The 91,346-nt window shown below is 53.8% G+C and carries 73 protein-coding genes (1 of these 73 only partly in view); 44 read left to right on the forward strand and 29 right to left on the reverse strand.

Features of this window, described 5'->3' with window-relative positions:
* Positions 1 to 995: the 3' portion of an ATP-grasp domain-containing protein gene (locus BM123_RS15265; RefSeq protein WP_090170057.1), read on the forward strand. The gene continues 205 nt to the left of window position 1, outside the view; 995 of the gene's 1,200 nt are visible here — the last part of the coding sequence; its start codon lies off the left edge, out of view; it ends in the stop codon at positions 993 to 995.
* A 127-nt stretch (positions 996 to 1,122) separates the two neighbouring features.
* Here BM123_RS15265 and BM123_RS15270 read toward each other — a convergent pair whose 3' ends face one another.
* The 6 genes from BM123_RS15270 to BM123_RS15295 form a co-directional block, all read right to left on the reverse strand.
* Positions 1,123 to 1,875, reverse strand: coding sequence for a ribonuclease H-like domain-containing protein (locus BM123_RS15270; protein ID WP_090170059.1), 753 nt, complete (start codon positions 1,873 to 1,875; stop codon positions 1,123 to 1,125).
* 81 nt (positions 1,876 to 1,956) lie between these two features.
* Complete coding sequence (locus BM123_RS15275) at positions 1,957 to 2,844, reverse strand: OmpA/MotB family protein (protein WP_175489409.1); 888 nt, start codon at positions 2,842 to 2,844, stop codon at positions 1,957 to 1,959.
* A gap of 52 nt (positions 2,845 to 2,896) precedes the next feature.
* Positions 2,897 to 3,673: a M48 family metallopeptidase gene (locus BM123_RS15280; protein WP_090170063.1), complete on the reverse strand. Its 777-nt coding sequence runs from the start codon at positions 3,671 to 3,673 to the stop codon at positions 2,897 to 2,899.
* 143 nt (positions 3,674 to 3,816) lie between these two features.
* Complete coding sequence (locus tag BM123_RS15285) at positions 3,817 to 4,365, reverse strand: carboxymuconolactone decarboxylase family protein (protein ID WP_090170065.1); 549 nt, start codon at positions 4,363 to 4,365, stop codon at positions 3,817 to 3,819.
* A gap of 122 nt (positions 4,366 to 4,487) precedes the next feature.
* Positions 4,488 to 4,937: a type II toxin-antitoxin system death-on-curing family toxin gene (locus tag BM123_RS15290; RefSeq protein WP_090170067.1), complete on the reverse strand. Its 450-nt coding sequence runs from the start codon at positions 4,935 to 4,937 to the stop codon at positions 4,488 to 4,490.
* On the reverse strand, positions 4,934 to 5,236 hold the full coding sequence (locus BM123_RS15295) for a class I SAM-dependent methyltransferase (protein ID WP_090170069.1): 303 nt from the start codon (positions 5,234 to 5,236) through the stop codon (positions 4,934 to 4,936). The genes BM123_RS15290 and BM123_RS15295 overlap by 4 nt, the downstream gene beginning before the upstream one ends.
* A 34-nt stretch (positions 5,237 to 5,270) precedes the next feature.
* On the opposite strand from BM123_RS15295, the gene BM123_RS15300 reads away from it, so the two are divergent.
* A complete protein-coding gene (locus BM123_RS15300) occupies positions 5,271 to 6,104 on the forward strand; it encodes a metallophosphoesterase (RefSeq protein ID WP_090170199.1) in 834 nt (277 codons plus the stop codon).
* Between the two features lie 58 nt (positions 6,105 to 6,162).
* Here BM123_RS15300 and BM123_RS23970 read toward each other — a convergent pair whose 3' ends face one another.
* Positions 6,163 to 6,657 (reverse strand): hypothetical protein, encoded by a 495-nt coding sequence (locus BM123_RS23970; RefSeq protein ID WP_139211905.1) that lies wholly within the window; start codon positions 6,655 to 6,657, stop codon positions 6,163 to 6,165.
* Positions 6,658 to 6,736: 79 nt separating this feature from the next.
* On the opposite strand from BM123_RS23970, the gene BM123_RS15305 reads away from it, so the two are divergent.
* On the forward strand, positions 6,737 to 7,708 hold the full coding sequence (locus BM123_RS15305; RefSeq protein WP_175489410.1) for a DUF6807 family protein: 972 nt from the start codon (positions 6,737 to 6,739) through the stop codon (positions 7,706 to 7,708).
* A 419-nt stretch (positions 7,709 to 8,127) separates the two neighbouring features.
* On the opposite strand, the gene hemB is transcribed toward BM123_RS15305, so the two are convergent.
* Together hemB and BM123_RS15315 are read right to left on the reverse strand one after the other, a co-directional pair.
* Positions 8,128 to 9,111 carry a porphobilinogen synthase gene (hemB, locus tag BM123_RS15310; protein ID WP_090170073.1) on the reverse strand — a complete coding sequence of 328 codons (984 nt, stop codon included), beginning with the start codon at positions 9,109 to 9,111 and terminating at the stop codon, positions 8,128 to 8,130.
* 195 nt (positions 9,112 to 9,306) lie between these two features.
* Positions 9,307 to 10,203, reverse strand: coding sequence for a haloalkane dehalogenase (locus BM123_RS15315; protein WP_090170075.1), 897 nt, complete (start codon positions 10,201 to 10,203; stop codon positions 9,307 to 9,309).
* A 414-nt stretch (positions 10,204 to 10,617) separates the two neighbouring features.
* Here BM123_RS15315 and BM123_RS15320 point away from each other — a divergent pair, with 414 nt between their 5' ends.
* The gene (locus tag BM123_RS15320; RefSeq protein WP_090170077.1) at positions 10,618 to 13,902 is read left to right on the forward strand and encodes a VPS10 domain-containing protein; all 3,285 of its coding nucleotides are present in this window, start codon (positions 10,618 to 10,620) and stop codon (positions 13,900 to 13,902) included.
* Positions 13,903 to 14,031: 129 nt separating this feature from the next.
* Here BM123_RS15320 and BM123_RS15325 read toward each other — a convergent pair whose 3' ends face one another.
* The 4 genes from BM123_RS15325 to BM123_RS15340 form a co-directional block, all read right to left on the reverse strand.
* Positions 14,032 to 14,718, reverse strand: coding sequence for a transposase (locus BM123_RS15325; RefSeq protein WP_090170079.1), 687 nt, complete (start codon positions 14,716 to 14,718; stop codon positions 14,032 to 14,034).
* A gap of 123 nt (positions 14,719 to 14,841) precedes the next feature.
* Complete coding sequence (locus tag BM123_RS15330) at positions 14,842 to 15,891, reverse strand: DNA polymerase beta superfamily protein (RefSeq protein ID WP_090170081.1); 1,050 nt, start codon at positions 15,889 to 15,891, stop codon at positions 14,842 to 14,844.
* A 114-nt stretch (positions 15,892 to 16,005) separates the two neighbouring features.
* Positions 16,006 to 16,779: a nucleotidyltransferase domain-containing protein gene (locus tag BM123_RS15335; protein ID WP_090170083.1), complete on the reverse strand. Its 774-nt coding sequence runs from the start codon at positions 16,777 to 16,779 to the stop codon at positions 16,006 to 16,008.
* A 93-nt stretch (positions 16,780 to 16,872) separates the two neighbouring features.
* Positions 16,873 to 17,577, reverse strand: a complete 705-nt coding sequence (locus BM123_RS15340) for a hypothetical protein (protein WP_090170085.1) — start codon at positions 17,575 to 17,577, stop codon at positions 16,873 to 16,875.
* Between the two features lie 111 nt (positions 17,578 to 17,688).
* Here BM123_RS15340 and BM123_RS15345 point away from each other — a divergent pair, with 111 nt between their 5' ends.
* Positions 17,689 to 18,903, forward strand: a complete 1,215-nt coding sequence (locus tag BM123_RS15345) for an MFS transporter (RefSeq protein ID WP_090170087.1) — start codon at positions 17,689 to 17,691, stop codon at positions 18,901 to 18,903.
* A 206-nt stretch (positions 18,904 to 19,109) separates the two neighbouring features.
* Here BM123_RS15345 and BM123_RS15350 read toward each other — a convergent pair whose 3' ends face one another.
* The 4 genes from BM123_RS15350 to BM123_RS15365 all read right to left on the reverse strand — a co-directional run bounded on the left by BM123_RS15350 (position 19,110) and on the right by BM123_RS15365 (position 28,329).
* Complete coding sequence (locus BM123_RS15350; RefSeq protein ID WP_090170088.1) at positions 19,110 to 22,022, reverse strand: tail fiber domain-containing protein; 2,913 nt, start codon at positions 22,020 to 22,022, stop codon at positions 19,110 to 19,112.
* Positions 22,023 to 22,143: 121 nt separating this feature from the next.
* Positions 22,144 to 26,061, reverse strand: a complete 3,918-nt coding sequence (locus tag BM123_RS15355; protein ID WP_090170090.1) for a tail fiber domain-containing protein — start codon at positions 26,059 to 26,061, stop codon at positions 22,144 to 22,146.
* A gap of 162 nt (positions 26,062 to 26,223) precedes the next feature.
* Positions 26,224 to 26,703 (reverse strand): T9SS type A sorting domain-containing protein, encoded by a 480-nt coding sequence (locus BM123_RS15360; RefSeq protein ID WP_090170093.1) that lies wholly within the window; start codon positions 26,701 to 26,703, stop codon positions 26,224 to 26,226.
* Between the two features lie 21 nt (positions 26,704 to 26,724).
* Positions 26,725 to 28,329, reverse strand: coding sequence for a T9SS type B sorting domain-containing protein (locus BM123_RS15365; RefSeq protein WP_090170095.1), 1,605 nt, complete (start codon positions 28,327 to 28,329; stop codon positions 26,725 to 26,727).
* Positions 28,330 to 28,458: 129 nt separating this feature from the next.
* On the opposite strand from BM123_RS15365, the gene BM123_RS15370 reads away from it, so the two are divergent.
* Positions 28,459 to 29,244, forward strand: coding sequence for a DUF1206 domain-containing protein (locus tag BM123_RS15370; RefSeq protein WP_139211906.1), 786 nt, complete (start codon positions 28,459 to 28,461; stop codon positions 29,242 to 29,244).
* Positions 29,245 to 29,457: 213 nt separating this feature from the next.
* Here BM123_RS15370 and rpmH read toward each other — a convergent pair whose 3' ends face one another.
* Positions 29,458 to 29,613 (reverse strand): 50S ribosomal protein L34, encoded by a 156-nt coding sequence (gene rpmH, locus BM123_RS15375; RefSeq protein WP_090170100.1) that lies wholly within the window; start codon positions 29,611 to 29,613, stop codon positions 29,458 to 29,460.
* 291 nt (positions 29,614 to 29,904) lie between these two features.
* Here rpmH and BM123_RS15380 point away from each other — a divergent pair, with 291 nt between their 5' ends.
* The 3 genes from BM123_RS15380 (at position 29,905) to BM123_RS15390 (ending at position 35,587) form a co-directional block, all read left to right on the forward strand.
* Positions 29,905 to 33,147 (forward strand): T9SS type A sorting domain-containing protein, encoded by a 3,243-nt coding sequence (locus BM123_RS15380; protein WP_090170102.1) that lies wholly within the window; start codon positions 29,905 to 29,907, stop codon positions 33,145 to 33,147.
* Between the two features lie 227 nt (positions 33,148 to 33,374).
* Positions 33,375 to 34,841, forward strand: coding sequence for a D-alanyl-D-alanine carboxypeptidase/D-alanyl-D-alanine endopeptidase (gene dacB, locus BM123_RS15385; RefSeq protein WP_175489411.1), 1,467 nt, complete (start codon positions 33,375 to 33,377; stop codon positions 34,839 to 34,841).
* A gap of 83 nt (positions 34,842 to 34,924) precedes the next feature.
* Positions 34,925 to 35,587 carry a class I SAM-dependent methyltransferase gene (locus tag BM123_RS15390; RefSeq protein ID WP_175489412.1) on the forward strand — a complete coding sequence of 221 codons (663 nt, stop codon included), beginning with the start codon at positions 34,925 to 34,927 and terminating at the stop codon, positions 35,585 to 35,587.
* Positions 35,588 to 35,811: 224 nt separating this feature from the next.
* On the opposite strand, the gene BM123_RS15395 is transcribed toward BM123_RS15390, so the two are convergent.
* The 3 genes from BM123_RS15395 to pdxA form a co-directional block, all read right to left on the reverse strand.
* Positions 35,812 to 38,079: an efflux RND transporter permease subunit gene (locus BM123_RS15395; RefSeq protein WP_090170201.1), complete on the reverse strand. Its 2,268-nt coding sequence runs from the start codon at positions 38,077 to 38,079 to the stop codon at positions 35,812 to 35,814.
* A 46-nt stretch (positions 38,080 to 38,125) separates the two neighbouring features.
* Complete coding sequence (locus tag BM123_RS24270; RefSeq protein ID WP_175489413.1) at positions 38,126 to 38,272, reverse strand: hypothetical protein; 147 nt, start codon at positions 38,270 to 38,272, stop codon at positions 38,126 to 38,128.
* A 234-nt stretch (positions 38,273 to 38,506) separates the two neighbouring features.
* On the reverse strand, positions 38,507 to 39,619 hold the full coding sequence (gene pdxA, locus BM123_RS15405; protein WP_090170108.1) for a 4-hydroxythreonine-4-phosphate dehydrogenase PdxA: 1,113 nt from the start codon (positions 39,617 to 39,619) through the stop codon (positions 38,507 to 38,509).
* A 233-nt stretch (positions 39,620 to 39,852) separates the two neighbouring features.
* Between pdxA and BM123_RS15410 the strand changes: the two genes are divergently transcribed.
* Positions 39,853 to 40,470 carry an HAD family hydrolase gene (locus tag BM123_RS15410; protein WP_090170203.1) on the forward strand — a complete coding sequence of 206 codons (618 nt, stop codon included), beginning with the start codon at positions 39,853 to 39,855 and terminating at the stop codon, positions 40,468 to 40,470.
* On the opposite strand, the gene BM123_RS15415 is transcribed toward BM123_RS15410, so the two are convergent.
* From BM123_RS15415 to BM123_RS24275, 3 genes are all read right to left on the reverse strand, one after another.
* Positions 40,463 to 41,107, reverse strand: a complete 645-nt coding sequence (locus BM123_RS15415; RefSeq protein WP_090170109.1) for an MBL fold metallo-hydrolase — start codon at positions 41,105 to 41,107, stop codon at positions 40,463 to 40,465. The genes BM123_RS15410 and BM123_RS15415 overlap by 8 nt on opposite strands.
* Positions 41,108 to 41,234: 127 nt before the next feature.
* The gene (rho, locus tag BM123_RS15420) at positions 41,235 to 43,283 is read right to left on the reverse strand and encodes a transcription termination factor Rho (RefSeq protein WP_090170111.1); all 2,049 of its coding nucleotides are present in this window, start codon (positions 43,281 to 43,283) and stop codon (positions 41,235 to 41,237) included.
* Positions 43,284 to 43,367: 84 nt separating this feature from the next.
* On the reverse strand, positions 43,368 to 43,508 hold the full coding sequence (locus tag BM123_RS24275; RefSeq protein WP_175489414.1) for a hypothetical protein: 141 nt from the start codon (positions 43,506 to 43,508) through the stop codon (positions 43,368 to 43,370).
* Between the two features lie 287 nt (positions 43,509 to 43,795).
* Here BM123_RS24275 and serS point away from each other — a divergent pair, with 287 nt between their 5' ends.
* The 5 genes from serS (at position 43,796) to ligA (ending at position 50,005) form a co-directional block, all read left to right on the forward strand.
* Complete coding sequence (gene serS, locus BM123_RS15430; protein ID WP_090170115.1) at positions 43,796 to 45,079, forward strand: serine--tRNA ligase; 1,284 nt, start codon at positions 43,796 to 43,798, stop codon at positions 45,077 to 45,079.
* 111 nt (positions 45,080 to 45,190) lie between these two features.
* Complete coding sequence (locus tag BM123_RS15435) at positions 45,191 to 45,889, forward strand: zinc metallopeptidase (RefSeq protein ID WP_090170117.1); 699 nt, start codon at positions 45,191 to 45,193, stop codon at positions 45,887 to 45,889.
* Positions 45,890 to 46,076: 187 nt separating this feature from the next.
* Positions 46,077 to 46,640 carry a ribosome recycling factor gene (gene frr / locus BM123_RS15440; protein WP_090170119.1) on the forward strand — a complete coding sequence of 188 codons (564 nt, stop codon included), beginning with the start codon at positions 46,077 to 46,079 and terminating at the stop codon, positions 46,638 to 46,640.
* Between the two features lie 73 nt (positions 46,641 to 46,713).
* Entirely contained in the window at positions 46,714 to 47,859 is a 1,146-nt protein-coding gene (locus tag BM123_RS15445; RefSeq protein ID WP_175489415.1) for a BamA/TamA family outer membrane protein, read from the forward strand.
* Positions 47,860 to 47,884: 25 nt separating this feature from the next.
* Positions 47,885 to 50,005 carry an NAD-dependent DNA ligase LigA gene (gene ligA, locus BM123_RS15450; RefSeq protein WP_090170123.1) on the forward strand — a complete coding sequence of 707 codons (2,121 nt, stop codon included), beginning with the start codon at positions 47,885 to 47,887 and terminating at the stop codon, positions 50,003 to 50,005.
* 129 nt (positions 50,006 to 50,134) lie between these two features.
* Here ligA and rluF read toward each other — a convergent pair whose 3' ends face one another.
* Entirely contained in the window at positions 50,135 to 50,839 is a 705-nt protein-coding gene (rluF, locus tag BM123_RS15455) for a 23S rRNA pseudouridine(2604) synthase RluF (protein ID WP_090170125.1), read from the reverse strand.
* 234 nt (positions 50,840 to 51,073) lie between these two features.
* On the opposite strand from rluF, the gene BM123_RS15460 reads away from it, so the two are divergent.
* The 19 genes from BM123_RS15460 (at position 51,074) to BM123_RS15545 (ending at position 71,335) form a co-directional block, all read left to right on the forward strand.
* Positions 51,074 to 51,670: a hypothetical protein gene (locus BM123_RS15460; RefSeq protein ID WP_090170127.1), complete on the forward strand. Its 597-nt coding sequence runs from the start codon at positions 51,074 to 51,076 to the stop codon at positions 51,668 to 51,670.
* Between the two features lie 49 nt (positions 51,671 to 51,719).
* Positions 51,720 to 53,213, forward strand: coding sequence for an ArnT family glycosyltransferase (locus BM123_RS15465; RefSeq protein ID WP_090170129.1), 1,494 nt, complete (start codon positions 51,720 to 51,722; stop codon positions 53,211 to 53,213).
* Positions 53,214 to 53,493: 280 nt separating this feature from the next.
* Positions 53,494 to 55,110 carry a Na(+)-translocating NADH-quinone reductase subunit A gene (locus tag BM123_RS15470; RefSeq protein ID WP_090170130.1) on the forward strand — a complete coding sequence of 539 codons (1,617 nt, stop codon included), beginning with the start codon at positions 53,494 to 53,496 and terminating at the stop codon, positions 55,108 to 55,110.
* A 54-nt stretch (positions 55,111 to 55,164) separates the two neighbouring features.
* Positions 55,165 to 56,565, forward strand: coding sequence for an NADH:ubiquinone reductase (Na(+)-transporting) subunit B (nqrB, locus tag BM123_RS15475; RefSeq protein ID WP_090170132.1), 1,401 nt, complete (start codon positions 55,165 to 55,167; stop codon positions 56,563 to 56,565).
* 174 nt (positions 56,566 to 56,739) lie between these two features.
* Positions 56,740 to 57,483: an NADH:ubiquinone reductase (Na(+)-transporting) subunit C gene (gene nqrC, locus BM123_RS15480; protein ID WP_090170134.1), complete on the forward strand. Its 744-nt coding sequence runs from the start codon at positions 56,740 to 56,742 to the stop codon at positions 57,481 to 57,483.
* Between the two features lie 49 nt (positions 57,484 to 57,532).
* A complete protein-coding gene (locus BM123_RS15485) occupies positions 57,533 to 58,261 on the forward strand; it encodes an NADH:ubiquinone reductase (Na(+)-transporting) subunit D (RefSeq protein WP_090170135.1) in 729 nt (242 codons plus the stop codon).
* 107 nt (positions 58,262 to 58,368) lie between these two features.
* On the forward strand, positions 58,369 to 58,977 hold the full coding sequence (nqrE, locus tag BM123_RS15490) for an NADH:ubiquinone reductase (Na(+)-transporting) subunit E (protein WP_090170137.1): 609 nt from the start codon (positions 58,369 to 58,371) through the stop codon (positions 58,975 to 58,977).
* 110 nt (positions 58,978 to 59,087) lie between these two features.
* A complete protein-coding gene (gene nqrF / locus BM123_RS15495; protein WP_090170140.1) occupies positions 59,088 to 60,392 on the forward strand; it encodes an NADH:ubiquinone reductase (Na(+)-transporting) subunit F in 1,305 nt (434 codons plus the stop codon).
* Between the two features lie 411 nt (positions 60,393 to 60,803).
* Positions 60,804 to 61,892 (forward strand): magnesium/cobalt transporter CorA, encoded by a 1,089-nt coding sequence (gene corA / locus BM123_RS15500; protein ID WP_090170143.1) that lies wholly within the window; start codon positions 60,804 to 60,806, stop codon positions 61,890 to 61,892.
* A 94-nt stretch (positions 61,893 to 61,986) separates the two neighbouring features.
* Positions 61,987 to 62,931, forward strand: coding sequence for a hypothetical protein (locus BM123_RS15505; protein WP_090170145.1), 945 nt, complete (start codon positions 61,987 to 61,989; stop codon positions 62,929 to 62,931).
* A gap of 139 nt (positions 62,932 to 63,070) precedes the next feature.
* On the forward strand, positions 63,071 to 64,027 hold the full coding sequence (locus tag BM123_RS15510; RefSeq protein WP_090170147.1) for an acetyl-CoA carboxylase carboxyltransferase subunit alpha: 957 nt from the start codon (positions 63,071 to 63,073) through the stop codon (positions 64,025 to 64,027).
* A 3-nt stretch (positions 64,028 to 64,030) separates the two neighbouring features.
* A complete protein-coding gene (locus tag BM123_RS15515; RefSeq protein ID WP_090170149.1) occupies positions 64,031 to 64,591 on the forward strand; it encodes a DUF6913 domain-containing protein in 561 nt (186 codons plus the stop codon).
* The gene (dapA, locus tag BM123_RS15520) at positions 64,572 to 65,477 is read left to right on the forward strand and encodes a 4-hydroxy-tetrahydrodipicolinate synthase (protein WP_090170151.1); all 906 of its coding nucleotides are present in this window, start codon (positions 64,572 to 64,574) and stop codon (positions 65,475 to 65,477) included. Before BM123_RS15515 ends, dapA begins: the two co-directional genes overlap by 20 nt.
* Positions 65,478 to 65,527: 50 nt before the next feature.
* Entirely contained in the window at positions 65,528 to 65,713 is a 186-nt protein-coding gene (locus BM123_RS15525) for a hypothetical protein (RefSeq protein ID WP_090170153.1), read from the forward strand.
* A gap of 3 nt (positions 65,714 to 65,716) precedes the next feature.
* Positions 65,717 to 66,400 carry an RluA family pseudouridine synthase gene (locus BM123_RS15530; RefSeq protein ID WP_090170155.1) on the forward strand — a complete coding sequence of 228 codons (684 nt, stop codon included), beginning with the start codon at positions 65,717 to 65,719 and terminating at the stop codon, positions 66,398 to 66,400.
* A 91-nt stretch (positions 66,401 to 66,491) separates the two neighbouring features.
* Positions 66,492 to 66,665, forward strand: coding sequence for a hypothetical protein (locus BM123_RS24280; protein WP_175489416.1), 174 nt, complete (start codon positions 66,492 to 66,494; stop codon positions 66,663 to 66,665).
* Positions 66,665 to 68,242 (forward strand): hypothetical protein, encoded by a 1,578-nt coding sequence (locus tag BM123_RS15535; protein WP_090170157.1) that lies wholly within the window; start codon positions 66,665 to 66,667, stop codon positions 68,240 to 68,242. Before BM123_RS24280 ends, BM123_RS15535 begins: the two co-directional genes overlap by 1 nt.
* A gap of 208 nt (positions 68,243 to 68,450) precedes the next feature.
* Complete coding sequence (locus BM123_RS15540) at positions 68,451 to 68,813, forward strand: BlaI/MecI/CopY family transcriptional regulator (protein ID WP_090170159.1); 363 nt, start codon at positions 68,451 to 68,453, stop codon at positions 68,811 to 68,813.
* Positions 68,810 to 71,335, forward strand: coding sequence for a M56 family metallopeptidase (locus BM123_RS15545; protein ID WP_090170162.1), 2,526 nt, complete (start codon positions 68,810 to 68,812; stop codon positions 71,333 to 71,335). The genes BM123_RS15540 and BM123_RS15545 overlap by 4 nt, the downstream gene beginning before the upstream one ends.
* A gap of 223 nt (positions 71,336 to 71,558) precedes the next feature.
* Here BM123_RS15545 and BM123_RS15550 read toward each other — a convergent pair whose 3' ends face one another.
* Complete coding sequence (locus BM123_RS15550) at positions 71,559 to 72,404, reverse strand: AraC family transcriptional regulator (protein ID WP_090170164.1); 846 nt, start codon at positions 72,402 to 72,404, stop codon at positions 71,559 to 71,561.
* 166 nt (positions 72,405 to 72,570) lie between these two features.
* Here BM123_RS15550 and BM123_RS15555 point away from each other — a divergent pair, with 166 nt between their 5' ends.
* From BM123_RS15555 to BM123_RS15575, 5 genes are all read left to right on the forward strand, one after another.
* Complete coding sequence (locus BM123_RS15555; protein WP_217642173.1) at positions 72,571 to 75,171, forward strand: TonB-dependent receptor; 2,601 nt, start codon at positions 72,571 to 72,573, stop codon at positions 75,169 to 75,171.
* Between the two features lie 119 nt (positions 75,172 to 75,290).
* Positions 75,291 to 76,601: an MGH1-like glycoside hydrolase domain-containing protein gene (locus tag BM123_RS15560; protein ID WP_090170166.1), complete on the forward strand. Its 1,311-nt coding sequence runs from the start codon at positions 75,291 to 75,293 to the stop codon at positions 76,599 to 76,601.
* A gap of 4 nt (positions 76,602 to 76,605) precedes the next feature.
* On the forward strand, positions 76,606 to 78,171 hold the full coding sequence (locus BM123_RS15565; protein WP_090170168.1) for a sodium:solute symporter family transporter: 1,566 nt from the start codon (positions 76,606 to 76,608) through the stop codon (positions 78,169 to 78,171).
* Positions 78,168 to 79,094 (forward strand): ROK family protein, encoded by a 927-nt coding sequence (locus tag BM123_RS15570; protein ID WP_090170170.1) that lies wholly within the window; start codon positions 78,168 to 78,170, stop codon positions 79,092 to 79,094. Before BM123_RS15565 ends, BM123_RS15570 begins: the two co-directional genes overlap by 4 nt.
* The gene (locus BM123_RS15575; protein ID WP_090170173.1) at positions 79,091 to 80,194 is read left to right on the forward strand and encodes a glycerate kinase; all 1,104 of its coding nucleotides are present in this window, start codon (positions 79,091 to 79,093) and stop codon (positions 80,192 to 80,194) included. Before BM123_RS15570 ends, BM123_RS15575 begins: the two co-directional genes overlap by 4 nt.
* A 204-nt stretch (positions 80,195 to 80,398) precedes the next feature.
* On the opposite strand, the gene treS is transcribed toward BM123_RS15575, so the two are convergent.
* Positions 80,399 to 83,704: a maltose alpha-D-glucosyltransferase gene (gene treS / locus BM123_RS15580; RefSeq protein WP_090170175.1), complete on the reverse strand. Its 3,306-nt coding sequence runs from the start codon at positions 83,702 to 83,704 to the stop codon at positions 80,399 to 80,401.
* 322 nt (positions 83,705 to 84,026) lie between these two features.
* Positions 84,027 to 84,662: a GTP cyclohydrolase II gene (gene ribA, locus BM123_RS15585; RefSeq protein ID WP_090170177.1), complete on the reverse strand. Its 636-nt coding sequence runs from the start codon at positions 84,660 to 84,662 to the stop codon at positions 84,027 to 84,029.
* 216 nt (positions 84,663 to 84,878) lie between these two features.
* On the opposite strand from ribA, the gene BM123_RS15590 reads away from it, so the two are divergent.
* Positions 84,879 to 85,424 carry a DUF192 domain-containing protein gene (locus BM123_RS15590; protein WP_090170178.1) on the forward strand — a complete coding sequence of 182 codons (546 nt, stop codon included), beginning with the start codon at positions 84,879 to 84,881 and terminating at the stop codon, positions 85,422 to 85,424.
* A 75-nt stretch (positions 85,425 to 85,499) separates the two neighbouring features.
* Here BM123_RS15590 and BM123_RS15595 read toward each other — a convergent pair whose 3' ends face one another.
* Entirely contained in the window at positions 85,500 to 87,935 is a 2,436-nt protein-coding gene (locus tag BM123_RS15595; RefSeq protein WP_090170180.1) for a zinc-dependent metalloprotease, read from the reverse strand.
* 238 nt (positions 87,936 to 88,173) lie between these two features.
* Between BM123_RS15595 and BM123_RS15600 the strand changes: the two genes are divergently transcribed.
* The 4 genes from BM123_RS15600 (at position 88,174) to BM123_RS15615 (ending at position 91,272) form a co-directional block, all read left to right on the forward strand.
* Complete coding sequence (locus tag BM123_RS15600; protein ID WP_090170182.1) at positions 88,174 to 88,611, forward strand: hypothetical protein; 438 nt, start codon at positions 88,174 to 88,176, stop codon at positions 88,609 to 88,611.
* A gap of 69 nt (positions 88,612 to 88,680) precedes the next feature.
* Complete coding sequence (locus BM123_RS15605) at positions 88,681 to 89,367, forward strand: rhomboid family intramembrane serine protease (RefSeq protein WP_090170184.1); 687 nt, start codon at positions 88,681 to 88,683, stop codon at positions 89,365 to 89,367.
* A gap of 102 nt (positions 89,368 to 89,469) precedes the next feature.
* On the forward strand, positions 89,470 to 90,501 hold the full coding sequence (gene thiL / locus BM123_RS15610) for a thiamine-phosphate kinase (RefSeq protein ID WP_090170186.1): 1,032 nt from the start codon (positions 89,470 to 89,472) through the stop codon (positions 90,499 to 90,501).
* A 144-nt stretch (positions 90,502 to 90,645) separates the two neighbouring features.
* Positions 90,646 to 91,272 (forward strand): hypothetical protein, encoded by a 627-nt coding sequence (locus tag BM123_RS15615; RefSeq protein WP_090170188.1) that lies wholly within the window; start codon positions 90,646 to 90,648, stop codon positions 91,270 to 91,272.
* Positions 91,273 to 91,346 lie beyond the last annotated feature (74 nt).

Here is a 91,346-nt window from a genome sequence, read left to right on the forward strand (position 1 = left end):
GGTTGATGCAGGAGCGAAAGATTGACCGCATCGTTGCGCTCGATGATTTTGACGTGGAAAAAGCAGCTTACCTCCGCGAAGAATTCCGGATCCCCGGAATGGGCCAGACGACCGCTCGCTTCTTCCGCGATAAGCTCGCCATGCGCACCCGCGCTCTGGAGCACGGGGTGCCCGTGCCCGCGTTCTCTCCACTGTTTAATAACCAGGACCTTGGCAAATGGGCGTCGGAAATTGAGTACCCCTGCCTGATCAAACCCCGTGGCGAAGCCAGTGCGACCGGCATCCAAAAAGTCCATTCCGCAGAAGAACTCTGGGCGGCCGTTCATGCCCTTGGCGAAAAGCGGCATCAGTACCTTGTGGAGCAGTTCCGCCCGGGAGATGTCTTTCACGCGGATGCGATCAGCGTTGACGGAGAGGTCGTTTTCTGTCAGGTCTCCCGTTACCTGAGCACGCCCTTCGAGGTGGCTCATGGCGGCGGTATTTTCCGTTCCGTCAGTGTGCCCTACGATGCGCCGGATGCCGTCACTCTCCGCCAGATGACTTCTGACGTCATGCAGGCCTTCGGCATGCAGTTCAGCGCCAGTCACACAGAATTTATTAAAATGGCTGACGGAAGCTTCGTCTTCCTCGAAACCGCCAGCCGGGTGGGCGGGGCCCACCTCGCCGAAATGGTCGAAGCCGCTACCGGCGTCAGCCTCTGGGCCGAATGGGCCCGGCTGGAAACCGCCATGGCCCACGGCGTAGAATATCACCCACCGGGGCGCCGCTACCGGCAGGCAGGCATCGTAGTGAGTCTCTGCCGTTTTGAGCATCCTGATATGCATCCGTTTCAGGACGAGGAAATCGTCTGGAAAATGGATAAAAAGCAGCACGTTGGCGTTATCGTTGCCAGCGACAGCGAAGGCCGCGTTCTTGAGCTACTGGACAAATATGCGGACATCATCGGCCGGGATTATCACATGGCCATTGCCGCACCCGCGAAGAGTACCCACTAGGAGAGGTAGAGCAATCACCAGGACCAGGACGCTTAAAGGTCGCTCCGCGACGCTTCAAGGTCCCTTGAGTATACCTCGAAGCGTCCTGAAAGGACCTTCGATCGTTTGCGTTATCAGCAGAATCAGACTACCTTTCTGCCACCTGAATCTGATCCTCCTCCAACAGTGGTTTCAGCTGGTAGCGGAAGAACAGCTGGGCGGTTGCCAGCACGTCCTTTTCACAGTAGACCGCAATGCGATCCAGATCGTCTTCTTCCCAGAAGACGCGCCCTACCTGGCTGCCATCGATGTCGTCTTTCGGGGTAGGGAAGCCAAGGGCTCCGGCAAGCAACTTTAGAGAAGTATAGGATTTATAGTCGCCGAATTTCCAGAGAGCCATCGTATCCAGCAAGTGATTGGTCTCCCAGGGTTTTTTGCCGGTAATCTGCAGCATCTTGGGCAGGGGCAGTTGATTGATGATCATCCGGCGGCACATGTACGGCACGTCGAATTCCTTAATGTTATGGCCGCAGATGAATTGCCGGTTGGTATCGCCGTAGTACTGGTCGAGCATAGCGTTGAAATCTTCGAGGAGCTTCTTCTCGTCACGGTCTGCGAAGGACTTCAGCCGAATCTTCAGCCGCTTGTCTTTGTCCCGGTAAACTGCTCCAACACTGATACAAACGATTTTACCGAATTCAGCGTAAATGGCTGCTTTATCAACGTAACTATCCGCTTTTTCTTCTTCGGTCAGTTCTTCGCCGTAGCGCTTCAGTACGCCGGGGGCTTTGTATCCCCAGAGTGCCTTAAAGTCATCGCTTAGGTCGCTGTAGGTGGCCTTACCGCTGACGGTTTCAATGTCCAGAAAAAGGACTTTAGTGGCGTCAATGTGTTCAATCATGCTGTTTTGAGCTTTGTACCTAAAGATACGCTTTAATACGCAATTAGTTGAATGATTATTAATTTATTCACTAAATGCGAATTATTTGTCGCCCTCTCCCAGTTTATTGAGTTCTCTCACCAGATTGCCTACATTGTTTCGCAGCACAAAGTCCAGCCGGCGGTTGGCCCGCTGCCCTTCCGGACTTGCGTTAGACTGCACGGGGCGAAACTCTCCGTGACTGGCGGCCACCACCCGATTGGGGCTCAGGTAATAAGTTTCTGCCAGTTCTTCGGCGATGGCCGTGGCCCGGCGGGCGGCGTATTGCCAGTTGTTGAAGTTCCGTCGGGGGTTCGGTTGGTTATCCGTATGCCCAACGACGGATAGCTTGAGCAAGGGGTCCGCCTGCAGGGCGTCCATAACGGCTCTGAGTATGGTGGCCGCTTCGTCGTTGATCTGATCGGAGGTTCTGTTTTTAAAGAGCAGGTCTTCCTGAATGCTCAGGGTGACTTCACCCGCACTGGTAGAGAGTGCGTAGCTATCATCAGGTATCATTCCTTCCACGGAGGACCGGATAACTTTCGCGGCATTGTCTACTCCCTGCTGGAAGCGGTCGACGATGTCGCCCTGACGCATGCGCAAGCTATCATAGGTTAATTCTACTTCCCGCTTTTCCTGGCGCAACTTGGCAAGTTGATTGCTCATTTGAAAATTGGTGGAGGTAAGATTACCGCGTAGCTGATCCAGCTCGTCTTCCAGCACCACGAGGCGGTCCTGCAGCCGGTCCTGGGTAATGAGCAGCATATCATTGCCGCCCCGGCTCCGCTCCAGGGCGAGGCGGGTGGTCAGCAGGCTGTCTTGCTGGCGATCGAGCGCGCGGTCGCGGGCAGAGAGTTCTGCCTGGAATTCCTGGACAATGCCTTCGTGAATTTTGTTGGAGACGCAGCTGCTAAAAGCCAGGGCAAGAAGAAAAAGTAAGGGGATGCGCATAGGTAGAAACGTAGGGGTTGATTGTCCCCGCAAAATTACACAACGAAAAGCATCAGACGGCCACCGGCTCAAAGAGTAAGGTCTTGCCGTGCAGGCGCAGCCATTCGTCGTACTCTTTGTAGTTGGGCAAGGCCCGCTCCACCTGAGCCCAGAAGCGCGAAGAATGGTTTTGCTCCACCAGGTGAGCCAGTTCATGGATGATGACAGCGTCAAGTACCTCGGAAGGGGCCAGCAGCAGACGAGTCGCGAGGTTGATGTTGCCAACGTGAGAGCAACTACCCCAGCGGGAGTAAGTATCACTCATCTTAACGGCCTTGATGGAGCGGCGAAAGTGGAGCTCGTTCAGCTCGTGAACCCGCTCACTGACCTCATGGAGGTACATGCCGCCAAAATGTTTGGCTAGAAGCTTTGGGATGATCTTGCCGCCGTTTACCCGCGGGTCTTCCGGGTTGAGCAGGATTTTCAGATCTCGTGGTGCCGTCCGAATAATCTTGTGGTCGCGTAGCTCATGGCTGTCTACCTCAATCTGGTAAGTTGCTTCCCGAATGGCAAATTCATATCGGCTCGCCTGCTCCACCCGGCGGAAATGAGCAAAAGCCTCCGGCTTTTTCTCCAGCGTATCCTGCGCCCAGGCCAACATGTCGCCCAATTGTTTTTCCCGCTGCACCGGGCTGAGCCCGGCGGGTAAGCGGATGATCAGTGCACGGGAGGTAACGGATGCACGGGTATTGTAGCGCCGGGCTTCCGTGATGATCTTCACCGGAATCCGAAGGTCGCCGATCTCAATCAGGTCCCGCTTTTCGTGGATTTTTTTTGGACGCCTCGCCATACCCGCAAGAAACGAAAAGAATAAACGCAGGTTGCCCTCCAGACAAAGAAAAAGCGCCCGACGCTAAGTTTCGTGACTACTTAAAGTCAGAAGCTTAACGCCGGACGCTAATAATTGTGTTGAAAATAGTGGTCCGTCATAACTTAGGCCAGAGCAGGAGCCAGCTCCGGAGCTGCCGGAAAGTCTACGGCCACCTGCGTAACGCCGTGCAGATAGTTGGAGATCGTCTTGTCGCCAATCAATACAATGGTATCTACCAGGTTCTCGCGGGTATAACCAGCGGCCAGAAAAGCGTCAACGGCTTCCGTTGTGGGCTTTCCCCGGTTTTCCGTTACGGTGCGGGAGAAGGCTGCCAGGGCACCCAACTTATCATTAGAGGTGGAACGTCCTTCCCGGAATTCAATGATCTGCTCATCCGTAAAACCATTCATTTTTCCAATTGCCGTGTGGGCTGCCAGGCAGTAAGAACAGTCATTTACCTGGCTTACGGCCAGATTGACGACTTCCTTCTCTTTATTATTCAGACTGGTCTTGGCACCAGACAAAGCCAGATAGTTACCCAATGCATTTTGGGAGTGGGCATAGGTAGCATAGAGATTAGGGACGAAACCGAGCCCTTTTTCCAGATTGTCAAAAATTTGCTGGTTCGCTTCGGTTACGGTTTCGCGGGTGGGGATTTGAAAAGTTGCCATAATAAAATTGATTTGATAATTATCGCCGTGGCTTCATTGCCTTGACGATGCAAAGGTGGAGCCAGACGAGCCCTTTCCAATTATCAATTTCACCTGATGGCGTACCTATTTTTCCCGATCTGCTATTTCCCTGCCGAGGGTGTGGTCGTGTTTCTGCGGAACCACTCCCGGCAGGCGTCCAGAGATAGAGCTCCGCTGGTTATTTCCATCGTGAGCTGTCTCCAGATGGCGGCCCGGTCTTTGGCGTGGGCGGGTACCTGCTGACCATTGTACTCCACCACTTTCAACTTCTTATGGAAGGTGCCGCCGTTGAGCCTGACGAAGGTGCGTGCGGCCAGCAAGGCAGTACGCGGGTTCGCATCGAGGAAAATATGCTGGCTAATGATGCCGTACATGTATGCAGCGGCCTTGTCCCCCAGGTGAGGCAACCCGTCAGCGGCAATTTCTTCCAGCAGGGCGGTCAGGGAATCCTGATTCGCCAGGTTGTCGGGTCCTTCAAACTGGCCACCATGCGCCTTTATCGTTCGCTCATTGAGATGGGCCAGGTCATTTTCGTTCAGGTAATCAATCATTGGGCGAGTTTATGGAGCAAATCTGTTAGCGTGACGAAATCTTCATCAATCAGGGCGTCAATCTTAGCGCGCCGCTGCTTAATATCGTTTTGCCGGCCGCTCTGATTGAGCTGCTGTACGAGGGATTTAAGATCGGGTTGTTGATCAGGAGTTGGCTCGGTCATACTTGAAATAACGAACCTGAGTGAGGGAAGTTTTCGGCGCGCATACCGCAATACTGACGGGACCTGTTTGGCGGCGGCGCGCAGGTGCAAGGGAAAGTTTTTGAAGCAAAGAAGTTGCAAGGCAATATTTTTCATAGAACTTTGTTATTCAAAGTAAATAGTGAGCATGATCTCCCGAAGAACTTTTCTCCGCACTACCGGCCTGCTCGCTGCCGGTGGGGTATTGGCGGGCCTGTACATCTGGCAGGTGGAGCCCTTTTGGCTGGAATTTGTCCGTCGAAAACTTCCCATCGTGGACTTGCCAAAGTCTTTAGTGGGCAAAACCCTGCTGCAGATCAGCGATATCCACGTCGGCAACCGGTTCGACTACCAATTTATCATTGACTCTTTTAAAAGAGTCTCGGCCCTGGAGCCGGACATTGTGGTGTATACCGGTGATTTCGTGAGCTGGGAGGACGAGCAACAACTGCGGCAGCTCCGCGAAGTGATGGCTCATGCCGTAAAAGGGACACTCGGCACTTTTGCTATTCTTGGCAACCATGATTACGGCCATAATTGGGGGGAGGAGACCGTTGGGGACGAGATTGTTGGTATCCTTAGCGGCGCTGATGTCCGTACACTACGCAATGAGACGGTCGTCGTCAACGGGCTACACCTTACGGGTATTGATGACCTGTGGGGAACTAACTTTAACCCCAGTTCCGCCACAAGCGGTATTGACCCGGCTGCCGCCAACCTGGTTCTTTGCCACAACCCTGACGTCTGCGATATGGACGTCTGGAACGGCTACCGGGGCTGGATTCTCTCCGGCCACACTCACGGCGGACAATGCAAGCCCCCCTTTTTACCGCCACCCCTGCTGCCGGTGAAAAACCGGCGCTACACCGCCGGTGCCTTTGATCTGGGAGATGGCCGTCAGTTGTACATTAATCGTGCGCTGGGACATAGCCAGCAGGTCCGCTTCAACGTCCGGCCGGAGATTACCGTCTTTACCCTGGCGTAAGCTGCTTCCAGCAGCGACCGGCCAAAGCGCCTTCCAGGCGCGCTAAAAACAGAGGTATTTAACCCGCTGAAGGTAGAAAACGGATAATCTCCCCGGTGCCTACATTCGTAGGGCCTTCGTTAATAAACCATTTCTTACCAACTTTCAGGTAAGGCTCTATCCTCTGCGAGAGAATAAACCTAACGTTGACTTCGTAAGCTTTGCCCAATTCAAGTATGTCGGGTTCTTCAAATGAAATCTCTCCCATAAAGCACTCTACACGATCATCATATTCATCAAGGTGGAAAAAGTGATTAGGTCGGTATCCACTATAGATACCTGTACTTCGTCCATCTTCCGTAGGAGGGTTAAACCGAATTTTTGCTCTTACGGTGATCACATAAGGAGAGTTTTCTATGTCCAGATCAGTATAACTTGCGTAAGTGTATTTACTGTAAGCCATCAGATCAAAAACCTTGGAATTACCGGTATTCAACCATCTTTTGTAGATGAGTTTACCGTTCATGTACAGGTATAATTCGTTGTGCTCGGAGATTTCTTTTCTTACAACCATTACAAATCGATGGGTGGTTTTAAATGGCCAACAAACACATGAAAGTGGAAGTTGCAAATGTTCAACTTACCTTAGTTCCATGCTTCGATTTCCCCTCCTTCTCCTCTGCTCCCTTATCCTCCTCTTTGCATCCTGCGGCCGCGCCCCCGAAAATAAAGGGGCGAAGGGGGAAGGGATAAAGGGCAATCTTCGTTTGGAAGAAACGAACGAAGAGTTACGTATTTTTCAACATGATCAGCCGGTATTGGCGTATCGCATCGCCTCTAATATGCCTGCTGACTTACCCGCTTATTACCAACGCACCGGCTTCCTTCATCCCATTTACAGCCCTTCCGGGCAGATTGTGTCCGACGGTTTTCCCGTTGGCTACGCCCACCAGAATGGCTTTTTCAGTGCCTGGACGAACACGACTTTTCGCGACAGTTTTGTTGACTTCTGGAATACGCACAAAGAGCTGGCCACGATAATGAACGATGAGGTAGAAGAAACTATCGATGCTGATGGCTTCCTCGGCTTTAAATCTAACGTAACCCATCTGGTGAATGCTTACGGGTGGAAGGAGCCTGTGCTGGAAGAAAACCTCACCGTCCGCGTACACGACCGCAACGACGTCTTCGTCTGGGACGTCCGCAGCGAGCAAACCAACGTTACGAAAGACACGCTTTTCCTCAACAAACACCTCTACGGCGGCCTCGGTATCCGAGGCAGCAAACACTGGAATCCGAAGGACACGGCCAACTTCCTTGCCCCCGCCGAATTCCTGACCAGCGACGGCCTCACCGGCGATTCCGCCAACCACACCCACCCGGAATGGACCGCGATCTACGGAGACCTGCCCGGCGGCAAAGCCGGCATGGCCGTCATTCCTCATCCGGAGAACTTCCGCTGGCCCGTCGGCGTACGGGTACACCCCGAGTTGCCCTATTTTTCCGTTTCACCGGTTATCAGGGAAGGCTTTTTTATTGCACCGGGAGAGACCTGCCTGGCGCGGTACCGGGTGGTGGTTTTTGATGGGGAGGTGCCGGATTTAAATTCCTATTTCTGGAAGTAAAGCCACAAAAAAACAAAATAAAGACATCAATAATGACCTGCTTGACGCTCCGACTTCTCCCAATACCAAATCTGCTGTCTGGGCAAAAGTGGGCGCAATAGGAGTTGCTGGAACAGTTTTGAGCACCTTAATCCGGCTGTACTACTTTAATTTTTTCGCAGGTAAAATTTCGCTGACGGACTCGCTCTCAATCCCTGGTTGGGTTTACAGCTTAGCCCGAGTTTCTGCTTTAGCAACCTTATGTGGAGTAGTGCTAACCGTCGCCCGTAAAGAACCAAAGAGTTCTTTTCGTTCTACAGTGATCAGCCTTGGCTCAGTATTATTACTATTAATGTTGGTAGCAATAGCTTTCGCTTTTTACATGGATAACATGAGATAGGCAGAATAATGCCTGAAAAAGCTAGATGGCTCATCGTTTACTACCTATACCAGCTCGCAAAATCCTTAGCGAAGTAACTAATGATCACGCTCGCTCCCGCCCGACGAATGGAGAGCAGTGCTTCCGAGGCCGCAGATTGGTAGTCCAACCAACCTTTTTCCGCTGCGGCCAGCAACATTGCACATTCGCCGGACACATGGTAAGCGGCGATGGGCAGGTGGTGCGCGTCGGTGAGTTCCCGGATGATGTCTAGGTAGTTGATGGCGGGTTTCACCATCAGGTAATCGGCGCCTTCGGCGGCGTCGAGGGCGGCTTCGCGGAGGGCTTCGCGGCGGTTGGCCGGGTCCATCTGGTAGGTCTTTTTGTCGGTGGGTACGTCTTCCAGCTGGCGGGGGGCGGAGTCCAGTGCATCGCGGAAGGGGCCGTAAAAGGCGCTGGCATACTTGGCGCAATAACTCATGATGGAGGTGTCCGTAAAGCCTTCCGCGTCGAGGGCGCGGCGGATGCTTTCGATGCGGCCGTCCATCATTTCACTGGGGCCGATGACGTCGAAACCGGCGCGGGCCTGGGCGACGGCCATGGCGTCTACGAGCGGTAACGTTTGGTCGTTGTCGATTTTACCGTTGACGACGAGGCCATCATGACCATCAGTGCTGTAGGGGTCCAGGGCCACGTCGGAAATCAGGCAGATGTCCGGAAATTCTGCCTTTAGCCGGGTGGCTGCGTGCAGGTAGAAGTTCTCTTCGCTGGTGGCGTAGGTTCCGGTTTTATCCTTGTGCTCCTCGGGTACGGCGGGGAACATGATGAAGCTGTAAATACCGAGCTGGCGGCATTCAGCGACTTCTTTCACGACCTGATCGATACCCAGTCGGAAGGTGCCTGGCAGGCTTTTGATCGGCAGGCGGGCATCGGGTTCGGGCATCAGGAAGATAGGCTGTACGAGATGACCGGGCGTAAGCTCGGTTTCACGAATCTGAGCGCGGATGGCGGCGGACTGTCGGTTGCGGCGGGGACGGGAGAGCATAGTCAAAGAGTCAATCAGTCAGGTAGTCAATTAGTAGGCTGCCGCTCTTTGGAGCTGTCTCAGGCGGCAGATTGCTGGTGTGCAAAGGTAAGCAGGCCGAGGGCTTGCCTTCGTCATGGGGAGGGCATTTTTGGAGCCCTGCAATATTGGAAGGTGCAGGGGGAGTAAGACAAGCTGTGCTACAGATGAGCGGTATTACCGGCCCCCAAAAAATGGTATTAGAGCGGCAACTATCTCCCTGGCACAGTCTTCCTGCAAAAAATGCCCACCGCCCTTCAGGATGAGATGTGGCTGGCCCCTGGCTCCGGGAATGGATTTCTGAAAGTACTTCTCGACACCAATAGTAATGGGGTCAGAATCGGAGAATAGGGTCAGAAGGGGAAGCTGCAGCTCTCGCAATTTTGCCCAGGCAGCCCGGTTGGCGGGTGTAGCCGGGTCATTTGGTCTACTGGGCACAAGGCTAGGGAAAACGCGTACGCCAGCTTTATAGGTTTCGTCGGGGAAGGGGGCATCATAGGCTGCCATTTCCTGAATAGAGAGTTGGGAGACGGTGCCGACTTGCAACAGGCTCCCTACCGGGAAAGGATTCATGGTTGCGGTCATTGCTTTCCATTGCTCGAAGCCTTGGCCGAGGTTTTGATCGCCGGTAGGCATAAAAGTATTAGCTGCAGCTATCCGCTTAAAACGATCGGTATGCTCGGCCAGCAGGCGAAGACCGATGAGGCCGCCCCAATCCTGAATGAAGAGGTTGATGTTGCGTAGATTCAAATGATCGAAAAGCAACTCCCGCACCCAGTCTACGTGGCGTTGGTAGGTGTAATCGCTTTCGGCAACGGGTTTGTCTGATTTGCCAAAGCCAATGAGATCAGGTGCAATAACACGGTAGCCCTCTGCGACCAGAAGTGGAATCATCTTTCGGTATAAGTAGCTCCACGAGGGTTCACCGTGGAGGCAAACGATGAGTTGATCGGCTCCGGGGTTCACATCCAGATAGTGCATCCGTAAACCGTGACTGACATCAACGTAGTTTGGTGCAAAATTATAATTGCTCAGGTTTTTAAAGCGGTCGTCCGGGGTGCGGAGGAAATGCATGCCTGCTGTGTTTGAACTTGCTAAAGGTAGTGCTTTGGGTAGATAATTTTTAAAGAAAAGAAAGCTGTCTTGTAACCGATGACTTGAAAAAATTAGTCTGACTCCGGGGTGCCAGGACTGTTAAGTGCTAAGCGTAGAAAAAATTGGTTTTAGCCGTTCGAATAACACGGATGCTTGTGCATGAGCCCGCGTATATCTCCAAATGTATTGCTGAGAGGGTAGGCTCATCTACTTCAATTGCAGACTCAGCAAAGAACGGGCAGAGTGGCACAGCCAGAATGTTACCTGCTGCATATTTTTTAAGGAGTTAGGGTGAGCTTAATCCCTTCATTAGTGCATTTTGGGGATACCTATCACGGCCCCTTTCTTATCTACTGCCGTATATTTCCACCTCAAAGCCCAACCATACCATTCATGAGACTAACCAAGTTTACCCTCCTTGCTCTTTTTACCATCCTCTGCACCTGCGTCAGCGCCCAGGTTGACCTGAAGCACTGGGACGCCCTGGCCCCCCGCAACATCGGCCCTTCCGGCATGTCTGGCCGGGTAACGGCCATCGACGTAAATCCCACCGATAAGGACCATATCTACGTCGGCACCGCCTCCGGTGGCGTCTGGATGAGTAAGAATAAAGGGATCAGCTTCGAGCCCATTTTTGATAAGCAGCAGTACCTCGGCATCGGCGCGGTGGCCGTCTCCGACGCTAACCCGAGCATCGTCTGGGTTGGCACCGGTGAGGGTAACCCCCGGAACTCCGCCAACTACGGCGGCGGTATTTACAAAAGCCTCGATGGTGGAAAAACCTGGCGCCACATGGGCCTGGAAGCCACCCGCCACATCCACCGCGTGATTCCGCACCCAACCAACCCCAAGGTCTGCTATGTCGGCGCCATGGGAAACATGTGGTTCCCGAATCAGGAACGCGGGGTGTATAAAACCACCGACGGCGGCGAAACCTGGAAGAAAATTCTCTACGTCAACGACGGCACCGGTATCGCCGAAATGGTGATGGACCCCAGTAACCCGGAAAAACTCATCGCCGCTACCTGGACCTTCGACCGTGACCCCGATTACTTCAACTCCGGCGGCTCCGGCTCCGGCATCTGGATCACCCACGATGGCGGTGACAGCTGGGAGCGCCGCACGGCTAAAGACGGACTGCCCAAGGGAAACCTCGGCCGCATCGGACTGGCCATCGCGGCTAGTAAACCCAACATCGTCTACGCGCTGGTGGAAGCCAAGAAAAACGGTCTCTACAAATCTACCGACGGCGGCGCGAGCTGGAAGCTCGTGCAGGACAAAGAGATCGGCAACCGGCCCTTCTACTACGCCGAAATCTACGTCGACCCGAAGAACGAAAACCGACTCTATAACGTCTATACCTACGTCGCGAAATCAGAAGACGGCGGCCGCACTTTCCGCGAAATTGCGGACTATGGCAATAGTGTTCACCCTGATCATCACGCTTTCTGGATCGACCCCGAAGACCCCGAATACCTGATCGACGGCAACGACGGCGGCCTGAACATCAGCCACGATGCGGGCGAGACCTGGCGCTTCGCCGCCAACCTGCCACTGGCCCAGCTCTACCACATCAACTACGACATGAGCTTCCCCTATAATGTGGGCGGCGGTATGCAAGACAATGGCTCGTGGGTGGGCCCCAGCCAGGGACTCAAATCCGGTGGTATCACCGAGTCCGACTGGCAGGAGGTTTACTTTGGCGATGGCTTTGATCTGATCTTCAAACCCGGAGACGCCAACACTGTCTACGCCGCCAGCCAGGGCGGCTCCTTCGGCCGCGTAAACCGGACGACGGGCAAGACCAAATCCATCAAACCGCTTCACCCCGACGGTACCTTCCTGCGCTTCAACTGGAACGCACCCATTGCCCAGGGGCCACAAGATGACTGCACGCTCTACGTCGGTAGCCAGTTCGTACACAAGTCAACGGATTGTGGAGATCATTGGGAAATCATCAGCCCCGATCTGACGACGAACGACACCACGAAACAACGCTCGATGATCTCGGGTGGCCTTACCATCGATGCTACTCAGGCAGAGAACTTCACCACCTTGCTCGCCATCGTGCCGAACCATAAGAGCGGAGGCAGCCAGCAGGGGCTCTGGGTGAGTTCTGATGATGGTAAACTCCACTTTAGCCCCGACGATGGCGAGAGCTGGAATGACCTGACCGGTAACCTTCAGGCAGCCGGCATGAAGGCCGGAAGCTGGATCCCCTATGTTGAGGCCAGTACCCATAATGAGGCGGAAGCCTGGGTGGTGGTCAACGACTTCCGCCGCGGCGATACCCGGCCAATGGTGTTCCATACGGACAACTTCGGTAAGACCTTCACCAAAGTTGTGAATGAGAACAAGGTGAAGGGCCACGCCCTCTCCATCGTGCAAGACCCGGTGGAGCCCAAATTACTCTTCCTTGGTACCGATCAGGGGCTGTTCATCAGCTTCGATAAGGGAAGCAGTTGGACGCACTACAACAAGACCTATCCCGGCGTTTCTACGCGGGACATGAAGATCCACCCCCGCGAGCATGACCTCATCATCGGTACCTTCGGGCGGGCAGTCTGGATTCTGGATGACATCCGTCCGCTAAGGGCAATTGCCTCTAAAGGTACAGCGATGTTGCGCGACAGTTTCGCCCTATTCCCAGCTCCGGATGCCTACCAGTGGAGCACGCGCTCTTACCAGGGGACCCGCTTCTACGCACAGGGGCAATTTCAGGGGCAGGACCGCCGCAGAGGAGCGATGCTAACCTACTGGGTACTGCCAGGAGCAGAGAAAGGGGGTAAAGGTGAAAAGGAGAAAGGTGAAAAGGAGAAAGGGGGCGCTGACGCAGGTGCAAAAAAAGGTAAAAAAGCAATGGACCCCGCTGCCAAAATGCTTTACTACGGAGACGTGAAGGTTCAGGACCCCGCCACTGACCCCAACCCGGAATCCAAGCCTAAGGGCAAGGTGAAAATCCAGGTCGTTGACGTGCAGTCCGGTGACACCATCCGCACCTACAGAACCACGCCCCGCTGGGGCATGAACCGCACGAGCTGGAACATGCGTCGTGACGGAATGTCCTTCCCCAGCCGCCGTGCACCGCGGCCGGATGCGGATACACCCAGCGGCGCAAGTGTCGCTCCCGGCGTCTACGAAGTCATCATGACCTACGGCAATACCACCGACAAGACGATGGTCACCGTTCACGCTGATCCCCGCGAGAAAGCCATCCCGAACGCCCTCGACGCACAGGAAGCGCTACGGGCTCAGCTCGACACCACCACGGCTCACCTGACCACCGCCTGGAACGATCTCCAGCAGGCCGGCAAGGCCGTCAAGCGCATCCAGGGCTTGCTGAAAGATGCCCCCAAAATGGTGAAAGACAGCCTCGGGAAGGATGCCAAGGGTATTCTGAAATCCATCGCTGAAATTGAAGAGATCTTCGTGGAGAAGGAAGGCCTTAAGGGCATCCAGCGCAACCCGACCAACTTGCGGGCCAAGATGTTCTCCGCCAGCCGCTACATCGGTCAGGTGGAAGGCAAACCCACTCAGATGGCGGAGGTTGCCCTGGAGCAATACCAGGCGGGAGCCAAAGACTTTATCGCTAAAATCGAATCCTTCCTCTCAGGAGATTTCGCCGCCTTCCGCAAGGAGGTGGATGCGGCTGATTTGTCTCTGTTCGGGAAGCTGTAGCCACGGCTTCAGCCGCCGATTGGCAAGCGCAGCGCCAAAGCACATTCTCCCCCCCTTCACGTCTCTTCCATGAGGTGTGGAGGGGGATTTGCTATTGTCTGGGACTGTAGTCGCGGCTTCAGCCGCTGACTAGCAAGCAACGCGCCAATACGTATGCGCAAAATCCCTAACCTCCGCCACCAACCCCGCCTTCACCGGATTATTGAGAATATACCACCAGATATTCTCAAAACTCCTGGCATTCCGTACGAAGTGGTCGTAGGAATCCTTTTGCCAGAAAGCGGTTCCGGTACGACCTAAATACTGATTGATGAGCCGTGAAGAACTACCCTTAATCCGGCGCATTACTTCGTGTAGCGGGCGATAGGTGAGGGACAGTTCCTTGTCGCTGAGGTAAAACTGTTCCTCATCCACCGTCTGATTTGCCAGACTGATCAATAAATGAACGTGGTTAGGCATGATACAATACGCGATCAGGTCATAGAGCTCACCATCAAGTTCATGCAGCTTGTCCGTCAGAATTTTGGCGACTTCAGGATCGGCGAGCGGCGTATCGGAACAGGCAGCTCGATCGAGCCGGTGATCAAAATTCCGGAAAAAGCGGTAGCGGGCTTTGGCTATTTCGAGTTCCCGTACCTGCCGGGGTAATTCCCGTCGCTTAATGGCGGTCACTTCTTTAAGGAATTGTAAACGCATCCCCTTCATCATGGTGGCGGGTAGGGTGTCCTTTACTCGAAAGGTAACGAAGAAGGTTCCTCCGATGGGCGTAAGGTGGGGGAGGTTGGAAGTATAGAAGGTAGTTAGGTTGTCGGGCATGTGGTGTTTGGTAGGTGAACACCGAAAGTAGGGTGAAATGCTTGTTTATACAAATTGTGTTTTATTTAAAAGTGACTTTGTTACTGTTGCGCTTCGCTTGCTAGTCAGCGGCTGAAGCCGCGACTACTGGGCTGAGGCTGCCAGTAATTCCTCCCGCATCCCCACCAGCAGTCCACTAACCCACTCCGGGTCAACCCTTTCCGGCAGTGAACTTGTCGCGGCAAACCCTTCCAGCAGCGCCAGCCGCTCCTCCGCCATCTGCAGCACTTCTTCCAGGGAGAATTTTCCCGCCTTCACGTCCAGCAAAAAATCACGGTCGGGCCGAAGTACCCGCAACTCGCCATCCCGAAAGATTTCGATGGCCATGTCGAGTAGCCGGAGAGTGTGCATCATATTCTTGGCGTCGTAGCCCTGACCGTGGTTGAGGGTGGATTGATAACGGACATCATTCCGTTCTGCCACCCACTGCCAGTATTCCCGATGCTTGCGGCAATAGACGGAGTAACTGTCGTGGTTGAAGGATAAATAAGCCAGGCATTTCTCGCCCTTTGGCACGTTGCTCAGGTGAACGTCGTTGGCCTTTGGGCCACTGCTCACGCCCCGTCCCCAGCTGCGGGAAGCGTCACGATATATGGCGTGAATACCCTGCGTGTGATCCACCCGGGCGAGGGCGAGCTCCTCCTCCGGAATCCCCTTCACTTCGAGCCATTTCTGTAGCCGGAGACTTTTGCCTTCCGAAATCACGTAACAGAACTGCGCGACGGTCTTCCGCTCCTCCGGCATGGGGTTATGGACTTTTTTATTCAGTCCCCGGGCCTTCCTGATCTGAGTGGTTGCGTAACCGGCGAAGGTGTTTTTGCAGGCCTTCGTGAGGAAGTCTTCCACCCGAAGTTGATCCATTACCGGATGCCGGAACAGTACGGCCTCCGGCGGGCTGGCCAGCAGTTCCAGTGCAGTAGGGTTGGCCTTTGTCAGCAATTCCAGAAACCGCCCTAGTTCGTAGTAAACCCGGTCGTTGGTCGCATCAGCCAGCTGCTCCGGCGCAGTACCCGCGTAGAGCTGTTCCCGGCTGGCGTAGAATACGCCGCGGAAGTCTTCGTCGGAGGTCTCCGTTGCCAGACCATAGGCGTGGGAGCCGGAGCGACAGTTGAGCAGGAGATTAGGGGTTTGCATGAATTCTTTCTTTTAACCCCTCCCTAACCCTCCACACGGGGGAGGGGACCAGAAACACGCTAAGCGCCTTTTGTTTAGCTCAGGTAGAGAGAGGAAGGTAAAGTTACTATTGCATCAATATCCAATCAATTCCCGAAACAGCGTATCGGCCGCTGCCCGGTCGGTGGTAACTCTTGAGCCGGAAGCGAGCTTCTCGTCCAGTATTGCCTTCAACCCGGAAAAATGATGGTCCAGCGCTGGCGGGATCACCGTCCGATGACCTTCACCCACGGTTTCCTTCATCGCGATGAGCGTTTCAACTTCCCGGCGGATATCAGCCTGAGGCATTCGCACCAGCAGGTCTGATAGTAATACCGGAGGGTTTTTCTCTTCAGTAAGCACGAACTCCGCCGCCAGCACTGGCCGGAGGTAATAGCAATATTTCTTCAGGTTCCAGTCGCCAGCGGCCTCATCGTATCCGGCAATTTTTGCACTACGGGCGATACCTAGGTAGTGGGCGGCTACTTTATTGGGCTGGAGATAGGTTGCCGCTAATTCCCGAAGCCGGCATAAGAAGTCCGTGTCCTCGAAGTAAACTACGGGGGAGTGGAGCCATTCGATCACGCCGGCGTTGCTGCCGGCAATGTGGCTCATGACTTTACGCAGGTCCCAGCCCACGAGGTCCAGCTCACCATCGAGCTCCATGATGGGGCCAATCATGTCCTTCGGGCGGTCCAGCCGCAGATACCACTCTTTGGGGTGTTGATAGATAAAGCGGACGTCGTAGTCGCTGTCCGTGCTGGCCATGCCCCAGGCACGGCTGCCACTCTCGTTGGCGTAGCGGACGGTTACCCCGCGCTCAGCCGCTACTTCCGCCAGCCGGGTCTTGATGAATTCTCTGGTAAGCATGAGGCGAAAATGCTAAAGGGTGACGGAAAGTTGCAAGTTGCACTGCCGAGTGCGCTTCGCGGCTGCCTTCGGCGGCCAGTCGGCGGTGCAAAACTATCGTGGGTCCATAAACACCCGCACCCCCAACTCCATCGTCAACTGCCAGGGCTGCATCCGCCACAAGTCCCGATCATTAATGGATGTCAAGTGACACTGTAATACAGGCTGGCCGTAAACACCGACGTGCTCGTTGAAATTGTAATTAACACCAACTCCAAAGCGACCAATGGGGGAGAGCGAACGGAAGTCGTCCACCTTACGGGTGGTGGACGGCTCTGTGCCGGATTTATCCCGGCTCAGGGTAGACCCGTATTTTCCCAGTATGAAGCCACCTTCCACGAAGGGTCGCCATGGGCTGTAAGTCTCAAACTCATAGCGAAGGGCGAGCATCCCCTCGGCGTATAAGTGGCGGATGTCGGTCTTGATTTCCCCAAAGTCCTCCCCGGAGGTAATATCACCATTAAACCCTCCGTCTCCATCGTGCTGAGTGCCCCAGAGGAGGGCTTGCGTATGCAGCGTAGCGGTTTCGCCATATTGGTTAAACTGCAAACCCGTGCGCAACAGCAGGCGATGCCCGACCAGGAAACTGGCCCCGAAGCCAAACCGGAACACGGAGACTGGCCCGGAGGAAAAAGCTTCTGACGTTAATTCTTGTGAAGTACCAGAGATGCCCCCGCCGCTAAAAACCTCAAACGAACCATAGCATTGCCCCGCTAAGCAGAGGGGGAAGAGAAAGGCGAGGAGTAAAGAAAGTCTCATGCGTGTCGTTTTTGTGTACTTCTTATACGGCGGCCCTTCCGCTAACGTGACAATGTTAAGAAAAATTAACCTTTCGGCAGACTTCTCGCCCGTTCGTTTGTTAGGCTGGCTATGACGATGCTTTCTCTCCTCCGCCAGCACCCCCGCTACCTCGGCTTTGGTTTTCTGCACTATTTCTTCAGTGCCGTTGGGCAAACCTTCTTCATCAGCCTCTTCGTCGCCAGTATGAGCGAACGGATGAATTGGGAGGACGGCACTTTCGCCGCCCTCTACTCCGGGGCAACACTGCTGGCGGCTTTCAGCCTGCCCTTCATCGGTACGCAGGTGGACCGGCTGCGCGTTCGCTACGTCAGTACGGCTACGGCCTTACTGGTGGTGGCTGGCTGCCTGATCCTCGGGTTCACGCGCAACATTTACTTGTTGGCAGCGGCGCTTTTTGTTGTCCGACTGGGCGGGCAGGGAGTATTGACCCTGATTGGGTCAACCACCATCGGGCGTTACTTTGAAGAAGGGCGGGGCAAGGCGCTTTCCGCGTCCATTATCGGCATTTCGGTGGCGGAAGTTCTGCTGCCCTCCGGGGTGGTGTACCTGCTGGAGCGGCAAGGCTACGGTATGGTGTGGCTGATTGCGGCAGGGGTAATTTCGCTGGTGTTTATCCCTGCGGTGTGGTTGCTTATCCGGCGGCACGACAACTTTCAGCGGGCGGATACCGTGGCGGCGGAGCAAGCCGCCGCTGACCCGGAGCGAGAAACAGCTGTTTCCTGGACCCGCGGACAAGTGCTCAAAGATCGCCGCTTTCAGATCCTGATTCCGGTTTTCATTTTTATCCCCTTTGTGTTTACGGGGCTGGTGTTTAACCAGTCCGTCATCGCCGGGCAGCGGACCTATACGGCTGCCTGGATGGCGCTGGGCCTGAGCACCTACGGGCTGAGCAAAGTGATTTGCCTGCTGTCAGCCGGCAGCATCTCCGATGGCTTCGGCCCGGCCCGGCTACTGCGCTTTGTTTACTTTCCGGTACTGATGGGACTGTTCTGTTTGTGGGCGATAGACGGCAAGTGGTCGATCCCCCTGTTCTTCGCGCTAACGGGCATTACGGCGGGCATTGAATCAGTCGTTTGGCCGGCGCTGTGGGCGGAGCGTTACGGGCCGCGTTTCCTGGGTAGCATCAAGAGCACCGTTCGCCTGCTGGTGGTGCTGGCCTCGGCAGTGGCGCCAGTGGCGTTTAGCTACGGGCTGCGCCTGGGGCTGGACAATCTGTTGCTGGGCTTACTCGGCTACGGGGTGATTTGCGTGCTGCTGGTCTGGCAGGAATACCGCCTGAAGTAAAAAGAGAGGGGGCGCTCACCGCAGGTGCAGGGAAGGGTTTTGAAGAGCAGCGGGAGAGGCATCTCCCCTTGCGCTTATACCCTCCCTTTGCACCTGCGGTGAGCGCCAGAATATTTTTTCGTAGCCTCCAATTAAAAAGCGCCCGCTGGCCAAAACCAGCGGGCGCAACACGTTGCTTAGAAAAATGCTTCAGAGGGGATTATAGATTATTCTCTGTCAGCCTGTGGTAATAGCAGCGCCTCGAGGCGGGCCAAACGTGCCTTCAGGTCATTGATCTCTGTTTCCTGCTCATCAATTACTTGCTGCTGCTCCTGAATGGCCTTGATGGCCACCATGCTGAAGCCGGCGTAATTAATACCATATAGCTGGTCGGCTTCGGAGTAGGAGACCAGCTCAGGGAAGAGGTCTTTCGCTTCCTGTGCCAGCAAGCCTATGGTCGTTTCTGGCTTCTCGGCTGATTTATACTGGTAAGTCTTTACGCTCAGGCTACGCAGTTTGTCCATGACTGGTGTGATGGCGGCAACGGCCGTTTTCAGGCGGGCATCAGAGGATTGGGTGTAGGCCCCAGTGTTAGCATTGATCAACCCACGCAGGGAGCCACCATAGTGGAAACGCAGGCCAAACCCATGCGTTACGTCCCAGTCGCTATTGGCGGTGCCGTCGTCAAAACGTAGGCCGGAACCCACTGTCTGGCTTCGCTGGAATAGTTCCAGCCGGGCGGTTGGAGAACCATTAATGCCTACCTCTCCGTCGCCGGTGATTGTCATCCGATCTGCTGCGCCGCTGGCGTTGCGGAAGTAAAAGTTCAGCCGGGCGCTGGACGTTGTGGCGGAGGGCAGGCCCGCGAGGTGCCAGTAGGCGCCACCGGCCGCATCATTGGTTAATTCGAGGCGGGCGTAGTCGTTACCACTTTCTTCCAGTTTTAGTTGCGGTTTGGTAATGGAGCTGTTCGCTCTGATGTGCATCCAGGCAGAAGGATCGGTGGAAGTTCCTAACTGAAACTCCCCGTCCTGCATCATCCGGAAGCGAGTGGAGTAGGATGTTGCACCACTAAGCTTTGATCGAAACTGTAAAGTTGCTCCGCTACCTATAGTACTCAGCGCCCAACGGGCACCATCGTTCGGGAAGCCCAGCTGAAGGTTGCCGAGGTTCGTTTGTACGAACAGGTTGCCACCAACGTGCATCTTTTCGTCCGGCTCATCAATGCCGATACCTACGTTGCCCCGGCCAGTCGTCAGAGCAGCTACCCCAGTGGTAGTTGTATAAAAATGGCCGCCCACACCGCCGCCAAAGCCGTAGCCCTGTACACCAACGCCCGTTGCAGAATTGGATACTCCCTGCACGCCGGCGTAAAAACTGTTTTCTGAGCGACCATATACACCATGTGCCTCAGTAGAATAACCCAGTACCCCCGCCCGGTTAGCGGGGATCGTAGAACCATCCGTTCCGGTGGTGCCCACTACGCCGTAAGAGCCGCCGGTCGTGTTGTTGTGTGCGTGGAAAGCCCCTCCGGAATGACTTACCCCTCCGTAATAAGGAAGCTCAAAGCTACTCCCGCCAGCGGGTAGGTTAACGGATCCGCCTCCGTCACTTAGGCTCAGAGTGGTGCCGCTAAGGCTCAGCATCTGAATCTCATTAGTCGGGTCCGCATCCGCATCTTCCTTCTCATCGGTAAAGGTTCCGCCGCCGTTAGAAAGCGTGACCACGTCCCCGGCTTTGCTGATGGTCTGAATCTCATTCGTGGGGTCTGCGTCGGCGTCCTCCGTTTCATCGGTGAAGGTTCCGCCGCCGTTAGAAAGGGTGACGATGTCACCAGCTTTGCTGATCGTTTGTAACTCGTTCATTGGGTCCGCATCGGCATCAGCTCCTCCGGTAGGGATGGTGATCGTTGATCCGTTGGTGATGCTCAGTTCGTTCGTAGCGGGGTTGAAACTGATATCCTGAATTTCGTTTGCTGGGTCTGCGTCGGCGTCCTCCGTTTCATCGGTGAAGGTTCCGCCGCCGTCAGAAAGGGTGACGATGTTACCGGCTTTGCTGATCGTTTGTAACTCGTTCATTGGGTCCGCATCGGCGTCAGCTCCTCCGGTAGGTATGGTGATCGTTGATCCGTTGGTGATGCTCAGTTCGTTCGTAGCGGGGTTGAAACTGATATCCTGAATTTCGTTCGTGGGGTCTGCGTCGGCATCAGTGCCGCCCGTTGGGATGGTGACGGTATTGCCGCCGGTAATCGTCAGTTCGTTGGTGGCCGGGTTGAAGCTCAGGGTCTGCTCATCCGTATTGCCACCGCCGCCAGAGGGGATGGTAACCGTGCCGCCGCCGTTACTGAGGGAGAGCTGGTCTCCGGAAATGGTAATGGTCTGAATTTCATTCATGGGGTCTGCGTCCGCGTCGGTGCCGCCGCTTGGAATGGTGATGGTATTCCCTCCGTCAATGCTCAGTTCGTTGGTGGCCGGGTTGAAGCTCAGGTTCTGAATCTCGTTGGTAGGGTCGGCGTCGGCGTCATTCACGCCGTCCTGTAGTGCGGAGAGGTCTACGGCATTGCCGCCCTCAATACTTAGTGTGGTGCCGGACAGGGAGATGGTCTGGTCGTCCGTACCTCCTCCACTACCGACTTGCAGGGTAACGGAGTTACCATCCGTCAAGGTTAGTGTCTGGCTGCTGGGGTCATAGATCAGGTTTTGGAGTTCGTCGGTAGGGTCTCCGCCGCCACCGCCAGAGCCTGCAGAGGTGGCATACATAGCGTAGGGAACGGATAGTAGCTGACTGGCGCCGAGGTTAACGTAGCTCGTGCCGCCGTTGGGGTCCATGTCCACCTTGAGGTAGTAGTTGTCTGCTCCCCAATCGATGGTGGACATATCTCCGGAGAGACTAACACCGTTGCCGATGTGCAGGTCAAATACACCCAGGTCGGTGGTAGTTACTTCATGGCGCTCGCTGTAGGAAACGGAGCCGGAAGGGCCGCCTTTGAGTAAGCTGACGCGCACGGCGATGTTTTCGGTGGCCATGGCGTTGTTGTCCACGTCGCGGGCAACGGCCTGAAATTTGAAGCCGGAAGGCGCCTGAGCGAAGAGGCCGGCCGCCAGGAAAAACGCACAGAGGGAAAAGAGTAATCGTTTCATGATACTGAAATTGGGATGTTGTGTTCTTTTATGCTTCCGCTTTGTAGTCCGTTACACCCTACAGAATAAAAAAGGGTGCCTCCGGAAGGAGACACCCGTTAAGACACCTTTTTACGTGGAATTACTTTTCTTCGGGAGCAATTAGCAGTGCCTCCAGCCTTGCCAGCCGGGCTTCCAGCGCGTCGTTCTTTGCTTTCAGGGCGTCAATCTCTGTTTGCTGCCCGTCAATTTCGGCCTGCTGTTCCTGGATGGCTTTGATGGCCACCATGCTAAAGCCAGCGTAGTTAACACCGTAGAGCTTATCTGCTTTGGAGTAAGAGACGAGTTCCGGGAAGAGCTCCTGAGCTTCCTGAGCGATCACACCAATGGTAATCTCCCGGCTTTCGTCGGTTTTGTAGTGATAGGTTTTCACGGCTATCTGATTAACCTTGCTTAGTACAGGAGAAAGAACATTAATGTCTGCCTTCAGGCTCTTGTCAGACCCCTGAATATAAGCCCCGGTAGTAGCACTAATGACGCCTCGCAGCGCGCCTCCATAGTGGAAGCGAAGACCAAAACCGTGGGTGACATCCCAGTCGGCGTTAGCGGTCCCGTCAGTGAACCGTAACCCGGTACCAACGGTTTGGCTACGCTGATGTACATGAAGTCTGGCCGTTGGCGTACCGTTAATGCCTACCTCTCCGTCGCCGGTGATCGTCATACGGTCAGCAGCGCCATTAGCGTTACGGAAGTAAAAGTTCAGGCGGGCGCTGGCGGGGGTTTGGCTGGGCAGACCAGCTACGTGCCACAGCGCACCGGCGGCGGCGTTGTTCGTCAACTCCAGGCGGGCGTAATCATTACCTTCTTCCTCCAACTTCAGGTGCGGGCGGGCGACGGTGCTATTCGCCAATACCGTGATTTCCCCCAGCGTCTCGATGGCCGGGCCATCGGAGTTGTGGACTTCAATGGCTGCTTTATCGTCGTTGTCAGCATCGATGTGAAGGCCGGAAACATCAGTGCCTGGCGCTGGGTTAATGTATAATTTGGTGTTAGTATCGTTGGAGAATGTACTAAAAGCACCATCCTTTAACTCCAGACTGTTGGTCTGTACGTGACCGTAGAGCCAGTGCGCTCCGCCAAGGCCACGAGGAGAGAATAGGGGATTTGAGGTAACCTGATAGAGTGGATTGGCCGATGCCCCTCCACCATTATCAGCAATCAGAGTTTCACCGAAGCTGAACGTAGCATCTCCCGTAGAGGTCTTCCCGGACTCCAGGCCGATGAAATGATCGGCATTGGAGGTCTTAATGTCAAAGTCGAGACTGGCTCCCTGTTTGAATTCCTGATCGTTGCCATTGAGTTTTACCCGGCCAGTGAACGTGTGCAGGTTGAATCCACCATCAAAGCGATCAGCGGTATACAATACGTCGTTATCCAGTAGGTTGATGAAGGAGGTAGTGTCATATTCCCAGTTTGATAGCTCAAAGCGGGTCCGGAGTGCTGTCTCATCGTACGAAGTGTTCATACGCATTGTTTTAGCAATGTTGTCAACGGCGGACGGGAAAAACTCTAGTACAGCGTTCCTGCCAGTTCGTCCTTCAATGGAAACAAATCCGTCCATTTCAGCAGATCCGGTCCAGCGATGGGTGTAAAGAGGAAGGCCGAAAAATGGAGGTTCCCGGCGCAAGCTGTAGAGCTCTTTTTTGTTTTCATTGTCAGGGGTGCCAACCAGGTAATCGTAGTCGTAGAGACTGATTTTTGGATTGGACACATCGCTGATGTCAGATTCCCATAACCAGCCCTGGTAGCTGTCAATACCCTGAAATTGCTTGAAGGCAAGACTGCTAATGCCCTCACTCTCTTCTCCGTTGAGGGTAAGGCGAGTTTTGGTGTTGTCAACGATCTCGACTTTATCAAAAGGGGTCTCCGTGCCAAAACCAACCCGGCCAACACCTGTGGATAAAGCCGCTTTCCCGAAGGAGGTGGTGTAGAAATAACCACCGATACCGCCACCGATGCCGTAACCACTTACACCGTAGCCTTCTTCTGAGGCGGAAACACCGTAAACCCCGGATGAAAAGCCGTTTTCGGCATGACCCAACACACCGTGTGCAGCATTGCCAAGGCCAATTACCCCAGCACTATTCGGTGGCAAATCTTCAGCATTAACACCAACGGACCCTGCGATGGCGTAGCGACTGACGAAGGCGTCGTTTTGTACGTGGAAGGCTGCTTCATTTGCCAGGTTGACTTCTTCGTAGTAGGGCAATTCTATGGCGCCGTCCTCTCCCGCAGGCCCTTGCTCGCCCTGTGGACCAGCCTCGCCTTGCTCACCTCTGGGCCCACGCAGGGAGCCCAGGTTATTCCATGTTGTACCGTCCCAGGCATAAACAATTGACTGGATTCCAACCAGGTATAGGTCTCCAGGCTGGTTGCCGCTTACCGGAAGCCCACCAGTCGAGTTGACACTACCGCGAAGAGTTATACTTGTACCATCTGCTCCTGCCGGTCCGGGAAGCCCTTCCGGGCCAGCATCACCGGTATCTCCTTTGGGGCCTTGCTCTCCCTGCGGTCCTTGTTCCCCTGCGGGTCCGGCATCACCGGTATCTCCTTTGGGACCTTGCTCACCTTGCGGTCCTTGTTCCCCTGCGGGCCCGGCATCACCGGTGTCTCCTTTGGGACCTTGCTCGCCTTGCGGTCCTTGTTCCCCTGCGGGCCCGGCATCACCGGTGTCTCCTTTGGGACCTTGCTCGCCTTGCGGTCCTTGTTCTCCTGCGGGCCCGGCATCACCGGTTTCTCCCTGTGGGCCTTGTTCTCCCTGCGGTCCCTGAATGGAGCCAACGTTGTTCCATAACATGCCATCCCAGGCGTAGGCGTCTCCGTCTGCTTCCACGAGGTATAAATCACCGGGCGTGTTGCCCGCTGCTGGCAGGTCGGTGACGGCAGCGACGCTTCCGCGGATGGTAATACCGGTGCCGTCCTGACCCGCCGGTCCTTGTTCGCCGGCCGGGCCGGTATCTCCGGTGTCGCCTTTAGGGCCTTGCTCGCCTTGCGGCCCTTCGGGGCCGATTTCCCCTTGTGGTCCTTGTTCTCCCTGTGGTCCGGGCGCACCGGTTTCTCCCTGTGGTCCTTGTTCTCCCTGCGGTCCCTGAATGGAGCCAACGTTGTTCCATACCATGCCATCCCAGGCGTAGGCGTCTCCGTCTGCTTCGACGAGGTATAAATCACCGGGCGTGTTGCCCGCTGCTGGCAGGTCGGTGACGGCAGCGACGCTTCCGCGGATGGTAATACCGGTGCCGTCCTGACCCGCCGGTCCTTGTTCGCCGGCCGGGCCGGTATCTCCGGTGTCGCCTTTAGGGCCTTGTTCTCCCTGCGGGCCTTCGGGGCCGACGTCCCCTTGTGGTCCTTGTTCTCCCCGTGGTCCGGGCGCACCGGTTTCTCCCTGCGGGCCAGTGGTTCCGCCGGGAATCATAATGGCGTTGCCGTCGCTGATGGTCAGCATTCTTGTGCTTTCGTCGAAGGCCAGGGTTTGCGGCATACCGCCACCGCCGACTTGCAGCGTTACTGAGTTGCCATCCGTCAGGGTCAGTGTCTGACTTGTGGGGTCATAGATCAGGTTCTGTAACTCGTCCGTCGGGTCTCCGCCACCGCCGCCGGAGCCGGCAGCGTTAGCATACATGGCGTAGGGGACGGACAGCAATTGGCTGGCACCGAGGTTAATGTAGCTGGTGCCACCGTCAGGGTCGATGTCGACTTTGAGGTAGTAGTTGTCAGCGCCCCAGTCAATGGTCGTCATGTCTCCGGAAAGAGATACCCCATTGCCAATGTGGAGGTCGAAAACGCCCAGGTCAGTCGTGGTTACTTCATGGCGCTCGCTGTAGGACACGGCGCCGGAGGGGCCGCCTCTGAGCAGGCTTACCCGCACGGCAATGTTCTCGGTAGCCATGGGATTGTTGTCCACGTCACGAGCGACGGCCTGAAATTTGAAACCGCTGGGGGCCTGCGCAAGCAGGGCCACGGTAGATATGGCAAAGGCGAAGAGAAGTAGAAAGCGTTTCATGTTATATCTGTTGTGGAAAAGGTTTGTTTTTTAGGTTGTGATGATGCACAAGGGGAGCTGGGCAGGGCCTTGGCTCTGCTTCAGAAAACATACATTGCACCCGCGGTCGCGCCTGAATACATTGGCAGTGCCCGCGACGAGTGGCTGCGCGAAAAAAACTGGTTACCGACGGATTACCCGCAGGCTTTTCAGTGGCCGTCCCTGACGGACGAGCGTGAAGACATAGGTGCCCGCAGGATAATTTTGCAGCGACAGAGACAATCTTTCCAAAGGCAGCTCACGCTCCAGAATGGGGCGGCCCAGCAGATCGTGAACCACCAGGCGATCGTCCGTTAACCAGTCTCCGGTCAGCGTGACGTCGTCGGCCGTCGGGTTGGGGAAAACACGGACATCGAGCCGGATCTCCGGGGCGGTCCAGATGGAGGTAGCAATGAGTTCGTAAAGACCATGGTGGAAACCGCGTTCCAGTACGATTCCGTTTTCGGTCCGGTCAATGGAAATTTCACCGACCGTGAAGTGAATGTTGCCGGCATTAATGGCGGAGAGGTAGGTGCCCGAACTGCCCACTACGCTCCGGGTCAGTTCCTGAGCGGAAAGTTGGAGGGCGAGGCCGCAGGTGCAAAGTATAAGTAAAAAGCGCATGGTTGGGTTATTGAGGGATGGTTATCGCATTAAGGTTATTTGCCCGCGAATGGGCAGTTGCTTACCGTCAGAAAAGTGGACGATGGCAGAGTAGACGTAGACGCCGGGAGGCATGGGCTGGCCCTGGTCCGTACCGTCCCAGCGGGCTTCCGCCGGGGGAAGCTCGGCTTCTGCCTGCTGGAAGCGTATGCCACCCCATCGATCGGCAATGGTCAACGCACTGACGGCTTCGGCCCGGGGGCCGGGGAATATTCTCCAAAAGTCATTTTGATCGTCGCCGTTCGGGCTGAAGGCGGTTGGGGCGTACATCCGTCGGCTGTCTTTCACCCGCACCAAAACGGTGTCGGTCACCGAGCACCCACCCGGAGCAATGGCGGATACCCGAAACTCCGTATCGATCAGCGGGAAGGCGACCGGTGCCGGGCAATCATTGCAGCTCAGAAACCGGCTGCCGTTCCATTCCCAGCGGTCGACCGTAAAATCAGTCTCCAACAGAAAAGCCAGGCTGTCGCCCCTTTCAATGGTCATCTCTTCGGGTAGGCCAGTGGTAAGGTTAATGGCCGGGGCATCCACAATGGTTGTTGTTGCCGTCGTCTGGCAACCATCGGAGCTTTCCACAACGATGTCGTAGTCGCCGGCGCTGAGACCGGTGAAATTCGGATCGAGCTGGAAGTCGTCTCCGCCGTTCCTGGAGTACATCAGATCGGTATCTCCGGAAACGGACAGGCGAAGGGCGCCAGAGCTGCCTCCGGGGCAGGCCGGAGAGGTGGTAATCAGGCTGTCCACCACCAATGTCGTTACGTTTAGCTCGTGGCTCAGTTCCAGCTGACAACCACTGAAGTCGGTCAGGGTCAATCCGTAGATTCCCGCACCGTTCGTCGTTGCCGACAGGCCATCATCTCCCGTACTCCAGGCGTAGCGGGAAAACTGACCGCTGATGCGAAGGTCAGGGGTTTCTCCTTCGCAGATGCGATCTGGTCCTTCGATCTCTTCTACACCACTGAAGGCGACGTTGATTTCGTAGCGGGCAATACTGTCGCAGCCAGAGCTGGCGGTGAAGGTCTCGGTGATTAGGGTGTCGCTCGTAATCATCCGGCCGCGGAAGTTTTCTCCCGGGCAAAGGTCGACGAAGAAGAGGTCGTCGTAAGCTGGTAGTAGTTGCAGGAAGGTCTCGACAATGCTGTCGCAGCCGTCTGGGGTACGAATTACGGTCCGGTGGTTCCCACCGGTGAAAAGACGCTCATTACCCACAACTACGGTATCGCCCTGGCAGCGGGTAAGGCCCTGGGAGAACATTGGGATCTGCACGGAGAGCTCCGTGGCTGCCGTCATCTGCCGGCAGGCAGCATCGGCCAGGCAGGTAGCGTCAGCAGCGTAAAGCATCCGGTACCGGATGCCGGGAGTGGGGTTGTTGATCAGCAGGCCCGGGCTGTCTGATCCCGTTGAAGACCAGCTGCTGCCGCCGTCAAAAGATCGTTCCCATTGGTAGACATAAGTTTGCCCGTCAGTGAGCGGACTGGTAAGTGTAAATGGTCCTTCCTGGCAGACGATGGTCGTTGCGCTGAAGTCCTGGGCCGTCAGGCCGAAGGAGAGAAGGCAGCATATCCAGAGTGAGAGCCAGTGCATGGGGGGTGTATTTACCCGTTAATGTTTCGGAAATCAAACATGTTACAGGGTTTGGCAAGGGCAGGGTGAGTTTTACCATTTGCGAACTAAGGCAAAGGGCATTGCGCTTTATTTTAAAAACCGATAACCGTGAAACTATCCGCTAAAGCCAGGAACCGACTATTTACCGCAGGCTATCTGACTAAAGGTGTTGTTTATCTGCTGATGGGCGGATTTGCGGTTGCTACGGTCATCGGCTCGTCCAGAAGCTCAAATGGCCCCAAAACGGTAATTAACTGGGTAGGCGAAAATCCTTTCGGTAAGCTCTTTATGGGGGTGATTGCCATTGGATTATTGGCCTATTGTTGCTGGCGATGGTATATGGCCATTGCTGACACCAAAAGCGAAGGTCATGAGGGTAGCGGCCTGATTAAACGATTAGGGTGGGCCGTAAGTGGTACAGCTTATGGGGCATTAAGCTTTTACGCGTTTGAGCGGCTGTTTACCGGTCGCGGAGGAAAGGGAGCGAAGGAAGACATGATTGGCCTGCTGTTAGCTCAGTCGTGGGGACAGCTCGCAGTGTCTGCTATCGGAGTAATCGTAGCCGGCGTAGGACTGTATCAGCTTTTTCGTGCTTTGAAAGATAAGCACATGGAGGATGTGGGAATGGAACACTTGAATGAAGGAAAAAGAAAGGTTATTCAGAATGCAGGCAGGATAGGCTTGATGGCCCGGGCAGTGGTCTATGGTGTCATCGCATATTTTTTGTTTCGGGCGGGGACGATGTCTGATGCCAGCCAGTTTAAAGGCATTGGAGAGGCGCTCTCTTTTTTGGAAAAGGGGTCTTCAGGAGCGATGTTGCTGGCCGCTACAGGAACAGGCTTGTTGGCTTATGGAAGCTTTATGCTGGTGCGGGCGAATTACGAACGGGTTTGAAAAAGAGGATGTTTTACGGGAAAGGCTGGACGTAAATGGTGGTTGGTATAGCACCTCCGGGGCTGGTTGATGATTTGATGGCGCGTGCGCGATGGGCTCCTCTTCAGGGCTCCAATGGTTCTCCTCCAACAAAGGAAAAGCCCTCCCCCGACGAATCGGAGAAGGGCTTGAATTTCCTTTAAACAACCTTCCGGATCAAATCCGGCAGGCTATTTATTTCTTGTACGTAGAGTCGCTTACGGTCAGCTTGTGGCGGCCTTTGGCACGACGACGAGCGAGCAGCTTACGACCGTTCTTCGTGCTCATGCGGCTACGAAAACCATGCTTGTTTACACGCTTACGCTTGGAGGGTTGGTACGTTCTTTTCACGGTACTTTATTTTTTGATGGGGCGGCAAAGCCGGACCAGAAGGTTTGTAAAGGAGCGCAAAGGTAAGGCTTTAGGTAGAATCTCGCAAAGGTGTTCGGAAAATATTTAAAGTCAAGAGTCACAGGGGTTCCATTGCTCTTTATCCATTCACGCTGCACCTGCGTGCTGCGCCGCCATATTCCCGTTTGAGAGAATGACGGCTACCGGACGTCCTGCCTTTATCAATTCATAAATCCACGCCCCCTTTCTTACCTTGCAGAGTACTAGTTGAGATTAAAACACAGAACTGGAATGAAAACAATTATCAAGCTGTTCGGATTGTCTCTGGCAATCTGCCTTTCTTTTGTTGCCACAGCACAATACGATCTTTCCCCCGGAGAACTGGAAAAGGTGCCGGTAAGCACTATGCCTGCACAAGACAATGCCTCTTTGCTGGCGGCCGAACTGGCCGAACGCCGTCCTGGCCGGGCCAACACTTTTGCCGTCACGATCCCGGTCCAGATCCGCCCGGCTAACGCCGGCGCCTGGACAACGGAAGGCCCCACCTCCATCTGGCGCCATCGCGTCAACAGCCCCGGAGCGCATACCCTCAATTTTGGTTTCAGCGAGTACAACCTGCCCGCAGGTGCAGAGCTTTACCTGTTGAGTACCGAAGAAAAAATCGGACCCTTCACCCCTGCTGATAACGCCGACCATAACCAACTGTGGACGCCGATTCTCGAGAGCGATGAGGTAATGGTGGAGCTTCGGGTGCCGACCAAAAGCAAAGGTCTGGTGCAGCTTTATCTGACATCCGTTAATCACGATTTTCAGGACGTGACCAAGTCTCTCTCCGGCTCCTGTAACCTTGATGTAATCTGCGGAGAAGACGATGGCTGGGCTATTGTCGATCCCTATCGTGATATTATCCGGAGTGTGGCAGCCTACACGCTTGGGGGAGTGGACCAGTGTACAGGTTTCCTGGTGAACAATACAAATAACGACGGAGCGCCGCTGTTTATGACGGCAAATCACTGTAATGTTACGGCCGGTTCAGACCAGTCATTAGTAGCCTACTGGAATTTTCAAAGTAGTGAGTGCCGGCCGGTAAACAGTACCGCCAGCGGTGGAAACGGTGGCGGTTCACGTGCCATCTTTAATAGTGGAACGGTTCACCTGGCCAGTAATCCGGCTTCGGATATGACGATCACCATGCTGGAAGAAGCCGTAAATCCTGCAGCTAACGCTTTCTACGCTGGTTGGTCTAACGAAGCGCCCGTTCCCCAGGACACCGTTATTTGTATTCATCATCCAGGCGTAGATGAGAAACGCATCTCCTTTAGCTTCAACCAAACTTACCGGACTAACAACGGCGGAGGTACGCCCGATGTCGATGGAAGCTTACTTGAGGTCCCGTCCTGGTCAATCGGAACAACCGAAGGAGGCTCTTCTGGCTCTCCAATTTTTGACCGCTTCAAGCGCGTCCGTGGTCAGCTATTTGGAGGGCAAGCGAGCTGTACGAACGATTCATACGATGTCTACGGCTACTTCCACGTCAGCTGGACCGGCGGCGGCACTCCTGAAACCCGCTTGATGGACTGGCTCGATCCTTGTGGAACCGGTGTGGTTTCTGTTGACGGATTTGATTCGGCTGATTTACCGCTAACACTGGTGGCGGCCGCTAATTGCGTATCTGGCTGTGGAGCGACCGATACAGAAATGACCTTTACGCTGGGTAGTGGTTTCCCGGCAGGAACGGCTCTTAGCATTACAGATCAAACGGCAGGCATTACTCCTGTTCTTTCAACTTCTACTGCTGCAGGAGGAGAAGCGGTTACCGTAACTGTTCCTGGAAATGTTTCAATAGCGGAGGGTGATTATACCATCACCGTTACTGCGGGCTCTGGAAACACTTCTGACGACATTACTTTCTTTCTGGAGCTTTTCAATGAGGCGGCTGCTTCAGCTCCTGCGGCTATTCTCCCCGTTGATGGTGGTGTTGGCATTAAGCCAACAACAGCCTTTCAGTGGTCAGACGTTGCCGGTGCTACCTCCTACGACGTTGAACTGTCTACTACCGACGACTTTTCCGTGATTACAGATTCTGGTGCTGGCCTGATGGGCACGAGTGCTTCTCCGGACCTGCCGCTCGATGGCAATACTACCTACTACTGGCGTATTCGGAGCAACGGTGCGTGCGGACCGGGAGAGTGGGCTGAGTATAGCTTCACCACCCTTGACCAGACCTGTGCGGCGGAGAGTTCTGCTAACCTGCCCGCCGAGATTACGGGGGCGGGCATGCCGACAATTACCGTACCCCTCATGGTTGGGTCTGAAATTCCGATTGAAGATATGGAGGTTCGCCTGGATATTGCCCACACTTTTGTTGGTGATCTTGAAGCCACGCTTACGTCGCCTGATGGAGCAAGCATTCAACTCTTCAATTCTCCGTTTGATGGTAACTGTGGCTTTGATAATATTTCCGTTGTCTTCTCGGATGACGCTACCCTGACGGCAGCAGATTTTGTGAATACTTGTGATGAAGGAGACATTGCCGTTTCGGGTATTTACCAGCCCGCCGAATCCTTTGCCGCCTTCGCCAGTGAAAGTTCTGCCGGAGAGTGGATACTAACGGTCAATGATCTGGCCGGAGGAGACGGCGGCGCCGTGGTAACCTTCGATATTACTTTTTGTGGGCAGGGCGGCGTTGTGCGCGACTTCTCCGTCTTTACAAACACGGAAAGCCTGGTCGTTTGCCCATCTGATGAGGCTTCCATTGACTTTAGCCTGGGAACCAGCTTCACGGATGCCGTAGCGGTTCGGGTAAGTACCAGTAATACTCAACTGGACAATTTTACTTCGTCTTACGATGGTGGTCAGCGACTGTTAACGGTTGATTTCACGGGGTGGGCAGCATTGACCCCCGGAAATTATGATCTGACCTTTACCGTCGTTGCTGAAGATAGCTCAGAGCGGGACATCATCATCCCGCTGACCGTTAATCCTGATGGCCTGCCAGCGGTGCTGGTCAGTCCTGAAGACGGTGCCGAACTGATGGAAGGTACTATTCGTCTGGATTGGGATGCCGTTACCGGAGCCACCAATTACACCGTTCAGTACTCCGTTAATGAAGACTTCTCCACCATCGACTTCGAAGACACCCGTGGTGCCTCCAACATTACCGTAGCAGATGTACCCGTAGGTCAGGTCATCTACTGGCGGGTGTTGACGAATAATGATTGTAGCCCGGCTGTCAGTGCTGTGCGGACTTTCCGGATCCGGCCCGTCGGCGTGCAGAATTTTGGTCAGGGACGAGTGCTGAACATTTATCCTAACCCCGTTCGCGGGCAGTTAACGGTAGAAGCAACGGGCAGTTTCCCCGGTGGCCTTTCTGCTGATCTGTATGACGCAACGGGCCGCTTCCTGCGCACTTACCCCCGCCTTTTGGGTGGTCGTAATCAGGTTGATCTGAATGGCATTGCCGCAGGTGTCTACTATCTCCGCCTCGCGACGGATGGTGAAGAACGGACGGAGCGCTTAGTAGTGCTTCCATAGTTTGATAGTGGAGGTAATAATCGTAGTATAATAGTAGAGAGATGAATTTGACTACGATCATACTACGATTACGATCACTACTACCATTACTAAAATCAGGCGCGGCCGCAGGTGCAAGGAATGCATTTGCGGCCGCGCTTTTTTGGAGGAGACGCTATGCGTTGAAGATCCACAAGGGCCGAGGCGCAGCGTATCCACCACCAGAAAAATCCACCCTATCTTGCAGCGTGAATAATCCTTACCCTTTTTTCCGTCTTGTTTTTGTGCTTGGAGTCCTCCTTTTTCCGCTTTGGCTAGGGGCACAATCTACAATCAGCCAAAGCGTAAGAGCCTTTGCGCTCGACCCGGAATTGGCCGGCGCAGCGATCTCCATTGACGTGGTAGACGTTGCTACGGGGCAGCGGGTTGCCGCTCACCAGCCCGAGATGGCCTGTATCCCGGCTTCTACCCAGAAGCTTTTGACGACGGCGGCGGCTATGGACATCCTCGGCCCCGATCATCGTTTTGAGACGAAGCTCTTCATCACCGGTGACGTAGTGGACGGAGAACTACGCGGAGATCTTTACATCGTGGGCGGGGGAGACCCCAGCCTCGGTAGCCCCTTCCTGAAGGGCGTCCCCGGTCTGGAAGCCATCCTGGAGCGCTGGCGCAGCGCCGTGCAGCGTGCCGGCATCACCCGCATCAACGGCCGGGTGATCGGAGACGGCAGCTACTGGAACACCGACGCTACGCCCGGCGACTGGCCTTACAGCGATATCGGGAACTACTACGGGGCGGGTGCCTACGGCTTAAGCATTCATGAAAACCTATATTTTCTCGACTTTCTGCAACGCTCGCGCGTCGGTAGTCAGCCGCCCATCCAGCAAACCCGGCCTCAGGTGCCGGGCCTGCACCTGATCAATGAGCTCCGCAGCGGGCCGCGGGGCAGCGGAGACCAGGCCTATGTCTACGGCTCGGCCTACAACTATCAGAACTACGTACGGGGCACCATCCCCGTTGGCAGCAAACGCTTTACCATCAAGGGCGCTATCCCTGACCCGCCGCTCTTTACCGCTCAGGCGTTCTGTCGTAAGCTCGAGGCCGTTGGCATTGACGTGGCTTTACCGGCCGAGAGCCACCGGACGCTGGGCGGTGGCCGCTATCTGGAGGGAAGAGAAATTGACGTCTACGAATCTCCCGAGCTATCCGTGCTGGTAGACCGCACGAACCTGCGAAGCCTGAACCTCTACGCCGAAGCACTCCTGCGGGAGGTCAACAAAAGCCGGGGGCTGGAAGACCATGAACTGGGCTCCGGCAAAGTATTGAAAGACTGGCTCGCAGGCCAGGGGCTCAACCCCGGGCCGATTAACGTCGAAGATGGCAGCGGGCTCGGTACCCGGAATTTCTTCCCCGCCGAGTTTATGACGGCCTTCCTGCGGACACAGGTGGATAACGACCGCTGGCGCGCCAGCATCCCGCTGGCTGGCCGAACGGGTAGCATGCGCGGCTTCCTGAAGGGGACCGCCGCTGAGGGCCGCCTCTCCGCCAAGTCGGGCTCCCTGAACAGCGCTCGTGCCTACGCCGGCTACGCCCGCCGTAAGGACGGGCGGGAGCTGGCCTTCGCCATCATGGTCAATAACTACACCATCGAGGGCAAAAGTCTTCGCAACAAAATGATGGTGTTGATGCGGGAGCTTTGTAGTGGGCGTTTGTAGCGCCGACTTTAGTCGGCGTCTCCGTCGACTAAAGTCGACGGTACAAAATGCCGCCTTATCTTACGTCCATTAAAATCCGGTTCATGCGTTACTTCTTCTTTGGCCTGATGGTCATGCTGCTGTTTACCGCCTGCCCTCCTACTCCGGAGGCACCGCCCCAACTCGACGATGATATGTTCATCGATGACCCCGTAAACGAGGAACGCGACCGGAGTATCTGGCAGCAGCCCGGTGCCGTAATGGATGCCATGGGAGACATCCGCGAAAAGGTGATTGCTGACATCGGTGCCGGTAAGGGCTTCTTCGCCAAGCGCCTCGCGCTGGTCGCTGACCGGGTCATCGCCGTGGAAATCAATGACAGCCTGATTGTAGACCTGGAACAACTCCGTGAAGTAGAGCTCCCCAAGGAATTCAGGCCCCGGCTGGAGCCCCGCCTCGGTACGGAGAGTGACCCGAAACTGGAAAAAAGCGAAGTAGACATTATTCTCCTGGTTAATACCCTTATGTACATCGAAAACCAGGAAGATTACCTGAAGAAGCTCTATCCCGCCCTGCGCTCCGACGGCCGCATCGTCATCGTCGACTGGAAGAAGCGCGATACCATCGAAGGCCCCCAAAAGAGCAAGCGCCTGGCACTAGGTACCCTCGAAGAACAACTAAAAGCTGCCGGCTTTCACCTCGTCTCCAGCGACGATCTGACGCTGAAGTATCAGTATATCGTGGTGGCGGATAAGGTGAGGGAGTGAGGGATGGTTTAGTTTAGCCGACTGAAGTCGGGGCTGTGTTACGAAGCTCTGCGAGCTCTTCTTTGCGCGGAAGAGCTCGCAGAGCTTCGTAACACAGCACCAGTTTCAACCGGAACCAATGGCATAAGCACCTCCATTGCTCTTCAACCTCCCCCTGCACCCGCGCCCGTCGCCCTTCCCACCTCCAAAGTGCGGCAGCCTATCAGACTACAAGCACCACCAGCCTACTCCCTGTCCAACCATCTAAGCATCAGCGGAATCAGCATCAAGTCACTCAACACCGCGCTCGCCAGCGTCAAACTGATCAATAGCCCGATCGTCACGCTCGGCGGGTGAATGCTGAAGAGCATCACCAGGAAGCCGAAAAAGAGGACGACGGAGGTGAGCACGATGGCCTTGCCCGCCTCCTTGAAGGTGACGTGGATGGCATCATCGATGCTCATGCCCCGGTCGCGTGCGAGCTTGTATTTGGCGAGGAAGTGGATGGTGTCATCCACCGCGATGCCGAAGATGATGGCGAAGACGATGCTCACGCCCGCCTCCAGCTCGATGCCCAGATAGCCGAGCGTGGCGCCGGCAAAAAGTAGCGGAAGCACGTTGGGCACCAGACTCACGATCAGCATTTTCCAGTTGCGGAAGAGGAGCATCATCAGTACACAGACGATCAGGATCGCCAGCCCGAGCCCCTGCAGCAGGTTCTCGCGGATGTACTCCGAGTTCTTATCGATGATGACGCCCGTTCCCGTGCTGCGGACTTCCACCAGCGAGGTGTCGATGTTGGCATTCACCCAGGCGTCCGTGCGGGCCAGGAAGGCCTGGGTGCTGTCTGCCCCAAGGTCATTGAGGCGGCTGGTGATGCGGGCCTTTTTGCCATCCTTACTCATGAGGATGTTCAGGCTCAGGGCCGGGACCTGCCGGGCGAGGCGCTGGTATTTGGCGTAGGTCCGCTCGTCCGTCGGCAGCTCGTAGGCATCCGGGCGGTTGTTGTTGAACATCTGATTGATACTGCGGTAGATGGCCGTGACGCTGGCCGTGCTCCGCACGGCGTCAAACTGCTTCACGTAGTCCTCAATGCGGCCAATCTCGGTCATCACCGCAAAGTCGGTGATCTGCGCAGAGTCCTTCGCCGTTACCGCCATCTCGAAGGGGCGAAAACCGGCCAGCTCTTTTTCGAAAAAGAGGAAGTCCTCCGTGATCTTTTTGCCGCGGGGCAGGGCCGACTCGATGCGGTTGTTGGTCGTGATCATGCTGATGCCCAGCGCACAGAAGACGGCGAAGAAGGCGGCACCGATCTTGATCTTGCCCGGGCTGGTCTTGGTGAACTGGTAGGCGCGCTCCAGCAGCCGGTCCCAGAAGGCTTGCTGCCGACCAATTTTGACGATCTGATCCACGCTCAGGTAGGAGAGTAGTGCTGTGGTGAAAAAGATGACCGTCACGTAGGCGACCATCACGCCCAGAGCGGCGTTGATGCCGAAGTCCCGGATTGGGTTGATCCGGCTGGTGAGCAGGGTGGCGAAGCCAACGGCGGTAGTCAGCGAAGTCAGCAAGGTCGCCATGCCGATCTCCCGAATGGTGATTTTGATGGCCGTTTCCTTGTCTTTGCCCGCCCGTAGCTCATCGATGTATTTGGACATGATGTGGATCACGTCCGAGGTCCCAACAATGATCATCAGTACGGGGTAGAGTGCCGCGATGGCGTTCAACTCCCGCCCCAACAGGCCAAGCAGACCGAGGAACAGCAGCAGCCCCAGCCCAATACTCACCAGAGAAACGAGAATGCCCAACGGCCGCCGGAACAGTAAAAACATGATGAAAAATACCAGGATTCCGGAGATGACGGCGGAGACAGCTACTTCCCGCACCTGCATGTCCACCATCTCTTTCTGGAAAAAAGCGGAGCCGAGGTAGTGGTAATCTTCAAAGTCATAGTTGGCCATCAGGTCTTCCACACCCGCCATCAGGGCCTTACTCTTATCGATGCTGGACGGGCCATCACCTTCTCCCGTCAGGTTGATCAGGCTTTCGGTTTTGAGCAAAACGACCAGAGCCGTCCCTCTTTCGTTGATGAGGGTGTTGACGAAGCGCTCGTCCTGCATGATGCGCAGGCTATCGGCTTGGTAGCGTGAGGGGTCATTCCGGTGAATGGCCGGGATGGTGGTGACGGCAAAGGGCGTCTTGAGCGGATAGACGAAGGTCGTCAGGCTCTGCACACCCTCGATGTAATCCAGGTCGCGGGCCTTCAGGGCAAAGTCATGGGCGTTCTCCAGAAAGGTAGAGTCGAACACGCCATTCTCCCGCTCTAAAGCGACCAGCAGGAAATTATCGTCGCCCTCAAATTCCTCGATAAACTCCAGAAAAAAGGCCAGGTCATCATCTCCCCGCGGGAAGAACTGCGAAAAGTCAAAGGTGAACTTCAGGTTAAAGCAGCCGTAAACTGCCGCAGCACTGAAGAGGGCAAAAACGATGAGAACGGGGAGGCGGTATTGGCGCATGGGGAGTCTGGTAACAACCGGACGCTCAAAGGAACTCAGAACTACGCTACGCTTCGTGCTGAGCACCTTCGAGGACCTTAATGATAACCTTCGCACCAAGGACCTCGAAGGTGTTGGCCACGTAGCCTAAGGCGGAGGAGCCAATTCCTTTGAGGGTCCGGTTAACGAAGGATACTTCTCTAAGCGCTCCCACCCGAAATGGTTGGGAAAATCCTGCTTTAATGACTTGTTTTTTACGCCCGGTCAACGCTCCTTCCAGGAGCGAGCAGCAGCGAACATTCTCCGGATGCAAGTTGACGGATCCCCTCCTGCCTCCTTGAACCGGACCTCGAAGCGTCGCGACAGCGACCTTCGAGCGTCCTGGTGACAGCGACCTTCAAGGGGCTTGGCGACAGCGACCTTCAAACGTCCTGATGACATCACCTCCCTACTTCTTCCCCCGAGGCCCCTTCTTCCCCGCAGGCTTACCGCCAGGTTTTCCACCTTTCGGCTTGCGCTTATACACGAGGTGCATACGGCTGGTAAGCGGGTTCGCCGTGTCTTCGGTGTGGCGCTCGCGGTTCAGGAAGGCGTCGCGGGCAACGAAAAGAGCAGCGATGAAAGAATCGGGGTTGGCCTCATCTTTTCCTACCAGGTCGTAGGCCGTTCCATGGTCGGGGCTGGTACGGATGGCGGGTAGGCCGGCGGTGAAGTTGACTCCTTTGCCAAAGCTGAGCGCTTTGAAAGGAATCAGGCCCTGGTCGTGGTACATCGCCAGCACGGCATCGAACTGGTTTTGCTTGCCGGCGCCGAAGAAGCCGTCAGCGGGGAAAGGCCCCATGGCCAGAATGCCCATCTCTTTAGCTTTCTCTACGGCGGGGCGGACGATCTTGATGTCCTCATCCCCGATGCGGCCGTCATCGCCACCGTGCGGATTCAGGGAGAGCACCGCGATAACCGGGCGGGCGAGTCCGAAGTCGGCCCGCAGGCTCTTATCCATAATCTTCAGCTTATCGATGATGCGCTGTTTCGTAACCGCTTTGGCGACTTCAGAGACCGGGATGTGGTTGGTAACTATGCCCACACGAAGCTCATCGGTAACGAGGAACATGAGGCTCTCGTTGGCATCAAGTTTTTCGGTCAGCATTTCCGTGTGGCCGGGGTAGGGGAAAGCGTCTTTGGGCATCACCGATTTGTTGATCGGGGCGGTGACCAGAGCGTCGAGCTGGCCATCTTTAAGTTCCTCGACGGCGGCTTCGAGGCTCATGGCCGCAGCGCGGCCGCCGGCTTCGGTGGCTTCGCCGGGGGTGTATTCAATGTCTTCGGGGAAGGCCTCTACGAGATTGATCTGCCCGTCTTCCGCGTCTTCTGCTTTTGCAATGATGGTAAAGGAAAAGTCAGCCGTTTCTTCGCTGGTATAGCGGCTCAGCGCTGCGGCAGAAGCGTAGATCACGGGCGTCACCAGCTCCAGGATGCCGGGGCGCGAAAGGGCCTTGATGACTACTTCGGGGCCGATGCCGTTGGGGTCGCCGATGGAGATGCCGATCTGGAGAGGATTCATACTGCTTTTAGTTTGCGGCACGAAGGTAGCGAGAAGTAAAACAATCTGGCGCGGACGCAGGTGCAAGGGGAGAATTTAAAAGCAAGGGAAGTGCCCGGCTCGGCCAAATAGCTCGCAGAGCTTTGCAAGACAGCACCGGCTTCAGCCAGCAACATTTTAATTAATAATTGCGCTCCGCTTGCCAACACGCTGCTGAAGCAAAGCCTTACCTTGCGCCCTTCAAACTTATCCCCATGCACACCATCATTTTTGACATCGGCAACGTCCTCATCGGCTGGAACCCGCTACTGCTCTACAACAAAGTCTTCGACACTCCGGAGGAAGCCGAATGGTTCGTCAAAAACATTACCCACCTGGATTGGAACGAAGAGCAGGATCGCGGCCGCCCCGTCGCCAAAGCCACCGAATTACTCGTAGCGGAACACCCGAAATGGGAGCGCGAAATCCGGATGTACTACGACCGCTGGACGGAACACTTCAGCGGCGCCATCCCCGGAACGGTAGAGATTCTCAAAACCCTCCACGCAGGTGGCAATTACCGCCTGCTGGCCCTCACCAACTGGAGCGCCGAACTTTTTCCCTGGGCCCGCGAAAATTTCGACTTTCTGGAACTCTTCGAAGACATCATGGTCTCCGGCGAAGTGAAAATGAAAAAGCCCGAAGCCGAAATTTTCCATCACCTGGCCAAAGTCTACGATCTCGGCGATTTCTCCGGCTGCCTTTTTATTGATGACAGCCTCCGGAATTGTGCAATGGCCCGCAGCCTCGGCTTGGACACTATTCGCTTTGAAAATCCGGAGCAGTTGCTTCAGGAGTTGAAGGAAAGAGGGGTAAAAGTAGAACTTAGCTGAGCCAGGGGTTACTCGTCCGCTCTTTCCCGATCGTCGTCGGCCCACCGTGGCCGGGGTAAACGACCGTCTCGTCCGGCAACGGCATCAACTTTGTGAGGATGGACCCGATCAGGGCTTCGTGGTCGCAAAAGGGTAGATCCGTCCGCCCAATGCTACCGTCGAAGAGCACATCTCCGGCGATGACGTAGCCCTCCGCCCGATTCAGGAAGCACAGGCTGCCGGGGCTGTGCCCCGGGCAGAAGAGTGCCTCGAAGGTCGCCTCGCCCAGCTTGATCTCATCTCCTTCGTTAATGAAGTAGCCCGGCTTTGGGCTGGGCGTCATGGGCGGTAGCCCGTAGCGGCTGAGCGCCAGCGAGGCGATTTCCATTACCTGGACTTCCAGCGGGTGAACACCCAGTTCCAGCCCATATTGGCTGGCAACGAAGGCGTTGCCGTAAATATGGTCAAAATGGCAGTGCGTGTTGATCAGTTTGACCGGTTTCAGCTCCCGCTCATCAATGGCCGCTACCAGCGCCTGTTCTTCCGCTGTAGAAAAACACCCGGGGTCAAAAATGATGGCCTCCCGGCTGTCTTCATCATACACGATGAAGGTGTTTTCCTGAACCGGGTTGAAGGTGAAGGAGAGTATTTTGGTCATAGCTTAATCGTTGGGTTGTTTCCGTTGGACGAAGGTCCGCAAAAAAAATCCCCGGAACAACCTGAGTTATTCCGGGGATAAGGGGATGATGAGCATTCACCCATTTTCCCATTCAAACAGTCACTTTCTACGAGTTCATCGAAGCGATAAACTCATCGTTGTTAGTCGTGGAGCGCATATGGCCCATCAGGAACTGGAAGGCTTCTTCCGGCTTCATGTCGGCCAGGTGGTTGCGGAGTACGAACATACGTTGTAGTACTTCACGATTCAGCAGCAGGTCGTCGCGGCGGGTGCTCGACTTGGTGAAGTCGATACTTGGGTACATCCGCTTATTGGCGAGGAAACGATCGAGCTGCAGCTCCATGTTACCGGTACCTTTGAATTCCTCGAAGATCACCTGGTCCATCTTGGAGCCAGTGTCAATGAGGGCCGTTGCCAGGATGGTAAGAGAGCCTCCACCGTCGATGTTACGGGCGGCACCGAAGAATTTCTTCGGCTTTTGGAGAGCGTTAGCTTCCACACCACCGGAGAGTACCTTGCCGGAGCTGGGCTGAACGGTGTTGTAGGCCCGCGCCAGGCGCGTGATGGAGTCCAGCAGGATACAAACGTCGTGTCCGGACTCAACCATACGCTTGGCTTTTTCCAGTACGACATTGGCTACGCGGACGTGATTGTCCGCCGGCTCATCAAAAGTAGAGCTAACCACTTCGGCCTTTACGCTGCGCTTCATGTCCGTAACTTCCTCGGGGCGTTCATCCACGAGGAGAACGATGAGGTAGGTTTCGGGGTGGTTCTCGGCAATGGCGTTGGCTACGTCCTTCAGCAGGAAGGTTTTACCGGATTTTGGCTGGGCAACGAAGAGGCCCCGCTGTCCTTTACCGATCGGTGTAAACAGATCGATGAGGCGCATACCGTAGTCTTTACCGTCTGCGCGGTTTGCCAGAGTGAATTTTTCCGTTGGGAACTGGGCCGTCAGGTAATCGAACGGCACCCGGTCGCGAATGTCGCGTGGGTCAAGACCATTAATTTTTTCTACTTCCAGCAGGGCGAAGTATTTCTCTCCTTCCTTCGGTGGCTTAACCGGCCCGCGAACGGTATCTCCGGTTCTGAGGCCAAACTGCTTTACTTGCTGCGGGCTGACGTATACATCGTCCGGGCTCGTCAGGTAGTTGTAGTCGCTGCTACGCAGGAAGCCATAACCGTCCGGCATCATCTCGAGGATGCCGGTGGACGTCACCAGACCATCAAGTTTGAACTCCGGCTGGCGGGGTTGGCGGTTTTGGTTGCGGTCTTCGCGGTTGTTGCGGTTGCCACGGCCATTGTTGCTGCGTTCTTCCCGCTCATCATAGCGGCCACGGCGTTCGTAGCGATCGTTGCGGGGCTGATCACTTGCAGCTGCTTCGTCATTACGTCCGCGCCCGCGTCCGCGACTCTGGTTCTGCTCTTCATTGTCGTTGCTCGTTTCCTCACTACGACCACGCCCGCGTCCGCGACCGCGACCGCTGTTGTTGTTTTCGTTATCGTCAGCTTTTTCTGCGCGTGGGGAACGACGGCCTCTGGGGGTGTCCTCCTGGTTGCTTTCTTCTTTTGCTGCACGGGGGGAACGGCGTCCGCGGCTTGGTGTTTCCTCGTCGCCGCCGCTTTCGCGGGCAGCTCTGGGAGAACGACGCCCACGGCTTGGCTTTTCGTCTTCGTCGGTAGCTTTTTCGCTGCGTCCACGGCCTCGGCCCCGGCTGCGCGTTGGTGTTTCTTCCTCGTCGGCGGGCTTTTCCGTACGGCCACGGCCACGCCCACGGCTTGGCTTTTCTTCTTCGTCCGCAGCTTTCTCGCTGCGTCCACGGCCTCGGCCCCGGCTGGGTTTGGTTTCTTCGTCTCCGGGCTTTTCGTCACGGCTACGGCCACGACCCCGCGTGGAGCGGGTGGTCTTTTCGGTAGTAGCTTCTTCCTTTTTGCGGGCGGAAGCAGCGGCAGCAGCCCGACGGTTGGGCACTCGGTCGGTGTCCGAAGCCGCAGGCGGCTCGGCAGCAGCAGAGGTTCCCTGAACGGCCTGTTGGTCAAGAATCCGAAGGATCAGATCTTGCTTGTTGTGCTTTTTGTAGGACTTCAGTCCCATTTTTTCGGCCAGATCCCGTAGTTCCGGAACCAACATGGCCTTTAGTTGCGCTATGCTTAACATTAATTAATTAGATAATACTGTAATGGGTAAAATTGGGGGGGGATTGGTGCGCAGAGAATAGATGCGCGCTATAGAGTGAAATTGTCAGTACTTCAGGACGGGCAGCTCAGAAGGAGCAGCGGTGGAAAGTGTCAGGTCCGTAAATGACAAAGTAGATAGGGTGACCGGATAGGTATCAAGAAATGATAGCTCCTGGCCATGCCAGCGGAATCGCTTGCCTTGCAAAAGTAGGGTTTTATTTCTTAAAACGAATAAAAACCTATGTTACCTTTGCGCCAACCGATGCAGCTTGCCATAAGAATACAGCAACTTATGGGATAAAGTTTACTGTTGTCCCCAAGAAGAAAATAGCCAACGGGTTAGCTTTCTTTGCTCATTAACCTTCTTCTTTGCACCTGCGACCGCGCCAGAATAGTAATGTAGTAGTGTAGTTTGGTAGTACTGTAGTGCTTCAACTGCTTACCCTACGACCACTACATTACTGCAATAATACATTACTACATTACTACCTCATGCTCCTTCTCCAAACTCTTCGTGATGAAAAAGACCGTGTCCTTACCGGACTTGCCAAACGGCAAGTCGCTGATGCGGAAGCCACCATTGATCGAATTATTGCGCTGGATGATCGCCGCAAAGCGACCCAGACCAGCAACGATGAAAAGCTGGCCGAGCGTAACACGATCTCTCGTCAGGTAGGGGAATTAATGAAAGCCGGTAAGCGGGAAGAGGGGGCCGCTCTGCGGGATCGCGTAAATGAAATTAAGGAAGGTATCGCTGCCGGAGAAGCAGAACTGAACCAGATCAAAGAAGAACTGGAAGAAGCCCTGCTGACCCTGCCCAACGTGCCACACCCACTGGTGCCCGCTGGTGTTACTGAAGACGATAATGAAGTGTTCCGCCCCTTCGCCGGTGAGCTTCCCGTTTTGCCTGATACGGCCAAGCCACACTGGGAACTGGCTGAAGAATACAAGATTTTTGATCTCGAACTCGGTGTAAAGACCACCGGTGCCGGCTTCCCGGTCTTCACCGGCCAGGGCGCACGCCTGGCGCGCGGGCTCGTTAATTTTTTCCTGGACCGGAACACGGCTGCCGGCTATACCGAGTTCCAGCCACCACTACTGGTTAACGAAGCTACCGCCCGGGCTACGGGGCAGCTGCCCGACAAAGAAGGGCAGATGTATCACTGTACGCAAGATGATTTTTACCTCATCCCCACGGCCGAGGTGCCACTGACGAACCTTTACCGGGACGTTATCCTCGACCCCGAAGAGCTCCCCATAAAGCTAACGGGCTACACTCCTTGTTTTCGCCGGGAGGCCGGCAGCTACGGCGCCCACGTTCGTGGCCTGAACCGCGTACACCAATTCGACAAAGTTGAGGTCGTGCAGTTGGCTCACCCGGAAAAAAGCTATGAGATTCTCGATGAGATGGTCGCTCACATTGGCGGACTGCTCGATGAACTGGGGCTTCCTTTCCGCATCCTTCGCCTCTGTGGCGGAGACCTGGGCTTTACGAGTGCAATGACCTTCGACTTTGAGGTCTGGAGCGCCGCCCAGAAGCGCTGGTTAGAAGTGAGTAGCGTGAGCTGCTTTGAAACCTTCCAGAGTAACCGACTCAAACTCCGCTACCGTGGCGAAAACGGGAATGAGCTGGCGCATACGCTGAATGGCTCTGCTCTGGCCCTGCCCCGCATCATCGCTGCCCTGCTGGAAAACAATCAGACAGACGAAGGCATTACTTTACCGGAAGTGCTGCATAGCTACCTGGGGATGACGAAGCTGGAGAAGAAACAGTAATAATACCAGGACAATAGTGATGGCAGGTGCTGGCGGTTACTGCTATCTGCTCAAGTGACCAGTTGCCGGTTCACAACGTCCAAAGATTACAACTGATAAAATACCAAGTCTATGTTTTCCGGTCCTTACGGCATTTACATCATCATCACCATGGTTTTTGGTGGCATTGGCATGCTCGTCAGCAACCGGCTGAAAAGCAAATTTCAGCAGTATGCCCGGGTGCCCATGACTAACGGAATGACGGGGCATGAGGTGGCCCTGAAAATGTTGGATCACTACAATATCCACGATGTCAACATCGTGATGGGGAAAGGTTTCCTGAGTGACCACTATAACCCGAAGACGAAAACGGTCAGCCTCAGTCCTGATGTTTACCAGGGCCGGCACGTTTCTGCAGCGGCGGTAGCTGCACACGAGTGTGGCCACGTAGTACAGCATGCTGAAGGCTATCAATGGCTTACATTCCGTAGTAAAATGGTGCCGATCGTGCAGTTGGCGGGCCGGGCACAGGGCTTCCTGCTGATGTTCGCCATCGGTGGTGCTGCTACTGGTTTTGGTGGAGTTTTGTTCCAGATCACCGTTGCCGCCTTTCTGATCACCACCGTTTTTGCGCTCGTTACCCTGCCCGTGGAATTTGACGCCAGTAAGCGGGCACTCGCCTGGTTAGACGACAGCCACGTAGCTACCGGCGTCCAGCATGAAGGGGCAAAAGATGCGCTCTGGTGGGCTGCCATGACCTACGTCGTTTCCGCACTTTCCGCGCTTACGGTGCTGATTTGGCTGCTGCTGCGTTCTCAGAATCGACGCTAAAGCTATTTTTTTTCGGCTAAATCTTTACATTTGGCGTGCCGTGAACGTTTTCCCGGAGAGCGAAAGCTTTTTTGGGCGTCCCGCAGTATTGCGGGACAGGTGCAAGGTGGGGTTGCTTTTAGCAATTGGCGTCCCTCCTCCGGCACTTTTCCCCTCCTGATTTACCCCTACCAAAATTACTCCTGAGATGGACGAACTACTGAGCGAACAACTGGAAGAATCTAAAATGCTGATGGACGAAGCCATCGAGCACCTCGAAAAAGAACTGACTAAAATACGCACCGGCAAAGCCAGTCCGGCCATGTTGGGCGGCCTGATGGTAAGCTATTACGGCGCTAAAACGCCACTGCAGCAGGTGGCCAACGTTAGTACGGCAGACTCTCGTACCCTCACGATCCAGGCTTTCGATAAGACGGCTATGCCAGACATCGAGCGGGCTATTTTCGAAGCTAACCTGGGCGTAACGCCCATGAACGACGGAGAGCTCATTCGCATCAGCATTCCACCCCTGACGACGGAGCGTCGTAAGCAGCTCGCCAAGCAGGTGAAAGCTACGGGCGAAGATGCTAAAATCGTTATCCGAAACGTCCGCCGCGACGCCATGGAAGCCATCAAAAAGGAAGTCAAAAACGGTTTCCCGGAAGATGCCGGTAAGCGGAAGGAGGAGGAAGTCCAGGGATGGGTGAACGGCTACAACAAAAAGATCGAATCCATCGTAGAAACGAAAGAGGAAGAAGTGATGACGCTCTAGTTATGGGCGCTGTTGGTGAACTTAACGGGCCATGGCAAGCTTCTGCTTAGTACGCTTCGCTAGAAACCTTACCATGCTCCGTTTTCTCCCCTTGCTTTTATTAACGCTGCCCTGCACCGGCGTCCGCGCCCAAAACCTGTTGGATAAGGTTACGGACCTGATGGAGTTTAACCTGGGGAAGCCTCCCACGGATACTTCCCGGTTTCAAACCAAAGTGGTACTGGCACCCATTGCCTACTACGAACCACTCACGAGTTTTGGCTTTGGTTTCGGGGCTAACCTGTTGTTCAAGCCGAAAGGCGCAGGCCCGGAAACCCGGACTTCCAATGTCCCGATCGGAATCAGCTACACGCTAAAAAACCAGGTCTTTTTCACCTCCGGCTATACGGTCTTCTTTCCCGAAGAGCGCTGGATTTTTCGGGGAAACCTGGATTACACCGATTTTCCCCGCGATTATTTCGGGACAGGGAACGGGACGACCGAAGAAGACAGAAGTGAAGTAACCTACCAGCAATTTCTGGTGGAACCCCTGTTGCTCCGGCAGGTCGCTAAAAATGTTTTTGTCGGTGGTGGGTTTCGCTACGACACTTATTACAGCGCTGAATTGCTAACCGAGACGGATGAGTTGCCCGCTGGCGCCAGCCTGCAGGATAGCCTGGGTAGTAAGGCCGTTGGGCTGGAGTTCGCCGCCTCCTACGACAGCCGCAACAGTGTGCTGAACGCTCAGAAGGGCTTGCTCGCTGAGTTTACTCAGGGTTTTTACGGACAAAATTTTGGTGGCAATAACGTTTTTCAACTTACCAAGCTGGACCTGCGCGGCTACAAGCGTACGGGGCCGAAAGGCGTCTTCGGCCTGAACTTCTTCGGCCGCTACGCCGCCGGTGACGCGCCACCGCTCGAACTGAGTGAACTGGGCGGTGATATGCTCTTGCGCGGTTTTCCGGAGGGGCGCTTTCGGGATCGGCTGGCGCTCTTCGCCCAGGGGGAGTACCGCTGGCAGACTTGGCGTGGCGTCGGCTTTGTCTTTTTTGGAGGGCTAGGGCAGGTGGGCAGCGGTGCGGCTGACCTGGGGCTGCGGGAGCTACGCTACTCCCTGGGGACGGGACTTCGGGTAACCATTATCCCCAGTGAAAATGTCAATCTGCGGGTCGACTACGGCTTCGGATTGGGCAAAAGCTCAGGAAGCGGCTTTTATCTGGGGCTGGGAGAGGCTTTTTAGGTAGGAGTATTTTACCTTGCGGTCTATGTCTACCCCCGCCCAGAAATTCACCCGCTCAAAGGCTTACCTAAGCGGCGAAGTTAGTCTTCCCTCCGAAGAGCAACACTCCGAACTTGCCGATCTCCTTCGCTACCATGAGTGGCGCTACTACGTGCAGGATGACCCGGTGCTGAGCGATAAGGAATATGATGAGCTGTATAAAATGCTCGAAGGAATTGAGGCGGCTCACCCGGAGCTGATCAGCCCGGACAGCCCGACGCAACGCGTCGGATCCGACCTTTCCGGGGACTCCGTCAGTGTCCCACACCTGGTGCCCATGCTTTCGTTGGGTAACAGCTACAACGCCGAAGACCTGGCTGAATTTGACAAGCAGGTGAAGCGGATGCTGAACATGGAAGAAACTGCTCCTCTGGCCTACGCAGTAGAACCTAAATATGACGGTGGAACAATTGTGCTTGTCTATGAAAACGACCAACTCGTCCGGGCAGCAACCCGTGGTAACGGCGTACTCGGTGAAGAGATGACCCACAATGCGCGGGTGATCCGCTCCATTCCGCTTTCGGCTAACTTTAGCAAGTATGGCTTGCACCGGGTGGAGGTCCGTGGCGAAGTCATCATCCGTAAAGATCGCTTCGAGGCCCTGAATGCCAAGCGCAAAAAAGAAGGACTTACCCTTTTCGCCAACCCCCGAAATACCGCCACCGGCGGTCTGCGGATGAAGAGCCCCAAGGAAGTGGCTGACCGCCAGCTGGAAGCTTTTATCTACAGCTTCGGCTACGGAGTGAACGCTGACGGGGAAGATGCCATTCAGGCATTTGGTACGCACACCAAAGCATTGGATGTGCTGACGGAGCTGGGCTTTAAAGTGCCCGCTACAGGGTTTGAGCGGGAGAGTGCGCCCGACATCGTGGAAGCTGCCTCCTTTTGCCGTAAGTGGGAAGAACAACGGGAGGCTTACGCCTACGAGATTGATGGTATGGTGGTGAAGGTTGATGACCTGGCGCTACAGGAGCGTGCCGGCTATACCAGCCACCACCCACGCTGGGCCATTGCCTACAAATTCGCGGCGAAGCAAGCGACGACTACCTTGGAAAACGTCGAATATCAGGTAGGTAAAATCGGGACCATTACGCCAGTGGCGAAAACGACACCCGTCTCTCTGGCTGGAGTAATGATCTCAAGCGTGAGCCTGCACAACGAAGACTTTATCCGTGACAAAGACCTGCGCCTGGGCGATAAGGTACTGTTGGAAAGAGCGGGTGATGTTATCCCTTACATCGTTAAGCCGCTGGCAGACTTACGGGATGGCAGCGAGACGCCGATCGAATGGCCGGCCGTTTGTCCCGTTAATCAGACCGACGAGCCGGTAACGCTCATCCGGGAGGAAGGCGAAGCCGCCTGGCGTTGCCCTAACTGTGTTTGCGGCAAACAGGATTTAGCCCGTATCATTTTCCACGTCTCCAAGGCCGCTATGGATATTGACGGTATGGGGAAACGCTACGTGGAGCTTTTTCATGCCCGTGGCTGGATGAACACCATCGTCGATGTATACCGCCTGCCCTATGAATGGATTTCGGTGCTGGACGGTTTTGGTAACAAATCCGCTGAAAACCTGAAAGCGGCCGTTGAAAAAGCGAAGAAACAGCCGCTGTGGCGCCTGCTCTATGGTTTTAGCATCCATCACTTCGGAAAAAAGGCGACTCAGCTGGTAGCCCAGAACATTGAGCATGCCCTTGATTTGGCCGACTGGACGGAGGAGCAATTCACGAACATCAAAGACATTGGCCCGACGGTAGCGAAAAACGTTATGGAGTGGTTTGCCATTCCGGCAAACGTTGAGATGATCCGGGAGCTGGAAGCGCTTGGCGTCAACGTCCGCCCAACCGACGAAGACCGGCCCGCAGCCGAAGTGACGGAAGGCCCTTTCCTGGGCAAATCCATGCTTTTTACCGGTTCCCTGCAGCAAATGAGCCGCAAGGAGGCGCAGGAAAGGGCGAAGAACGCAGGTGCAAGGATTGTTAGTGCCGTGTCTGGTAAACTGGATATTCTGGTCGTGGGCGAAAAGCCCGGCTCCAAGCTGAAAAAAGCGCAGGCATTGGAAACGGTCAGGGTAATGACGGAGGCGGAGTTTTTGGCGGAGTTGTAGGGACGACTCTTTAAAAGGTTGTTGCTTTATTGCGCTTGTGTGTTGACGCCGGCACAATAGCTCGGAGAGCTTCGTAATACAGCACCGGCTTCAGCCGGATGCTAGTGGTCGAATCTCAGTCCCCGACCACTAGGTCAATGCCAACAGAACCTCCAACTCATCCTCCCGTAATTCCCGCAACTCGCCAACGGGCTGATCATCGAGCCGGACGTTCATAATGCGGATCCTCTTTAAGGTCCGGACCTCATAGCCCAGGTATTCACACATGCGGCGAATCTGCCGGTTGAGCCCCTGGGTCAGGATGATACGAAAAGCCTTTGGGCCAATTTTTTCTACTTCGCAGCGCTTAGTGACCGTATCCAGGATCGGGATGCCAGCGGACATTTTACGCACGAAGTCCCGGTTGATCGGCCGGTCAACGGTGACGATGTACTCTTTGTCATGAGCATTCTCTACCCGGAGAATTTTATTGACGATGTCTCCGTCATTAGTCAATAGCAGCAGCCCGGTGGAGGGCTTGTCTAGCCGCCCGATGGGAAAAATGCGCTCTGGGTAGTTCAGGTAGTCAATGATGTTGGTCTTGTCCCGACGATCAGTGGTGCAGGTGATTCCGGCTGGCTTATTGAGGGCGAGGTAGACAGCGGCGGGCTTTTCACTGATGATTTTACCATCAACGGTCACCTGATCTCCGGGGGAGACGCGGTTGCCGCGGCGGGCGGGGCTTCCGTTTAGCAGTACGCGACCAGCGTCGAGCATCCGGTCTGCTTCCCGCCGTGAGCAGAGACCGGTGGAAGAAATGAATTTATTGATGGAGATGGAATCGTCTTGAGCCATTGGGCAAAGGTAGTCTTGTGGTCTGATAGTCTTGCAGGCTACCGCATTTGATTGGCGGCAATGTACGGCAGGTATATATTACCTCCAACGCCTTCAACATGCGGAGCCTGCAAGACTACAAGACGATCAGACTACAAGACTAATAAATACCTTTACTTACAACTTACGTACTTTAGCCCGCGTTGTAACCCGAAGTTACATATTTGCCACCCTAAACGAAGATCCAGTTACGTTTTGACTTCCGCCGAATTACATGACCTGCTTCAACCGGAAAATCCGCTGGAAGCCAGCTTTCTGGAAGACGCGGAATTTCGCCGCGGGCTCGTCTGGGGAGTACCCCGATACGGTCATCCTGAAGGAACTATCTGGGCGCACATCATTGAGGTAAATGAGAATATAGACCGCTTACCCATTGATGAAGAGACCCGGGCTACCTTACGCATTATCTGCTGGGTACACGATACTTTCAAACACATTGAGGATAAGAGTTCTCCGCGAGACTGGACAAAGCACCACGGCGTGTATGCCCGTAACTTTCTTGCGCGGTATCTGGATGATGAGCTCTTGCTCAACGTTGTTGAACTACACGACGAAGCCTACTATTGCTGGCGCCTGGAGCATCTCTACAATCGCCTGGGCGAAGGAGAAGCACGATTGCAGGAATTGCGGGAAAAAGTTGGTGAATACTGGCAACTGTATTATCTCTTTTTCAAGTGCGATACAAGCACTGGGGATAAAAATCCGGCACCACTTGTCTGGTTTGAAGAAACCATGCCGGATATCGAGGTTATGCACTTCGTGGAAGATCCGGGAGTTTTGACCCGGCAATAGCCCTCTTTAGCTATTCACCTTTGCTGTTTGGGTATATCTTTGCCCGTACATGCGTCTTTCGCCACTCATTTTGCTGTTTACGTTCGCCTATCTGGCGTTTGTGCTTTTCGCTCACCTGGATGATCACCAGCTGGAGATTTATGATGAAGCCCGTCGTAGCGTCAACGCGATAGAAATGGCTAAGGGGGAGAGTCACTTTCTGGTTCCTACTTATGCTGGAGAAGCGGACCATTGGGGCACGAAACCCCCAATTCTGGTCTGGTGCCAGGCCTTTTGGGTGAAGGTGTTAGGGCCGGGAGAACTTCCCATCCGTCTTCCTTCGGTGATTGCCACCTTAGTGCTTTGTGGCCTGTTTGCCTGGTGGGCGCGTAAAGACTGGGGCAGCCCGCTGGTGGGGGCGCTGGCCAGCCTGGTGTTGGTAAGCAATTGGCACTTTATGGGGAACCATGGTGCTCGTTCCGGTGATTTTGACGCACTGCTCATCCTTTTTCAGATGGCTCAGATTATCTGTTTCTATCGATGGGTGGACAGCGGTAAGACCAAGTGGCTCTGGCTGGCCGGCCTGGCGGTAGCGCTGGCCGGTTGGACGAAAGGCGTGGCCGGCGGGTTTGTGCTCCCTGGCATCGGCCTATGGCTGTTGCTCTTTGCTGAGGGGCGCAGGAGATTGCTCGACCCTAAGCTGTATGGGATCATCGGCCTTGGTATTGCTGTTGCGGTAAGCTATTATTTCCTGCGGGAAAATGTGGACCCCGGCTACCTGCAGCTGGTGGCCGATAACGAACTGGGCGGGCGATTCAACGAAGCCACCGAAGGACACCAGCACCCCTGGTATTTTTACCTCAGCAGCCTGATTAAAGATCCGGCCGGGGGCATTTTTTTTAGTCTTGTTTTGCCGGCAGCAGTGTTTAGCTGGTATCAGCCTGACCTGCGCAAACCCGCCATGCTTTGTCTGTTGGCGGGCTTGGGAGCACTGGCCATTGTCTCCACTTCGGCCACTAAACTTTACTGGTATCAAAGCCCGGCACTACCGCCTCTGGCGATGCTGACCGGGAGCTTCTTATACCGTCTGGCAAAAATACTGGCCGGCAATACGCCCGGGCAAGCGGGCAAATGGACAGGCATCGCGTTACTGGCGGGCCTCTTCGCTTATCCCATGAGTCAAATTGTGGAGCGGGTGCTCCATCCACGCGAATACGTTGAAACCCGTTACAGTAAAGTTCCCTTCCGCGACTTCATGCGATTGGAAGAGCAGGTACAACCACCTTATACTGTTGCAACGAAGAATTATAACCCTAACGCCCGGTTTTATGTGGAACGTGCCCGCCATGCAGGTCATGAAGTAGATATTAAACAAGTCGGTACGATCAACCCTCCCGTAGTAGTAAGCCAACGACCTCCTGCCACTTTTTTTGTGAATGAGCGCGTAGTGATCTGTCACACCGAAACCTGGAAATACCTTTTCGATCGATTTATTCTTAAAGAAGAGTTCCGGAACGGACCCTGTAAACTGGTAAAGCTAACGGGAGAGAGGGTACGGGAATAGGCGAAGGAATCTTCAGGTTGCTGGAAGCTCTTACTCAGAAAAGTTTAAACGGGTTCACTATGGACCTGCGGTCCCGCGGCAAAGAAAGCTCATAGTTTCTTTATTTACATTTGATCTAAATAACATTGCTTAATCAACAAGCAAAGAGTATACTGGCTTAGAAGCCTGTGATGTCGTAACTTTGCGGCAAAGTTGAAAAATATTGTGGGCGCACGGTATTTTTCGGCACCTATTTCTGCCAGATTTGGCTACTCATTCTTGATTTAACGCCGCCACGCGTATGAGATCTACCAAGCGACTTGCCAGCTACCTTTTTTTGATGCTGTTGGTCAACCTCACATTTCAATCCCAGGCTTCTGCTAACGGAGGGAATCTCCTTTTCTACGGTCTTGCTGCCGTAGCGCTTCTCATCTTCTTTTTTATTGTGATCAGTGTCGCCGATAACTTCATGGTTATCGAGTCGAACGAATCTGGTATTAACGGTGATAAGGTGAACATGGGTCTTTACCCTAAACTGAGTGAGCTGTTTAGCAAAAGCAAACCCGCATATCTGGAAAACGAGCACGTATACACCCTGAACAAAGGGTATGACATTCCGCTCGAAGGCGCCGCCTCATCATCAGTAGACACGAACACAGTTGCTACCCGCTTTGCGGCTATGCCACCGGATTTTATCGGCCTGATGCCCATTCCGGCACTTGAAGTTGCTGTTGGTGATTCGGTGAAAGCCGGAGACATTGTCTTTTATGACAAAAAGAAAAGCCGCATCAAGTTTGCTGCTCCCGTAAGTGGAGAAGTGATTGAAATAAACCGTGGCTTGAAGCGGTCCATTGCCAACATCGTGATTCTGGCAGATAAAGATCAGGTAAGTCGTTCCTATGACCTACCCGCTGCGGATGCAAGCCGGGAAGACCTGGTGGAGTTTCTGCTCACGAGCGGTGTTTGGCCCGGCATTCGCCAGCGCCCTTACAACGTAGTGGCTGATCCTGAGGTAACGCCTCGCGATATTTTCATTTCTACTTTCAGCACAGCCCCACTGGCGGCGGATTCGAAACTGGCCATCGCTGGCCGTGAAGATGTTTTCCAGGCAGGTGTGGATACGCTTCGTCGTTTGACGGACGGCTTCGTTTACCTCGGCCTGGATGGCAGAGAAGACAGCACTACTCCTTATGCCGGGATCACCGGTGCGGAGAAGCGTTACTTCCGGGGAGCTCACCCTGCAGGTAATGTGGGGGTACAGATGCACCACATCCACCCGGTTGGCAACGGAGAGAATACGGTATGGACCCTGGACGTCAACACCGTCCTCCTGCTCGGAGAAGTCATGAAGAACGGTCGCTACAACAGCGAGCGGGTGGTGGCTTTGGCCGGTGCACCGCTGGATGCGCCCCGGCACGTGAAGACTTACGCTGGTGCGAATCTCGGAGAACTACTGAAAGGAAACACGCTGGAGAACGTCCGGGTCATCAGCGGAGACGTACTGACCGGTGATGCTGTAGGAACCGACGGCTATCTTGGTTTTTTCAAAAACCAGGTGACCGTACTGGAAGAAGGTAACGAAGCCGAGATCTTCGGCTGGTTACTACCACTGAAGCCACGGGCTTCCGTTTCGGCTACCATCCCGACTCTCGGTGACTTTGCGGCTACGACGAATACCCACGGTGAAAAGCGGGCCTTCGTGGTTAACAATGTTTACGAGCAGGTAATGCCGATGGATATTTATACCCAGCAGCTGATGAAGGCCATCTTAGTCAATGACTTTGAGGCTATGGAAGGGCTTGGTATCTACGAACTGGTAGAAGAAGACGTTGCTCTTGCAGAATTCGCTTGTGTGTCTAAGCAGCCACTGCAGAACATTCTGCGCGAGGGCTTGACCACTATGATGGAGCAGGGATAAATTAAGAAAAAAATCGCCGGTAGCTACTGCTACTGGCTCAGCTAGAATAGCAATATGAAAGCATTACACGATTTCGTCAAAAAGTTTGAGCCGGCAAAAGAGAATAAAATTGCCCACACGACTTTCGACGCTTTCTACACCTTCCTCTTCCAGCCGGATACGGTGACGGTTGACGGAACGCACATTAAGGACGGTATGGACCTCAAGCGCCTGATGGTGCACGTGGTACTGGCCCTCCAGTTGCTGTATGTATTCGGAACCTGGAACATCGGTCATCAGCACTTCACCGCCATTGGTGAACACACTGGTTTGCTTGAAGGATTCCACCTTAAGATTATTTACGGTCTGATTCAGATCCTCCCGATATTCATCGTCACTCACGTTGTGGGGCTGGGGATCGAGTTTATATATGCCGCCAATAAGGGGCATTCGGTAGAAGAGGGCTTCCTGGTTTCCGGGGCACTGATTCCGCTCATTATGCCACCGGATATTCCGTTGACGTGGCTGGCCGTTTCCATCATTTTCGCCGTCATCCTGGGTAAGGAAGCCTTTGGTGGTACGGGGATGAACATCTGGAACGTCGCACTCCTGGCGCGGGTATTCATCTTCTTCGCTTACCCGACGACGATCTCCGGTGATGAGGTATGGGTTTCCGGCATCGAAAAGATTGATCTCGATGGCGTTCCTGCCTTTGCATCCGCTAACTACAACTGGGCACACGGTCTGTTTGACTGGATCTTCAACGGCCTGGGCCTGTCTACCTTCGGTGAAGGAGGTATGCTGGTAGCTGACGGCTGGACGGGCGCGACGCCCCTCGGCCTGGCGGCTAAAGGTGGCTGGGAAAGTGTAGCAAATTACTATACGGAGAGTCAGATTTTCTGGGGAACGATTCCTGGTTCTATCGGGGAGTCCAGCGTACCGCTGATCGTGATCGGCATGATCTTCCTGATCGTGACCAAGATTGCCGACTACCGCGTCATTTTTGGTGGCCTGATTGGCTTCATGGTGGCAGCCTTAATGATGAACGCTATCGCTCCGGCAGAACTGACGGCGGATACACCCGGTGTTTTCAAGTTCATGGCCATCCACCCGCTGCGGCAGATGATGATGGGCAGCTTCCTGTTCGCCATCACCTTTATGGCTACGGACCCGGTATCGAGTGCTGACACCCCGACGGGTAAATGGATTTATGGTTTCCTGATTGCCTTCCTGGGCCTCATCATTCGCGTGATGAACCCGGCTTACCCCGAAGGTTGGATGCTCTCTATCCTGCTGATGAACACTTTCGCGCCACTGATCGACCACTACGTCTACCAGGCTAACATGAACCGTCGTGCCAAGCGTACCTCGGAGATGGCCAAGCAGCGCGACGAGCTGATTACCAAGCGGGGTGAGATTCAAATCCTTAACGGTGATTCTGACCTGAAGCCAGTAGGAACCACTAACACCTATTAACGAAATTGACTGCGAGGCGACAGGGGAAAACCTTATTGCCAGACGTTATATACGGGCGCTACACGCAGGTGCCGAAGAAGGGTTGAAATAGCAAGGGGGAAAAGTCTTTCCTTGCTTCCCGAAAACTTCCATTGCACCTGCGGCGAGCGCCCAGATAACCAAAAAGTAGAAACCATGAGTACTAAATATATCTACGGATTTGCTTTCGCCATGACGATTCTGGTAGCCGCACTGCTGGCTGGCTCGAAGGTGGTGCTGGAGCCGATTGCGATGAAGAATGAAGATATCTTCAATAAGCGTCAGATTCTGGAAGCTATTTCCACCCCGCTGGCTGCGGCCGGCCAGGAACTTTCTTCCCTCAGCGACGATCAGGTACTGGAAATTTTCGAGAAGCAGGTTGACCAAACGGTTGTCTCTGCCGACGGTGAGCCAGTTGATGGCATGATGGCCATTGAGGTCGACATGGCCAAGGAGCGTAAAAAGCCAGAGGCTGAACGTATGTACCCGGTTTACGAGATCAACTTCGACGGGAAATCCTACTACGTCTTCAGTGTGCGTGGTACCGGTCTTTGGGACGCCATCTGGGGTAACATCGCCCTTGAAGGAGATATGAATACCGTTGCTGGTGTAAGCTTTGACCACGCCGGAGAAACACCTGGTCTTGGTGCAGAAATCAAGGATAATGCCGCATGGAAAGCTCAGTTTGTGGGCAAGAAAATCTACAATGATGAAGGCAAATTTGTCTCTGTAACCGCCCGTAAGGGAGGTGCCATTGATAAGGAGCACGAAGTAGACGGACTTAGCGGAGCAACCGTTACTGCTGACGGCGTAACCGATATGCTGTATGAAGGCCTTAAATCTTACGAGCCTTACATGGAAGACGCTGAAACAGCGACGACCAGCATGAAACTAAACTAAAAAAATACCGACGGAGATTTTCTTCTCTGGCGTATAAATACCATATCTAATGGCAACTACCACAGAAACAAAAATCGTTGAAAAAGAACCCTGGTTCAGCAAGAAAGAACGGGTACTGATGACGGATCCGCTGCTGGATAACAACCCGATTACCATTCAGGTACTGGGCGTTTGTTCTGCACTGGCCGTAACCTCACTTGTTTACCCTTCGGTGGTGATGTCCATCGCGGTAGTATTTGTTTGTGCTTTTGCCAACCTGTTTACTTCTCTGCTGCGGAACATGATCCCGAAAGCTGTGCGTCTGATCGTTCAGCTGGTCATCATCGCTACGCTGGTAACGCTGGTAAACGAAGCACTGAAGGCGATCAACTATCCGATCTACAAGCAGCTATCCGTTTACATCGGTCTTATTATTACGAACTGTATCGTGATGGGCCGTCTGGAAGCTTTTGCCATGGCGAACAAGCCCTGGCGCTCTTTCCTGGACGGTATCGGAAACGGTGCCGGTTACGGGTTGATCCTGATTGTTGTCGGCTTTTTCCGGGAGCTGTTTGGCAAAGGAACCCTCCTTGCGGGTAGCCCCGTCCCGATGTTCATCATCGGCTCCGGTGATGATTACTGGATTGACACCACGACCCCCGGACAGTGGGGCAATACCTTCTTCGGCTGGTATGCTAACAACAACCTGATGGTTATGTCCGTAGCGGCAATGTTCATCATTGCTGTTCTGATCTGGTGGCAGCGTAGCCGTAACCCCAAACTTGTTGACATTAGCTAGTATGGTAGTTATTGTAGTAATGTAGTAATGTAGTGCCCGTCACTCCTGCTGCAGTTGCTACAAGGAACTACATTACTACAACACTACATTACTATAATACTATCCCCATGGGTGATTTCGTAAATATTTTCATCAAGTCGGCCTTCATTGAGAACATGATTCTGGCTTACTTCCTCGGTATGTGTTCCTTCCTGGCGGTGTCCAAGTCATTACAGACTGCTTTTGGTCTGGGGCTTGCTGTCATCTTCGTACTGGGTATTACGATGCCGATCAACTGGCTCATCAACGAGTTTCTGCTGGTGAACTTCGAGGTGGAGTTTCTCCGCTTCATTGTCTTCATTGCCGTAATTGCCTCTATGGTGCAGTTGGTGGAAATGGTGGTGGAGAAGTTCAGCCCGGGCCTGTATGCCGCACTGGGTATCTTCCTGCCGCTCATCACGGTTAACTGTGCCATCCTTGGTGGTAGCCTCTTCATGGTTACCCGTGAGTATACTCTGGGCGAATCAGTTGCCTTCGGCCTTGGTGGCGGATTCGGCTGGTTCCTGGCCATCATTGCCATTGCGGCAATCCGGGAGCGCATTCGCTACAGTGCTGTTCCTCCCGCGCTTCGCGGACTGGGCATGGCCTTCCTGCTAACGGGACTGATGGGACTCGCCTTCCTCTCCCTGTCGGGTATCGATCCGGCGGTATTTGGTGGTTATACCCCAAGCAAGTAAACACCCTGATGTTTCGGTTTTTTGGGTGTCTGACAACAGATTCCTGAAAAATGACATAAAACGATAAACCGCCGGCCCAGAAACCGGCTTACTATAAAAAACAGACTAAGATGCTAACTATTCTTGCAGCTATTGGAGTCTTTACGGTTGTTGTTATCAGCTTGATAACGATGCTGTTGGCCGCACGTAAGCGCCTCGTCCCTCAGGGCGAAGTAAAGATCATCGTCAATGGCGATTCTGACAATCCGTTGTTGGTACAGCCCGGTAGCTCTCTGCTGACGGTACTGTCCGACAAAAACATTTTCCTTCCTTCCGCTTGTGGTGGTGGTGGAACTTGCGCGATGTGTGAGTGTCACATCCCCGTTGGTGGTGGAGATGTACTCCCTACGGAGCTTAACCACCTTACCCGCAGAGAGGCTGCAGAGCATAAGCGTCTGGCTTGTCAGGTAAAGGTGCGCCAGGATATGGAGATTCAGATTCCGGAAGAAATCTTCGGTATCAAAAAGTGGGAGTGTACCGTTAAGTCCAATTATAACGTGGCCTCTTTCATTAAGGAGTTCGTTGTGGAGCTTCCCGAAGGTGACACGATGGACTTCGAATCTGGTGGTTATATCCAGATTGACGTGCCAAAGGTTACTGTTGAGTACAAAGACATGGACATTACCGCTCACCCCGAGCACCACGGTGATGACCCCAACAAATTCCAGAGCGAGTGGGATAAGTTTAAACTGTGGGACCTGAAGATGGTCAACGAGGAAGAACAGTTCCGTGCTTACTCTATGGCTAACCACCCGGCAGAAGGTAATATCATCATGCTCAACATCCGGATTGCAACTCCGCCGTTTGACCGTGCGAAGAACGGGTGGATGGACGTTAACCCCGGAGTTTGTTCCAGCTACGTTTTCGATCAGAAGCCTGGAGATAAGGTAACGATTTCAGGTCCTTATGGTGAATTCTTCATCAAGCCGACGCAAAAAGAGATGGTTTACATCGGTGGTGGTGCTGGTATGGCTCCGCTGCGGAGTCACCTCTTCCACCTCTTCCATACGCTGAAAACAACTGACCGCAAGGTGTCATTCTGGTACGGTGGTCGTACGCGTCGCGAGCTTTTCTACATCGAGCAATTCCGCGAAATCGAGAAAGAGTTTCCGAACTTTAAGTTCTATGTCGCTCTGGATAACCCGCTGCCCGAAGACAACTGGCAAATCAAAGAAGATATCGACTCCCCCGGTGACGGCTTTAAGGGTTACATCATGCCAGTCGTGATGGAGCAATACCTGAACAAGCACCCCGAGCCAGAAGAGATTGAGTACTACTTCTGTGGTCCTCCCATGATGAACCAGACCGTCATTCAGGGACTGGATGAACTTGGCGTTCCCGAAGAGAACATCGCTTTTGATGACTTTGGTGGATAATGACCAGAAACACAAGCAGAAAAGCCCCGGTAACTTTAGTTGCCGGGGCTTTTTACGTTAATGCGAAAGGGGAAGGACAGGCTTGAGATGTTCCTACCGGAGAACAGAGTGATTCGGAAGAAACAGAATCCTTCCTTCATACAATCTTTACTGTGGAAAATGGCGCTTTTGAATGTCTGATGAGCTTGCGTCAGCCTATGCCGGAATCAGGCTTTGTAAGGTTTGCATCACGAGAGGCGCCGTTAATAAACACTCCTCCTTCACAATTCTATTGGCCCAGCCGGCAGCCGGCCCGCAGCTATAGCGTAGGCCGTCCACCAGCTGGTTAAATAAGTTAAGCGACCATTTATTTCTCTAGCTATACATACCTCCTTAAGCCAACTTTTTCCAGTTTAGGTATATTGGCTTTTAATGAGACTCACCCGACTAATTCAATCCGCCACCAGCAACATCCCGAAAGTTCGTAGAATCGTTGGTGCGCCACCGGGAACAATGGTGTACACCGGTGAACGAGTGATGGACGAAGTGCACGTTCACCTGACCCACTACAATGCCGGTACTTTTGAAACGTCTACTACACTGGACGCCATACCATCAGAGAGTGTAGGGGAAGGGACAGTTGCCTGGTACGATATGCGGGGGCTGCACAATACGGAGCTGGTGGAAAGCCTGGGCTCTAAATATGGAATGCATCCCCTGGCGCTGGAAGATGTGGTAGATATTCAGCAACGGCCTAAAATGGAAGGCTATGACGAGGGGGTGCTGTTACAATTGAAGGCCTTCTCTTACTTCCGGGATAAAAGAGAGCTTCACGTAGAGCAGGTATCTGTTTACCTGGCCAAGAACACTGTAATTACCTTTCAGGAAGATGGAGGAGACCTTTTTGCCTCCGTTCGGAAACGCTTGAAAAACGCCAGTGGGCGAATTAGGAGCCGGCCGGCGGATTACCTGGCTTATGCATTGGTGGACAATATCATCGATAACTATTTTGTCGCCCTGGACCAGATAGAAGAAAGTCTGGATGAGCTGGAAGCCAGCATTATGCAGGAGCCCAAAATGGAAACGAAGGCATTGATCCATAATCTCAAGCTGGCGCTGCTTACAATGAGAAAGAGTTCCAGCCCGCTGCGGGAAATGATCGGTCGCTTTGGTGACAGTGAGCACCAACTGATTGGTGAAGACACGCAGTTATTCGTCAGAGACTTAAAGGACCACGTGATTCAGGTCACGGACCTGGTGGAAACCTACCGGGACGTAACCAACGGGCTCTATGATTTATACGTGAGCGAGATCAGTTTCCGGATGAATAGTGTGATGCAAACGCTTACCATCGTGTCGACCATTTTTATCCCACTTAGCTTCTTAGCAGGAGTTTACGGGATGAACTTTGAGTACATTCCGGAGCTGAGGCAACCCAACGGCTACTTCATGCTTTGGGGAGTAATGTTGACCATTATCGGGTTGATGTTGTGGTGGTTCCGCAGGAAGAGATGGTTATAGGAGATGGGATTAGAAAGGCCCTTAACGGTATTTGATGCCCGGAACTGCGATCAAATGCCGCTACTTTGCGTTATTGTGGAGAAAACCAAGCAGAATGAATAAGAAAACACTGACCGCCATAGCCATCATCCTCGGATTACTGTTCCTCGGATCTCTCTTTTGGGGTATAAGCCGTAATAATGCTGCCGGAGAATTGCAGGTGGAAAACGAGACTATTAGTGCTGAAGCAACGCAGCTTGCCTTATTAAGGGATAAGCTTCAGATGGAGGTAGATAGTATTGGCGTCGCTTTTGAAACAGCTGCTGCTGACAACGAAGAACTCCGCGGGCAGCTAACGGAAGCTCAGGAACAAGCCAAGCGTGCGCTGTACAGCATGCGGCAGGCGCAGAAGTCTCGTAAGAACGATAATGACGTAGCTTATCAAATGCGACTTCAGATCGAGGATTTGATCAATACCCGCGCAACTTTAGAACGCAACCTGGCAGAATTGGAGACGGAGAATGCAGAGTTACGTAAGACCAACGTTGTTCTTCGTCAGGATTTAAGCACTGCCAAGTCAGCAGCCTACGAAATGGAGAAAAAGGCGACTAACCTGGAAACCATGACGAAAAGCATGGAAGCTGAAATTGAAAAAATGACGCTGGGCGCTTTTAAAGCTTCAGCTTTCCAGGTAGATCTCTTCCGTGGAAACAAAGGGACAAAGCTCACTTCCAACGCCAGCCGGGTAAAGCGCATTAATGTCAGCTTTGACCTCACGAATGTGCCTGATGAATATCTGGGCGTCAGACCTATCTACTTCGTGTTGACGGATCAGTCCGGCACTCCCGTTACTTCAGAAAACCCAGTAATGGCTAAGGCGATTGTCAATGGTGCGCCGATGAACCTCATTGCTCTGGAAGGACGCGATGTAAACGTGGAAAAAAACCAACGGCTTAGTTTTACCCATGAGCTGGACGTAAAGCTAGATGCAGGTTTCTACCGTGCGCAAATTTTTACGGACCTTGGGCTGCTGGGAGCAGCTAACGTACAACTGCGGTAGTTGCAGGTTTCAAGTTGCAAGTTTCAAGTTTCAGGTTGCAGGTTTGGACGGGAACCTGCCACTTGAAACCTGCAACCTGTACAACTTGCCTCATAAACGTTACCTTTGCCCCGCTTTACTCAAAAACCGAATCAAGCCCATGGTATTTCTCGAGTTTGAACGCCCGCTGGAAAAGCTCTATGAGCAATTGGAGAAAGTCCGCCAGGTGGAAGAAGACGGAGTCGTAGATATGAAGGAGACGATCCAGGAACTGGAGAATCGAATTCGTCAGACACGCAAAGAGATTTACAGCGACCTGAACGGTTGGCAGCGTGTACAACTCTCCCGTCATCCGGAAAGACCTTATTCCCTTTTCTACATCCAGCAGATGTGCCGCAAATTCGTGGAACTTCACGGGGACCGGTATTACGGAGACGATAAAGCGGTAGTTGGTGGAATTGGTAACCTGGATGGCCAGACCGTAGTCATTCTTGGCCACCAGAAAGGTGTTAGTACCAAAATGCGTCAGTACCGAAACTTCGGGATGGCTAATCCGGAAGGATATCGGAAAGCCCTGCGACTAATGAAGATGGCGGAACGATTCGGCTTCCCCGTGATAACGCTGATTGATACGCCGGGTGCTTACCCTGGCATCGAAGCAGAGGAGCGGGGTCAGGCGGAAGCCATCGCCCGCAACCTGTTTGAAATGGCTCAGCTTCGGGTGCCTATCGTCTGTGCAGTCATCGGAGAGGGGGCAAGTGGTGGTGCCATCGGCATTGGCCTGGGCGATCACGTTATGATGCTTGAAAACACCTGGTATTCGGTCATTAGTCCGGAAAGTTGCTCCAGTATCCTCTGGCGTAGTTGGGACTATAAAGAACAGGCCGCAGAAGCACTGAAACTTACCGCCGAGGATATGCTCGGATTTGGAATCATTGACGAGATCGTGAAGGAACCTCAGGGAGGCGCCCACGGTGCGCCGGAAGAGATGGCAAAGTCTTTGAAAAAACAACTAAAAAAAGCCATCGCTGCTCTTCAGGAGAAAGATGTGGATACTATGATCGAAGAGCGCATCGAGAAGTACGCGGCCATTGGCCACGTGGCTAACAGGGATTAATCCATGGGGCTGCTCAGCGACATAAAGGACAAGCTCTTCCGCCGTAAACTGCAAGAAGAGAGGGCCCGTTCTTCCCGTAGAAGTATGGGAAGCCAACAACCGATAAATACGGACAATGCACGCTGTATTCTTATCCTCTTTCCAGCAGATTCCTCAACAGATCGTAAGGTGGTTGATAAATGGGTGGACGCCCATCGAAAGCAAGGGCAGAAAATTAAAATAGCCGGATTTTTCAGTCAGGACGTAGGAGAAACCAACTTTGGCTTCCCGGTTATTTCCCCCAGAAACCTTAACTGGTACGGAATACCCAAAGAAGACTCGTTAGTGGAGATTAAACGAATCGACTGCGACTTAATCTTACGCCTGGGCCCCGTCATCCACAAAGAATTAGACTACCTGGCAACGATTCAGCAGGCAGGTTTGAAAGTAGGCCCCTTTAAGCAGGACCTAGAGGACACTCCCTATCATTTACAATTTGACGCCGGTCGTGCAGAATCTATTCGGGACCAGTTAACCGCCATCGAGCAAATATTCAGCTTTACGAATGCACACAGCACTACCTAAATTCAGCGGGACGGGCGTTGCCCTTGTTACCCCTTTCAAAGCGGACTACTCTGTTGACTATCCTTCCCTGGGGCAGATCATTGACTACGTAATTGATGGAGGAGTTGACTACATCGTTTGCCTCGGCACTACGGGGGAGGCCATTACGCTCAGCTCAAAAGAATGTCGGGAGATACTGGACTTTACTATCCGTCAGGTAGACGGACGGGTAGATATCGTCGCTGGATTTTTCGGAGGCAACTACACCGAACGGCTGGAGGAAAGAATAAAGGGTTTCAACTTCGACGGGGTAGCGGGAATTATGTCCAGCAGTCCTGCTTACAGTAAACCTCCGCAGGAAGGCATCTACCAGCACTTTATGCGGGTGGCGGATGCCAGCCCGCTGCCGGTCATCATTTATAATGTACCCGGCAGGACAAGCAGCAACGTCCTTCCGGAAACCATTCTCCGCCTTTCAGAAAATTCGCAAAACTTCGCAGCGGTTAAGGAGGCCAGCGGAAATCTGGAGCAGTCCATTGCCATCCTCAAGCATTGCCATAAAGATTTTGGTGTGCTCTCCGGTGATGACCCTCTGACCACCGCCGTGATCGCCATGGGCGGCCACGGAGGCATCAGCGTTATTGCTAACGCACTACCGGCTCACTTCAGTCAGATGGTAAAGTCCGCACTTAATAACGACTTCGCCACCGCCCGTCGCTTCAATTACGATCTGTTGGACATTCACCCGCTACTCTACGTAGAAGGGAACCCGGTAGGCATCAAAGCCGCCGTGTCTATGCTCGGTCTCTGTGAAAACCATCTGAGAGTGCCGTTGGTCCCTCTGACGGAGCCGCGGCGGGAGCGATTACGGAAGTTAATGAGCCTGGTGCCGGATTTCCGGGTGTAGAATATCCAAATCTATACATTTGCCTGATCCTTGATCCGTACCTTTGCCCTATGGATCTCATCATCACCATCGCCTTAGTCTATCTGGCTTATCGGGGATACCAATGGTATTCCGCTATGCAAGCACAGGTAAACCAGGGCCCACCTCCCCCTCCCAGAGTGGACGATGACACCGTAGAGATTTCCGATCAACCGGACAACGATACGGATTATATCGATTACGAAGAATTACCCTGAATTATGGCGGATACTCCCCGATTTAAAGGTCGCATCAGTGACTGGATTTTGCATAAAGACAACCAGCTGATCGCTTTTAACAAGCCTGCAGGCCTGGCCGTACAGCCCGATAAAACGGGAGACCCCAGCTTACTCGGGCTGGGAGCCGCTTACATCCGGCATGACCTTTACCTGATTCATCGCCTGGACCGCCCGGTCTCCGGCATCGTCTTACTGGGGCAAAAACCTTCGGCCCAGACGGCGCTGACGCGCCAGCTTAAAGCCGGAACGGTCGATAAGCACTACCTGGCCATCGTGGCGAACCGCCCGGAAGAAGACGAGGCTACGCTCGTCCATCACCTCCGCAACGGAAAAGGGAATCGCTCCGTTATTGAAGAAAACCCGGCCCCCGGCAACAAAGCCGCAGAGTTACACTACAAGGTGCTGGGCTCCAGCGACCGGTACCACCTGTTGGCTGTTCAGTTGAAGACGGGCCGCAAGCATCAAATCAGGGCGCAACTTGCCGCCATCGGCTGTCCGCTTCGTGGAGATGCTAAGTATGGCTTTAAGCGATCCAACGAAGATGGACATATCGACCTGCACAGCCACCGCATTGCTTACAACCATCCCATTACGGGAGAGCGAATGGAACATACTGCTCCCTTGCCGGAAGGGGCGGTATGGGAAGCTTTCGCTGAGATGGTGTAAACGGAGAATGTTCCCTCAAAGCCGTTTGGTCGTTGTGCTGTAGCCTTTCTATTACCATACAACTGCCAACCTACATTACTATCTTCGTCTTATGCCAAAACAGTCTACCCGCCATAGCTATAAGAGCCGTCGTGAGCGCAATACCGAAACCGGTAAGAAGGCTCGTCTGATTCTGATCTTCGCGGCCATCATCACCGTGTTGATGATTCTGCGCAACTGGCGGGAGCATTACGCCTGGCTGAAAACCTACTTTTACGACTTCTGATGCCCGCTGGTCCGTCCCCGAAATATTGGTTAGTTCTGGCACTTTTACTGGGCCTTGCACTGCGCGTTCCCGGCTGGTTTACGCAAGATCATAAGGCGAACTGGCAAACCTTTGAGCCCGATGAAGGCCAGCACGTGCACATCGCCACCACTCGTTTCAACGACCTTTATGAGGGAGAAAAAGTAGGGAGTTATTCTGACGCCCCGTGGAATGTTCGGGGCTACGGGCACCTAATGGCTTACACGGCTTATGGTTGGTATAAAGTGAGTGGACAAGTGCCTTCCTTCGCTGGTTTCATTCTGTTGGGCCGGCAGCTGTCCACTGTTTTTGCCATCTTGCTCATCATTGTCGTGTACAAACTCGGACGGGTCAGTGGTCTCGATCCGCCGGCCGCTGCCATAGCGGCTTTACTGATGGCCGCTTGCGACGTCAATGCTACCTACAGCCATTACTGTCTGCCGGCCAGCGGATATATTCTGTGGGGTTACCTCGCGCTGTTGGGGGGCTTCCAGCTATTGCGATTGCCAACAATTAGCGGTCTGATCTGGCTCGCCCTCGGGGTGGCGGGAGCGCTTTCCTTTAAGTTTGATGTCTTACCATTAGGATGGGGAGGTCTACTATTATTATTTCTCGCTCTGCAAAAGCGAATTCCCGTGTATTTCATCGCCCTGGCACTGGGCCTGTTGGCCGTGTTTGTCGCTGCTTTTGTGTACGGCTGGGCGTGGGACAGCATAGCGTCAACCTTTCAGACACTTAGCGAATTGAACCGTAACGGCGTTCCGGTGGATGATCATTTCCGGGACAACCTGATCGTTTATCCGGCCGGCGTGCTGGCGGGAGTTGGCCTGCCGGTATTTGCCCTCGCGGTGTACGCACTAAGCCGGGCATTCAGAATGTTTGGGCGCGAGTCCGCAGGTGCAAAGGAGGTTAACGGGCAGGGCTTTACCCGGCTGGCAATACTCTACGCCGCCGGCTGGCTCTTGAGCGAATTTCTGGTGCGATGGTCAGTGGATACTGCTTTCATTCGCCGGGTAAATGTATTTATGCCAGCGGTTTGTCTGCTGGCGGCTTATGGCCTGAGCCAGCTGCGGCAGCGCCGGCCCTGGCTACCGGCGGCGGTGGTAACCTATACGTTCTTGTTCGCCCTCATTGGGCAGAGCAACCACTGGTTTGATACCCGCTATGAGATGCGGGAGTGGATCGCCACGGAGCTTCCGGCAGAGGCGACCATCGCTGCGTCCAACTACGTCGGCCATAAAGGCCTCCGTAAAACCTGGTACTTTATGGATGTCGACTGGGACTACGCCATTCTCCACGAGTCCTATTTCCGCCGCTACGCCAAAAGCATGACTACGCCCTTTGGCTGGCCAGATTGCGAAACGGAGGTTTACAACCCCGGCCCCGAGGGCCAGTGCGCACAAATGCAGGCCCTGCTGAAAGGGACCAAGCCGGATGCGCGCCTGCTCAAAGCCTTCCGCCCACTCGAGCTATTCCCCGAGCGTTGGGCCTACCGGCAGTTCTTCGGCTATTACGAGACCTTCCTGGGGGAGACGCTGGTGTTTGAGCGAGCAAGGTGATTTGGTAGACGGTAGGCTGTAGACGGTAGAGCGGTAGACGGTAGAGCGGCAAGCAGTAGATATGCTCTACAGTCTACCGTCTACCGTCTACCCTCCACTGCACCCGCGCTCCGGCGCCCTGCCAACTTATGCTCAAATGTTAAATACTAATCCATTAGTTGCAATACTAATCCATTAGTACTACCTTTGTACTAATCAATTAGTAGTTATGCAGAAGTTAGCCAAGCGCGAAGCCCAGATTATGCAAGCCCTCTGGAAGCTGGAACGGGGGTTCGTGAAAGACATCATCGAACTTTTACCGGACCCCAAGCCCCATTATAATTCCGTCTCCACGATGGTGAAGTTGCTCAAGGACAAAGGCTTTGTCGGCTTCGAAAAGCAGGGAAACGCCTATTGCTTTTTCCCCATCGTAAGCAAAGAAGAGTACCAAAGCAAAGCCGTTGGTGATGTGGTGGAAGGTTTTTTTGACGGCTCTCCGCTCAAGCTGGTCAACTTCTTCGCTAAGGAGCAAAAGCTCAGTGAGGCCGACGTGGAACGTCTGCTGAAAATGATCAAAAACCAGAAGAAATGAATTACCTCCTCCACGCGGGCTTGCTGTTAGCGGCCTGTTTCCTCTACTACTGGTTGTTGCTGCGCAGCGAAACGCATTTCCGGCTTAACCGTTGGGTATTGCTGGCTTGTCTGGCGGGTTCCCTGACCTTACCGCTCATCACTGTGCCGGCGGCCTGGTCGTTGAAAGAAGCCCTGGTGCTGAAAGTGGAGGAGACTCCTGAGCCATCAGCCTCCGTTACGGAGACGATGATTACACCAGAACCCGCCATTACCTCACCCGGGACATCGAGGGTTGAGGCAGAGCCCTCATCCGTTGAACCGGCAACGGCTTCGGCCTCTGAGCAGGTGGCTCCGGCAGCACCGCCCATCGACTGGCTGAAAATTCTCCGTTGGGTTTACCTCGCGGGTGTACTGGTGTTTGGCCTCAACTTTCTGCTGCAACTCGGGCAGCTACTCCTCCGGATGATCCGCTACCCGGGCCATGATCTGGGCGGTTTCCGCCTGGTGGAGATGCACGAAGATGACGCTCCTTATTCCTTCTGGAACCGCATCTTCCTGAACCCCGACCGCTACGATCCCGATACTTTTCACCAGATCGTGCAGCACGAACAAATTCACGTTGGCCAAAAGCACAGTATTGATCTGTTGCTGGCTGAGCTGGTGGTGATCGTTCAGTGGTTTAACCCCTTTGCCTGGCTTTACCGATCTGCAATTGAGCACAACCTGGAGTTTTTGACGGACGCAGAGATGCTCCGCATCGGCAATGACCCCGAAAGCTACCAGTTGAGTCTGGTAAAAGTCGCGGTGCCCAATTTTCCGAATGGCCTGGTGGCCAGCTATAACCAAAACTTTCTCGAAAAGCGTATTACCATGATGAAATCCAAAAAATCCTCCGCCCGTTCCGGCTGGAAGTACCTCACTATTCTTCCCTTGCTTTTCTTCTCGATGTTGCAGTTTAACGCCGTGGCGCAGTCTCCGGTAGCACCCGTTGCTCCGGTTCCTCCCGCTCCGGTACCTGCTACGATGGTAACATCGCCCGTGCCTCCACCACCGCCGGCGGCACCTTTGGCGGAGATGGATGCCTCGGGTTTGGCCCTTCCTGCACCTGCACATTCGGCAGGCACAGTGACCACGGCAGCGCCCGTATCTCCGCCCGCTCCGGTAGCCGCTCCTGCCCCCGTTCCCGTTCCGAGCCCGGTATTGAATGCTGGCCCGGCCGCTAAAATTGCTATGCCCCAAGGCATGGAAAACAGCCTGAACAGCTGGACTGCTCTGATTGAGGGAGAGGATATCTGTTTCAACTTCATGTCTCGCAGTAATGCCTACAACAATAACTATCAGTGGAACAGCTCGCGCTGTTTTGATCTGGCCGAGCTGGGCAACCTTCCCCGCAACGCCATGGGCGTTTTTACCATCAGGCGCTCTTCTGGAACGATGACCTTAAAGGGTATTTTTGAGGAAAACGACGGGGTTGGAAATTTCAGCTTTGAAGAAAATCCTGCCTTCGTAGAGATGCTGAAAAAGGAAGGTTTCGGCAGCTATAAAGAACGGGAACTGCTGCTGTTCTTTATGGCGGACATGAGCGAAGAATACGTTCGCTACATCAAGTCCCTCGGCTATGATCCAGGCCATGAAGATTTGCTGAAGCTTGCCATCTTTTACGAAGATCAGGGGGAGTTTGCTGAACGACTGGCTTCTCTGAAAAGGTTAGGTTACGGGCAGCCAGGGTTTGATAAGATGATCGAACTGGAGATTCACGGGGTGAGTGAAGGTCTGGCTAAGGCGCTGGCCGGGGCAGGCTTCAAAGACCTGAGCCTGCAGGAGTTGATTGAGGCGAAGATTCATGGCATCAGCCCTCAATACATTGACCGTATGGCCAAGGCGGGCTTCACCAACTTATCCTTCGATCAAATGAAGAATATGGCCATTCATGGCGTTAACCCGGCCTACGTGGATGAGCTGAAGGCGCTCGGCTATGGTGGCCTTTCTGCCAGCGAGATCGTGAACGCAAAAATCCACGGCGTAACGGTGTCGGGTATCGCTGATCTGAAGCAGGCGGGTTTTACCAATCTGAGTCTGGAAGAAGCGAAGAATTTGCGCATCCATGGGGTCGATGCTGAATTCGTAAGTATGCTGGCCGAATTCGGTTTTGCCAACCTGAGTCCACAGGAGGCCACCAATGCCAAAATTCACGGCTTGAGCCGTAGTCGATTAACGGCGCTAAAGCGCGCCGGCCTGGATATGAGCGATCTGGATGAAGTGAAGAGCGCCATGATCCATGGGGTAAGCCCTGACCTGGTGTCTGGTTTTCGAAACATGGGTTACACTGATCTTACGTTGCAGGAGTTCGTTAATGCCCGGATTCATGGGGTAAGCCCGGAGTACGCAGCTTCCTTCCGGGAAGTCGGCTTCAAGGATATTCCCATGAAAACCCTGGTTAATCTTCGGATTCATGGTGTCACCGCTGACTTCATCAAGGCCCGCCGTGATAAGGGGGAAACCCTCCGGGACTTTATCAACCTGAAAATCCATGGGCGTTAAGAGCGTGTCTAAAACTGGCTTTTGCGCAGGTAGCCCAAAGTGTTAAATTCAGACACGCTCTAAGCCAGTAAAAATTTGTTGAGTAATTTGAGAACGGTCCGGGAGGTGATTCCGGGCCGTTCTTTTTTATAAGTGGTAGCGTGGCTGTTTTAGGGCTTGGCAGGGCCTGCAGGTGCAGTGAACGCTTAATAACCGCAGCGTGGGGAACAATTGATGCCTGTCATCATTTATAGCGTTTTCTAAATCCATCCGGGGTAAGGGTCATCAGCTGTTTGAACTTTCGGTTGAAATAGGAGATGTTATTGAACCCACTCTCAAAGCAAATCTCCGTGATGGACTTGTCCGTTGACATCAACAACTTGCCGGCGTGGTTGATCCGAAACTCGTTGATGATCTGCGTATAGGTCTTCTTGGTATGCTTTTTTATGAATTTGTAAAAGGCTGCTTCACTAATGTTCAATTGTGCAGCCATTTCGGGGATCGAGACTTCTTCACGGAAGTTTTCCATCACATGGTCATACACCACTTTTATTCGTCCCAGGTCCTCTACGTTGAGATCCATGGCGTATTCCAGTGAACAGATGGAACTTACTTCTTCTGATTCGGCAAGTAACTGTAGCAATTCCAGTAAGTAGCGCAGCTTAGTCATGCCCTCGTGCTTCAGTATTTCCCGCAGGAGCTTACTACTCTTCTTTTGGGTGTTGCCATGAAAAGACAAGCCCTGCCCGGCCCGCTGAAACAAGGTCCGGATTGGACGCGTCTCCGGGGTGTTCAGGAAGTCCCTGCCAAGAAAATTTTCCGTCATCTGGACTACGATTTGACTACAGTACACATCCGTCGTGAAACCATGTGGCAGGTTAGTTCCCATCATTACCAGGTCGCCGACCTGGTAGTCGGCTATCTGATTGCCTACGAACCGCCGGCCTGAAGACTTCAGGGTGAAACAGATTTCCAGCTCCGGATGATAGTGCCAGGCCTGACTTAGTAGCGGTCGGCTTGATCGATTGACCACCTTTGCCGTAAAAGACCGTTCTGCCGGCTCGATAATCTTTTCGTATTCGGGCTTCATGAATACAATAATAGCAAGTATAGAGCACTATTGAACTAAAAAGTATAGAATAGTGTCAGTCGAGGTGAGTATGCTGTCATAAAATCGCTGTATTGCAACATAATTTTGCCATTGTACGACTGCCATACTATTCGGGCAGTATTTCAGATTATTGCAAACTATTATTGTGAAAAACTACTACCAAAACATACGCCAGGCATTTGTGCTGGTTCTTTTTCTCGCCGTTTCCGGGGGGATGCTTTTCGCCCAGGGTACGCTTTCCGGCAAAGTTACTGACACAAAAGGTGAAGGCTTAATTGGCGCCAGTATTCTTATCAAGAGTACCTCTTCCGGTACCGTTACGGACTTTGATGGCAATTACACGGTCTCGGTTCCTGCCGGAGATCAAATGATTGTCATCTCCTATACCGGCTACGCTACTCAGGAAATGACACTTTCGGTGCGAAACGGCCAATCCTACACAGAGAACATTATTCTGAATGCGGATAACCTTCAACTGGATGAAGTGGTAGTGACCGGTAGTTTTACCGGCCGTACCCAGAAGGCGTCTCCAATGTCCATTACGTTGATCGGAACGGAACAACTACAACGCCTAAGTAGTAATTCTCAGGCTGACATCCTCCGGACGGTGCCAGGTATTACCGCCGAGGGTGGGGGAGGAGAAGTGGCTTCCAACGTCTTCGTTCGTGGTTTGCCTTCGGGAGGACAGTACCAGTTTACGCCCCTTCAGGTGGATGGGCTTCCGGTGCTTAGTACTTTCGGCCTGAACTCTTCGGCGCATGATGTGTATTTCCGCAACGACATCGGTATTCGAAACCTTGAGTTTACCCGGGGTGGTTCTTCCACCCTGTTCGGTGCGGGCAGTGTAGCGGGTATTATTAACTATTCCAGCATCACCGGTACGGCGACGCCAAAGAATACCGTGCAGCTTGAATGGGCGGAAGGCGGCCGTGCTAAGGTTGATGTACTTTCTTCCGGCCCATTGGCCGAGAACCTGTTCTACGCTGTTTCCGGCTTCTACCGCTACGACGAAGGGCCACTGGAGACGGGGCTCCCTACGCGTGGCCACCAGGTGCGCGCTAATATCAAGAAGCTGTTTAACGAAGGCAATAGCTCCTTTACCGTCTTCGCACAGTCCATTAATGACAATGTGCAGTTCTACCTTCCTTACCCATTGGCTAACGACAGCGGTCAGCGCGAGCGACCCATCGGTAACGACGGCGAAACGGTATTTACTACCCTGACTGACCAGGCTACGGATTTCTCCTTCGATACACCAAACGGCCGTTTTAACTCACCCATCGAGAACGGTGTCTCTACCAGCGGAGGTTACCTGATGGCGGAACTTAAGCACAGCTTTGATAATGACGTTCGGCTGAGCGTCAAGGCTAAATCCGCAAAATATGACCACAACTTCAACCTCTTTCTTGACGGGGATGGTGTGCGTAACGTACCTGAATCTGCTTCCGTATACCTGAATAACCGGGATTTGCCCGATAACGGCACTTTCACTTATGTTGATGACGGCACGACCCTTGGTGCTAACGACCTCCTTTTCGAGAACCGCATCCTTGATCGTGCCCGACCAATGGAAGAAACAGTGGGCGAAATTCAGCTGAGTAAGACTTCCGGAGATCACACCTTCAGCGTCGGCACCTTCCTCTCTGACACTCGTGCTGAAGACAATAACTGGATCCTTAATTTTCTGGGTGATTTTAGTAATTCACCTCGCGTGGTTAATCTGACTTATGACGATAACGGTGAAATGGTTAACTACAGCACGGGTGGTTTCATCAGTGGTCGGCAGACTTCCAACAACGTTCTCCGCAGCACTAAAGTGGCCTTCTTCGCTGGTGATCAGTATCAGGGGGAGCGCTTCAGCTTTGATGTAGGCCTGCGTTGGGAAAAAGCTTTTGGCGACATTTCCAAGGAGACCGGTGTAGGCAGTAATACCTTTAACAAGGGCAAGGTGAGCGCCAGCGACGTAGCCGTAGCTGTAGCCGGCCTGTACAAAGTAAATCCCGCGCTAAACGTCTACGCCAATGCTTCCCGTGGCTACTTCTTCCCCGAACTGCGGGGAGTGGGTTTCTCTTCGCCAGGTCAGACGCTTTCTTATGAGACCGAATCCATCATTCAGGGTGAACTGGGCATGAAGTATGGTAAGGACAAATTTGCCGCTACCGCCGCACTCTTCCTGGTTAACCTCAATGATCGCCGTAACATAGATTTCGTTAACGACCCCAATAACCCTGGTAGCGTCATTGAGCAGGTCCGTGTGCAGAGTACGCGCACCTTTGGTCTGGAGACAAGCCTCAACTACGCGGTGAGCGAAGCATTCAGCCTCTACGGTAACCTGACCCTGCAGAGCCACGAGTTTACTAAGGTGGAAGGCAACGATGAGCAGGTGGGCAATAAGCTCCGTCGCCAACCCAACGTCATGGGCCTGGTGGGTGGCATGTATGATAATGGAACTATTGACGCAAGTGCTTCCGCCAATTTTCTGGGTAAGAAATTTGCCAACGACGCCAACACCGTCGAGCTGGATGGATATAATATTGTTCGCCTGGACGGTGGCTATACCTTCGACCTTGGCAAGAAGCAATCTCTGCGCCTCGGCCTCTCTGTCTTTAACCTGCTGGATTCTGCAGGGGTAACAGAAGGTTCTCCCCGTCAGGCAGATGCTCAGGCAGGTGGTGTGAGTGCGTTTTTTGTCGGTCGGCCCATACTGCCCCGCCGAATCTTCATCCGCGCTGCTTTCAATTTCTAAAAAACTCAGGCCCTTAGCCTAATTGGTTTTCCGGGGAAAACCATACAGGTTTAATTTATTACCAGTGACTTTGAGGGGAGGCCTTTAAGTCTCCCCCTCCTTTCAGTATTAACACAAATATGTCTACAGAACAACTGATCGCCAATTCCATAGCTGTACTGAACGCCAATTGGCGGGATGGATTCACCGTCCCCTCTGGCCAGCTTTACCCTTTTCAGTGGAATTGGGATTCTGGATTTACAAGCATCGGAACCTGCTTATTTGACCTCGGCCGCGCTCTGCTGGAGATGGAAACACTCTTTACCGGGCAGTGGGACAATGGCCTGGTTCCCCACATTATTTTCCATTCCGAAAAGGAAACTACCTATTTTCCTAACTTCGATTTTTGGGAAACTACCGTAAACGCCGGTGCTCCGCAAAAGCCCAAAACATCTGGTATTACCCAACCTGCTGTTCATGGTTTTGTGCTGCAGCACTTGCTTAACCGCTTTCCCAATGAGGAAAAGGTGAAGGCCTGGGTTCAGCGTTTATTTCCCAAGGTTGTGGCCTATCATCGCTTCCTCTATACCTACCGCGACCCCCATCATGAGGGGCTCATGTTTATGTTTCACCCCTGGGAATCCGGACGGGATAACTCTCCATTATGGGACGAGTCCATGGATCGTATCGTAATTGATAAAGCTACCTTACCCGCTTACACGCGACGTGATACCAAGATCGCTGCAGCCGACGAACGACCGACGGCTGATCAATATGACCGCTACGTATACCTCCTCGAACTAGGGAAAAAGCACCAATACGACGGCCCCGGCATTGCTGAAGAAAGTCCCTTTCTCGTTCAGGACACCATGATGAACGCCATCCTGATAAAGTCCAATGCCAGCCTGATTCGCATCGGTGAACAGTTCGGATTTGACGTTGGAGAATTGAAAGAGTGGCAGGCCCAATCGATACCTGCCTATCAACGTAAATTCTGGAATGAAGATCTGCAAACGTTTACGGGGTATGACCTTCGTGGTGAAAAACAGATCATTGGGAAGGAAATTGGGGCGTTGGTGTCTCTGACCGCTGGCATCGCTGATGAGAAGCAGGCTACAGCGCTGAAAACTTATCTCCAGCAATTGCACGACCGTGGCTTCTACTTATGCCCCAGCTTTGACGTAGACAGCCCCCGCTTCGATTCCAAGCGCTACTGGCGCGGGCCCATTTGGCCGCACATGAATTGGCTGGTTCACCAGGGACTGCAGAATTATGGCTTCAACGATCTGGCTGATATTGTCCGCGCTGATGCAATTCACCTGATCCGTGAGCATGGTTTCTATGAATACTTCGAATCGAATAAAGCACAAGCCGCATCTTTAACCCAGGGTTACGGCGGAGACCAATTTTCCTGGACTTCAGCCGTCCTCCTCGATTTTTTAGACGCCTGAACTTATGAATTATTTTGACTATGCCATTATTGCCATTTATCTCTTGGTCTTTCTCTGGCTGGGGAGGAGGTTTAGCGAGAATTCCTCCGGGGAAGACTACTTTCTGGGTGGGAAATCCTTTGGCTGGGCGGCATTGTCCATCAGTACGGCTGCTACTCAGTTATCGGCCATCAGTTTCGTCTCTGCCCCTGCTTTCGTAGGGTTAAAGGAAGGTGGCGGAATGATCTGGCTGACCTATGAGTTTGCCGTCCCGATCGCGATGCTCTTTCTGATGGCTTTTCTGATTCCGCCACTTTTCAACGCTAAGATCGTAAGCGTTTACGGCTACCTTGAGAAGCGTTTCGGTCGCTCTACCCGCGTCTTGCTCAGTGGTGTGTTCCAGATTAGCCGGGCTTTTGCCACCAGCGTAATGATTTACGCTATCGCTTTGATTCTAACCAGTGTAATGGCCATTCCCATGTGGCAGACTATCCTGGGTATCGGGGCTGTTACATTGGTGTATTCCCTGCAGGGAGGTATGAAGGCCGTTGTTTACGGGGACGTAATTCAGATGATCGTTCTCACCGTAGGTATCGTTATCTGTCTCGGCTTTGGAATCTACTACCTTGGTGGCTGGGGAGAGTTCGTCACCAAAGTCGACCCTGCCCGCCTGAAAGCGGTAGACTTCGGTAATATGGGCCTGCAAAAGGGGGATGAGTTTGGCTTCTGGCCCATGCTCATCGGTGGTTTTTTTCTCTACGCCTCCTATTACGGTACGGATCAGAGCCAGGCACAACGCCTGTTTTCTGCCGGGAGCAAAGACGTCCTGAACAAGACGCTGCTCTGTAATGGTTTGATGCGGTTTCCAATCACTCTCACCTACTGCCTTATGGGGCTGGTCATTGGCACCTTGATTATTCAGGATCCTGCCTTCCGCGCCGCTGTTCCAATCGAGAAGCCCGACCTTATGGTGCCGGTTTTTATCCGTGATTATTTGCCACATGGTATCATTGGCTTATTGATGGTGGCTATCTTCTCGGCGGCGATGTCTTCACTCAGTTCCGCAATTAATTCTCTCAGTGCAGCGACGGTAGAAGATTTTTTTCACTCCAGAAAGGCGCTAAGCAATAAAGAGTATATGTCCTACTCCAAGCGCGCTGCGCTATTCTGGGGAGTGGTATGTATTGTTTTGGCTTTTTTTACCGGTGATATTGCCAAAACGGTTATTGAAGCTATCAATAAAATCGGTTCCGTTTTTTACGGACCCATTCTGGCGACTTTCATCGCCGCCATTGGCTTCAAGCGTATTCACGGACGAGCCATTAATCTTGGTATTCTCGCCGGTGTATTGGTCAATGTTTATCTCTGGCTGTGGGTGCCGGCGGTCTTCTGGTTCTGGTGGAACGCCGTCGGGGCAGTTGTCACTCTTCTGGTGGGCTCTCTGGCGAGTTATGTTATTGCCCGGAAGGCAGCTGAGGAAACCTTCATTGAGCCAACCTACGAGGTCGACTGGTCAAAGGCAGGGGGGCTACTCGGCTTTTTTCTCTTAATCGTTTTGTTCAGCATTTACTTCCCTAATCTGTTGGCATGAGAGGAGATATAGTCGCGGTAGACATCGGTGGCAGCCACATCAGCTCCTTACTGGTTAACGAAGGAGCAAATGGTTACGAGCGGTGCAGTCCGCTGTTTACGAATAAGGTAGACGGCGGAGCTTCCCGGGAGAGGATACTGTCCGAATGGCGGGAACACCTTAACAATACCATCGCCCGTTCGGCAAACTTTTCCGGCCGGATTGCCGTCGCTATGCCGGGGCCTTTTGATTATGAGCGGGGTGTTGGGCTGTTCTCGTCTGGCGGAAAGTTTTCCCGCTTGCAGGGCACCAGCCTTCGGGAAGCTTTTGTGGGCGCTGCCGCAGGTGCAATGAGGGATGGAAGGAGCAAAGACAGAACGGTAAATTTTGCTAATGATGCCGCTTGCTTCGGTCTGGGCGCAAGCAAAAAGATTGACCCGGACAGACAACAGAGCGCTATCGCTATTACGCTCGGGACGGGCGTCGGCTCGGCTTTCATCCGTCATGGCAGCCTGGTCACCTCCGGCCCCGGAATCCCGCCCGGGGGGGAGGTCTACGCCCAACCATTCCATGACGCTTCAGCCGACGATTATTTCAGCACCCGCTGGTTTGTCCGCTCCGCCGAAGAAGAATACGGCCTGGTGGTGGCAGGGGTTAAGGAACTTCTGGAAACAGCTGATCCGAAGGCCCTGGCGGCAATCTTTTCCACCTTTAACCATAATCTGCATCAGCTCCTGCAGCCACTCTTTACCGCTTTTCAACCGGATAACCTTCTGATTGGTGGCAACATTGCCCGGGCCTGGCCGTACTTCGCTCCGGAGTTAGAGGCCTGGCTCGCCCCCCGTTCTATCCGGCTTCACCAGGCGCTCGACGGGGAAAGTTCTGCCTGCCTCGGTGCTGCGATGGCCTGCTTCCCATTACCCGATAAAACCGGCCAACGATGAACATCCTCATTGCCCCCGACAAATTCAAGGGCTCCCTCAGCGCCCACGAAGTATGCGTGGCTATCGCAGCGGGTCTGCGGACGAACTATCCGGATGCTGATATTCGTTCCGCACCATTGGCGGACGGTGGTGACGGCACCCTTGCTGTTCTCAACCAATATTTGCACCTGCGTCCGCGCCTGATTCAAACCTGCGATCCGTTTGGCCGGGCACTGGAGGCCGTTTACCTGGAAAATGATGATGCGGCTTTCATCGAAGTCGCCGCCGCCAGCGGGCTGGTGCTGCTCAGCCCGGCAGAAAGAAACCCGTTGCTGACCAGTACTTTCGGTACGGGGGTGCAGTTGCGGGATGCACTGGTAAGAGGTAAAAAAAATATCTCTCTCCTGCTCGGCGGAAGCGCTACTAATGACCTCGGTCTGGGGATCGCCGAAGCACTGGATTTTACCTTTTTCGATGGCCGCGGCAAGCAAATCCGGCCCACCGGGAAGAACCTGGCGGATATCCGGCGGATTAAACTGCCCGACTACCGGCCGTGGGAAGACACCGAAATTACTCTCCTGTGCGACGTTGACAACCTCCTCTGCGGCCCCTCCGGAGCCGCCCGGATGTATGCTGCCCAGAAAGGTGCTGATGAGGCAGCCATTGAACAGTTGGAGCGCGGTGCAAGCCACGTCGCGAGTTTAATTGAAGCTATGACCAACCAGTCCGTCCTTGATCTGCCCGGCGCCGGTGCAGCCGGCGGTATTGGTGCAGGTTTGGTGGGCTTACTCGGCGCTAAAATGACTCCTGGTTTTGACCTCATCGCAGAACAAACCCAACTGGATGAAAAGATCAAGTGGGCAGATGTCGTGATCAGTGGTGAAGGGCAACTGGATGAGCAGTCGTTACGTGGAAAAGTCGTGGGGGGCATCCTGAATCGTTGCGCGCAGACAGGGACGGACTGTTACCTTTTTGCTGGTCGCTCAACGCTGAGGGCCGGGGCTTTGGCGGGCTCCGTATCCGTATTCGAAATCATGGAAATCGCACCAGGCGTTGAAGCTGCGATGAAGGACGCAAGGGAATACCTGACGAAGTTATCCCAAAAATTAGTTATCCATTAAAATCCCCTTCTGGTGAAGGGGATTACCACTTGTCAAACGGCAAGGCAGGAGCGGCTTCTCTACGTGTCAGCCACGGAGAATGAGGGGATCCATCGTCTGAAGACGAAGGTCTCCGGCAGTGCTTAAAAGGGCAGGGTAAGAACCGGAACCCTTTTCAGGATTATATTTTACTCCTGGCAACATGGAGAGGAATTGCTCAGTCGCTTAGTCCTCTGTATCATCCAACAGTTCCAATAGCCCCCTAAGCGGTATGATGGCCTGAGCTGGCCGGTAATAAAGGTCGTAGCGAAGTTCCTGCATGGCTTTTTCGATGCGGAAGACATCGAGTAGCACTTCCAGGTCATTCTCGTCTTCCGGTAGTAGCCGCGTGCCGTCGGCAGCTTTGCGGTAAGCAGTAAGGAACTCAGCGGAGAGGTAACGGTGGGCCGTGCGCAGCCAGTCTTCCAGGTGGTCGGCTGTTTCCTGCCGGCAACTTGAAGCCAGGTCTTCGAAGACGAGGCCGGCAGCGTAGCTGATGCTCCGCATCAGGTTAGCGAGATCCTTGGCCGGGCTACGACGAAGGCTGCGCTGGCTGAAGGTCCGGTCGGGGTCTCCGTCAAAATTCTGGATGATGAAGTTATCATCGCTCATCGCCACTTGCTCCAGCGTGAAGTCTCCGTGTATGCGGATCTTGTCGGACTCGATTTTATGGTCGAATATCCGCTTGAGCTTAGTGTGGATGATGGGTTCTTTTTCGATGATTACCTCCCCGATAGCGATGGCGTCATCTTCCAGCTCTGACATACTTTTTTTGAGCAGATCAATCGTACTGCGGACATCTCCTTTCAGGCCTGCATAAACACTACGCTGATAATGTAAAGAGAGCGGCTCGGGGGCGAAGTTTTTCTCTTCTTTAAGGCCATGCATGATGCTGTGGAAAGCGGCGATGGTCCGGCCAAGATCCGCCAGCTTAGTGATGAAGAGAGCTCCCAGAATTTGCTGAATCGTGGCGGGCATGTCACTGTACACTACTTCATCCGTGACGGAGATTTCCTCCGGCTTGGCGGTGGGGGAATCCCGCTGCGGCTGCCGCAGCCGCGTCAGCACATCCTCACCGAAACGATGCAGGTTGCTGCGCACGTAGTCCCAGGCGAGGCCTTCGCTACTGATGCGGTCTTCGAAAATGGCCAGAGTGGCGTTCACACCCTTTTTAGGGGCAAAGTGAAGGCTGCCAATCACCGTTGGGGCATTGGCGTAGGCAAATCGGTTAAGTGCCTGCTTCACCTGCAGGTCAGGGACGTTGTTCATATGGACCCTGCGGTAAAATTTGACGTTGTAGTCCTTGCTCTGTAACAGCTGGTATTCCGTTCCGCTATGAGCAGGCTTAAGTTCCTGTGGGCTGGCGGCGACCATTCTGTCATAACCGATAAACTTCATACCGTCTACTTCTCCAAAGTCCTGGAAGCCGTTGGCCATTGCGAGGCGGAATTCATCATCCGCCAGCGCATCAATCATCACGAGTTCGCCATACTTGCTGGTGGAAATCCGGCAGATAGCCTCTTCTCGTCTTCCATAGTCTATCTCTTCCCGGTAGAGGTCAAAAGCGAGAGGTAACTGAATCATGTCCGGCAGCCCCTCTAAATAGTTTGCTTCCATGAACACCCAGCCATAGTGCCGCCCTTTGACTTCTTGAATCCACTGGTCAACGACACTTATACCTTCCAGCTGTCCGGCCCGATTGCCCATCCAACTGGTAGACTTCAGATAAGCGGGTAAGATTTTTTTCTCAAGTTCCCGGAGATTGTTGCGGCTAAAGAGTGTTGTTAGCCCTTCTGATTTCAGGCTGCTGTTGCTGAGGTCCCGTTGATCAGTAGCACTGGCGCCGAGGGCTTCCAGCTGTAGCCAGTAGTAACCATGCCCCCCAAGCGTAACCGGGTAGGGCTCCCGGGAAATGTCATTGAAATGGGTTTGCCCGAAAACCTCGCGCACCCGTCGACCTTCAAACTCATTCAAGTTAAGATCAACGGACTGCGGATGGCGACTAAGGTTAATAACAACAACGACCTGCTCTTCTTCATATTCCCGGATGAAGGCAAGTACGCGGCCATTGTCTGGTTTTAGCCACTGGATAGTTCCCCGGCCAAAAACACGGAAACTTTTCCGCTTGGCCAACAGGCGCTTCGTCCAGTTGAGCAAACTGTTGGGCGTTTGCTCCTGCCGACGGACATTAACCCAACGGTAACTGTACTCTGAATCCCGGATGACGGGCAGGTAAAGGCTGTGTGGGTTGGCCATGCTGAAGCCGGCATTTTCTTGATTGTTCCATTGCATGGGTGTACGGACACCGTCACGATCTTTCAGGTAGTAGTTATCTCCCATTCCGATTTCGTCTCCGTAGTAAAGAACCGGCGTGCCGGGCAGGCTCATGAGCAGCACGTTGAGCAGCTCAATCTTATTGCGGTCATTGTCCATCAGCGGCGCCAGCCGGCGGCGAATGCCAACGTTGATGCGGGCCATCGGGTCGGCTGCGTAGGTGCTGTTCATAAAGTCCCGTTCCTCTTCCGTTACCATTTCCAGCGTGAGCTCGTCGTGATTCCTCAGGAAGGTGGCCCACTGGCAATTTTCCGGTATTTCGGGCGTCTGCTCAAAAATATCCGTGATCGGGTGGCGGTCTTCCAGCTTCACACTCATATAAAGCCTTGGCATGAGGGGGAAGTGGTAATTCATGTGGCATTCGTCGCCATCACCAAAATAGCTGGCACTGTCTTCCGGCCACATATTCGCTTCGGCCAGGAAGAGCACATTTTCGTAGTTGTCATCTACGTGCTTACGTAGCTTTTTCAGGTACTCATGGGTTTCGGGTAAATTCTCACCATTGGTGCCTTCCCGCTCGAAGAGGTAGGGGATGGCATCAAGGCGGAAGCCATCGATACCCATATTCATCCAGTAATCGAGAATTTCGATGATTTCCCGCTGCACGTCCGGGCTGTCGTAGTTCAGGTCCGGCTGGTGGCTGAAGAAACGGTGCCAGTAGTATTGGTTGGCAACGGGGTCCCAGGTCCAGTTGCTCGTTTCGGTGTCGGTGAAAATGATACGGACATCGGGCCACTTTTCGTCGCTGTCGGACCAAACGTAGTAGTCCCGTTCCTTGCTGCCAATCGGCGCGTTGCGGGCGCGCTGAAACCAAGGGTGCTGATCGGAAGTGTGGTTGATGACCAGCTCGGTGATCACCTGCAGCCCGCGGGCGTGGGCGGCGTCGAGAAAACGCTTGAAATCATCCACGTCGCCGTAGGCTTCGGAGACTTTGTAGTAATCCTGAATGTCATAACCGTCGTCCCGCAGGGGGCTGGGGTAAAAGGGGAGTAGCCAGATGGCGGTAACACCCAGCTCTTCCAGGTAATCGAGCTTTTTCTCAAGACCGGCAAAGTCGCCGACACCACTGCCATTACTATCAAAAAAAGCTTTGATGTTCAGTTCGTAAATGATGGCGTCTTTATACCATAATGGTTCTCTGCGGTAGGTCGTACTCATGTGCGCTGGGTGATTTTGACCCCGTAAAAACGCATACTTGGAGCAGATGTGCAAGGTTGGAGGGAAAAGAATTATTTGAGGGGCCCAAAAGGTGGCGCAAACGCAGGTGCAAAGGTGGGCTTCAACGGCCAGGTGAAGGATGGAAGGTGGCTGGTTCTGCCTTTAGGAGACCTTACTGTAAGGGAGGGAAGCTATGTCTCCGGTCAGGGTCTTGCTCCGCTAACTTTCCCTGCACCTGCGGTGAGCGCCCTGATAAACGGTACTGCTGGTGTAAGTCTGCGGCTGAAAACAAGGCTAAGCAGCTTTGTTCAGAGAGGTCCTGCTACAATTTCAACCAGTGCCCCATGCTTGCTTCCTTAGTGTGCAGGTAGCCCTTGTTCTCCTTGCTGGGGTCAATGATGATGGGCAGGCGGCGCACCACCTTCACTTTTCCCTCCGTGAAGGAGTCCACTTTTTCCGGATTATTCGTCAGCAGTTGAATCTGGCTTACACCCAGGTCTTCAAGAATTCCCTGAGCCACCTCGTAGTGTCGGGCATCGATTTCGAAGCCCAGGTGAAGGTTGGCCTGGATGGTGTCCAGACCCTGATCCTGTAACTGATAAGCCTTCAGCTTGTTGATAATACCGATGCCCCGACCTTCCTGCCGCAGGTAAATAACCATGCCCTTACCCGAAGCGGCGATGCGCATGGCCCGGTTGAGTTGCTCGCCGCAGTCGCAGCGCTTGGAACCAAAAAGATCTCCCGTGATGCACTCGGAGTGGATACGCACAATAACCTCCGAGGTGGGGTCCATGTCAGGATGTACCAGGGCGATGTGCGGAGAGTAAGCCTCGGGGTCGTCAGAATAAGCAATCATCCTAAACTGCCCGAAGGGCGTAGGGATGAGCGCCTCGGCCCGCCGTGTAGCGGCGGAGGCAGTGGTGGAGGGAAGCAGGATGGGGTCGCCTTGTTCGACCATAAAGGTTGCCGGTTGCGGGTTGCCGGATGCCCGAGAGCAGCGGCGATAAAAGAAGTTGGGTCATACGGAGCGATCAGGCAGTAACAGCTCGAAGAGCTTCGTAACACCGCACCAACTTAGGTTGGTAGATGTTGAACCCATACACCGCAATAAACACCCCAGCTGCCAAGCGGTTGTAACAAGACTATATTTGCTGTCGAATTTAATGCTAACCCAATGCCAAGAAAAGCCCCCACGCAGAAACGGCCCCACGCGGCTGCCGGCTATCAGCCCAAGAAAAAATCTAACATTAAGCGCTATCTCATCATCGGGCTTTTGAGCCTTGCGTTGATCTCTTTTATCCTCATGAGTATTCCTAAAAGTCCTGCTTACACGGGTCCCCAATTTACGGACGATGGCGACCTGGCCATCTACCGAGACGGTGCTACTGAATCCATCGTGCAGCTCAACATTGAGCTGGCGGATGACGAGGAGAGCCGGGTCAAAGGCTTAATGTACCGCCAGGAGATGGACGAGGATCAGGCTATGCTCTTCATCATGGAAGCCAACGAGCCCCAGTCGTTCTGGATGCTCAACACTTACATTCCGCTGGATATAATTTACATTGGAGAAGACAAAAAGATCGTCAGTATTCAACGAAATACTACGCCCAAAAGCACCGACCCCGTTCCCAGCGGAGCCCCCGCAAAATATGTACTGGAGGTAAACGCTGGCTACGCAGAACGACATGGACTGCAGGTGGGGGATAGGTTGGAATGGTAAGTTGGTCTTTTGGTTCTTCGGGCTACCATATTACCGCCCGTAATAGCGGAAGCCCAAAGAACCAAAAGACTAATGTTACTTCCCGTCGATCATCGCCTCCAGGCCATTCAGCGCCAGCTTAATCCGCTGGGCGAGTTCCTGCTTGTGGCCCATCACGAGGTCCTGGGTGCCAAGAGGAGTTTTCAGGCTGCTGCCGACACGAACTTCTTTGGCGGTGTTGATGGCCAGGATATTAGTGAGCGTTGCCCGCGCTGCAGCACGGACATCTGCGGAAACCGACTCGTTTTTCAGCACGGCGGCAAGGCCATCAACGTAGTTGGACTGCAGGGTGCGACCGATGGCAGAGTTGGTGTTAGCGTCAGTGAAAACACCGCTGCGGGTCTGATTCATCAGATCCATGAGGCCGTAGGCAGAATCGTCCATGGCGTGTTGCTCGGCCAAACGGTCCAGGCGGCTGGTCCGCATGAGCGTACTTAAAGCACCGGCCTGCAGACGTTCAATTTTGGCACTAACGCCGCTGGCGGAGATGCGACTGAGGATGTCTTCGTCCAGCAACCATTCCGGCGTAGTGAAGATTTGCCGGTTGACGAAATCTACGGCTGCGCGCTGTTTTTTCGCGTCCACTACTTTGTAAACGGGCTTATTCTCGTCAGCCGAGCGCTGCCATTCGATGACGCCACCTACGTTGTTGGCCACGTGGCCGGTGTAGCGACGTAGCTGGCCGATGACGTTGTCGTAAACATTTTCCAGGTCATCGAAGTACTTGCCGTCTTCTGCCATCCATTCGGTTAGGTTCGGGACGATTCGTTTCAGGTTTTTAATACCCAGGTCGGAGGCCATCACGGCATCATCGCTCAGGTCTTCTGTTTGTGCACTCGGGTCGTGGCCGGCGCGACTCTGCGCACCAAATCGATAGACGGGGTCGTCAGCTTTAGCCTTTACCATAGCGTTGAGGGCGGGCCGCTCAGATTCAGTTGTTTCACCGGGCATGGGCTTGTAGCCGTACTCGATGGAGTGGTAGTCATAAGGGCCAATGCCGGGGTGAATGTCTGCGTTGTCTTCCGGCTGGGCAACGTAGTTAAAGCGGGCGTAGTCCATAATGCTGGGCGCCGTACCGTTCTTGGCCACAAAACCAGGGGTGCGTAGTTGCTTAACGGTGTAAGCAGAAGAGCTACCCATATTGTGAGGCAAGCCAAGGGTGTGGCCGACCTCGTGAGCGGAGACGAAACGGATGAGCTCCCCCATCACTTCCTTCTTGAACTTCGGCGTCCGGGCTTCGGGGTTAACGGCAGCCGTCTGAATCATGTACCAGTTGCGGAGCAGCTTCATCACGTTGTGGTACCAGATGATGTCGGACTCGAGAATCTCGCCGGTACGGGGATCGTGTACGTGCGGGCCCATGGCGTTCTGGATATCAGTAGTGACGTAGCGGATAACGCTGTAGCGAACGTCTTCCGGGCTCCAGTCGGGGTCCTCCTCTTTAGTGGGCGCACGCTTACTCATAATGGCATTCTTCAGGCCGATCTTTTCGAAGACTTTGGCCCAGTCATCAACGCCCTGAGCGATGTAGGGGGCCCAGTCTTCCGGCGTAGCGGGATCGATGTAGTAGACGATGGGCTTCTTTACGTCAACAAGTTCGCCACGCTTCCAGGCTTCCATGTCAACGGGCTCCAGGCGCCAGCGGGTGATGAAGCGCTGGGTTTCGGCGCGTTGGGCGTCGAGGCCGTAGTTCGTCTGTTGGATGCTGAAGTAGGCCACCCGGGGGTCGTAGACCCGGGGCTGCATGGGTTCGGCGGGCAGCAGGATGAAGCTTTGGTTCATCTCGATGGACATGGTGCCGGTCACTTGATTGTCGGGCAGTTTGCCGCCGGTATAGGTAAGGATGTGGCGAATCTCTACGTTACTGGGAAATGCCTTGGTGGACATGACCATGCTCCGTTTTTTATCAAGCCCCTTAATGGCAAAAGCTTTTCGCTGCCCATCGCTCATCGCACCGAACATCGGGATATCTGATGTGAAGAGACTTGTCACGTCAACCACAAGACTGAGGCTGTCTTTGCCATAGATTTTTACGTCGTAGGCGCCAATGATGGGTTCGAAGTTGTTGTTCTTGACGGATTGGTAAACGGGCAGGTTTTCGTCCGCTACGCTGTTGTAGCTTACGCTGCGGAGCAGTAGTTTTTTTCCCTTTTGCTGCCAGCGAACAACCTGCTGAGGCCGGCTACGGGTGCCGGCACCGCCGAAGTTAAGTCCCTTCACAAAGCCACTGATGCGGCTAACGACAAGGATTTCATCTTCGAGCAAGCTCATGGGTATTTCGAAGTAAGTCTTGTCCTCTTTAGTGATGACGTCGAAGAGGCCATTGGCTACTTCCGCGTCTTTCAACAGCTCAACGTAAGGGTCCTTCTTTTCCTCTTTTTCTTCTTTCTTTTCGTCTTCTTTCTTCTCTTCCTGAGCAAAGATGGTGGTGGTGAAGGCCAGTAAGGCCAATAGGTATAGTAGTCGTCTCATGATATGGCTAATGGTTAAAGAATCGGAAAAGTAATCGTTTTATGGTGAAGAATGTTTGGTGGGACGGTCCGGATGTCGGATAAAACGGAATTAGTCTGATTTTTGTCGGGGCTTAACGTGAGGTGGGCGTGCGGACACTTCGGCGGGGTCAGGCGCGGCCGCAGGTGCAGGGTTAGGGGTATAAGGGCAGAATGAGTTATACATTGTCCCTACCTTGTCGTTCATAAAACGATCAACCATGTTTATGCGTCTTGCCGCCATCCTCTGTGTATTACTGGCTTTCTCCTGTACAAAGAAGGTAGCCGAGGTTGCCGTTGGCGGCGGGCCAATGACGACGACGACCTACGGAGAGCAGGCCGAGGTAATGGTTGGCAGCGGGTTAGTAGTGACGAAAACGCCTTCTGCTTTTACCTTTATGGAAGTTCTTTCCGATAGCCGTTGCCCGAAGGGTGTCGACTGCATTCGCGCCGGAGAAGCCATCGTCCGGGTTGTTCTCGCTGATGGCAGCGAGCAAAACGTGAAAATCAATGCTGACGGTAAAAACCGGGCATCTTTTGCGGTGCCGGATGGCTCAGTAGAGATATTGGGGCTGGAGCCTTACCCGGAAGCACGGGTGAAGATTAACCCGGCGGGTTACCGGCTTAAGGTCCGGATCACCAAAGCCGCCGTACAGTAAATTTCGTTTCGTCTGGCCGGCAGGCCGGATTTTCCCCGTTGTCAGTATCGACAACACCACCCAAAGCATATGTTTTTTCCCATCGGAGATGATCAGGTCCACCAGGGCCACAAGCCTTATTTCGCTTACGGTTTTATTGCACTTAACGTGCTCATCTTTATCTATCAGGCGACGCTGGATGCCGGCTCCTTCAACGAGTTCGTGTATACCTACGGTTGTATTCCTGATGAAATTGAAAACGGGCAGGATTATTACACCCTCCTGACCTCCACTTTTCTACACGGCAGCTGGATGCACCTGATCGGGAACATGCTCTACATGTGGATATTTGCGGACAATATTGAAGCATCGATCGGGAATGCGCCCTTCGCCGTTTTTTACCTTCTGGGGGGGCTGGCCGCCGGACTGTGCCATATTTACTTTAACCCCGGCAGTACCATCCCCGCCGTAGGCGCCAGTGGCGCGCTCTCTGCCGTGATGGGGGCGTACATCGTCAAGTTTCCCAAGTCAAATATCAAAGGCTATTTCGTCTTTTTCAGGGTTAATGTGCCCGCTTTCGTATTTCTGGGCTTCTGGTTCTTTCAGCAATCGCAATCCGGTTACGCCAGTCTGGGCGATACCAGCGGAGGAATTGCCTGGTGGGCGCACATCGGTGGCTTCGTCTTTGGGGTGCTCTGTGGCTTTTTATTCCGGACCTGGTATGGTGTGCCCGAGCTGAAAGTGGGATCAGGCGGGCGAAAAGGTCCTTTTGCCTAAACTGAACCACCCGCCCTCCGGCGGGTTTCCATGCAGGCTCTTGCCCCGTAACCTTACATTGCACCTGCGGCCCCGCGCCCCTTTATCGCTTAAATCGAACTTATGTCCTCCCGTACCGACGTCAATACCCTCGGAGAATTCGGCCTGATTAGTCATCTGACGGCCAGCTTCAAAAACCGCCAGCCAAGTACCGTGCTGGGCGTTGGTGACGATGCCGCCATCATTGCCACTGGCGGCGACGAGCAGCTCGTGGTCAGCACTGACATGCTTGTGGAAGGTATTCACTTTGACCTGGGCTACACCCCGCTGAAACACCTCGGTTATAAAGCCGTGGCCGTTAATGTGTCCGATATCTGTGCGATGAACGCCCGCCCGCAGCAAATTACGGTCAGCATTGCGATTTCCAACCGCTTTAGTGTGGAGACGCTGGACGAACTCTACGCCGGTATAAAGGCTGCCTGTGAAACCTACGGCGTTGACCTGGTGGGCGGTGATACCACGAGCTCCAATAAAGGGCTGATCATTTCCATCACGGCCATTGGCCGGGCACCAGCCAGCCGGATTACCCGTCGCTCCGGTGCAAAGATGGGCGACCTCATCTGCATCACCGGTCACCTCGGCAGCGCTTATCTCGGTCTGCAGTTACTGGAACGGGAAAAGCAAGTCTACCTCGCTAACCCCGATATGCAGCCGGAAATGAAGCCCGAGAATAAGGAGCTCTACGCCGCCATCCTCCGTCCCGAAGCCCGGACGGATATGATCGATCTCTTCGCCAAGAACGATATCGTCCCAACCTCCATGATCGATATCTCCGATGGCCTGGCCAGCGAGCTTATGCATATCTGTAAGGCCAGTAAGGTTGGTGCGATTATCGAAGAGGGCAACGTGCCCATCAAGCAGGAAGCCCAGCTACAGGCCCTCGAATTCAACCTCGACCCCATCACCTGTGCCCTCTCCGGCGGCGAAGACTACGAACTCCTCTTTACCATCGACCCGAAGGACGTGGAGAAAGTCCGTTTCCTGCCAAATATCTATATCTCCGGAGAGATCGTCGGGAAGGATGACGGTATTACGCTGCATACTACCGGTGGGAATATTCATGAGGTTAAGGCGCAGGGGTGGAATCATTTTTAAAAAAAAAACGATTTTTAAATAAAAAGAGATTAATTATTACATAATTAATCTCTTTTCGCGTTTATAGGAATAGTTGACAGCATAAGCGGTGTTTATTAAATAGCACATGTTGTATATTCTTTTTCACCTAAACACATTAACAAAATGAAGAATTCATTTCACTTTTTCGTCGTTATTATTTGTCTTTCCTTTTTTGTTTCATCTTGTAAACAGGAATCATTAGGATTTGAAGCTAAGGTTCAATACGAAATCGACTCTGATCTAGAAGAAATTATTTCGGATAGTAAGATGGCTATAAGTTTAATCAACCAAATAACCCCCGAAGTTGCTACTGAAGTTCAATTACTCGTTGAGCAAAAAATCAGTAATAACGAGGATATCAATTTTGATGACATTCTCATTAATGGTTATGGGTTTCCTGAAAATTATCATAAATTTTTCCCCAAATTTCATACCTATAATGACCGACAACAGGCAGCAATGCTTGAAATACTAAACAGCGAGCCAGGAACCAGCGAAATAGAAATATATTTTGCTTCGCGATTTGGGGAAAGTAAATCTTGGTGGGGTGGAGATAATGACGGTAAAATATGTGGTGGTTGGCGGCCGATCCGGATAATTGTAAGTATGACTACTACAACGATAGCATGTGCAGCATGTTTTGAAGCCCCTCCGGCCTGTTTAGGCTGTGCCATGGGAGTAGCAGACACAGTTAATCGGATTCGCTCATTTGCAGCAGATGGCTGTTTAAGAGCGTGTCTAAAATTATGATTTCTTCGATATAAAGGCTGTCAGTCGTATTTTGTAAGTCGCCAAACTATACAGAATATGACCAAGCAGTGGGC

The sequence above is a fragment of the Neolewinella agarilytica genome (assembly GCF_900110645.1).
Classification (GTDB): Bacteria; Bacteroidota; Bacteroidia; order Chitinophagales; family Saprospiraceae; genus Neolewinella; species Neolewinella agarilytica.

Excerpts from the sequence above, each read along its gene's own strand:
- BM123_RS24280 (WP_175489416.1), top strand. The coding sequence starts at position 66,492 with ATGCCAAAACAGTCTACCCGCCATAGCTATAAGAGCCGTCGTGAGCGC.
- BM123_RS15550 (WP_090170164.1), bottom strand. The coding sequence starts at position 72,404 with ATGAAGCCCGAATACGAAAAGATTATCGAGCCGGCAGAACGGTCTTTT.
- BM123_RS15615 (WP_090170188.1), top strand. The coding sequence starts at position 90,646 with ATGAAGAATTCATTTCACTTTTTCGTCGTTATTATTTGTCTTTCCTTT.
- thiL (WP_090170186.1), top strand. The coding sequence starts at position 89,470 with ATGTCCTCCCGTACCGACGTCAATACCCTCGGAGAATTCGGCCTGATT.
- BM123_RS15330 (WP_090170081.1), bottom strand. The coding sequence starts at position 15,891 with ATGCAAACCCCTAATCTCCTGCTCAACTGTCGCTCCGGCTCCCACGCC.
- BM123_RS15325 (WP_090170079.1), bottom strand. The coding sequence starts at position 14,718 with ATGCCCGACAACCTAACTACCTTCTATACTTCCAACCTCCCCCACCTT.
- BM123_RS15465 (WP_090170129.1), top strand. The coding sequence starts at position 51,720 with ATGCGTCTTTCGCCACTCATTTTGCTGTTTACGTTCGCCTATCTGGCG.
- rluF (WP_090170125.1), bottom strand. The coding sequence starts at position 50,839 with ATGGCTCAAGACGATTCCATCTCCATCAATAAATTCATTTCTTCCACC.
- BM123_RS15435 (WP_090170117.1), top strand. The coding sequence starts at position 45,191 with ATGTTTTCCGGTCCTTACGGCATTTACATCATCATCACCATGGTTTTT.
- BM123_RS15560 (WP_090170166.1), top strand. The coding sequence starts at position 75,291 with ATGTCTACAGAACAACTGATCGCCAATTCCATAGCTGTACTGAACGCC.
- BM123_RS15605 (WP_090170184.1), top strand. The coding sequence starts at position 88,681 with ATGTTTTTTCCCATCGGAGATGATCAGGTCCACCAGGGCCACAAGCCT.
- BM123_RS15290 (WP_090170067.1), bottom strand. The coding sequence starts at position 4,937 with ATGATTGATTACCTGAACGAAAATGACCTGGCCCATCTCAATGAGCGA.
- BM123_RS15355 (WP_090170090.1), bottom strand. The coding sequence starts at position 26,061 with ATGAAACGCTTTCTACTTCTCTTCGCCTTTGCCATATCTACCGTGGCC.
- BM123_RS15570 (WP_090170170.1), top strand. The coding sequence starts at position 78,168 with ATGAGAGGAGATATAGTCGCGGTAGACATCGGTGGCAGCCACATCAGC.
- serS (WP_090170115.1), top strand. The coding sequence starts at position 43,796 with ATGCTCCTTCTCCAAACTCTTCGTGATGAAAAAGACCGTGTCCTTACC.
- BM123_RS15470 (WP_090170130.1), top strand. The coding sequence starts at position 53,494 with ATGAGATCTACCAAGCGACTTGCCAGCTACCTTTTTTTGATGCTGTTG.
- BM123_RS15545 (WP_090170162.1), top strand. The coding sequence starts at position 68,810 with ATGAATTACCTCCTCCACGCGGGCTTGCTGTTAGCGGCCTGTTTCCTC.
- BM123_RS15595 (WP_090170180.1), bottom strand. The coding sequence starts at position 87,935 with ATGAGACGACTACTATACCTATTGGCCTTACTGGCCTTCACCACCACC.
- BM123_RS15505 (WP_090170145.1), top strand. The coding sequence starts at position 61,987 with ATGAATAAGAAAACACTGACCGCCATAGCCATCATCCTCGGATTACTG.
- BM123_RS15415 (WP_090170109.1), bottom strand. The coding sequence starts at position 41,107 with ATGACCAAAATACTCTCCTTCACCTTCAACCCGGTTCAGGAAAACACC.
- hemB (WP_090170073.1), bottom strand. The coding sequence starts at position 9,111 with ATGCTCTCCCGTCCCCGCCGCAACCGACAGTCCGCCGCCATCCGCGCT.
- BM123_RS15410 (WP_090170203.1), top strand. The coding sequence starts at position 39,853 with ATGCACACCATCATTTTTGACATCGGCAACGTCCTCATCGGCTGGAAC.
- BM123_RS15515 (WP_090170149.1), top strand. The coding sequence starts at position 64,031 with ATGGGGCTGCTCAGCGACATAAAGGACAAGCTCTTCCGCCGTAAACTG.
- nqrC (WP_090170134.1), top strand. The coding sequence starts at position 56,740 with ATGAGTACTAAATATATCTACGGATTTGCTTTCGCCATGACGATTCTG.
- ligA (WP_090170123.1), top strand. The coding sequence starts at position 47,885 with ATGTCTACCCCCGCCCAGAAATTCACCCGCTCAAAGGCTTACCTAAGC.
- ribA (WP_090170177.1), bottom strand. The coding sequence starts at position 84,662 with ATGGTCGAACAAGGCGACCCCATCCTGCTTCCCTCCACCACTGCCTCC.
- BM123_RS15340 (WP_090170085.1), bottom strand. The coding sequence starts at position 17,577 with ATGAGACTTTCTTTACTCCTCGCCTTTCTCTTCCCCCTCTGCTTAGCG.
- BM123_RS15360 (WP_090170093.1), bottom strand. The coding sequence starts at position 26,703 with ATGCGCTTTTTACTTATACTTTGCACCTGCGGCCTCGCCCTCCAACTT.
- frr (WP_090170119.1), top strand. The coding sequence starts at position 46,077 with ATGGACGAACTACTGAGCGAACAACTGGAAGAATCTAAAATGCTGATG.
- BM123_RS15285 (WP_090170065.1), bottom strand. The coding sequence starts at position 4,365 with ATGGCAACTTTTCAAATCCCCACCCGCGAAACCGTAACCGAAGCGAAC.
- BM123_RS15525 (WP_090170153.1), top strand. The coding sequence starts at position 65,528 with ATGGATCTCATCATCACCATCGCCTTAGTCTATCTGGCTTATCGGGGA.
- corA (WP_090170143.1), top strand. The coding sequence starts at position 60,804 with ATGAGACTCACCCGACTAATTCAATCCGCCACCAGCAACATCCCGAAA.
- BM123_RS15530 (WP_090170155.1), top strand. The coding sequence starts at position 65,717 with ATGGCGGATACTCCCCGATTTAAAGGTCGCATCAGTGACTGGATTTTG.
- BM123_RS15345 (WP_090170087.1), top strand. The coding sequence starts at position 17,689 with ATGACGATGCTTTCTCTCCTCCGCCAGCACCCCCGCTACCTCGGCTTT.
- dapA (WP_090170151.1), top strand. The coding sequence starts at position 64,572 with ATGCACACAGCACTACCTAAATTCAGCGGGACGGGCGTTGCCCTTGTT.
- pdxA (WP_090170108.1), bottom strand. The coding sequence starts at position 39,619 with ATGAATCCTCTCCAGATCGGCATCTCCATCGGCGACCCCAACGGCATC.
- nqrF (WP_090170140.1), top strand. The coding sequence starts at position 59,088 with ATGCTAACTATTCTTGCAGCTATTGGAGTCTTTACGGTTGTTGTTATC.
- BM123_RS15445 (WP_175489415.1), top strand. The coding sequence starts at position 46,714 with ATGCTCCGTTTTCTCCCCTTGCTTTTATTAACGCTGCCCTGCACCGGC.
- treS (WP_090170175.1), bottom strand. The coding sequence starts at position 83,704 with ATGAGTACGACCTACCGCAGAGAACCATTATGGTATAAAGACGCCATC.
- BM123_RS15575 (WP_090170173.1), top strand. The coding sequence starts at position 79,091 with ATGAACATCCTCATTGCCCCCGACAAATTCAAGGGCTCCCTCAGCGCC.
- BM123_RS15565 (WP_090170168.1), top strand. The coding sequence starts at position 76,606 with ATGAATTATTTTGACTATGCCATTATTGCCATTTATCTCTTGGTCTTT.
- BM123_RS15395 (WP_090170201.1), bottom strand. The coding sequence starts at position 38,079 with ATGCGCCAATACCGCCTCCCCGTTCTCATCGTTTTTGCCCTCTTCAGT.
- BM123_RS15295 (WP_090170069.1), bottom strand. The coding sequence starts at position 5,236 with ATGAAAAATATTGCCTTGCAACTTCTTTGCTTCAAAAACTTTCCCTTG.
- BM123_RS15320 (WP_090170077.1), top strand. The coding sequence starts at position 10,618 with ATGAGACTAACCAAGTTTACCCTCCTTGCTCTTTTTACCATCCTCTGC.
- rho (WP_090170111.1), bottom strand. The coding sequence starts at position 43,283 with ATGTTAAGCATAGCGCAACTAAAGGCCATGTTGGTTCCGGAACTACGG.
- nqrB (WP_090170132.1), top strand. The coding sequence starts at position 55,165 with ATGAAAGCATTACACGATTTCGTCAAAAAGTTTGAGCCGGCAAAAGAG.
- BM123_RS15540 (WP_090170159.1), top strand. The coding sequence starts at position 68,451 with ATGCAGAAGTTAGCCAAGCGCGAAGCCCAGATTATGCAAGCCCTCTGG.
- BM123_RS15335 (WP_090170083.1), bottom strand. The coding sequence starts at position 16,779 with ATGCTTACCAGAGAATTCATCAAGACCCGGCTGGCGGAAGTAGCGGCT.
- BM123_RS15485 (WP_090170135.1), top strand. The coding sequence starts at position 57,533 with ATGGCAACTACCACAGAAACAAAAATCGTTGAAAAAGAACCCTGGTTC.
- BM123_RS15535 (WP_090170157.1), top strand. The coding sequence starts at position 66,665 with ATGCCCGCTGGTCCGTCCCCGAAATATTGGTTAGTTCTGGCACTTTTA.
- nqrE (WP_090170137.1), top strand. The coding sequence starts at position 58,369 with ATGGGTGATTTCGTAAATATTTTCATCAAGTCGGCCTTCATTGAGAAC.
- BM123_RS15365 (WP_090170095.1), bottom strand. The coding sequence starts at position 28,329 with ATGCACTGGCTCTCACTCTGGATATGCTGCCTTCTCTCCTTCGGCCTG.
- BM123_RS15590 (WP_090170178.1), top strand. The coding sequence starts at position 84,879 with ATGCCAAGAAAAGCCCCCACGCAGAAACGGCCCCACGCGGCTGCCGGC.
- BM123_RS15510 (WP_090170147.1), top strand. The coding sequence starts at position 63,071 with ATGGTATTTCTCGAGTTTGAACGCCCGCTGGAAAAGCTCTATGAGCAA.
- BM123_RS15275 (WP_175489409.1), bottom strand. The coding sequence starts at position 2,844 with ATGCGCATCCCCTTACTTTTTCTTCTTGCCCTGGCTTTTAGCAGCTGC.
- BM123_RS15270 (WP_090170059.1), bottom strand. The coding sequence starts at position 1,875 with ATGATTGAACACATTGACGCCACTAAAGTCCTTTTTCTGGACATTGAA.
- BM123_RS15350 (WP_090170088.1), bottom strand. The coding sequence starts at position 22,022 with ATGAAACGATTACTCTTTTCCCTCTGTGCGTTTTTCCTGGCGGCCGGC.
- BM123_RS15390 (WP_175489412.1), top strand. The coding sequence starts at position 34,925 with ATGCGTTACTTCTTCTTTGGCCTGATGGTCATGCTGCTGTTTACCGCC.
- BM123_RS15600 (WP_090170182.1), top strand. The coding sequence starts at position 88,174 with ATGTTTATGCGTCTTGCCGCCATCCTCTGTGTATTACTGGCTTTCTCC.
- BM123_RS15315 (WP_090170075.1), bottom strand. The coding sequence starts at position 10,203 with ATGCATTTCCTCCGCACCCCGGACGACCGCTTTAAAAACCTGAGCAAT.
- BM123_RS15305 (WP_175489410.1), top strand. The coding sequence starts at position 6,737 with ATGCTTCGATTTCCCCTCCTTCTCCTCTGCTCCCTTATCCTCCTCTTT.
- BM123_RS15380 (WP_090170102.1), top strand. The coding sequence starts at position 29,905 with ATGAAAACAATTATCAAGCTGTTCGGATTGTCTCTGGCAATCTGCCTT.
- BM123_RS15280 (WP_090170063.1), bottom strand. The coding sequence starts at position 3,673 with ATGGCGAGGCGTCCAAAAAAAATCCACGAAAAGCGGGACCTGATTGAG.
- BM123_RS23970 (WP_139211905.1), bottom strand. The coding sequence starts at position 6,657 with ATGGTTGTAAGAAAAGAAATCTCCGAGCACAACGAATTATACCTGTAC.